This window comes from Pantoea sp. OVA07A, assembly GCF_019969975.1.
GTDB classification, from domain to species: domain Bacteria; phylum Pseudomonadota; class Gammaproteobacteria; order Enterobacterales; family Enterobacteriaceae; genus Pantoea; species Pantoea agglomerans.
On the sequence record NZ_JAHXYM010000002.1, the window covers coordinates 461,374 to 576,716 of the forward strand.

General features: G+C 56.3%; 103 protein-coding genes and 1 riboswitch (2 of these 104 only partly in view). Of the genes, 41 read left to right on the forward strand and 62 right to left on the reverse strand.

Annotated features, from left to right (window positions below):
• Positions 1-215 carry the 5' end (the start) of a YncE family protein gene (locus tag LC417_RS10590; RefSeq protein WP_223565812.1) on the reverse strand. Its footprint begins 880 nt before the window's first position, so the window shows 215 of its 1,095 coding nt (coding positions 1-215); it begins with the start codon at positions 213-215; its stop codon lies off the left edge, out of view.
• Positions 216-416: 201 nt separating this feature from the next.
• On the reverse strand, positions 417-1,355 hold the full coding sequence (locus LC417_RS10595; protein WP_022625248.1) for a LysR family transcriptional regulator: 939 nt from the start codon (positions 1,353-1,355) through the stop codon (positions 417-419).
• 64 nt (positions 1,356-1,419) lie between these two features.
• Between LC417_RS10595 and LC417_RS10600 the strand changes: the two genes are divergently transcribed.
• Entirely contained in the window at positions 1,420-2,490 is a 1,071-nt protein-coding gene (locus LC417_RS10600; protein ID WP_033769471.1) for a tartrate dehydrogenase, read from the forward strand.
• A gap of 1 nt (position 2,491) precedes the next feature.
• Here LC417_RS10600 and LC417_RS10605 read toward each other — a convergent pair whose 3' ends face one another.
• The 4 genes from LC417_RS10605 to LC417_RS10620 form a co-directional block, all read right to left on the reverse strand.
• A complete protein-coding gene (locus tag LC417_RS10605) occupies positions 2,492-3,823 on the reverse strand; it encodes a glycoside hydrolase family 28 protein (protein ID WP_033759728.1) in 1,332 nt (443 codons plus the stop codon).
• Between the two features lie 103 nt (positions 3,824-3,926).
• Complete coding sequence (locus LC417_RS10610; RefSeq protein ID WP_010252038.1) at positions 3,927-4,742, reverse strand: carbohydrate ABC transporter permease; 816 nt, start codon at positions 4,740-4,742, stop codon at positions 3,927-3,929.
• Positions 4,742-5,614, reverse strand: coding sequence for a carbohydrate ABC transporter permease (locus LC417_RS10615; protein ID WP_010252041.1), 873 nt, complete (start codon positions 5,612-5,614; stop codon positions 4,742-4,744). The genes LC417_RS10610 and LC417_RS10615 overlap by 1 nt, the downstream gene beginning before the upstream one ends.
• A gap of 57 nt (positions 5,615-5,671) precedes the next feature.
• Positions 5,672-7,003, reverse strand: a complete 1,332-nt coding sequence (locus LC417_RS10620) for an extracellular solute-binding protein (RefSeq protein WP_010252044.1) — start codon at positions 7,001-7,003, stop codon at positions 5,672-5,674.
• 550 nt (positions 7,004-7,553) lie between these two features.
• On the opposite strand from LC417_RS10620, the gene LC417_RS10625 reads away from it, so the two are divergent.
• Positions 7,554-8,153 (forward strand): GNAT family N-acetyltransferase, encoded by a 600-nt coding sequence (locus LC417_RS10625; RefSeq protein ID WP_223565813.1) that lies wholly within the window; start codon positions 7,554-7,556, stop codon positions 8,151-8,153.
• Positions 8,154-8,165: 12 nt separating this feature from the next.
• On the forward strand, positions 8,166-9,257 hold the full coding sequence (locus LC417_RS10630) for an ABC transporter ATP-binding protein (protein ID WP_157353499.1): 1,092 nt from the start codon (positions 8,166-8,168) through the stop codon (positions 9,255-9,257).
• A 57-nt stretch (positions 9,258-9,314) separates the two neighbouring features.
• Here the strand turns inward: LC417_RS10630 and LC417_RS10635 are convergent, their stop codons facing one another.
• Both LC417_RS10635 and LC417_RS10640 read right to left on the reverse strand, forming a co-directional pair.
• Positions 9,315-10,433 carry an ROK family transcriptional regulator gene (locus LC417_RS10635; RefSeq protein ID WP_010252050.1) on the reverse strand — a complete coding sequence of 373 codons (1,119 nt, stop codon included), beginning with the start codon at positions 10,431-10,433 and terminating at the stop codon, positions 9,315-9,317.
• Between the two features lie 40 nt (positions 10,434-10,473).
• Positions 10,474-11,358 carry a BadF/BadG/BcrA/BcrD ATPase family protein gene (locus tag LC417_RS10640; protein ID WP_223565814.1) on the reverse strand — a complete coding sequence of 295 codons (885 nt, stop codon included), beginning with the start codon at positions 11,356-11,358 and terminating at the stop codon, positions 10,474-10,476.
• Between the two features lie 270 nt (positions 11,359-11,628).
• On the opposite strand from LC417_RS10640, the gene LC417_RS10645 reads away from it, so the two are divergent.
• On the forward strand, positions 11,629-12,786 hold the full coding sequence (locus LC417_RS10645) for a Gfo/Idh/MocA family protein (RefSeq protein ID WP_010252054.1): 1,158 nt from the start codon (positions 11,629-11,631) through the stop codon (positions 12,784-12,786).
• Between the two features lie 205 nt (positions 12,787-12,991).
• Positions 12,992-13,201, forward strand: a complete 210-nt coding sequence (locus LC417_RS10650; protein WP_033780442.1) for a hypothetical protein — start codon at positions 12,992-12,994, stop codon at positions 13,199-13,201.
• Positions 13,202-13,523: 322 nt separating this feature from the next.
• Here the strand turns inward: LC417_RS10650 and LC417_RS10655 are convergent, their stop codons facing one another.
• Positions 13,524-14,765, reverse strand: a complete 1,242-nt coding sequence (locus tag LC417_RS10655) for an MFS transporter (protein WP_010252060.1) — start codon at positions 14,763-14,765, stop codon at positions 13,524-13,526.
• 400 nt (positions 14,766-15,165) lie between these two features.
• On the opposite strand from LC417_RS10655, the gene LC417_RS10660 reads away from it, so the two are divergent.
• Together LC417_RS10660 and LC417_RS10665 are read left to right on the forward strand one after the other, a co-directional pair.
• Positions 15,166-15,765 carry a hypothetical protein gene (locus LC417_RS10660; RefSeq protein ID WP_029519503.1) on the forward strand — a complete coding sequence of 200 codons (600 nt, stop codon included), beginning with the start codon at positions 15,166-15,168 and terminating at the stop codon, positions 15,763-15,765.
• 275 nt (positions 15,766-16,040) lie between these two features.
• Positions 16,041-18,431, forward strand: a complete 2,391-nt coding sequence (locus LC417_RS10665; RefSeq protein WP_223565815.1) for a glucose/quinate/shikimate family membrane-bound PQQ-dependent dehydrogenase — start codon at positions 16,041-16,043, stop codon at positions 18,429-18,431.
• 55 nt (positions 18,432-18,486) lie between these two features.
• Here the strand turns inward: LC417_RS10665 and LC417_RS10670 are convergent, their stop codons facing one another.
• From LC417_RS10670 to LC417_RS10685, 4 genes are all read right to left on the reverse strand, one after another.
• A complete protein-coding gene (locus LC417_RS10670) occupies positions 18,487-19,692 on the reverse strand; it encodes an MFS transporter (RefSeq protein WP_223565816.1) in 1,206 nt (401 codons plus the stop codon).
• A 110-nt stretch (positions 19,693-19,802) separates the two neighbouring features.
• Positions 19,803-20,699 carry a LysR family transcriptional regulator gene (locus LC417_RS10675; RefSeq protein ID WP_223565817.1) on the reverse strand — a complete coding sequence of 299 codons (897 nt, stop codon included), beginning with the start codon at positions 20,697-20,699 and terminating at the stop codon, positions 19,803-19,805.
• Between the two features lie 170 nt (positions 20,700-20,869).
• Positions 20,870-21,238, reverse strand: coding sequence for a helix-turn-helix domain-containing protein (locus LC417_RS10680; protein WP_009092546.1), 369 nt, complete (start codon positions 21,236-21,238; stop codon positions 20,870-20,872).
• A gap of 265 nt (positions 21,239-21,503) precedes the next feature.
• The gene (locus tag LC417_RS10685; RefSeq protein WP_223565818.1) at positions 21,504-21,746 is read right to left on the reverse strand and encodes a hypothetical protein; all 243 of its coding nucleotides are present in this window, start codon (positions 21,744-21,746) and stop codon (positions 21,504-21,506) included.
• Positions 21,747-22,417: 671 nt separating this feature from the next.
• On the opposite strand from LC417_RS10685, the gene LC417_RS10690 reads away from it, so the two are divergent.
• The 3 genes from LC417_RS10690 (at position 22,418) to LC417_RS10700 (ending at position 25,575) form a co-directional block, all read left to right on the forward strand.
• Entirely contained in the window at positions 22,418-23,077 is a 660-nt protein-coding gene (locus tag LC417_RS10690; protein WP_010252086.1) for a response regulator, read from the forward strand.
• Positions 23,074-24,429 carry a HAMP domain-containing sensor histidine kinase gene (locus LC417_RS10695; protein ID WP_223565819.1) on the forward strand — a complete coding sequence of 452 codons (1,356 nt, stop codon included), beginning with the start codon at positions 23,074-23,076 and terminating at the stop codon, positions 24,427-24,429. The genes LC417_RS10690 and LC417_RS10695 overlap by 4 nt, the downstream gene beginning before the upstream one ends.
• Before the next feature lie 279 nt (positions 24,430-24,708).
• Complete coding sequence (locus LC417_RS10700) at positions 24,709-25,575, forward strand: nucleoside-specific channel-forming protein Tsx (protein WP_052271192.1); 867 nt, start codon at positions 24,709-24,711, stop codon at positions 25,573-25,575.
• A 96-nt stretch (positions 25,576-25,671) separates the two neighbouring features.
• On the opposite strand, the gene yjdN is transcribed toward LC417_RS10700, so the two are convergent.
• Both yjdN and LC417_RS10710 read right to left on the reverse strand, forming a co-directional pair.
• Positions 25,672-26,109: a VOC family metalloprotein YjdN gene (gene yjdN / locus LC417_RS10705; RefSeq protein WP_010252091.1), complete on the reverse strand. Its 438-nt coding sequence runs from the start codon at positions 26,107-26,109 to the stop codon at positions 25,672-25,674.
• 75 nt (positions 26,110-26,184) lie between these two features.
• Entirely contained in the window at positions 26,185-27,081 is an 897-nt protein-coding gene (locus LC417_RS10710) for a LysR family transcriptional regulator (RefSeq protein ID WP_010252093.1), read from the reverse strand.
• A 114-nt stretch (positions 27,082-27,195) separates the two neighbouring features.
• On the opposite strand from LC417_RS10710, the gene LC417_RS10715 reads away from it, so the two are divergent.
• From LC417_RS10715 to LC417_RS10730, 4 genes are all read left to right on the forward strand, one after another.
• The gene (locus tag LC417_RS10715; RefSeq protein WP_111534496.1) at positions 27,196-28,509 is read left to right on the forward strand and encodes a M20 family metallo-hydrolase; all 1,314 of its coding nucleotides are present in this window, start codon (positions 27,196-27,198) and stop codon (positions 28,507-28,509) included.
• Positions 28,506-29,948: a M20 family metallopeptidase gene (locus LC417_RS10720; protein WP_223565820.1), complete on the forward strand. Its 1,443-nt coding sequence runs from the start codon at positions 28,506-28,508 to the stop codon at positions 29,946-29,948. The genes LC417_RS10715 and LC417_RS10720 overlap by 4 nt, the downstream gene beginning before the upstream one ends.
• A 161-nt stretch (positions 29,949-30,109) precedes the next feature.
• Positions 30,110-31,627 (forward strand): p-aminobenzoyl-glutamate transporter, encoded by a 1,518-nt coding sequence (gene abgT, locus LC417_RS10725; RefSeq protein WP_010252101.1) that lies wholly within the window; start codon positions 30,110-30,112, stop codon positions 31,625-31,627.
• A gap of 182 nt (positions 31,628-31,809) precedes the next feature.
• Positions 31,810-33,219, forward strand: coding sequence for an MFS transporter (locus LC417_RS10730; protein ID WP_223565821.1), 1,410 nt, complete (start codon positions 31,810-31,812; stop codon positions 33,217-33,219).
• A gap of 46 nt (positions 33,220-33,265) precedes the next feature.
• Here LC417_RS10730 and LC417_RS10735 read toward each other — a convergent pair whose 3' ends face one another.
• The 3 genes from LC417_RS10735 to LC417_RS10745 are packed head-to-tail and all read right to left on the reverse strand — an operon-like array spanning position 33,266 to position 37,108.
• On the reverse strand, positions 33,266-34,576 hold the full coding sequence (locus LC417_RS10735; RefSeq protein WP_033780611.1) for a cytochrome c: 1,311 nt from the start codon (positions 34,574-34,576) through the stop codon (positions 33,266-33,268).
• A 10-nt stretch (positions 34,577-34,586) separates the two neighbouring features.
• Entirely contained in the window at positions 34,587-36,371 is a 1,785-nt protein-coding gene (locus LC417_RS10740; RefSeq protein ID WP_010672042.1) for a GMC family oxidoreductase, read from the reverse strand.
• Positions 36,372-36,373: 2 nt separating this feature from the next.
• Positions 36,374-37,108, reverse strand: a complete 735-nt coding sequence (locus tag LC417_RS10745) for a gluconate 2-dehydrogenase subunit 3 family protein (protein WP_223565822.1) — start codon at positions 37,106-37,108, stop codon at positions 36,374-36,376.
• 275 nt (positions 37,109-37,383) lie between these two features.
• Here LC417_RS10745 and sbmA point away from each other — a divergent pair, with 275 nt between their 5' ends.
• The gene (gene sbmA, locus LC417_RS10750) at positions 37,384-38,628 is read left to right on the forward strand and encodes a peptide antibiotic transporter SbmA (RefSeq protein ID WP_010252115.1); all 1,245 of its coding nucleotides are present in this window, start codon (positions 37,384-37,386) and stop codon (positions 38,626-38,628) included.
• Positions 38,629-38,675: 47 nt separating this feature from the next.
• On the opposite strand, the gene LC417_RS10755 is transcribed toward sbmA, so the two are convergent.
• From LC417_RS10755 to LC417_RS10775, 5 genes are all read right to left on the reverse strand, one after another.
• Positions 38,676-38,975, reverse strand: a complete 300-nt coding sequence (locus LC417_RS10755; RefSeq protein ID WP_022625233.1) for a helix-turn-helix domain-containing protein — start codon at positions 38,973-38,975, stop codon at positions 38,676-38,678.
• Positions 38,968-39,321, reverse strand: a complete 354-nt coding sequence (locus LC417_RS10760; protein ID WP_022625232.1) for a type II toxin-antitoxin system RelE/ParE family toxin — start codon at positions 39,319-39,321, stop codon at positions 38,968-38,970. Before LC417_RS10760 ends, LC417_RS10755 begins: the two co-directional genes overlap by 8 nt.
• A 210-nt stretch (positions 39,322-39,531) precedes the next feature.
• The gene (locus tag LC417_RS10765) at positions 39,532-40,584 is read right to left on the reverse strand and encodes a YncE family protein (protein WP_223565823.1); all 1,053 of its coding nucleotides are present in this window, start codon (positions 40,582-40,584) and stop codon (positions 39,532-39,534) included.
• Positions 40,585-40,786: 202 nt separating this feature from the next.
• Positions 40,787-40,996 (reverse strand): DUF1471 domain-containing protein, encoded by a 210-nt coding sequence (locus LC417_RS10770; protein WP_009092571.1) that lies wholly within the window; start codon positions 40,994-40,996, stop codon positions 40,787-40,789.
• 212 nt (positions 40,997-41,208) lie between these two features.
• Positions 41,209-42,396 (reverse strand): MFS transporter, encoded by a 1,188-nt coding sequence (locus tag LC417_RS10775; RefSeq protein WP_010252123.1) that lies wholly within the window; start codon positions 42,394-42,396, stop codon positions 41,209-41,211.
• Positions 42,397-42,500: 104 nt separating this feature from the next.
• On the opposite strand from LC417_RS10775, the gene LC417_RS10780 reads away from it, so the two are divergent.
• Positions 42,501-43,466 (forward strand): AraC family transcriptional regulator, encoded by a 966-nt coding sequence (locus LC417_RS10780; protein WP_010252125.1) that lies wholly within the window; start codon positions 42,501-42,503, stop codon positions 43,464-43,466.
• A 22-nt stretch (positions 43,467-43,488) separates the two neighbouring features.
• Here the strand turns inward: LC417_RS10780 and LC417_RS10785 are convergent, their stop codons facing one another.
• From LC417_RS10785 to gltP, 6 genes are all read right to left on the reverse strand, one after another.
• Positions 43,489-45,033, reverse strand: coding sequence for a PAS domain-containing methyl-accepting chemotaxis protein (locus tag LC417_RS10785; protein WP_223565824.1), 1,545 nt, complete (start codon positions 45,031-45,033; stop codon positions 43,489-43,491).
• A gap of 228 nt (positions 45,034-45,261) precedes the next feature.
• Complete coding sequence (murP, locus tag LC417_RS10790) at positions 45,262-46,716, reverse strand: PTS N-acetylmuramic acid transporter subunit IIBC (protein WP_223565825.1); 1,455 nt, start codon at positions 46,714-46,716, stop codon at positions 45,262-45,264.
• Positions 46,716-47,627, reverse strand: a complete 912-nt coding sequence (gene murQ / locus LC417_RS10795; protein WP_052271197.1) for an N-acetylmuramic acid 6-phosphate etherase — start codon at positions 47,625-47,627, stop codon at positions 46,716-46,718. The genes murP and murQ overlap by 1 nt, the downstream gene beginning before the upstream one ends.
• Before the next feature lie 608 nt (positions 47,628-48,235).
• Positions 48,236-48,610: a helix-turn-helix domain-containing protein gene (locus tag LC417_RS10800; protein WP_022625226.1), complete on the reverse strand. Its 375-nt coding sequence runs from the start codon at positions 48,608-48,610 to the stop codon at positions 48,236-48,238.
• 119 nt (positions 48,611-48,729) lie between these two features.
• A complete protein-coding gene (locus tag LC417_RS10805) occupies positions 48,730-49,005 on the reverse strand; it encodes a type II toxin-antitoxin system RelE/ParE family toxin (RefSeq protein WP_010252139.1) in 276 nt (91 codons plus the stop codon).
• A gap of 218 nt (positions 49,006-49,223) precedes the next feature.
• Positions 49,224-50,525, reverse strand: coding sequence for a glutamate/aspartate:proton symporter GltP (gene gltP, locus LC417_RS10810; protein WP_010252141.1), 1,302 nt, complete (start codon positions 50,523-50,525; stop codon positions 49,224-49,226).
• Positions 50,526-51,108: 583 nt separating this feature from the next.
• Between gltP and acs the strand changes: the two genes are divergently transcribed.
• From acs to LC417_RS10825, 3 genes are all read left to right on the forward strand, one after another.
• Entirely contained in the window at positions 51,109-53,064 is a 1,956-nt protein-coding gene (acs, locus tag LC417_RS10815) for an acetate--CoA ligase (RefSeq protein WP_010252142.1), read from the forward strand.
• A 140-nt stretch (positions 53,065-53,204) separates the two neighbouring features.
• Positions 53,205-53,534 carry a DUF485 domain-containing protein gene (locus tag LC417_RS10820; RefSeq protein WP_223565826.1) on the forward strand — a complete coding sequence of 110 codons (330 nt, stop codon included), beginning with the start codon at positions 53,205-53,207 and terminating at the stop codon, positions 53,532-53,534.
• Positions 53,531-55,186 (forward strand): cation acetate symporter, encoded by a 1,656-nt coding sequence (locus LC417_RS10825; protein WP_022625224.1) that lies wholly within the window; start codon positions 53,531-53,533, stop codon positions 55,184-55,186. Before LC417_RS10820 ends, LC417_RS10825 begins: the two co-directional genes overlap by 4 nt.
• Before the next feature lie 82 nt (positions 55,187-55,268).
• Here LC417_RS10825 and LC417_RS10830 read toward each other — a convergent pair whose 3' ends face one another.
• The 3 genes from LC417_RS10830 to LC417_RS10840 all read right to left on the reverse strand — a co-directional run bounded on the left by LC417_RS10830 (position 55,269) and on the right by LC417_RS10840 (position 57,064).
• Positions 55,269-55,814 carry a YfaZ family outer membrane protein gene (locus tag LC417_RS10830; protein ID WP_223565827.1) on the reverse strand — a complete coding sequence of 182 codons (546 nt, stop codon included), beginning with the start codon at positions 55,812-55,814 and terminating at the stop codon, positions 55,269-55,271.
• A 136-nt stretch (positions 55,815-55,950) separates the two neighbouring features.
• Positions 55,951-56,646 carry an LrgB family protein gene (locus LC417_RS10835; RefSeq protein WP_010252149.1) on the reverse strand — a complete coding sequence of 232 codons (696 nt, stop codon included), beginning with the start codon at positions 56,644-56,646 and terminating at the stop codon, positions 55,951-55,953.
• Positions 56,639-57,064, reverse strand: a complete 426-nt coding sequence (locus tag LC417_RS10840) for a CidA/LrgA family protein (protein WP_010672051.1) — start codon at positions 57,062-57,064, stop codon at positions 56,639-56,641. The genes LC417_RS10835 and LC417_RS10840 overlap by 8 nt, the downstream gene beginning before the upstream one ends.
• A 103-nt stretch (positions 57,065-57,167) precedes the next feature.
• Between LC417_RS10840 and LC417_RS10845 the strand changes: the two genes are divergently transcribed.
• Entirely contained in the window at positions 57,168-58,070 is a 903-nt protein-coding gene (locus LC417_RS10845; protein WP_010252153.1) for a LysR family transcriptional regulator, read from the forward strand.
• A gap of 44 nt (positions 58,071-58,114) precedes the next feature.
• Here LC417_RS10845 and LC417_RS10850 read toward each other — a convergent pair whose 3' ends face one another.
• The 4 genes from LC417_RS10850 to soxR all read right to left on the reverse strand — a co-directional run bounded on the left by LC417_RS10850 (position 58,115) and on the right by soxR (position 62,808).
• Positions 58,115-59,764, reverse strand: a complete 1,650-nt coding sequence (locus LC417_RS10850) for a Na+/H+ antiporter (protein WP_010252155.1) — start codon at positions 59,762-59,764, stop codon at positions 58,115-58,117.
• A 145-nt stretch (positions 59,765-59,909) separates the two neighbouring features.
• A complete protein-coding gene (locus LC417_RS10855; RefSeq protein ID WP_022625223.1) occupies positions 59,910-61,259 on the reverse strand; it encodes an NCS2 family permease in 1,350 nt (449 codons plus the stop codon).
• 358 nt (positions 61,260-61,617) lie between these two features.
• Complete coding sequence (locus tag LC417_RS10860) at positions 61,618-62,283, reverse strand: glutathione S-transferase family protein (protein WP_010252159.1); 666 nt, start codon at positions 62,281-62,283, stop codon at positions 61,618-61,620.
• A gap of 39 nt (positions 62,284-62,322) precedes the next feature.
• A complete protein-coding gene (gene soxR, locus LC417_RS10865) occupies positions 62,323-62,808 on the reverse strand; it encodes a redox-sensitive transcriptional activator SoxR (RefSeq protein WP_010252161.1) in 486 nt (161 codons plus the stop codon).
• A 100-nt stretch (positions 62,809-62,908) separates the two neighbouring features.
• Here soxR and soxS point away from each other — a divergent pair, with 100 nt between their 5' ends.
• Entirely contained in the window at positions 62,909-63,334 is a 426-nt protein-coding gene (gene soxS / locus LC417_RS10870) for a superoxide response transcriptional regulator SoxS (protein WP_010252163.1), read from the forward strand.
• 254 nt (positions 63,335-63,588) lie between these two features.
• The gene (locus LC417_RS10875) at positions 63,589-63,870 is read left to right on the forward strand and encodes a YjcB family protein (RefSeq protein WP_010252166.1); all 282 of its coding nucleotides are present in this window, start codon (positions 63,589-63,591) and stop codon (positions 63,868-63,870) included.
• Between the two features lie 54 nt (positions 63,871-63,924).
• Here LC417_RS10875 and LC417_RS10880 read toward each other — a convergent pair whose 3' ends face one another.
• The gene (locus LC417_RS10880) at positions 63,925-64,875 is read right to left on the reverse strand and encodes an ATP-grasp fold amidoligase family protein (RefSeq protein WP_010252168.1); all 951 of its coding nucleotides are present in this window, start codon (positions 64,873-64,875) and stop codon (positions 63,925-63,927) included.
• A gap of 8 nt (positions 64,876-64,883) precedes the next feature.
• Positions 64,884-66,140: an oligosaccharide flippase family protein gene (locus LC417_RS10885; protein WP_031591774.1), complete on the reverse strand. Its 1,257-nt coding sequence runs from the start codon at positions 66,138-66,140 to the stop codon at positions 64,884-64,886.
• A 525-nt stretch (positions 66,141-66,665) separates the two neighbouring features.
• On the opposite strand from LC417_RS10885, the gene LC417_RS10890 reads away from it, so the two are divergent.
• Positions 66,666-67,061, forward strand: a complete 396-nt coding sequence (locus LC417_RS10890) for a transposase (protein WP_003855733.1) — start codon at positions 66,666-66,668, stop codon at positions 67,059-67,061.
• A gap of 924 nt (positions 67,062-67,985) precedes the next feature.
• Here the strand turns inward: LC417_RS10890 and LC417_RS10895 are convergent.
• Both LC417_RS10895 and LC417_RS10900 read right to left on the reverse strand, forming a co-directional pair.
• Entirely contained in the window at positions 67,986-68,945 is a 960-nt protein-coding gene (locus LC417_RS10895; protein ID WP_223565828.1) for a DMT family transporter, read from the reverse strand.
• Positions 68,946-69,022: 77 nt separating this feature from the next.
• Positions 69,023-69,850 carry an AraC family transcriptional regulator gene (locus LC417_RS10900; protein ID WP_010252176.1) on the reverse strand — a complete coding sequence of 276 codons (828 nt, stop codon included), beginning with the start codon at positions 69,848-69,850 and terminating at the stop codon, positions 69,023-69,025.
• Between the two features lie 120 nt (positions 69,851-69,970).
• On the opposite strand from LC417_RS10900, the gene LC417_RS10905 reads away from it, so the two are divergent.
• Positions 69,971-70,492, forward strand: coding sequence for an isochorismatase family protein (locus LC417_RS10905; protein WP_033759724.1), 522 nt, complete (start codon positions 69,971-69,973; stop codon positions 70,490-70,492).
• A 71-nt stretch (positions 70,493-70,563) separates the two neighbouring features.
• On the opposite strand, the gene ssb1 is transcribed toward LC417_RS10905, so the two are convergent.
• Positions 70,564-71,127 carry a single-stranded DNA-binding protein SSB1 gene (gene ssb1 / locus LC417_RS10910; RefSeq protein WP_010252180.1) on the reverse strand — a complete coding sequence of 188 codons (564 nt, stop codon included), beginning with the start codon at positions 71,125-71,127 and terminating at the stop codon, positions 70,564-70,566.
• A 224-nt stretch (positions 71,128-71,351) separates the two neighbouring features.
• Between ssb1 and uvrA the strand changes: the two genes are divergently transcribed.
• Complete coding sequence (gene uvrA / locus LC417_RS10915; RefSeq protein WP_010252182.1) at positions 71,352-74,180, forward strand: excinuclease ABC subunit UvrA; 2,829 nt, start codon at positions 71,352-71,354, stop codon at positions 74,178-74,180.
• Positions 74,181-74,413: 233 nt separating this feature from the next.
• Positions 74,414-75,478 (forward strand): NAD(P)-dependent alcohol dehydrogenase, encoded by a 1,065-nt coding sequence (locus LC417_RS10920; RefSeq protein WP_223565829.1) that lies wholly within the window; start codon positions 74,414-74,416, stop codon positions 75,476-75,478.
• Between the two features lie 52 nt (positions 75,479-75,530).
• Here the strand turns inward: LC417_RS10920 and LC417_RS10925 are convergent, their stop codons facing one another.
• From LC417_RS10925 to dnaB, 6 genes are all read right to left on the reverse strand, one after another.
• Positions 75,531-75,854: an MmcQ/YjbR family DNA-binding protein gene (locus LC417_RS10925; RefSeq protein WP_010252186.1), complete on the reverse strand. Its 324-nt coding sequence runs from the start codon at positions 75,852-75,854 to the stop codon at positions 75,531-75,533.
• On the reverse strand, positions 75,854-76,273 hold the full coding sequence (locus tag LC417_RS10930; RefSeq protein ID WP_010252188.1) for a secondary thiamine-phosphate synthase enzyme YjbQ: 420 nt from the start codon (positions 76,271-76,273) through the stop codon (positions 75,854-75,856). The genes LC417_RS10925 and LC417_RS10930 overlap by 1 nt, the downstream gene beginning before the upstream one ends.
• A 121-nt stretch (positions 76,274-76,394) precedes the next feature.
• A complete protein-coding gene (locus tag LC417_RS10935) occupies positions 76,395-77,588 on the reverse strand; it encodes an amino acid aminotransferase (RefSeq protein WP_010252191.1) in 1,194 nt (397 codons plus the stop codon).
• 40 nt (positions 77,589-77,628) lie between these two features.
• Positions 77,629-78,243 carry a YitT family protein gene (locus LC417_RS10940; protein ID WP_010672216.1) on the reverse strand — a complete coding sequence of 205 codons (615 nt, stop codon included), beginning with the start codon at positions 78,241-78,243 and terminating at the stop codon, positions 77,629-77,631.
• A 240-nt stretch (positions 78,244-78,483) separates the two neighbouring features.
• Entirely contained in the window at positions 78,484-78,963 is a 480-nt protein-coding gene (locus tag LC417_RS10945; protein WP_010252196.1) for an Lrp/AsnC family transcriptional regulator, read from the reverse strand.
• A gap of 129 nt (positions 78,964-79,092) precedes the next feature.
• Entirely contained in the window at positions 79,093-80,499 is a 1,407-nt protein-coding gene (gene dnaB / locus LC417_RS10950; protein ID WP_010252197.1) for a replicative DNA helicase, read from the reverse strand.
• A 96-nt stretch (positions 80,500-80,595) separates the two neighbouring features.
• On the opposite strand from dnaB, the gene LC417_RS10955 reads away from it, so the two are divergent.
• Positions 80,596-81,579, forward strand: coding sequence for a quinone oxidoreductase (locus LC417_RS10955; protein WP_010252198.1), 984 nt, complete (start codon positions 80,596-80,598; stop codon positions 81,577-81,579).
• Positions 81,580-81,787: 208 nt separating this feature from the next.
• Here the strand turns inward: LC417_RS10955 and pspG are convergent, their stop codons facing one another.
• The 3 genes from pspG to LC417_RS10970 all read right to left on the reverse strand — a co-directional run bounded on the left by pspG (position 81,788) and on the right by LC417_RS10970 (position 84,581).
• Positions 81,788-82,054, reverse strand: coding sequence for an envelope stress response protein PspG (pspG, locus tag LC417_RS10960; RefSeq protein WP_010252199.1), 267 nt, complete (start codon positions 82,052-82,054; stop codon positions 81,788-81,790).
• Between the two features lie 179 nt (positions 82,055-82,233).
• Complete coding sequence (gene dusA, locus LC417_RS10965; protein WP_010252200.1) at positions 82,234-83,226, reverse strand: tRNA dihydrouridine(20/20a) synthase DusA; 993 nt, start codon at positions 83,224-83,226, stop codon at positions 82,234-82,236.
• A 107-nt stretch (positions 83,227-83,333) separates the two neighbouring features.
• Positions 83,334-84,581, reverse strand: a complete 1,248-nt coding sequence (locus tag LC417_RS10970) for a conjugal transfer protein TraF (protein WP_033759530.1) — start codon at positions 84,579-84,581, stop codon at positions 83,334-83,336.
• 450 nt (positions 84,582-85,031) lie between these two features.
• Here LC417_RS10970 and zur point away from each other — a divergent pair, with 450 nt between their 5' ends.
• Positions 85,032-85,553, forward strand: coding sequence for a zinc uptake transcriptional repressor Zur (gene zur / locus LC417_RS10975; RefSeq protein WP_033759528.1), 522 nt, complete (start codon positions 85,032-85,034; stop codon positions 85,551-85,553).
• 73 nt (positions 85,554-85,626) lie between these two features.
• Here the strand turns inward: zur and LC417_RS10980 are convergent, their stop codons facing one another.
• The 4 genes from LC417_RS10980 to LC417_RS10995 form a co-directional block, all read right to left on the reverse strand.
• On the reverse strand, positions 85,627-85,839 hold the full coding sequence (locus tag LC417_RS10980) for a CsbD family protein (RefSeq protein WP_010672212.1): 213 nt from the start codon (positions 85,837-85,839) through the stop codon (positions 85,627-85,629).
• A 167-nt stretch (positions 85,840-86,006) separates the two neighbouring features.
• Positions 86,007-87,329 (reverse strand): MATE family efflux transporter DinF, encoded by a 1,323-nt coding sequence (gene dinF / locus LC417_RS10985; protein WP_191921565.1) that lies wholly within the window; start codon positions 87,327-87,329, stop codon positions 86,007-86,009.
• Between the two features lie 100 nt (positions 87,330-87,429).
• Positions 87,430-88,044, reverse strand: a complete 615-nt coding sequence (gene lexA, locus LC417_RS10990; RefSeq protein WP_010252231.1) for a transcriptional repressor LexA — start codon at positions 88,042-88,044, stop codon at positions 87,430-87,432.
• 105 nt (positions 88,045-88,149) lie between these two features.
• The gene (locus LC417_RS10995; RefSeq protein WP_010252234.1) at positions 88,150-88,518 is read right to left on the reverse strand and encodes a diacylglycerol kinase; all 369 of its coding nucleotides are present in this window, start codon (positions 88,516-88,518) and stop codon (positions 88,150-88,152) included.
• Between the two features lie 128 nt (positions 88,519-88,646).
• Between LC417_RS10995 and plsB the strand changes: the two genes are divergently transcribed.
• Positions 88,647-91,070 carry a glycerol-3-phosphate 1-O-acyltransferase PlsB gene (gene plsB / locus LC417_RS11000; RefSeq protein WP_010672210.1) on the forward strand — a complete coding sequence of 808 codons (2,424 nt, stop codon included), beginning with the start codon at positions 88,647-88,649 and terminating at the stop codon, positions 91,068-91,070.
• Between the two features lie 283 nt (positions 91,071-91,353).
• On the opposite strand, the gene ubiA is transcribed toward plsB, so the two are convergent.
• From ubiA to LC417_RS11020, 4 genes are all read right to left on the reverse strand, one after another.
• Positions 91,354-92,238: a 4-hydroxybenzoate octaprenyltransferase gene (ubiA, locus tag LC417_RS11005; protein WP_022625214.1), complete on the reverse strand. Its 885-nt coding sequence runs from the start codon at positions 92,236-92,238 to the stop codon at positions 91,354-91,356.
• A 10-nt stretch (positions 92,239-92,248) separates the two neighbouring features.
• The gene (gene ubiC / locus LC417_RS11010) at positions 92,249-92,761 is read right to left on the reverse strand and encodes a chorismate lyase (protein WP_223565830.1); all 513 of its coding nucleotides are present in this window, start codon (positions 92,759-92,761) and stop codon (positions 92,249-92,251) included.
• 86 nt (positions 92,762-92,847) lie between these two features.
• On the reverse strand, positions 92,848-93,258 hold the full coding sequence (gene psiE, locus LC417_RS11015; RefSeq protein ID WP_010252246.1) for a phosphate-starvation-inducible protein PsiE: 411 nt from the start codon (positions 93,256-93,258) through the stop codon (positions 92,848-92,850).
• Between the two features lie 71 nt (positions 93,259-93,329).
• A complete protein-coding gene (locus LC417_RS11020) occupies positions 93,330-94,037 on the reverse strand; it encodes a UTRA domain-containing protein (RefSeq protein ID WP_022625213.1) in 708 nt (235 codons plus the stop codon).
• Positions 94,038-94,243: 206 nt separating this feature from the next.
• Between LC417_RS11020 and LC417_RS11025 the strand changes: the two genes are divergently transcribed.
• The 6 genes from LC417_RS11025 (at position 94,244) to LC417_RS11050 (ending at position 100,506) form a co-directional block, all read left to right on the forward strand.
• Positions 94,244-95,305, forward strand: coding sequence for an ABC transporter substrate-binding protein (locus LC417_RS11025; protein WP_022625212.1), 1,062 nt, complete (start codon positions 94,244-94,246; stop codon positions 95,303-95,305).
• A 20-nt stretch (positions 95,306-95,325) separates the two neighbouring features.
• Entirely contained in the window at positions 95,326-96,138 is an 813-nt protein-coding gene (locus LC417_RS11030) for an alkaline phosphatase family protein (protein ID WP_223565831.1), read from the forward strand.
• Positions 96,135-96,980, forward strand: coding sequence for an ABC transporter permease subunit (locus tag LC417_RS11035; RefSeq protein WP_010252254.1), 846 nt, complete (start codon positions 96,135-96,137; stop codon positions 96,978-96,980). The genes LC417_RS11030 and LC417_RS11035 overlap by 4 nt, the downstream gene beginning before the upstream one ends.
• An 11-nt stretch (positions 96,981-96,991) precedes the next feature.
• Complete coding sequence (locus tag LC417_RS11040) at positions 96,992-97,777, forward strand: ABC transporter permease (protein ID WP_010672205.1); 786 nt, start codon at positions 96,992-96,994, stop codon at positions 97,775-97,777.
• A gap of 2 nt (positions 97,778-97,779) precedes the next feature.
• Complete coding sequence (locus tag LC417_RS11045) at positions 97,780-98,772, forward strand: ABC transporter ATP-binding protein (protein WP_010252646.1); 993 nt, start codon at positions 97,780-97,782, stop codon at positions 98,770-98,772.
• Positions 98,773-98,880: 108 nt separating this feature from the next.
• Positions 98,881-100,506: a Na/Pi cotransporter family protein gene (locus LC417_RS11050; protein WP_010672204.1), complete on the forward strand. Its 1,626-nt coding sequence runs from the start codon at positions 98,881-98,883 to the stop codon at positions 100,504-100,506.
• Between the two features lie 95 nt (positions 100,507-100,601).
• Here the strand turns inward: LC417_RS11050 and panS are convergent, their stop codons facing one another.
• From panS to lysC, 3 genes are all read right to left on the reverse strand, one after another.
• Entirely contained in the window at positions 100,602-101,519 is a 918-nt protein-coding gene (gene panS, locus LC417_RS11055) for a ketopantoate/pantoate/pantothenate transporter PanS (protein ID WP_010252655.1), read from the reverse strand.
• Between the two features lie 183 nt (positions 101,520-101,702).
• Positions 101,703-102,395, reverse strand: coding sequence for an aquaporin Z (gene aqpZ / locus LC417_RS11060; RefSeq protein ID WP_010672203.1), 693 nt, complete (start codon positions 102,393-102,395; stop codon positions 101,703-101,705).
• A 240-nt stretch (positions 102,396-102,635) separates the two neighbouring features.
• Positions 102,636-103,988 (reverse strand): lysine-sensitive aspartokinase 3, encoded by a 1,353-nt coding sequence (gene lysC / locus LC417_RS11065; RefSeq protein WP_022625207.1) that lies wholly within the window; start codon positions 103,986-103,988, stop codon positions 102,636-102,638.
• A 113-nt stretch (positions 103,989-104,101) separates the two neighbouring features.
• A riboswitch (Lysine riboswitch) is annotated at positions 104,102-104,294 on the reverse strand.
• 391 nt (positions 104,295-104,685) lie between these two features.
• Between lysC and pgi the strand changes: the two genes are divergently transcribed.
• From pgi to LC417_RS11090, 5 genes are all read left to right on the forward strand, one after another.
• Positions 104,686-106,332, forward strand: a complete 1,647-nt coding sequence (pgi, locus tag LC417_RS11070) for a glucose-6-phosphate isomerase (RefSeq protein ID WP_223565832.1) — start codon at positions 104,686-104,688, stop codon at positions 106,330-106,332.
• A gap of 565 nt (positions 106,333-106,897) precedes the next feature.
• Positions 106,898-107,146, forward strand: a complete 249-nt coding sequence (yjbE, locus tag LC417_RS11075) for an exopolysaccharide production protein YjbE (RefSeq protein ID WP_010252668.1) — start codon at positions 106,898-106,900, stop codon at positions 107,144-107,146.
• Positions 107,147-107,343: 197 nt separating this feature from the next.
• Complete coding sequence (locus tag LC417_RS11080; protein WP_010672200.1) at positions 107,344-107,991, forward strand: YjbF family lipoprotein; 648 nt, start codon at positions 107,344-107,346, stop codon at positions 107,989-107,991.
• The gene (locus LC417_RS11085) at positions 107,988-108,731 is read left to right on the forward strand and encodes a capsule biosynthesis GfcC family protein (RefSeq protein ID WP_010252675.1); all 744 of its coding nucleotides are present in this window, start codon (positions 107,988-107,990) and stop codon (positions 108,729-108,731) included. The genes LC417_RS11080 and LC417_RS11085 overlap by 4 nt, the downstream gene beginning before the upstream one ends.
• A complete protein-coding gene (locus tag LC417_RS11090; RefSeq protein ID WP_062759330.1) occupies positions 108,731-110,821 on the forward strand; it encodes a YjbH domain-containing protein in 2,091 nt (696 codons plus the stop codon). Before LC417_RS11085 ends, LC417_RS11090 begins: the two co-directional genes overlap by 1 nt.
• A 289-nt stretch (positions 110,822-111,110) precedes the next feature.
• Here the strand turns inward: LC417_RS11090 and metH are convergent, their stop codons facing one another.
• Positions 111,111-114,794, reverse strand: a complete 3,684-nt coding sequence (gene metH, locus LC417_RS11095) for a methionine synthase (RefSeq protein ID WP_223565837.1) — start codon at positions 114,792-114,794, stop codon at positions 111,111-111,113.
• Between the two features lie 194 nt (positions 114,795-114,988).
• On the opposite strand from metH, the gene iclR reads away from it, so the two are divergent.
• Positions 114,989-115,343: the 5' end (the start) of a glyoxylate bypass operon transcriptional repressor IclR gene (gene iclR, locus LC417_RS11100; RefSeq protein WP_223565838.1), read on the forward strand. 473 nt of this gene lie beyond the right edge of the window; the window shows 355 of its 828 coding nt (coding positions 1-355); the start codon lies at positions 114,989-114,991; its stop codon lies off the right edge, out of view.

Genomic DNA, 115,343 nt, shown 5'->3' on the forward strand with positions numbered 1-115,343 from the left:
GCGACATAGAGGGCATTTTTTGCTGGCAGATAGGCCATCTCGTACAAACCTTCACCCAGCTCGCGCTGAATCAGGTTATCCGGGCTGGAGGGCTGCATCACCACCGGCACACTGGCATCCACTTTTTTCGCCGGCATCTGGCACGCCGTCAGGCTGAAGGTGGTCACCATCGCCAGTGTAAGTGCCGCTGTACGCGGACTGAACAACGCTTTCATACTTAACTCCCCTATCTGCCTGCTGCTCCCGGCTGGCCACAACGCAGAGGACAGGCAGGAAATAAAAAGAATAAGAATCATACGCAGCCGCTAAAACGCTGTAAACGCAGCGGCATCATGACGCAACCGAATCAGCTTAATGCGGTATGTTTATTGTACGCAGGCGTCTGGCCGCGCCAGAAACTGCCTTTAAAAGCCTGGCTAATCAACCGATTGCAGATTGCTCTGCAGAAACGCCACAAATGCGGTAATACGCGCCGGAAGCTGACGCTGCGCCTGCCAGACCGCAAAAATATCGCCATCCGGTGCCTGCCAGTCGGGTAACACCGGCAGCAGTTCGCCCGTCGCCAGACTGTGCTGCGCATCCCACCAGGAACGCAGCAAGATGCCATGCCCATCCATCGCCAGCCGCATCGCCACTTCGCCATCGTTGGTGATCAGACTGCCGCGCACTTTCTGATTGATGCTCTGTTCGCCGCTGGTCAGTCGCCACAGGGTAAAATCGCTGTCGTGCTGGCGCAGTAAAATGCAGTTGTGTTGTGCCAGATCGCGCACTGTCTCCGGCAGACCGTGCCGGGCGGCATAGGCGGGTGAGCAGCAGAGAATGCGCGGATTGGTACGCAGTTTGCGCGCCACCAGCCGTGAGTCGGGCGGTTCTCCGACGCGGATATCAATATCCATGTGGGCATCAAGAAAATTAAGTGGCTGGCTGCTGAGCTGCAGCGACAGCGAGAGTTCCGGGTGCAGCGCGGCAAAAGCCGAGACGCAGGGCGCAATATGCCGACGGCCAAAGCCAAATGAGGCGTTGATGTTAAGTGTGCCGCGCAGCTGGGCGGTTTCGCCGCTGACCGCCTCTTCCAGCGCCGCCAGCTGATCCAGCAACGGACGCGCACCCGCCAGATATCGGCGCCCTTCCGGCGTCAGCTCCAGTCGTCGCGTGGTGCGGCGCAGGAGTTGCACACCAAGCCGCTGTTCCAGCTGGCTCAGACGTTTGCTGACCGCCGCCAGCGACAGTCCCAGTTCGCGCGCCGCCGCAGTCAGGCTATCCAGCGCAGCCAGGCGAACAAAGAAGGCTAAATCATCGGTGGAGGTGCGGGATTCTCTACTTTTATTCAACACTGGATTGCCTTTCAGGCTCATTATTTCCCCGTAAGCGACAGTTATACTGCGTACACAATTCGAACATCAACCGGAAAGGTACCCTGTGACTGACAAAATTCACTCTGTTGCCGTGATCCCTGGCGACGGCATCGGCAAAGAAGTGATGCCGGAAGGCGTCCGTGTAATGAATGCGGCCGCAGAGAAATTTAACATTCCGCTGCGCTGGGAGTGGTTCGATTACGCCAGTGCCGACTACTGGCAGCAGCATGGCAAAATGTTGCCTGACGACTGGTTTCCACAGCTGAAAACCTTTGATGCAATCTATTTTGGCGCGGTCGGCTGGCCCGATGTGGTGCCCGACCACGTTTCACTGTGGGGCTCGCTGCTGCAGTTCCGCCGGGAGTTCGATCAATATGTGAATCTGCGTCCGGTGCGACTGATGCCAGGCGTCAAAGCGCCGCTGGCGAATCGTCAGCCCGGCGATATCGACTTCTATGTGGTACGCGAAAACACTGAGGGTGAATACTCCAGCGTCGGCGGCACCATGTTCCCCGGCACCGAACGTGAAGTGGTGATTCAGGAGACGGTGATGACGCGCACCGGCGTCGATCGCATCCTGAAGTTTGCCTATCAGCTGGCGCAGAGTCGGCCGAAGAAACACCTGACCTCCGCCACCAAATCGAACGGCATTGCCATCACCATGCCCTACTGGGATAGCCGCGTTGAAGCCATGGCCGGTCAGTTCCCCGATGTTCGCGTCGATAAGTATCACATCGATATTCTCACCGCTAACTTCGTGCTGCATCCGGACTGGTTTGATGTGGTGGTCGCCAGCAATCTGTTTGGCGATATCCTCTCCGATCTCGGCCCGGCCTGTACCGGCACTATCGGCATCGCCCCTTCGGCCAATATCAACCCGGAAGGCCTGTTCCCCAGCCTGTTTGAACCGGTTCACGGTTCTGCGCCCGATATCGCCGGTAAAGGCGTCGCCAATCCCATCGGACAGATCTGGTGTGGCGCGATGATGCTGGAGCACCTCGGCTACAAAGCGGCAGGTGATGCGGTGTTAGACGCGATTGAACGCACGCTGGCAGCGGGCGAGCACCTGACACGCGATCTCGGCGGCAGCGCCAGCACCGAACAGCTCGGTATGGCCATCGCCGCCGCGCTGTGATTTAGTCCGGCAACTGCACCACGCACTCGGGGTGCCAGCCTGGCGGTAACGGTTCCGGCCGTACTATCGCCAGGCTGTGCAGTTGCAGGTTCTCCACCCCGCGTGCAAACAGGCCCGGCAGCCCGCCGGGATAGCGCTCTACGCCAAAAGCTTCGCCGGTTTTCGGGTCAAGTTTGTAGGCGTTATCCAGCCCCATGCCGGTCGGGGAGTCCGGGTTACAGGGCGGCCGTACGTCATAGTGTCCCTGTGCAACCGGTGCCACGGTCTGCCGCATCTGCAGCTGGCTGATGACCACATCGCGTATCCAGCCCGGTTCTGCCGCATGCAGGTTAATCGCCCCTTCCGCCACGCCCGTAACGTTACTGAACTGCACCTGCTCTACGATGCCGGGCGTAATGGCGGGATCGCGCCTGCGCACCGAAATATGCAGCGGATCGGCTTTTCCCCAGTGACAGGGCGGCGCATGGTGACAGGCAAAAGTCAGATTACTGAACAGCAGACGCCGCATCGCGCCACCGTCACGCGACAGAATGCCGATGCCACGGTTGGAATCAAAAATGGTGCAGCCGGTCACCGTGACATCTTCCACATCATCCCAGGTTTCAGTGCCGATTTTAAAGGCGCAGCTGTAGCTACGCAGCAGGCAGTTGGTGATCATAATCTGCCGCGCCGGACGCCGCAGCGCGGCCGGTTTATGGGTGGTTTTGATGCAGATGGCATCATCGGCGGCACTGAGATAGCTGTTGCTGACAAACACCGCTTCGCAACTGTCGATATCGAGCGCATCGGTATTCGGCATGGTCATGGCATTGTCGATGGTGAGGTGGTCGATATGCACATGGCGACAGCTCACCAGATGCACCGTCCACATCGGCGCCTGCACGATGGTAAAGGCGGTCAGCGTTACCTGCTCACAATCTTCAAACACAATGATCCGCGGCCGGTCCGCACGCGGCAGGCGATAGCCCTGCTCGTCACGCTCAGCGGCAAACCATGCTTCACCGTCACCGTCTATACGGCCGGTGCCGCTGATGGTGATATTGCGCTGGCCCAGCGCATAGAGCAGCACATTGTGGGACTTCTCAGCACAGCTCAGCGCCTGTACCGCCTGGTAATCAGCCAGCCGCTGACTGGCGATCAGCACCGCGCCCGCTTCAAGATGGAGTTCAAAATCAGAGGGCAGATTCAGGCAGCCGCTGCGATAACGCCCGGCAGGCAGGGTCAGACGGCCACCGCCCGCCGCCGCAATCTGATCCATAGCGCGTTGCAGCACGGCCGTGTCCGGGGTTTCGCCATCGGCGACAGGGTGAAAATCAGCAAGGGAAAGGTGCATCATGCGTCTCCCGCAGGATTGAGGAGGAGGAATTGCAGCACGATACGACGCGGCAAACCTTTGTCTGGCCGCCAGTGCGCCGTTTCGTGCGGGCTATCACAGATTACTTCACGGCCCCTTCGGTGACGCCGCTGATGAACTTGCGCTGGAAAATCAGGAACACCACGATCAGCGGCATAATCACAATCATCGCGCCCGCCATCAGCACCGGAATGTCGATGGTGTTTTTGTTCTGGAAAAACATCATGCCAATTGGCAGTGTGCGTAACTCATCCTTGTTGACCAGAATCAGCGGGATCAGGAACTCATTCCAGGTCCAGATAAACAGCAGCAGCCCCAGCGTTGAGAGGGTCGGCCAGATAGCGGGCACCAGAATGCCCCACAGAATTTTGACCCGCGATGCCCCATCCATTACCGCCGCTTCCACCAGTTCTTTCGGCACCTGCTGGAAAGCACTGGCGATCATCAGCGTGGTAAAGGGCAGCGACAGGGCGATTTGCGGCAGGATCAGCGCCAGATAGGTGTTGGTCAGCCCCATCCAGCGCAGCTCGTGATAGAGCGGAATGATAAAGGCTTCACTCGGCAATACCATCCCCAGCGCCAGCATCGCTCCGATGACTTTTTTACCAGGGATTTTCAGCCACGCGAAACCGAACCCGGCCAGAATGCCCAGCAGCACGCTGAACAGCACCACCGGAATCACCACCAGCACCGAGTTGAGGAAGTAGACGTTGAAGTGGCCCTGTTGCCACGCGGTCAGGTAGTTTTTGAAATTCAGCGAGGCGGGCAGCGTGAAGACTCCCTGAAACAGCTCCATCTGGGTTTTGAACGACGTCATCAGCGCCATCAGGAACGGCAGAATCGTCATCAGCGCCACGATCCAGATCAGCGCGCGTGAAATCACCGGCGTGCTTCGCATCAGTAACGCTCCTTTAAGGCCAGATGGATCAGATAGTTAATCCCTAAAACAATGACCATGCTGAACACCGCCACCGACGAGGCGTAGCCAAAGTAGTGCAGATCAAAGCCCTGCTTATACATAAAGATGTTGGTCACCATGGTGGAGGTGCCCGGGCCGCCCTGCGTCATCACATAGACCAGGTCAAAGGCTTTCAGGCTGGCGATCACCGTCAGCAGCAGGGCAATCCGCAGCTCGGGTCGCAGGCCTGGCAGCGTAATGCGCATAAACTTCTGGCGACGCGACGAGCCATCGAGATCGGCCGCTTCCAGCAGTGAGGGATCCATGCGCTGCAGGCCCGCCATAAACAGCACCAGACAGAAGCCGAAGAAGTACCAGGTGGCGACCAGACCCACGGCGGGCAGCGCCCAGGTAAAATCACCCAGCCAGGAGAGCGCCAGCTGGGGCAATCCGATTGCGCGTAATATCTGGTCGATCGGACCAAACGCCGGGTTATAGAGCCAGCGCCACACCACGCCCAGCACCGCCATCGGCATGATGTAGGGCAGGAAAAAGAGAATGCGCAGCACGCTGCGTTCGCTGTTGTTGCGCGTGTCATACAGAAAGCTGCAGAGCAGCAGGCCGACGCCAATCGGCAACAGGGTATAGAACAGCATCAGGATGGCGTTATTGCCCAGTGCAATCCAGAACACCGGATCGCTGAACATCCGCAGATAGTTGCTGACGCCGCTAAACACCGGCAGCGAGGTGCCGTCCCATTCGGTAAAACTGATGCCCAGCGAGGCCAGTAGCGGGAACAGCAGAAACACCGCATAGACCAGCACCGCAGGCAGAACATAGAGAAAATTACGCCAGCCACTTAAATTCAACATAACTCTACTCGTGGTTCAGAACGAGGCTCAGGCCCGGCTGTTCGCCGGGCCTCCGGCTTAATGCTTCAGTGTTTTCAGGTAACGCTGATAGTTGTTATCAAAATTAACTACCATCTGATCGGGTGTCTGACGGCCCGCCAGCAGCAGCTGAACGTTCTGATTCAGCTCGGCGTTCATGGTGGGTGTCGCCCAGTCCACGTAGTGGCCTAAACCGTCGTAATCATTGAGCGTCAGCCAGACCTGATACGCCTCGGCCAGCAGCGGATTGTCCGCTGGCATTTTCGCCGCTTTGTTGGTGCTGGCAGGCAGGAAGCCCACCTTCAGCCAGCGGTTCGCCATGGCATCAGAGACCATATAGTTGATGAACTTCGCCGCACCTTCCTGCTGATCTTTGCCTTTGGCAGTGCTGGTGATGGAGAACGCCAGATCGGTACCGCCCACCATCAGCGGTTGCTTCACGCCTTCACCGGCAGGCATCGCGGCAAAGTGAATATCTTTGTTGTCTTTAAACTGGCCGAGATACCAGGTGCCGCTGACCAGGAACGCAGCCTGGCCGTTCTGGAACAGGGTCGCCGCATCGTCGTGACCGATGCCCTGGAAGCCAGGGAAGAAGTACCCTTTGTCGGTCCAGCTCTTCATCATAGAGGCGGCATTGACCAGCTTGCTGTCTTTGAAAGTGCCGCCCACATCGTAAATCAGATTATCCAGCGTCTTGCGGTCGTGGCTCTCAATCTGCGCCTGCCACAGGGTGCTGAGCAGCTGCTGGCCCATGTTGCCATCCAGCAGACCGAGCATCATCGGCGCGGTGCCCTGCTGCTTCAGTTTCGCCATCGCGCTTTCCAGCTCAGCCAGCGTTTTCGGCACGGCAATACCTGCTTTATCCAGCAGCGCTTTGTTGTAATAGAGCCCGACCATCTCGCCCAGGCTGGCGACGCCATAGAGTTTGCCGCTGCCAAACTCGCCGCTGTCTGACCAGCGGTTACGTTTCAGAATCGAGTCCGGGAAGCGTGTGGTCCAGCCGTTGCTGGCGGCGTAGCTGTCGAGCGGCAGCAGCAGCTTATCTTTAACCAGCGAGCCCATATCGCCGCCGCCCTGGTTGACCTGAGCGATCTGCGGGCCATCACCGGCGGTCAGCGCCAGCTTCAGGGGAATACGGGTATCTTCAAAGGAGTGAACCGAGCGGTTAATCACAATGCCGGGATTCTGCTGGGAAAACTCTTTAATCCCTTCATCTACCGCGGCAGTCTGCTCCGGGTAGTTGTAGATATCCCACTCATTCAGGGTAACGGCGGCGTGGGCGGCATGCGAGACGCTGCCCGCCAGCAGGCCCGCTGCCAGCAGCCGACCCACATTGCGAATTCGGAACGAACGAACGGAGGAAACAGACATTATGCTCACCTTCTTCAGACCAGGATCGGCATCCTTTCATCTCACCGCCTGACATCCTGCAGGCTGCAGCCGCACACAAACGCACTCACTCATACTTACTTTAATAAAAAAATAAAGTCAAACAGCCTGCGCGGGGAATTGCAACGCTGTGAGCACGCGCAAATAAACAGCGACATGGCGTGAAATTCAGCACACTGCGCTGGCATTTACGCGATTAACCGTGGCGGTGCGTCGCCAGCTACTTTTTCTGCAGCAGGAGATGCCAGTGCAATCATTGCAAAATAACGTCCTGATAAAACATACGAAAATCCTATCACGCTCACACTTTTCCCCTTTCACTGGCCGTGAATCTGCTGCCAGCCGCCACGATCCGGGCGTGTCGGCGATCACAGTTGTGCATCCCGATGCCGGTAAACATTGCCGAAGCGCCCGTGTTAGTGAGATAAGGTAATTATTCTATCTTGAAAACTAAGTCCACTTTCATTAACGTAACTTTTATCTGCGGATCTGTTCAATCCCTGACCGATTCACTCACTCACGAGAATTCACCATGGCGAATCAAGGTGTCATTCGTCCGGCCACCCCGGCGGACTACCCGGCGCTCTACCGCATCTGCCTGGAAACAGCCGATGCAGGTGGCGATGCCCGCGCGCTCTATTCCGATCCTGACTATCCCGGCCAGCGTTTTGCTGTGCCTTATGCGCGTTTCGCGCCTGACTTTGCTTTTGTGCTGGAGCGGGACGGTGAGGTGCAGGGTTATGTGGTCGCCGCGCCCGATACCCGCGCGTTTGAAGCGCAGCTACAGGCCGAATGGTGGCCGCAGCTGCAGGAGAAATATCGTGATCGCAGCGCCAGCGCGCCGCTCGACAGCAAAGTGCTCGACTCAATACGCCATCCTGACCAGGCCGCTGACATGCTGGTGACGCAGTGGCCCGCTCATCTGCATATCAACCTGCTGCCGGCGGCACAGAAAGGCGGCTGGGGTCGCCGGATGATTGAGCATGAGCTGGCGGCACTGCGCACTGCCGGTGTCAGCGGTGTCCATCTTGGCGTCAGCCTGCAGAATGAGCAGGTCTGCGCCTTTTATCAGCGCATGGGGTTCACCCCAATCCTGCGCAGCAATGCCATCTACATGGGCCAGTTACTCTGAGTGAGGTAGCCGATGACCAGCCTGCGCTTGCAGAATGTGAAGAAGTCTTATGAACACGTTAATGTCATTCATGGCATCGATCTGACGATCAACAGCGGCGAATTTGTGGTGTTTGTCGGGCCATCCGGCTGCGGCAAATCGACACTGCTGCGGATGATCGCCGGGCTGGAGGAGATCAGCAGCGGTCAGTTGCTGATTGAGGAGCAGGACATGACGCAGCAGCCCGCCACCGAGCGCGGCATTGCTATGGTGTTTCAGTCTTATGCGCTCTACCCCAACATGACGGTGCGCGGCAACCTGGCCTATCCGCTTGAGGTAATGAAAAAGTCCAAAGCGGAGATCAACGAGGCGATTGCCCGGACGGCCGCCCGCCTGCATCTCACCGAACTGCTCGACCGCCTGCCGCGCGCGCTCTCTGGCGGACAACGGCAGCGCGTGGCGATTGGCCGGGCAATTATCCGTCATCCGCGTATCTTCCTGTTCGATGAGCCGCTCTCTAACCTCGATGCCGAGCTGCGTTTGCAGATGCGGATTGAGATTGCGCGGCTGCACGCCTCGCTCGGCAATACCATGATTTATGTCACCCACGATCAGCTGGAAGCGATGACGCTGGCTGACCGCATCGTCGTGCTGCGTCAGGGCCGCATTGAGCAGGTCGGCGCACCGCTGACACTCTATCACGACCCGGATAACCTGTTTGTCGCCGGCTTTATCGGCTCGCCAAAAATGAACTTCCTGCGGGCGGAAATCAGCGCCACGGGCAAGGGTGAAGTGCAGCTGCGGGTGCCGGAACTGAAGATTGAGGGGCTGGTGCTGAAAATCGCCGCCGACTGCCGCGAGGGGCAAACCGTGACGCTGGGAATTCGTCCCGAGCATTTCCAGCCTGCCGCGCAGACGCCGGAGGCATTGCGCTTTCACGGCGAGCTGGCCTATGGCGAAATGCTGGGCCACACCAACTATCTCTACCTGGATATCGGGCGTGAAGAGATGCTGGTGGTGGAAGAGCGTGAAGCAACCACGCGCGATCTGGGAACCCAGGTTGAACTGGGCTTTTCTGCCGCACACTGCCTGCTGTTTGATGATCAGGGGATGCGCCTGCGCTAAGGGAAGCGCGGAAACAAAAACGGGCGCCGTGGCGCCCGTTTTTATTCGAGGGATAACTCAGGTAACCGGCTCTTCATCGGCCTGCGCCGCCAGCAGATCAAGCAGCCGGTTGACAGCAAAACCCGCCGCGCCCAGCGCCCACATGCGGTTCGATTCAGTCAGGAACTGCAGCGGCGTCATGTGCGGCGTCAGTTTAAGCCGGTAGGCCTGGAAGCTCTGGGTGATGTGATCGAGCAGAATGCGTGACGCCATGTGCGGCTCCATCGCCAGATAAACCACATCCGGATCGTAAGCCACCGACAGGTTCGCCAGTGAAATTCCCAGCTCGCGTCCTGCCTCTTCCAGCACCGCCAGCACCTCGGGCGTTGGCCGCTGATCCAGCGCCTGCAACGTGAGGCCTTCCACCGGTTCCTGCTCAGCAAGCCGTTGCAGAATGGCGCGCGATGAGGCGACATCTTCCAGCAGACGCAGTGAGCCGTCGCCCACCAGCCCGTTGCCAATCTCCCCCGCCTTGCCGTGACGACCGCGGTAGAGCTGACGATTCAGGATGATGCCCGCCCCGATCCCTTTGCCATAGGTGGCGATCACCGCCGACTGCGCGTTGCCCAGCTGACCAAATACCAGCGCCGCCATTGCCATGGCGTTGGCGTCATTCTCGATAAACACCGGCAGCGAGAAACGCTCTTCCAGCAGGCGCGCAATCGGGACGTTGTCCCAGTCGAGCACTTTGGAGCGGATACAGTAGCCGTTTTCGGCATCGACCAGTCCCGACAAGGCCAGGCCAATGGCGCCCACCCGCTTCTCCTCAACGCCGCGCAGGAATTTCGCCAGTGCATCGCCGAGCTGGCGCGGTGTCAGCGTGCCTTTCGGCATCTGCTGTTCGCCCAGCAGATTGCCGCTGAGATCGGTCATGACGATCAGGTTGCGTTCTGCATTGAGCTGAATGCCAATCACGCTGGCGCGATCGGGATTGAGCCCAAGCAACGTTTTTGGCCGCCCCATCGACACGCGACGCAGCCCCAGCTCCTGCACGATTTCCTGCGCCAGCAGGCGATTAGTCGCCTGCGACACGGTCGACATGCTCAGTCCGCTACGAACTTTCAGGTCTGACTGGCTGATCGGCGCATTTTCAACAATCAACCGCAGAATGCGCGCGGTTACGTTGGGAGCGGTCATAAATTCCTCGGGTTATCCGGCTGAGGATGCTCAGCCAGCTTCAGATCGGTAATCGGGCAGGCGTCAGCTGCTGCGCCAGTATCAGCGCCCCGCTCAGGGCATCGCCCTGCGGCGTCACCAGCCGGGCCTGAATATCGTCATCCAGCCAGCGCTGAATCGGCGTGGCCAGTCCCCCCATCAGCGCCACGGGACCGCTGCTCAGGGCAGTCAGACGGCGGACCATCAGGCCGATATCGGCTGCGGTCTGATGCAGCAGATCCTGTGCATGACCATCGCCCGCGTCGGCGGCCGCAAAAATCTGTGGCACCACGCGGGCCCAGTCTGCAGGCGTCGCTGAGCGCGTCCAGAGCAGCATGGTTTCCGGACTGTGGTCGAACTGCGCCATCAGCTGCCGGGTAAGAGCGCTCGGGGTAATAATCGCTTCATGGGCCAGCAGCGCCAGCCGCAGCGCACGACGGCCCAGCTCAGCGCCCGATCCCTGGTCAGACAAGGCAAAGCCCCAGCCGCCAAGCAGCGTAAACTGATCGCCATCCCACGCGGCTCCCTGACTGCCGGTACCGATAATAAAGACGGCGCCAGGTGCGCCGCCATGGGCGCCCGCACAGGCGATCTCCACATCGCTGACCACCTGTAACGCCGCGCAGGCAGGTTGCCAGCTGGCGAGCCGCGCCTGTACCGAGGTGACATTCGCACCGGCTAATCCGGCCACCAGCGCGGTTTGCGCCAGCGCCTCCGGGGCTAATCCCGCCTGTGACAATATCCGTTCGATCAGCTGCCCGACGCAGGTCAGTGCCGCGTCATAGTCTGACCAGACGTTGGCAGGCCCGCCGGTGGCTTCCGCCAGCATGCGACCCTGCAGGTCGGTTAACCGCGCGCGACACTGTGTACCGCCGCCATCAATGCCCAGAAGATAGTGTGGTTGCACGCGCTTCCTTCCCTGATTAAGGGTTATAGCCATAATGAGCGAACGATAGGATAAAAAAACTTAAATCGCAATAACAAATAAATATAGCAAAATCACATCTGAATTTTCTTCTTATTTTACATCATTATAACAAAAACCCCCTCGCAAAACGCGCAGTGCGTTATTGACATTAGTTTTTCTGTCGTAATAAGTTGGTGGTCAGATTATCAACAGGCGCGCCCGATCACAGGCGGGCTATGCATCATGCGATTTCAGGAGCAGGGGTTTAACATGAAAGTAGGCATTATCGGTCTCGGCTTTCGACTGTCCCACGTGATCAAAGAGTTCAGCAAAGCCGACGACGCCTTCTCGGTAGTGGGTTATTACGATCCGGCACCTGCCGGACTGCCTAATCTGCACAGCTTTGGTATCGCGCCCGGCCAGGCCTTTGCGTCAATCGATGCTCTGCTGGAACATGGCGGAATGGATGTCGTGCTGGTTGGCTCTCCCAACTTTCTACATCTGGAGCATGTGGGTCAGGCGCTGGCAGCGGGTTACACGGTGTTTACAGAAAAGCCGGTGGTGATCAATGAAGAGCAGACCATGGAGATGGCGAAGCTGGTGCGTCAGTATGGCGAAGCGCGCATTCTGGTCGGCCTGGTACTGCGCTATTCCCCGCTCTATCATGATTTGCTGGCGGCACGCGATGCGGGTCAGTTGGGTGAGATCACCTCGATTGAGGCGACAGAACATATCAAGCCTTATCACGGCGCATTCTTTCAGCGCGACTGGCGCCGTCTGGAGAAATATGCCGGCCCGTACATTCTGGAAAAATGCTGTCACGACATCGATCTCTATCAGGGCCTGTTGCAGGAGCGCCCGATCCGCGTCGCCAGCTTTGGTGGCCGGAAATCCTTTACTCCCGCTCATGCGCCGCAGGGAGCTATCACCGCTGACTCAGAACTTTATCACGTGAAGCCCAGCGGCTGGTCGAGCACCGATGCGGTGTTCGACAGCGATGCCGATATTGTCGACTACCAGACTGCCCTGATTGAGTACGAAGGCGGCGCGACGCTGGCCTTCCACGCCAATCTGAATGTGCCGGATGAGTTCCGCCGTTTCTGTGTCATGGGCACCGACGGCATGGCGGAAGGCGACTTCGTGCGCAACTACTTCCGCGTACACAACGCGCGCAGCGGCGAGAAAGAGGTCGATACCGCCTACAGCGGCAATGCGTATGATGGCCATTACGGCGCAGATGCGTTGATGGCTGAAGAGATCGTTAAACATATTAAACAGGGAACACCGCTGAAAGTTTCAGTAGTGGACGCGCTGGAAGCGGGCCTCACGGCAATTAAAATCGATGAGGCTCGTAAAACCCGCAGCGTAGTGGACATGCGTGAAAGCTGGCTAACATTTGACGCCAACCTGGGAAAAACCGGGGCCTGATGGCCCCAGCCTGCGGGTCGGCCTCCCCCTCTGACCCCAGGATTTTAATGGCAGTATGACTGGTAACTTCCTGTACTGGCCTTCGGGCCAGTGACAATATTGAGGTTGAGCTGGCTCGGGAAACCGTTGCCAGCGACAACTCAACCGCCCCTTCTCCAGCCCTCTTCTCCGAAGGCGTATTTGATTAAGCTGAAGGCAGCGCTTAATGAAGGTTTTTTTCATTCCGGGCGCAGACCGAGGGGCGCTGGCAGTGAAGGTATTCATACAGCAGCAGCATTCCTACCGGGTTATCCTCCAGATTTTCGAAATCAACGTGAGTTTTTTCCAGAAGATATTTTCTCAGGGCGCTAACCGGGATGTTTTTATGGGAAGCCAGCGCCCGGCACAGCTGCGCCACGATCTCGCACTTTACTGAATACGGCACATCAGGATTATAAATTTCCGGAATGGAGTGAGTCTGATTCATAACGGTACCCTCTATAAGCGCTTAAGCTGACTGAGGAGGCCACAGGCCTGCCGATGAGAGATAAGTTATAGCAAGGAACGCGTTTTCGTGTAAATCAGGAACGTTTGAAAGGCGTCACGGAGCTTTGCGCTCGTCCGGTTTGCGTCTCAGTCAGAGGCAACTTACATACTCACAGCGAATGGATGGCGCTTTTGCGTCTTTGCGCAAGGCATAGGCTCCCTGAGACTGCACTCAATTCTACAACCGCATCTTCCTCACCAACCTCGGTTGTTCAAACCGGATCCACCTCATTCTCCAGCTTCTGACGACGTCGCAGATGTGGAAACAACTTCATCCACAGCGCCACCACCACCAGCGTACCGATGCCGCCAATCGCCGCCGCCGGTGCCGCACCCATCCAGGCTGCCAGCAACCCAGACTCAAACTCGCCCAGCTGATTCGACGTATTAATGAAAATCGCGTTAACCGCATTCACCCGACCACGCATGGTATCTGGTGTATCCAGCTGCACCAGCGCACCCCGGATCACCATACTCACCATATCAAAGCCACCCAGCGCACAGAGCGCCACCAGCGACAGCCATAACTGCGTGGAAAGCGCGAACACCAGCGTCGCAACGCCAAAGCCCGCCACCGAGCCAAACATAATCATCCCGACATGCTTCTCCAGCTTGTGACGGCTCAGCCAGATGCCCACCAGCAATGCTCCCACCGACGGCGCGCCGCGCAACATCCCCAACCCCCACGGCCCGGTATGCAGAATATCTTTGGCAAAAATCGGCAGCAGCGCCGTTGCACCGCCCAAAAGCACCGCAAACAGATCGAGCGAAATTACCCCAAGTACATCTTTGCGCTCACGGATAAAGTGAATCCCGGCAAACAGATTCTTCATATTCATCGGCAGACGAGCCTGCACCGGGCGTTCATAACGCAGCAGACTCACCAGCGTCAGCGAAACCAGATAAAATAGCCCGGAAACGCCATACACCACATGCGGCCCGGCGACATAAAGCAGCCCGCCAATCGTCGGCCCGACGATAACCGCTGCCTGACCGCCCACGGAGTTCATCGCCATCGCACGCGCCAGAATCGAAGGCGGCACCAGCGACGGCAGCATCGAAGACATCGCAGGCCACTCCAGCGCTTTCGCCACCGCAATCATAAACACCAGCCCCCACAAGGCGGTCTTATCGGGGGTATGGAATAAGGTAAGCACCACTAATGCCAGCAGTGCGGCAAATTCCACCAGCTGACCCAACAGCACGATCCGCCGCCGGTCATATTGATCCGCCAGATGGCCCGCTGGCAGCGCCAGCAACACCGACGGCAGAAACTGCATTAAGCCAATCATCCCTAACGCCATCGCGCTGTTGGTCAGCGCATAGATCTGCCAGCTGATTGCGACCGAGAACATCTGAAAACCAAATGATGAGCAGGTACGCGCCACCCAGAAGGCGACAAATGTCCGATGTCGCCACAGCGACTCTTCCGCTGCCGATGCCATAAATCCCATGTCTTATCCCAAATCAGGTGAGGAAACCCGCGTCGTTGCGCGGTGTTATTGGTGTGGTGATTGTCGGCTTCACGATAGCAGACCGGATGCGAGCAGAAGGCCTGCGGCTTCAGCGCAGCCTCCCTGCGCGATAAGCAGCGTCCCTGTCCGGCCGAGGCGCGTCAGACCCCTCATGATTATTACCAGCCTATTGGTCCCGACTATTGAATATATTCCAGCACATCATCAGACGCCAAAGGAATTATCGTTTCTTTGCTAACAGGTTTATTTACTTTCTCAGGCAACAAAAGGATGATTTGGATTAAGCATGTGATCTATATTTATTCACGCGTTTAGAAAAATGCGACTTTTTATATGCTTAATTAACAACAAATCCTTTCTATTGAATTTCATAGAGATAATGAAAAACAGTTTATATAACCCCTATGTTACTGAACCAATCCATCACGTTAAGCGTAATGTCACTGGCATTTGTTATAGCGTGCCTTATCTTCAGCAAAACCAGGATAGCGGCAATATACTTAATACAAACAACATTATTTCATTACACAATCAAATTGCTACTGAAGCAGCATTAATGGTTGTGCCGGTGGAAGATATTCGATTACGGGGAATGATCGCGGTTCCGGATGCCTATACGCATTTACAAAATGCGCGTGTCCGGATTGGAATTAATTATTCCAGTCTGGCAGCACACAGTACGTCACTGCTTGAATTAACAAAGAAATTTGATTTCTGGCTTTATGATTTTGCGCCGCCGGGTGCAGACTGGCGACTGCTGGAATCTTTTCCTTTTTCAGGAATTGTTTTAACCGAATCTTTCTTTAATGATAATTATGAGAAGTTTACCTTTCCCTTTTTTATGGCGACGTTTCGTGAAAAAGGGGCAGAGGTAATCGTACGAAGTCATACGCCGCCCTTAACCGCTGAGCAGTTTGCTGAGATAAATATCAGCGGCTGGCAACAGCAACGCTCGGACGGCGATCTTATTAGCTGCTGATTCACAAATCCTGCCTTCCGGCGTTAAGGGCACACGGCGGTGCGCTTAACGTCCTTTAATCCCCCATAAAATGTCGTTTTATTCCAGTTGTTAAGCGGTTTAAGCCAAAAAAATCAAACCTCGATCTGATTTTGCTATAACATTTAACACAAAGGGATCGTCTGTCTTAACGGAAGAGATACTTCAGAACACCCTAATCATTTGTACTTGATAACTGGAAACAGCCTATCTGGTTGTTTTCGTGTGTTTTATGGCAACGAAACGAGGTCGATATTATGGGGAAAAACTCCTCATCTTTTGGCGTAATTCGTTTCCTGACGGTGCTGTTCGCAGTGCTGACGGGCGCGTTTATGCTGATTGGCGGTGGCTGGTTAGCCGCCATTGGTGGTTCCTGGTATTACGTTTTTGGCGGTGTGGTGATGCTTATCACCGCTTATCTGCTTTCCCGTCGTAAAAGCACTGCGCTGGTTCTCTATGCGCTGCTGCTGATCGGCACCCTGATCTGGGGTGTATGGGAAGTGGGCACCGACTTCTGGGCACTGGCACCACGCACCGATGTGCTGGTGATCTTCGGTGTCTGGCTGATCCTGCCGTTTGTCTATCGCAGCTTTAATGCGGGCAGCAAAGCCGCGCTGGGTACCATGGCTGTGGCGCTGATTGCCAGTGCCATTGTGCTGGCCTATGCGGTATTCAACGATCCGCAGGTCATCAACGGGTCAGTACCAGAAACCGCTGACAACGCCCCGCAGGCTGCGCCGCTGAGCAACATCCCGGACGCTGACTGGCCCGCTTATGCGCGTGATCAGCAGGGAACCCGTTTCTCTCCGCTGAAGCAGATTAATCACCAGAACGTGAAAGAGTTGCAGGTTGCCTGGCAGTTCCAGACTGGTGACATGAAAACTCCTAACGATCCGGGTGAAATTACCGACGAAGTCACGCCGATTAAAATCCGCGACACGCTTTACCTCTGTTCGCCACACCAGATCCTGTTTGCACTGGATGCGGCCACCGGTAAGCAGAAGTGGAAATTTGATCCGGGCATGAAGGTCAACCCGACCTTCCAGCACGTGACCTGTCGCGGTGTTTCTTACCATGAAGTGCCGGCAGGCGCCGATGCAGCGAACACTCAGCCTGCGCTGTGTTCACGTCGTATCTATCTGCCGGTCAACGATGGTCGTCTGTTTGCACTGGACGCAGAGACCGGCGAACGCTGCCCGGCATTTGGCGTCAACGGCGAGCTGGATCTGCAACACAAACAGCCTGTCACCACTGCGGGTCAGTATGAGCCGACCTCACCGCCGGTGATTACTAACACCACCATCGTGATGGCGGGTGCGGTTACCGATAACTACTCAACCCGCGAGCCGTCAGGCGTGATTCGTGGCTTTGATGTGAATACTGGCAAACTGCTGTGGGTGTTTGATCCAGGCGCAAAAGATCCTAATGCCATACCGGCTGATGAACACACCTTCACCATGAACTCTCCGAACTCATGGGCACCGGCAGTTTACGATCCGAAACTGGATACCGTTTACCTGCCGATGGGCGTGAGCACACCGGATATCTGGGGCGGTAACCGCACACCAGAGCAGGAGCGTTATGCGAGCAGCGTGCTGGCCCTGAACGCCACCACCGGTAAGCTGGTCTGGTCTTATCAGACTGTGCATCACGATCTGTGGGATATGGATCTGCCGTCGCAGCCTACGCTGGCTGACATCACCGACAAAGATGGCAACACCGTACCGGTTGTCTACGCGCCAGCGAAAACCGGCAACATCTTTGTACTGGATCGCCGTACCGGCAAGCCAGTCGTGCCTGCGCCAGAAACGCCAGTGCCACAGGGTGCTGCTAAAGGCGATCACGTTGCCGCCACTCAGCCCTACTCTGAGCTGACCTTCCGTCCGAAACAGAATCTCACGGACAAGGATATGTGGGGCGCAACGATGTTTGACCAACTGGTGTGCCGCGTGATCTTCAAGCGCCTGCGCTATGAAGGTCCGTTCACCCCGCCATCTGAGCAGGGTACGCTGGTGTTCCCGGGTAACCTCGGTATGTTCGAATGGGGCGGCATCGCAGTCGATCCTCATCGTCAGATCGCGATTGCTAACCCAATGGCGCTGCCGTTTGTCTCTAAGCTGATTCCACGTGGCCCAGGCAACCCGATTGAGCCGCCGAAAGGCGCTGAAGGTGGTTCAGGTACCGAAACCGGTATTCAGCCTCAGTATGGCGTGCCGTATGGCGTCGAGCTGAACCCGTTCCTGTCACCGTTTGGTCTGCCATGCAAACAGCCTGCCTGGGGTTACATCTCCGCGGTGGATCTGAAGACCAACAACGTGGTGTGGAAACAGCGTATCGGTACCGTTCGCGATAGCGCACCGGTTCCGCTGCCGTTCAAAATGGGTATGCCGATGCTGGGTGGTCCTATCACCACCGCAGGTAAGGTGTTCTTCATTGGTGCGACCGCAGATAACTACCTGCGTGCTTTCAGCACTGATACCGGCGAACTGTTATGGCAGGCACGTCTGCCAGCAGGCGGCCAGGCGACACCAATGACCTATGAAGTGGATGGCAAGCAGTACGTTGTCATCGCGGCAGGGGGTCACGGCTCGTTTGGTACCAGGCTGGGCGATTATGTGATTGCCTACGCGCTGCCAGACCAGAAGTAATTCACGCAGCTGTGAATAAACTAAGGCGGACTCCGGTCCGCCTTTTTTGATCGCACTACTTTTTCATGCCACGCCAGTTGAGCCAGGCGCAAAACAGCATCACCACGCAGGTTGCCAGAAACACCGGCCGCATCCCGAATGCACCGCCCACCAGCCCACCAAACAGCGGGCCGCTGACCTGGCCGATATATTGTGCCGATGTCGAATATCCCAGCATCCGCCCAACCTGAGAACCCGGCACGTTATGACGAATGATCGCCGTGATGCACGGCATCAACCCGCCCAGCGCCATCCCCATCAGAAAACGCAGCAGCACCAGTTGCCAGGCCGCCGTGATAAATGCCTGGGGAATCAGCAGCAGCCCGCTAACGACTAAACCGCCGGTCAGAACCCGCCAGTGCCCTACACGATCGGCCAGCCGACCCAGTCGTGGTGCCGCCAGGACCGTGCCCAGCGCCGCAGCGGACATCACCAGTCCGGCTATCAGGATGATCTGGTGGTCGCCCTGCACAAACTCGCCCACGTAAAGCGTAATAATCGGCTCAATCGACATGCTGGCGAAGATCAGCAACATGCCAGAGAGCCACATCAGCCTTATCAGGCTGTGATTAACCGGCCCGGCTTCAGGATGCGGTTGCTGGCTGGCGCGCGATGTAGCGGGAGCACGTGGCTGCTCTTTGAGTAAAAAGGTGGTGGCGAGGAAGGCGAGAAAAATCACGGCGCCGGTCAGCCAGAAAGTCTGACGAATCCCGATCAGTGGCGGTAACACACCGCCCAGCAGCGGCCCGACCACGTTGCCGGCCATAATGCCGGAGGATAATACCCCTAGCGCCCAGCCGGTCTGCGCTTTCGGCGTTTGTGCCGCCACCAGAATGGTCGATCCCGATGCGTAGCCGCCCAGCAGCCCCGCCAGCAGGCGCAGCGCCACCAGTTGCCACGGCGCGGTCGCCATGCCAATCAGCGACATCGCAATCGCCATCCCGAGACTGGCCCGAATCAGCATCAGCTTACGACCATAGCGGTCAGCCAGCCTGCCCCACAACGGCGCAGTCAGTGCGGCGCTGAAAAAGGTCGCGCCGAAGGCAAGGCCGGACCAGCGGGCAATAGCGGCAGGCTGCTCAACGCCGAGTTGCTGCACATAGAGCGGCAGGAACGGCAGCAGCAGCGTCATCGCCACGATAGTGGTAAAAGAGCCGACGACGCAGACCCCTAAGTTACGTCGCCAGTGCTGAAACTCTGCAGTTTCGGGTGACTGTTGCATGATGATATCCGGTGAGTAATCAGGGATACAGGCTAACCGGCGTAGCGGAGTAACAACAGTCGCGGCGGGATAGTTACTCTGTGGCGCTGATTGTTGTCAGTAGGCAACAATCAGCCTGTATTCAGCGCCGCAACCAGGGCATCGCACAGCAGCGTCACGGGCGACGCCGGTTCAGGCGTGTCGTGCAGCAGCAGATAACTTTGCAGACGATCCATCTGCCACTCCGGCAGCAGTTGCTGAATATCACCGCGCGCCATCGCCTCCTGGGCCATGTAGGAGGGCAGATAGGCGATGCCGCTCCCCGCCAGTGCCGCATTGAGCAGCGCCATACTGTTATTGGCGCGAAAACGGCTGCGTACATCCAGTGCCAGCCGCTGTTTATCACGGCGGAACGGCAGTGCGGCGGTGTGCGCCGGACCATGAAACAGCAGCAGGTCGTGCCGTGGCAGCATCTCAGGATGTGTGATAGCGGGTCGCTGCGCCAGGTAGGCGGGCGCGGCATAGAGCCCCCACTCGATTTCGCTCAGTACCCGAAAATTGCCCTGCTGTGGCGATCGGGATCGGATCACAATCGCCAGATCCGCCTGATCATCCAGCCGATCGTGACTGCGATCGGTCAGATCAAGATCGACATTGATATGCAGATGCCGACGCAGAAAGCGGTTAAGGACAGGGACTACGCACTGGCAGCCGAACGTAACGGGTGCCTGCAGCCTGACATGGCCGACGGGCTGCTGATGCACCTGCAGCACAAAGGCTTCGGCGCGCTGCACTTCGGCCAGCATCCGCACACAGTAGGGATAGTACGCCTGGCCCAGCTCGGTCAGCGCCAGCCGCCGGGTGGTACGTTGCAGCAGCCGGATACCGAGCCGCAGCTCCAGACGGGCGATCTCCCGGCTGACATGGGATTTGGACAAGCCGAGTGCGCGTGCCGCCTCACTGAAACTCTGTAATTCCACAACCCGTGCAAATACCAACATGGCGGTTAAATTCGCGCCGTTTTCCATGTTTCCCGACTCCGACAGTAAAGGGATGCTGGCAACAAACTAACACGTTCGGGCGGGGTCACTGTGGCTGATGGGCAAAAAAAGGCGAGGCGAAGAACAAGTGGAGAGAAGCGCAAAGCGCGGGCCGACCTTCCCGTCCGCAGGCTGTGACGGGAAGGTCTTATCAGGCATCAGCTGGCCATCGCCAGAGGGAATAGCAGCCGATCCGGCTCGACGCGACGCTGACGGCGCAACTGGCCAGGCGTCACCATAAAGTAGTTTTTAAACGTGCGGGTATAGGCCTGCTGGGTATCAAACCCATAGTTCATCGCCACCTGCAGTATCGCTTCGTTGCTGCTCAGCAACGTGAGCGCAGACTCGGTTAAACGGCGCTGACGGATATATTCTGCCAGTGAAAAGCCGGTATGCTGGCGAAACAGCCGTTGCAGATGCCAGCGCGAATAGCCCGAGCGGCGCGCCACCTCATCCAGATGCAGATCGTGTCCTAAGTTGTTCTCAATCCAGTCCAGCAAACTCCGAATAAACTCGCGCTGATTCATGGTTCCTCCTGTTGATGCTGATGTGCAGTGGAGCCACTCTACCCGCTAAAATTTATCCCTTAATTAGCAGAAAATTAGCGCAGAATTAGCAACGGCTGAAACGGAGGCGGGATCGCGCGGCCAGCGGGGCTTTAGTGTGAAAGTTCGTGAAGAGATTGCTGCTGAAAAAAGGCAGAAGATAAAAACGCTGAGTCAGACAAATTTATTTCTGCATCATAAGTGACGGGGGCATTCAGCCCTGTCAGGCGTCAACATGTTTGAGATATCACTGATATTCCTGAGCCAGAAAATCAACGCCTTCCTTTCGGGTAACATAATCAACATCAATTGAGGTTATGGATGTTACATCAGGCTGATCAGGATAAAGATGCAGGTAGGTCAGATACCAGTACATAACAGCCTGACCGCCTACAGTAATAACCGGTGACGGAAGTTGTCCGGCGTTATCAATAAGATAACGGTTGAGTTTAAGGATCTGTTCTTCTGGAGGAATAGCGTGCAATGTCATAAAAAAAGCCCACCTGCATGATGAGCTTATTTTACTACCTGACTGATTTCAGCACGGCGTGACATCAGAAAAATGCGAGGCTGCGTCCACTTTTTGCAGGCACAATACCCTGAGGACGTTTTTCAAGCACGCGGCCCGGAGCCTGACCATTTCGGACGGCTTCAACACGATCCTGATACTCGCGCTGATGTCTGATTTTTGCTTCCTGGGCTGACATACTATTCACCGCTGAAATGTCTGGCATTAATCTGTTGCTCAAATATACGTCACCCCATTTACGCTTGCAATCGCTGGCATCTCAATGGATATGGATGGGGACATCAGGCCACCTGACTCCTCCATAAAATACCGGTGACGGCGGTCCGCGAAATAATTCGTGCTGTGGCAAGGCGGCAACTGCGCGAGTCCCCGGGAGCTGACATAAGTCAGTGACTGGGGTGAGAAAAAGCAGCCAACGCCGCTACAGCGCGAAGTATGACGGCAGTAGTCCGCCAAAATAATCCGTGCTGTGGCAAGGCGACAACTGCGCGAGTCCCCAGGAGCTGACATAAGTCAGTGACTGGGGTGAGCAAAAGCAGCCAACGCCGCCACAGTGCGAAGTATGACGGCGGATAATTCTGGCCTAACAATTGGTGAGTAAACTCCCCTCATCTTTCTGAAGGAGATCAGCCATGCGCGTGTTACTGGTTGAAGATGATGAAATGATCGGCGCGAACCTGCAGCAGGCACTGGAGGGCGCGGGCTGGTCGGTGGATTGGGTGCGTGATGGCATCTATGCCCAGAATGCCTGGAGCGAAGGCGGCTACAGCTGCGTGCTGCTCGATCTCGGCTTACCGCGCGATGATGGCCTGCAGGTACTGCGCCGGGCGCGCGGGCGCGGCGACGCCACGCCGGTGCTGATTCTTACCGCACGCGACACGGTGGCGCAGCGGATTCAGGGACTCGACAGCGGCGCAGACGACTACCTGCTTAAACCGTTCGATTTACAGGAAGTTATGGCCCGGATGCGCGCGATTACCCGACGTAGTCACGGCGCAGCAGACTCGGTGCTGGGCAGCGGCGATGTGCAGCTGGATATGATGACCCGCGAAGTGCTCTACAAAGGACAGCGCGAGCAGCTTACGGCGCGCGAATATGCCCTGCTCTACGCCCTGCTGGAACGGCCAGGCGCTATTCTGTCGCGCGAGCAGCTGGAAAATCGCATCTATGGCTGGGGCGATGAAGTCAGCAGCAACGCGGTGGATGTCCTGATCCACGGGATGCGCCGCAAGCTGGATAACGACGTGATCCGCAATGTGCGCGGGCTGGGCTGGCGGGTACCGGCAATATGAAACCCTTCACCTCTATGCGTTCATTACGCAACAAATTACTCTCTACGCTGCTGATTATTCATCTGCTGATGATCGGTGGCGTCACCTGGTATTTCTTCAGCTGCTATGGCGATATGGTTGGCACCATGAAGGACGATCAGCTGGCAAAAATCGCTGATGCCTGGTCCACTAATAAACAGATGCCCGCCCTGATGCCGATGCTTATTGCGCCTGACAAGGCGAAGAGCGCCTTTGTGGTGCAACTGTGGGACGATCGGGGTCAGTTACGAGCCAGCTCATGGCCGGAGCTGCAGGCTCCGCTGCAAAATCAACGGGGCTATCGCGACGTACATGTGGGTCAGTGCGACGACTGCGAATGGCGCATCTATACCCGGCCCGGCTTACCTGGCAGCGAGATCAAAACTATCCAGGTGATGCACAACCTCAGCTACATGAAGGCATTGATGGTCAAGCGGGCGCTGTCAGCGATCATTCCATTGATCCTGATGATGCCGCTTTCACTGCTGGTGATCTGGCTGGTGGTGCGCAAGATCACCCGGGATCTGCAGGTCGCTTCGCGTCAGATTGCCGCGCAGGAGACGCACCATCCGCACAATGTCTCACCCGAAGGCTTGCCGGATGAGATCCTGCCGCTGGTGGCCGCCTACAACTCGCTGCTGAGTAAGCTGCGTGAGGCCTGGTCGTCGCAGCGTCAGTTCCTGGAAGATGCGGCGCATGAGCTGCGCACGCCGGTAACAGCGGTGACCTTGCAGCTGGAAAACCTGCGTCAGCACATCCAGCCAGGCGAAGCGAGCCGGCAGTTCAGCCAGCTGGAAGCGGGCGTCACACGCACCCGTCATCTGGTCACGCAGTTACTTAATGTCTCGCGTCAGGATGACCAGAGCGTGGTCGCCAGCGTCGAGCATATCGAACTGGACGATCTGCTGAAAGAGAGCATTGAGCAGCTGATGGTGGTGGCAGATAAACGCGGCATCGATATCGGCTTTAATGGCTCCACGCAGTATCGTCTGCAGGCCAGCCGTTCCGAGCTGCGCAGCCTGTTCGATAACCTGATTGGTAACGCCATGTTGCACACGCCGGAGGGCAGCCTGGTCGATGTGCTGCTGCATCGGGTCGCAGGTAAAACAGTGGTCGATATTGTCGATAACGGGCCAGGCATGCCGGAATCCTTTATCGAACGCGCGTTTGACCGTTTTACCCGTTCGCCTGACGTTAAAGCCCAGGGCAGCGGACTGGGATTATCCATTGTGCGCAACGTCGCACAGAAGCATCAGATTCACGTCGCCCTTTCCAATTGCCTGACGCCACAGGGTGCCATTTGTGGTTTGCAGGTTCGCGTCACCCTTCCCTGATCCCGCCCGTTTGATCACGAACCAGACAACGTAAACGGTTGCCTGGTTCCGTTCGATCCTGGTCATTATTGTGAAGCACATCACATTTTAGCTGAATTGTAATGCAACACTTTTTGACAAACGTGAGCAAAATCTATTTTCTATCGATCTGTTACAGGCACGCTACGCGGGCTGAAGAACTGGCTGTTATTTGCTGTGAAACCCTCATTCCCATCAAGGGACCGATTTCTCTCTGACTGCGTCTGCTGTGCGGCGGTCAAAAGCATGTGGCTGATAATAATGAAATTTAAAACGTTGATAGCAGGTGCCGTGCTGGCATGTTCATTGAGTGGTGCTGCGCAGGCCGCTGAAAGCGATCCGCAGTATGTCTCCGACTGGTGGCATCAGAGCGTTAACGTGGTAGGCAGCTACCACACCCGTTTCGGACCGCAGTTTAATAACGACGTTTATCTGGAATATGAAGCGTTTGCGAAGAAGGACTGGTTCGATTTTTATGGCTACCTCGACCTGACCAACTTCTTCGGCGCAGGCAACAGCAACGCCAACGGCATTTTTGATCACGGTTCACCGATGTTTATGGAGATTGAGCCGCGCTTCTCTATCGACAAACTGACCGGCACCAGCCTGGCGTTTGGTCCGTTCAAAGAGTGGTATTTCGCTAACAACTACATCTACGACATGGGCCGCAACAGCGATAGCCGCCAGAACACCTGGTATATGGGTCTGGGCACCGATATCGATACGCACAGTGATGTCGGTCTGTCGCTGAACGTCTACGCCAAATATCAGTGGGAAAACTACGGTGCGGCGAATGAAAACAGCTGGGATGGCTATCGCTTCAAGGTGAAATACTTCGTGCCAATCACCACGCTGTGGGGCGGTAACCTGGGCTATGTGGGCTTCACCAACTTCGACTGGGGTTCCGATCTCCGCGATAAAGGCGGTTCATCACGCACCAGCAACTCCATCGCCTCCAGCCACATTCTGTCACTGGGTTACGATCACTGGCACTTCTCTGCGGTAGCGCGTTACTTCCACAACGGCGGACAGTGGGCGGATGGACAGGAACAGAATTTTGGCAACGGGCCGTTTGAAGTGAAATCGACTGGCTGGGGTTACTACCTGGTGGCGGGTTATAACTTCTGATTACGTGCGGCGGCCTGCATAGCGCCGCCGCGCTTTAATCCGGGCAGTTGCCATTAATTAATACGGCGCCGCAAATTGCGACGCCGACTGGCCCGATTATTCCTGCGGCTTCTCGACATTGATGCGCCACGGAATGTTGAACTTATCAATGAACATCGCGAATCCGTTCGACCAGAACGTCTCCTGCCACTCAGTTGTCACCTTGCCGCCTGCCGACAGTTTCTCAAACCAGGCTTTACCCTTTTCGACATCGGTAGTTGAGAGACTGACCGCGTAACCGGCATGCTCAGACGCTGGCGGCTGATCGGTGTTGCCATCGCTCAGCATCAGCTCACCATCACCAATACGCAGCTGGGCATGCATGATTTTTTCTGGCGGCTGCGGCGCGGCAGACTGATCGCCGACCTGCTCTCCCTGATCCGGCATATCACCGAATTTCATTTTAGAGAGCAACTCTCCCCCGGTCGCCTGCAGGTAAAAGTCGATAGCCTCTTCGCAGCGGCCATAGAGAAACAGATAAGGACTGACTTGCATCGTAACCTCTATATTTGTCGGGTGGATTTTTTTCAGTACCTTAACAGTGTAGACGATCGACTTTACTCGCTGATTTTACTGGCAATAACGGCGAAAGAGTTGTGCCATATAACTGCTCATTGGGGTCAGCGTCGTGTCTTTGCGCTGGATCAGATAGAAGATCGCTTTCGGCAGGGGTTCGTCGAGCGTCAGCGCCACCAGCGACCGGCCCAGAATCGGGTCGTCAATGACGTCGACCGACAGAATACTGATGAAATCGCTTTGCGCCACAAGGCTGGTGCAGGCCATAAAGGTTTCACAGGTCACCACGATTTTGGGTGCCATGCCGCGTTCACCAAACAGATCGTGCAACAAGCGGTAGTAACTGCCTTTAGGCGTTGGCATCGTCCAGTCCGCCTGCTGTAACTCCGCCAGAGAACGCGCCTTTTCCAGCGGATGGCCTTTGCGCACCACTACCTTGTACTCGCGCTCCATCATCCGCTCATACATCAGCTCCTGATCGAGATGGCTCTGATCGTAGGTATTAATGGTGAAATCGAGCGCGCCCTGGCGCAATTCATGCACCATCGACACCAGTTGGCCTTCGACGATGCGCACCTTCACCAGCGGGTATTCGCGATGAAACTGGTTAATCACCTGCGGCATAATGGTGCGCGCCACGCTGCCACCGACGCCGATATTCACCTGACCGCCACCCAGTCCCAGCCGCTGCTGAATATCCTCTTCGGCGACCCGCAGCTCTGCCAGCACCAGGCTGGCATGCCGAAAAAAGTTATCACCGATATCGGTTAACACCACGCCCTGCTGACGGCGGATAAACAGCTTTGCCCCCAGCTCGCGCTCCAGTTCCTGAATCGCTTTGGTTAACGCCGGTTGTGACAGCCCGGAAAGACGGCTTGCCGCCCGGATACTGCCCTGTCGCGCCACGTCAACGAAGGCGCGCAGCTGATGGAGCTTGAGATTGGCAGACATAATTTTACGATAACCGTTGTTTATCAGTCACAAGATATTCGCATCTTATGCCGGTCAATACCATTGTGTAGATTCGGAATAGTGCATAAAAAATCAACAACGAGGAGAGAGCCGATGAACCCCCTTTCAGACCACGTCAGCGCCCGGCTGCCACAGCTGCAACAGTGGCGTCGCGACTTCCATCACTATGCCGAATCGGGCTGGCTGGAGTTCCGCACCGCCACCTTCGTCGCTGAAGAGCTGCATAAGCTCGGTTATCAACTGAAGCTGGGCCGTGAGGTCATCGACGCTGACGCGCGGATGGGCTTGCCCGACGAGGCGGTGCTGAAGCAGCAGGAAGCGCGCGCGCTGCAACAGGGCGCGCTGCCGCAGTGGATCAGCCACTTCTCCGGCGGATTCTGCGGCATCGTGGCAACGCTCGAGACCGGCCGTCCAGGCCCGGTGATGGGCTTCCGCGTCGATATGGATGCCCTGGATCTCAACGAGAGTCAGGCTGACGATCATCTGCCGCAACGTGAAGGGTTCGCCTCCTGCAACGCAGGCATGATGCACGCCTGCGGGCATGACGGCCACACCACTATCGGGCTGGGTCTCGCCTCGGTGCTGATGGCGATGAAAGATCAGCTCAGCGGTACGATTAAACTGATCTTCCAGCCCGCCGAAGAGGGTGTGCGCGGCGCAAAAGCGATGGTGGCGGCGGGCGTGGTCGATGACGTTGATCGCTTCACCGCGATTCATATCGGCACCGGCGTGCCGGCAGGCGAAGTAGTGTGCGGCAGCGACAGCTTCCTCGCCACTACCAAGCTGGATGTTCACTTTACCGGCGTCGGTGCCCATGCGGGCGGTCGTCCTGAAGAGGGGCGCAATGCCCTGCTGGCCGCCGCGCAGGCAACGCTGGCGCTGCATGGTTTAACCCAGCACAGCGGCGGCGTGGCACGGGTCAACGTGGGCGTGCTGCAGGCGGGAACCGGCCGCAACGTGGTAGCCGACTGCGCCCTGCTGAAAGTCGAAACCCGTGGCGTGACCAATCAGGTCAACGACGACATCTATCAGCAGGCGCTGCGGGTGATTGCCGGTGCGGCGGCGATGTATGGCGTTGAGCAGCGGGTCTCGCTGATGGGGGCCGCGCGCAGCTGTACCCCGACGCAGCCATGGGTTGATTTCATCCATCAGCAGGCGGACGCGCTCGGTATCTTCAACTCCGTGGTCGATCGTAAAGCGCAGGCGGCGGGTTCAGAAGATGCGACCTACATGATGGAACGGGTAAAGCAGCGCGGCGGTCAGGCCTCTTACGTCATTTTTGGCTGTGAGCTGGCGGCGGGTCACCACAATGCGAAATTCGACTTTGATGAGCGGGTGATGCCGGACGCCATCACGCTGCTGGCGACGCTGGCGCTGAACCAGGCGCAGTATGGGGGCTCACGATGATGGAAGACTTTATTGCCGACTATATCCATCGTCATCAGCTTCGTTTCAGCACGCTCAGCGACGCCATCTGGGACACACCGGAGACCCGCTTTGCCGAAACCCGCTCGTCAGCCCTGCTTTCTGATGCGCTGGCAGAAGAGGGATTCAGAGTGGAACGCGGCGTGGGTGGCATCGATACGGCGTTTATCGCCAGTGCGGGCAGCGGTAAGCCGGTGATTGCCATCCTTGGCGAGTTCGATGCGCTGGCGGGCCTGAGTCAGCAGGCGGGCTGCGCCCGGCCACAACCTCTGGAAGCCAACGGCAACGGACACGGCTGCGGTCACAACCTGCTCGGCACGGCAGGTGTTGCGGCGGCCTGCGCCGTGAAAGCCTGGATGGAACAGCATCACACGGGCGGCACGGTTCGCTTTTACGGCTGCCCTGGCGAAGAAGGCGGTTCGGGCAAGACTTTTATGGTGCGCGAAGGGCTGTTTGACGACGTTGATGCCGCCGTGACCTGGCATCCGGAGGGGTTCAGCGGCATGTTCAATCTGCGCACCCTCGCCAATATTCAGGCGGCGTTCAGCTTCAAAGGGGTTGCGGCGCACGCGGCCAATTCTCCCCATCTGGGCCGAAGCGCCCTGGATGCCGTCACGCTGATGAATACCGGGGCCAACTTTCTGCGCGAGCATATCGTCCAGGAGGCGCGTCTGCACTACGCCATCACCAACAGCGGCGGTGTTTCGCCAAACGTGGTGCAGGCCGATGCGGAGGTGCTCTACCTGATCCGCGCCCCGGAACTGCCACAGGCGCAGGCGATCTATGAACGGGTGATCAATATCGCCAGGGGTGCAGCGCTGATGACCGACACCACGCTGACCGTACGTTTTGACAAAGCCTGCTCGGATTACGTGCCGAATCGCGCGCTGGAAGCGGTCATGGAGCGTTATTTGCATCAGTTTGGTTTGCCCGACTACAGCGACGAAGAACGCGCGTTTGCGGCTGAACTGCGTGCCACGCTCACTGATGACGATCTGCGCAATGCCCGGCTCAATGCCGCCCGAACCGGTGGTGAAGCCGGTCACGCCTGGGCTGAACAACTGGGTGACAAGCTGTTTATGGATGAGGTCGCGCCCTATGCGGTCACACGTGATCTGCTTTATGGCTCCACCGACGTCGGCGATGTCAGCTGGGTGACGCCGACTGCACAGTGTTTTGCGCCCTGCTTTACCTTCGGCACGCCGCTGCACACCTGGCAACTGGTGGCGCAGGGACGCACCAGTATCGGGCATAAGGGGATGTTTCTGGCGGGCAAAGTGATGGCGGCCACAGTGTTAACGCTGTTAACGGATCGGCAGGCGCTGGCTGGCTGCCGGGCCGAGTTTGATCGGGTACGCGCCACGCAGCCCTATCACTGCCCGATCCCGGCGGGGATCACACCAACAAAACTGGCCGAATGAGCCAACGGCCGTGTCTCTGACGCGGACCACTATAAAAAAATATTGCAAACACTTCCCCGATTCAGCGGTGCCGGAACTGAACTCACCGCCTGTCGCACAACGCGACCGGCGTCAGGCCTTGCTACCGCCGATAAAAGGGACACAAGACGAGAACCAATACCATGGAAGCAACATCCGAGAACCGCAGTCCTGGCCGGCTCTTCAGCTGGATCGAGCGCGTGGGAAATAAAGTCCCCAACCCGTTTTTACTGTTTGTCTATCTGATCGTGGTGCTGATGGTGGCGACCGCCATTATCAGCGCGCTGGATCTGGCGGTGAAGAACCCGAGCAACGGCGAAATCGTGCGGGTGAATAACCTGCTGAGCGTCGCAGGCATTCAGTGGATCCTGCCAAATATCATCAAAAACTTCAGCAGCTTTACCCCGCTGGGATCGATTCTGGCGCTGGTGATTGGTGCCGGACTGGCGGAAAAGGTCGGCCTGCTCCAGTCGCTGATGGTGAAGATGGCGTCACGCGTCAGCCGCCGTTATGCCAGCTACATGGTGCTGTTTATCGCCTTTTTCAGCCATATCTCCTCGGATGCCGCGCTGGTAGTGATGCCGCCGCTGGGCGCACTTATCTTTCTGGCGGTGGGCCGTCATCCGGTGGCGGGCCTGCTGGCCGCCATTGCCGGTGTGGCCTCCGGCTTTACCGCCAACCTGCTGATTGTCACCACCGATGTGCTGCTCTCGGGCATCAGCACTGAAGCGGCTAAAGCGGTCAGCGACACGGTGCATGTCAGCGTCATCGATAACTGGTTCTTTATGGCCACGTCGGTGATTGTGCTGACGATTGTGGGCGCGCTGCTGACCGATAAATTTGTCGAGCCGCGACTGCCAAAGTGGCAGGGCAACGGCGAGAAGCTGGCGGCGCTGACGCCGCTTGAAAACCGCGGTCTGCGGGCTGCCGGGATCGCCGCGCTGCTGTTTATCGCCCTGATGGCGCTGCTGGTGGTGCCGGAAAATGCACCGCTGCGCAATCCCGCCACCGGCGCCATTATTCCCTCGCCTTTTATTCAGGGCATTGTGCCGATCATCATTCTGTTCTTCTTTGTGGTGGCGATTGCTTATGGCGTGGTCACCCGACAGATCCGCCGTCCGGATGATATCCCGCAGTTGCTGGTCGATCCGATGAAGGGCATGGCGGGTTTTATCGTGATGGTGTTTCCGCTGTCGCAGTTCGTGGCGTTCTTCAACTGGAGCAACATGGGCAAATTCATGGCGATCGGGCTGACTGATGTGCTGGAGAGCGCAGGCGTCAGCGGCGCGCCCGCTTTTCTCGGCCTGATGTTCCTGTCGGCGTTTCTCTGCATGTTTATCGCCAGCGGTTCAGCCATCTGGTCGATTCTGGCGCCGGTCTTTGTGCCGATGTTTATGCTGCTCGGTTTCCACCCCGCCTTTGCCCAGATGATTTTCCGCATCGCCGACTCCGCCGTGCTGCCGCTGGCACCGATGTCGCCGTTTCTGCCGCTGTTTCTCGCCTTTTTGCAGCGTTACCAGAAAGATGCGCAGCTCGGCACCTATTACGTGCTGATCTTCCCCTATCCGCTGGTGTTCTTTATCAGCTGGATAGCGCTGCTGCTGGTGTGGTATCTGCTGGGTCTGCCGATCGGGCCAGGCGTCTGGCCGAAACTGCCGTAAAGCTGAGTGCCACGGATGGCAAAACCTGCAACGTACGTTGCTAAATAGTCAGCAACGACCCTCTCGGCAACGGCGGATGAATTGACTATTCTGCTATTTCTTCGCTTGCTAACGGTTAACTATTTTAATAAGCCTCCGACCGGCTGCGAGTCGTCTCTACACTGCCTGAGGTTCACGCTGACATGACCACCTCCTCCACCAGCCTGCCACCGATGAACGCTTCATCGGTGGCCCGTAACAGCTTAGCCGCTCGTGTTGATGCGCTGCCCTCCTCCGCCGGATTGTGGCGCTTTATTACGCTGCTGGCGCTGGGCGGCTTTTTTGAGCTTTATGACCTGTTTGAAACCGGCTACATCAGTACCGGCCTGCTGTCGGCGGGCGTATTTCACACGGGTGCGGCAGGCGTGCTGGGCTTCTCCGATCAGGCGGCCTTCGCCTCAGCCACTTTTCTCGGTCTGTTTTTTGGTGCCAGCCTGCTGGCACCCTACGCTGACCGCTTTGGTCGCCGTCTCACCTTTATGTGTGCGCTGCTGTGGTACGGGCTGTTTTCGCTGCTGATGGCGTTCCAGCAGAGCGCGGAGATGATTATTCTGTTCCGCTTTCTGGTAGGGATCGGGCTGGGCGTCGAGCTGGTGACCATCGACACCTATCTGTCGGAATGGGTGCCGACCCATCTGCGCAGCCGCGCCTTTGCCTTCTCCTTTTTCGTGCAGTTTTTATCAGTGCCGGCCGTGGCGCTGATGTCGTGGTGGCTGATTCCGCAAACGCTGTTCAGCCTTGAAGGCTGGCGCTGGGTGGTCATTGCGGGCGCGGTCTGTTCGCTGGTGATCTGGCTGGTGCGCAGGAACCTGCCGGAGTCGGCGCGCTGGCTGGCGCAGCAGGGTCGTCATCACGAGGCGCATCAGGTGCTGTCCACGATGGAGCAACGCTGCGGCATCCCGGCAGGACCCGCTTTTTCAGCCGACGACGCCGCGGCGCAGCTGCCAAAACGGGGGCGCTTCAGCGAGATCTGGTCACCCGCTTACCGCAAGCGCACCCTGATGCTGGTGGTGATGAATTTTTTCCAGGCGATCGGCTTTTTCGGCTTTGGTAACTGGCTGCCTGCGCTGCTGTCAGGCCGCGGTGCCACGGTGACGCACAGTTTGCTTTATGCCTTCTTCATCACGCTGGCCTATCCGCTGGGATCGCTGATCTGTAGCCGCTACGCCGATAAGCTGGAAAATAAGTGGCAGATTGTCCTGTCGTCGCTGATGACGGTGGTGTTCGGCACGTTGTTCGCCTTCCAGACGCAGCCGGTATTGCTGATTCTCTGCGGCTTCCTGATCACCTGGTCCAACGCCTGGCTGACCTTCAGCTTCCACGCCTATCAGACCGAGATTTTCCCGACCCATATTCGGGCGCGGGCGGTTGGCTTCTGCTACTCCTTCAGCCGTCTCTCTACGGTATTCAGCAGTATTTTGATTGGGGTGATCCTGCAGTATGCCGGTACGCCAGGTGTGATTACCTTTATCGTGCTGAGCATGGTGATGGTAATGCTGTCGGTAGGGATTTATGGGCCGAAAACGCGCGGTATCGATCTGGAGAATATCTAAAAGAAAAGGCCGTCATCCTGATGATGACGGCCTTTTTTACTGCCGATTATTTGCCTTCCAGTACCCGGATATCTGCACTGCCCAGCCGATCTTTCTCATCTTTACGCAGCTCAGCGACCTGTTTCGCGCTGACCGGCTCCGACGCCTTGTTGCCCCAGCTGTTACGCACGAAGTTGACCACGTCCGCCACCTGCTGATCGTCAAGACGCCAGCCAAATGCTGGCATGGTAATGGTCGACGGCGCGCCATTAACGCCAGGCAACTGTCCGCCCACCAGCACGATATGAATCAGTGAGGTCGGATCGTCCGCCAGTACTACCGGATTACCGCGCAGCGCCGGATAGAAACGTTTATAGCCGCTGCCATCGGTTTTATGGCACGCCGCACAGCTGTCGACGTAGGTGGCTGCCCCCGTCGCACTGTCGTCACCTTTCCACAATGCTTTGGCGGTGGCGTCATCGACGCTGAAGGCTGCCTGATGCGGATCTTTCGCGCCCAGCGACTTCAGATAGCGCGCAATCGCCGTGATATCGGACTCGCTCAGGTGCTGCAGGCTGTGTTCCACCACGTCGGTCATGCCACCAAAAGCTGCGGTCTGATCGTTGCGGCCATAACGCAGGAACTGACGCAGGTCCTCTTCGCTCCAGCGACCCAGTCCATCACGGTTGTCGCCACGCAGATTGCTGGCGGTCCAGCCATCAATCGGTGCGCTGCTGCCCGCCAGATAGTCGCTGCCCTCATTGTTGGTCAGCGCCTTCTCCTGCATCGTGATGCTGCGCGGCGTGTGACAGGCCCCGCAGTGACCCAGTCCTTCTACCAGATAGCGACCACGTGCCAGCACCGGATCTTCCTGGGCTGCAGGCTGGAACGCTTTCACGTCGGGCGCAAAAATTCCGCGCCAGATCGCCAGCGGCCAGCGCATCGACAGCGGCCAGGGAATGTCGCTCTCCCGGTTTGGCTGCCCGACCGGCGCGACGCCATGCATGAAGTAGGCGTAAAGCGCCTTCATGTCTTCATCGCTGACCACGGCATAAGAGGGATATGGCATCGCCGGATAGAGCGTATCGCCATTTTTCGCCACGCCCTGACGCACCGCTTTCTGGAAGTCGTCGTAGCTGTATTCGCCAATGCCAGTAGCGGGATCGGGCGTAATGTTGGTGGAGTAGATGGTGCCAATCGGTGTTGCCATCGGCAGCCCACCGGCAAAGGCCGCGCCGCCTTTGCTGGTGTGGCAGGCCACACAGTCACCGGCTCGCGCCAGATACTCACCCCGTTTAACCAGATCGTCCTGGCTGCTCTCCGCCAGGGCGGCGAACGTCAGGGAGCCAAGAATCAGAGCCAGAATGCCATTTTTCATCGCCATGTCCTTATGCCTGCACCAGTGGGCCTGGGTTTTTCAGGTAGTGTTCGCGAATCGCTTTAGCTGACCAGTAGGTCAGCGCCGCCACCATGCCGGTCGGGTTGTAGCCCAGTCCCTGCGGGAAAGCTGATGCGCCCGGTACAAACACATTCGGTACGTCCCAGCTTTGCAGATAACGGTTAACCGCACTGGTTTTTGGATCGTCGCCCATGATCGCCCCGCCACTGATGTGGGTAGTCTGATAAACCGTGGAGTCGAAATGGGTGCCCGGCTTTTTCGCGCCGCCGATGATCATCTTCGGATTCATCGCTTCCGCGATATTGCGCATCTTGCCGACCATGAACTGCGCCATTTTGATGTCGTTATCCTGCCAGTCAAAGGTCATGCGCAGCAGCGGCTGTCCATAGGCATCTTTGTAGTTGGGATCGAGATCAAGGTAGTTGGCGCGATAAGACTGGTGGGCGCCGTGCGCATCCATCGACAGATGATGGGTGTAGGTATCCGCCACCGCCGCTTTCCATTTGCTGCCCCAGTTGGGCGTACCCGCCGGCACCGGCAGGCCGGAGATCGGTTTGGTGCCCGCCTGGTTAACCCAGAATGGTGAACCACCAACAAAGCCCAGCGGCCCGTGGTCGAAGTTATCCGCGTTGAAATCATCAACCGCAACGCCTGCGCCACCCGCACCGATAAACGGATTAGTGGTGGTGTTCTTATCAAACAGCGCCTTCAGCGTAGAGAGGTTCTGATAGGCGAAGTTGCGACCTACGGTCCCTTCGTTGGTAATCGGGTTGTAGGGTTTGCCGATGCCCGACAGCAGCATCAGGTGAACATTGTGGAACTGGAAGGCGGAGAGGATCACCAGGTCAGCGGGCTGAATCTGCTCGCGGCCCTGCCCATCCACATAGGTCACGCCGGTCGCACGCGTTTTGTCATCGCTGAGATTGACCCGCAGCACATAAGAGTTATTGCGCAGCTCAAACTTCGGCTCCTGACGCAGCGCAGGCAGGATATTGACGTTAGGCGACGCCTTGGAATACATGTAGCAGGCGTAGCCGCTGCAGTAACCGCAGAAGTTGCACGGCCCCATCTGTGCGCCGTAGGTGTTGGTATACGGACCCGAGGTATTGGCGGACGGCAGATCGTAAGGGTGATAGCCGACCGACTCTGCCGCCTGAGCAAACAGCTGCGCCGAGTAAGTGCGCTTCTGCGCGGGCAGCGGAAAGTTATCTGAGCGATCGGGTGCAAAAGGGTTGCCGCCTGTATCTTTGCCGACCACTTTGCCTTTGATACTCCAGGCGCTGCCTGAGGTGCCAAAAACTTTTTCCGCTTTGTCGAAGAACGGCTCCAGCTCATCGTAGCTGACGCCAAAATCCTGAATCGTCATGCCTTCCGGAATGAAGTTCTTGCCGTAGCGCTCTTCGTAATGGCTGCGCATCCGCAACTCAACCGGATCGACACGGAAATGGACGCCGGACCAGTGAAGACCCGCGCCACCGGTACCGGTGCCGGGCAGAAATGCCGCCAGCTGACGATAGGGCACTGCGGTCTGCGACGCATCATGACGAATGGTCACGGTGCTTTTGGAGAGATCCTGGAAAAGCTTTTTGCGGACGTTATAGGTCAGCTCATCAATGGACTGCGGATAGGAGCCATCAGGATAGGTATCACGATGCGGTCCGCGCTCCAGCGCCAGCACGTTCAGGCCCGCTTCGGTCAGCTCTTTCGCCATAATGGCACCCGCCCAGCCGAAGCCGACAATCACCGCATCCACTTTTTTCATTTCGTTTGCCATGCTTAGCTTCTCTCCCCGCGAATCGACACTGACGGGAACGGATAACGTTCGCCGCGCTCTACCCAGTCCATAAAGTCGGCGCGTGCGCCAGGGAAGTTAATCAGCTTCCAGCCGACCATGCCCTGATTCCCGCCGTATATAGGATCGCTGAAGAAGCCTTCACGGGTATTCTGCAACAGGAAGCTAAAGAAGACTTTTGCCGGCAGCTGGCTGAATTCAGCACTGCCACTTTCCATCGCCTGCAGTAAGGCATCCTGCTGCTCGCCACTGAGCTGGGCGAACACCTTGCCGTGCTGCTTTTTGCTGTAATTATCGGCATCGGCCAGACCGAGGCGGTAGATCTGCTGTGGCACCAGCGGCAGCTGATAGCCCAGCTCTTTCGGCAGGTCGGGGTTAAACGGCCCCTGCATATACCAGTTCGACCCCGTGGCATACGGCGTATTCATCTGACGATCGATAAACTCAGGCACGCCCGCTTCCAGCGCACCAGGCCCGCGTTCATCGCTGGGGATAAGCCGTGCCACGGCGGCGGTAATAAAAGCAAACTCTTCGGCGGTGAACCAGTTCGGCTGGTAGTCGCGCGCCTGCTGTGGCGTGGCCGGGGTTTCAGCCGCCTGTGTGGCCAGCGGCAGGGAGAGTGCACCCATCGCTGTGGAACCTACCGCCATTGCAGGCGCCAGGGTGATTGTCTTCAGCAAAAAATCCCTGCGTGAATGACCCTTTTTTTGTTCTGACATGACATTGCCTCATTCCCGCGCTGACCGGCGGTATGAAAAAATAGGTGGTTGCGTTGTAATGGTTTTTATCAGCAGATACAGGCCAGGAGCCTGTTTGTTACCGGTAACAAACAACCTATTGTAACACTGCCATTCACAAAGATTTAGTTCCAGGAAACAAAACCGCACAATTTCATTAACATCTATCCCCCTCCTGTCATTAGCAGAAACAACAGACTACAGACAGCGACCCGTCAAAAACGTTATAACAGGCAACACACAACAGCGGAGTGCCTATGTTTAAGTCTTTTTTTCCGCGGCCAGCGCTGTTTTTCAGCTCTGCGGCTGTCTGGAGCTTAGTAGCGATTTTTGCCTGGTTCGGTTTTGCCAGCGATTTACCTGCTCATTTTTGGCCTGCTTTTCAGGCTGCGATAAAGCAGCCTTTGCCCACGACAGTGATGCGCTTCATTGCACCAGGTGAGTTATGGTTTTATGCCTATTACTGGATAATGGTTGCCCTGTTCGCACTTGCCTGGCGAGTGATTGATAACCACCCCTGGCAGCGTTGGTCAGTGTGGGGCTCTGCGCTAATTATTTTTGTTACCTGGTTTGGGGTTCAGGTCGGCGTAGCAATTAACGCCTGGTATCAACCCTTTTACGACTTGATACAAAAGGCAATAACAAAAGCCGGTTCTGTATCAATTAGCCAGCTCTATTCTGAAATTGTGGGCGTAGCAGGCATTGTTATGGTTGCTGTGACTATTGGCGTAATAAATGCCTTTTTTATTAGCCACTGGGTATTCCGCTGGCGTACCGCGATGAATAATTATTATATGCACCACTGGCAGCGATTACGTCATATTGAAGGCGCAGCGCAGCGTGTGCAGGAAGATACGATGCGCTTTGCTCTCACACTGGAGGGATGGGGAGTCAGTTTCATACAGGCTATCATGACGCTCATCGCTTTTTTGCCAGTACTGGTTCAGCTGTCACACCATGTAAAAAGCGTACCGATTCTTGGCGCCATACCTTATGCATTGGTCATTGCCGCCGTTGTCTGGTCTGTACTGGGAACAGGACTGTTAGCAGTAGTCGGATTAAAATTACCAGGCCTGGAGTTTCGTAACCAGCGAGTAGAAGCAGCTTATCGTAAAGAACTGGTTTACGGCGAAGACAATGCTGACCGCGCTACACCGCCGACGGTAAGAGTGCTTTTTGACAACGTCAGACTGAATTACTTTCGTCTCTATTTTCATTATCTGTACTTCAATATCGCCAGAATGTTCTATTTACAGATAGATAATCTCTTTGGCCTGGTCATGTTGTTCCCATCAATCGCCGCAGGAACGATAACACTGGGTCTGCTCAATCAAATTAGCAACGTGTTCGATCAGGTTCGCGGTTCTTTCCAGTATCTGATCACCTCGTGGTCAACGCTGGTTGAACTGATGTCGATTTACAAGCGTCTGCGCAGCTTTGAGCAGATTCTGGATGATGTTCCGCACGATGAGATGATGCGCGAAGCGTCGGAAGAGGTGTAACGGGTTGGAAAGAGAGAAGCCACGATAATGTGGCTTCTCTCTTCTAATCACAAATCAAAAGCTATTCTTTTGCCTGTCGGCAATTTGACATCGATACTTATCTCGCCTCCCAGAGCCGTAACGTAACGCTTCAGCGTAGAAAGGCGAGGATCATTATCAGCCTGTTCCATTCTGGCGATAGTTGGCTGTTTCACACCCATTGCATGCGCCATCTCTGTCTGTGACAGGTTAAGTTCTTCGCGCAACATGTGTAGTGCGATAACCTGCCGCATTGCATCGACTTTTTTGGCAATGCGTTCGCGACTCTCCGGACTTTGATTTGCCATCAGCTCTTTTAAATTAGCCATTATCCCCTCCATTCAAATATTTGCGGAATTCAGCATCTGCCAATTTGATCATGTCTTTATAGAATTTCTTTTCCTTAACCCCGGTTTTATCGCCTGCACACAACACAATGCCGCGGCGAGAAGGATCAAAAGCAAAGAAGGCCCGTATCGGTTTGCCTTGATGCTGCACTCTTAATTCTTTCATATTCGGAAAATCAGAGCCGTCTACGGTATCAGCAAACGGCCTCGCTAAATGCGGCCCATACTCAGACAGGATAACTATCGCAGCGAGCATATCCTCCTTCAGTTCCTCACTCTGAGCCTTAAACCACTCATCAAATCTTTTGGTTGTATCCACATCCCACATCGCAACATCCTTATAGCGAATAAGCTATAAATAATGCTATAGCCTGTTCGCTATAAAGGCAAGTGTCTCGCGGGCCGCCAGGGCAAAAGGATATCCCAGACCTCAAACCGGCTTTGAAAATAAAAAAAGCCACTCGTCAGAGTGGCTTTCTCGTTTACAAAGACCGGATGTAAAACAGCTTCAACACAGCAGTGTCAGGGACGTCACGCCTTACAGTGCAATACGCATCACGCTGTCAGGATTTTTTGGCGGCGCCTTACGCGAGCCAGGCTGCTTCACGCTGACATAAAGCACCTTGCCGTCTGCCGAGAGTGCCAGACTGTTAGGCAACGCCGGGGTTTTTACCGTGCGCTTCACCTTATAGCTGCTGGCGTCGATGATGCTGACTTCCCCCGCTTTGCGATGAGTAACATAAAGCTCATTGCGATCACCATTAAACAGCACCGCCAGCGATTCCGGCACATCAATCCGCTGAATCACCTGCTGATTACGCAGATCAATCACCAGCACCTGCGCCTGCTTTGAATCCGTCAGGAAGGCGCGCTGACCGCGCGTATCCAGCGCGATGTTCAGGAAGAAGTGCTCTTTATCTCCGTCAATCTTCTGCTTTTTCTCAATGGCATTGGTGCGCGCATTGATCGTCACCAGTTCACCATCACCGTTGGTGACGTAGACCTTTTGCGCGTCTGAATCTACCGCCAGGCCGGTGCCCATTTTACCGGTATTCGGGATGGTACTGACAAGCTTCAGCGTGCTGCCATCCACCACCCAGACCACGCTTTGCGGTCCCAGGCCGGTGATATAAACCCGGTTAGTTTTAGCATCAACCGCCACCTGACGCGGCTGCAATGGGCGCACTGTCTCACTGCGCTTACGGCTATCCAGCACCAGCGTGTTGAGCACTTTGCCGCTGCTGGCGTCAATGGCCGTAACCGAGCCGTTTACGGTGTTGCCGATGTAGAGCACGTTGGTTTGCGGGTTGATCGCCGCGCCGAACGATTTCAGCTCCGTGTTGATCGACTGCTGTACCGCCAGCGTAGCCGGGTCGAGACGGAAAACTGTGCCGCCGTCACCGCTGCTGTTCTGCGCTGTCGCCACGAACAGCGCGTTATCTTTCGGGCTGACTGCCAGTTCATAGACGCCTTTACCCACGGCCTGATTGAGATCTTCAGCCTGCACCGCCAGCCATCCTGAGGCAGAGAACAGGGCCGTAGCCAGTAACAGCGGACGCAGGGTCCGGCACGTATTGGTAATCGCTTTCATAACTTCTCCATAGTTAATCCACTGCAGACGCAGTGAAAAGAAAGCCCGACATTGCAACCAGAAACAGCTGACCAGCAGTCAGATGCAGAATTGTTTTTGAGAATAATAATTATTTCGGGGGGAAAGGGACAGGATTATTAGCGGATAAACGCCGCCAGGACGCCCAAAGGCGTCCTGTCAGCACAAGAGGGTAAAACTTAACTTATTTCAGCAGCTCAGCGGTCATGTGAACGCCGTTGTTAGTGTAAGCTTCAGTGATTTTATATGAAGCACCAGCTTCCTGAGCCTGCGCAGCGATTTTCGCTTCAGCACCATCCAGCGTAGAGTCGATGGCGGTCACAGATTGTGCGAAGCTGGCAAATGGCAGAACAGAAAGCGCGATAACAGCTGCAAAAGTTTTGATAGATTTCATGGTCAATTCCTCGGTTAATTTTTATCAGGTAAGACGTGCTGCCTTGTTGATAGATATATTAGTCCGGAAGTTGATCAGTAAAAAGCGGAGGGTTTTGCTTAACTCGTTCAGTAAAATTGATGATAAAAAGCACATTTCGCACAGTTATCGCTCAAAAGGTTAATAATCTACCCTTATTAAAAAAGGCAGCATATATTGCTGCCCTTGAGAATTTAACCGTGATGTCGTACCCGGGTGAAGATGGTCAGCGCGGCCAGCAGCATCAGCACTCCGCTGGCAACGAACACACCGCCTGCGCCGCGCAGGTCAAACATCCAGCCGCCCGCCGCCGCGCCGACAGTAATCGCCAGCTGGATGGTGGCAACCAGTAAACCGCCGCCTGACTCCGCATCATCCGGCACCGCGCGCGAAATCCAGGTTGACCAGCCGGTTGGCATCGAACCAAACGCCATACCCCAGATTGCCACGCCTGCGCCCACCATCCAGCTGACATCGCCAAAGCTCACCAGCAGCAGCGCGGTGACACTCATCAACAGCGCCATGCCACTCAGGGTCAGTGATACGCTGCGGGTGACCAGGAAACCCGCCAGCGAGGTGCCAAAGAAGTTCGCCACACCAAAGGCCAGCAGCACCAGCGACAGCTGATTGAGGTTGAGCTGCGCAACGCTTTCCAGAAATGGACGCAGATAGGTAAAGAAGGCAAAGTGACCGGTAAACATCATGATTACCGCCAGCATTCCCCAGCGCATCACACCAATACGCAGCAGCGCCAGCACCCCGCCGTTGCGGGCTTTGTTCTCTGCCGGCATGGCGGGCAGGGTAAAGAACTGCCACAGCAGCGCCACCGCACCCAGTCCGGCAGTCAGCATAAAGATGTTGCGCCAGCCCACCAGTCCGCCGAGATAGCTGCCCAGTGGCGTAGCGATAATCGTCGCCAGCGAGATACCGCTGAAGACGATAGAGAGCGCACGCGGCACCTGATCGGTGGGAACCAGGCGCATGGTGATGGCGGTTGAGAGTGTCCAGAAGCCGCCAATGGCCATACCCAGCAGCACCCGCGCCAGCAGGATCACCGTCAGGTCAGCCGCAAACGCCACCATCAGTGCCGACGCGATCAGCAACAACGAAAACACCAGCATGACGATGCGGCGGTCGATGCGCCGCGTGACGCTGCCGGTGACCAGACTGGTAAACAGCGCCACCAGCGCGGTGATGGTGACGGTCTGTCCCGCCTGGCCTTCGGATACGCCCAGGCTGTGGGCCATCGGCGTCAGCAGACTCACGGGTAAAAATTCGGCGGTGATGAGGCTGAACACCCCAAATGCCATAGCAAATACCGCGCCCCACGCGGGACGGGTCGGCGAGGAAACCTCATCAGCCACTTCGGTTGTCAGACTCATGCTGCTTCTCCGGAAGATAAAAAAGTGAGTGTGAGCATAGAGCGACGCGTCAGGACGATCTATGATGCTTACACCTTCATTTTTGATAATTCGTCTGGAATCACATGAGCCACTATGGAGATCTGACCAGTGAGCTGCTGATGGGGATGCGCCTCTATGGCGTGAACTATCAGCGTATCGCAGTGAGCGCGCCGTTCGGGCTGCGTTATGAGCACGCGCCGGGCCGGGCGCAGTTCCACTTTGTCGGACGCGGCTCACTGATGGTGCGCAGCGCCTCCGGCGAGGTGTTTCAGCTCAACAGCGGCGATGCGCTGCTGGTGCCGCACGGCAAACCCCACAGCCTGATCTCCAGTGAGGAGGCGAGCTGCCAGTGTATTAAGAACATGGCGAGCAAGCCGCTCTGCGACAGCGTCTGCGCCATTGCAGCACCGGAAGATGCCTGTGATGACGAGCACAGTGTGCTGTTGTTCAGCGCCTGCATGGCGTTTGAGCTCGGCGGCATGCAGCCGCTGATCAATACCATGCCCGATGTGATGCTGGTGAGTACTCTGCTGTCGCAATACCCGGAGATTCAGCCGATTCTGGCGGCGATGGAGCGGGAGTCGCTCACCCGCCAGGCGGGATTCGCCGGTATTCTGTCGCGTCTGGCAGACGTGGTTGCCGCGCTGATTGTGCGCGGCTGGGTAGAGAACGGCTGCGGCGAGCGCAGTGGGCTGGTGCAGGCGATGCGCGATCCACGTCTGAGTCAGGCGATTGCTGCGATGCATCGGGAGCCAGGAGAAAACTGGACGGTGGCGCGGCTGGCCAGCGTGGCAGGCTGTTCGCGCTCAGTGTTTGCCGGACGGTTTCTCAATGCCACCGGCATGACGCCGCTGCGCTATCTGACGGAGTTGCGGATGCGGCTGGCGGTGCAGCGGATTGTGAACAACGGTGAAGCGGTGGAAGCCGTGGCTTATCATCTCGGCTACGGCTCGATTGCGGCATTCAGTCGCGCCTTTAAACGGATTGTCGGTCAGTCACCAGGCGCACTGCGTGCCGGACGCGACGGCACGCAGGCGCTGGCCTCTTAACCGGGCCGCTTAATCTCTTCTCTTAACGAAAGACGCTGATCGCTTCGACCAGACGGTTAGCCTGATGAGTCATGCGGCCTGAAGCCTCGGCGCTTTCTGTCACGCGGGCGGCGTTCTGGTGGGTGATATCATCAAGATCTTCCACCGCTGAACTGACTTCGCTGAGCGCGGTCGCCTGTTCGGCCGTGGCGGCGCTGATCTGGGCGATCAGTGCGGTGACATTCTGCACCTGCGACACGATATCCTGCATCGTGCGGCCTGCCGCGCTGGCGTGCTCATTGCCCGAGTTGACCCGGCTGGCGCTGGTTTCAACCAGCATTTTGATTTCGCTCGCGGCTTTGGCGCTGCGCTGCGCCAGGCTGCGCACTTCTCCGGCGACCACCGCAAAGCCTTTGCCCTGCTCACCGGCCCGCGCCGCTTCCACGGCGGCGTTCAGTGCCAGGATATTGGTCTGGAAGGCAATCCCGTCGATAACGCTGGTAATATTGGCAATCCGCTTTGAACTGTCAGCAATTTCGCCCATCATGCCCATCATTTCGGTCATCACCTCACCGCCTTTGCTGGCAGCGTAGCTGGTGCCGGCTGAGAGGGTATTCGCCTCATGTGCAGTTTCAGTGTTGCTCTTCACCGTGGCGGTCATTTCGTTCATGGTGGCCGCAGTCTGCTGCACGTTGGCAGCCGCCTGTTCGGTACGGCGGCTGAGTTCGTTATTGCTGCGGGCGATGGCGTCGCTGGCGCTCAGCACGTTGATCGCCTGGCCGCTGACATCATCCACCAGCCAGCGGAACATCAATCCGAGCTGACCGATGGCGCGCAGCGTCACACCCACCTCATCAACGCGGTCCATCTGCTCCACTTTATGGCTGGCACCGGTTGCCACGCTCAGCGCCTGTTTGCACATCCGCTCAATAGGGCGTGAAATCTGCTGCTCCAGCCACAGGCTGCAGAGCAGAAGCAGCGCAACCATTCCCGCGGTAAAGCCTGCCAGTGCCGTGGGCGTCATGCCCAGCGCCCAGACGCCTGCCACCGAGAGGGGCAGTAACGTCAGCAGCGTTGTGCGGATCCGCCAGCGAAGGGGCAGCGTCTTCAGGATTGAGGCGGGACGACGCCAGCCGCTGCGAACCAGCAGGCCTTTGTGAAAACGTCGCCCTCTGGCGCGGCCTTCACGAAAATCCTGATAGAGCACCTCAGTCTGACGCACTTCCTCTGCCGTGGGTTTGGTGCGCACCGACATGTAGCCCTGCACTTTACCGTCGCGTACTACCGGAATGGCGTTGGCCCGCACCCAGTAGTGATCGCCATTTTTACGGCGGTTCTTGACCAGTGCCGTCCAGGGTTCACCCTGTTTCAGCGTCGCCCACATGTCGGCAAACGCTTCTGATGGCATATCGGGGTGACGTACCATGTTATGCGGCTGGCCGTTGATCTCGTCGGCGGTGAATCCGCTCGCCTCGATAAACGCGTCGTTAGCGTAGGTGATGTGGCTGTTAAGATCGGTGGTCGACATCAGTGTCGCATTATCGTCGAACAGATATTCACGCTGAGAGACAGGCTGGTTGTTACGCATCAAAAGTCCTTGGAGACCCGACGTCCTGCACGCGACGGTCTGAGTGTCGGCATGAAAACTGTGGGCTGAGAGATAACGATTACCTTTTTTTATGTTTTCGGCATGCTTCTGCCTACTCTTTAGCGTTTAAGTTAAATTAGTGGCAATAATAAAGCCGCTTTGTAGCGGCTTTCACATTTTTGGTTGATTATCCATCCGTTAGCCGGACTGGATAATTCCGGCAGCGGGTCAGCTGAGGTCGACATTACGGGTGCCAAACCACCAGGTAAGCAGGAATCCGCCGATCCAGGCCACCATCAGCCCGGCCAGATAGACCGCCATGCCAGCGAAGATCCCCTGGCTGGAGGTCATCAGTGGCAGCGTGACCAGGCCGGAGGGTCCGAATACCGTATTCATCCCGACCGGCAAACCCAGCCACGCCACCAGCCCGATAAAGAACCCGCCCAGCGCACCCCCGCCGCAGGCGGTAATAAAGGGCTTGAGGCGCGGCAAAGTGACGCCGTAGATCAGCGGTTCACCGACGCCAAGCAGCCCCGGTACGATAGCGCCTTTGATCTGCGCCCGCAGCAGCGCCCCTTTTTCTGCTTTGCACCACAACGCCAGTGATGCGCCGACCTGGCCTGCTCCCGCCATCGCCAGAATCGGGAAGAGCGAGTTAAACCCCTGGGTTTCCATCAGCGCAAAGTAGACCGGAATAAAGCCCTGATGGATGCCGAACATCACCGCGATCAGGAACAGCCCGGCCAGCAGCGCACAGCCAAAGGGATTGTTATTGAGATGGATAAACAGCCACGACATCCCTTTAAACAGTTCGCCGCCCAGCGGCATGATCAACAGATAGGTGATGGCGCCGGTGATCAACAGCGTAAACAGCGAGGTGAGGATCATATCGAGATTGTCGGGAATGATTTTGCGCAGCTGTTTTTCAATCCACGCCCCGATAATCGCCGCCATCAGCACGCCAATAATGTTGCCGCGCGGGTCGATCGCCAGGCCAAAGAAGTTTTCCATGCCGCTGTAGTAGCCGGTGGTGGCCGTGGGCACATAGCCGAGCACAAACAGCGAGGCGATGATTGCGCCATTGACGCCGCTGCCGCCAAACGCTTTTTGCGCGTTGTAGCCAATCAGGATGCTGAGAAAAGTGAACAGCCCTTTACCGAAGACTTTCATGTACGCCACGGTATGCAGCAGCCAGGGCGCGTGGTCACCGGGTGCAGTGAGGTGGAGACTCTGTTCAATCAGCGTGGCAAATCCCAGCAGCAGCCCCGCGCCGATAAAGCCCGGAATCAGCGGAGTGAAGATGGTGGCGAAGCGCGACAGGAACTGATGCACGCCGCTGGTCTGTTTCGCCTTTAGCTGCTGCTTCTGCTGCTTCGCCAGCACGCGAAGTTCCGCTGTTTCGCCCTGCGGTGCCAGCGCGGTATCACCCTGAGCCAGCAGGTTCTGCATCCCCTCGGCGGCGGTTTGCGCCTTGCCAGGCCCCAGCACAATCTGCAACTGTGCCTCGCTGTCGATAACGCCTAAGACACCCGGCAGGCTTTTTAACCGTGCCAGATCACTCTCTCCCGGCTGATTGAGCGTCAGGCGGAGCCGCGTCATGCAGTGACCACAGGCCGCGATATTTTGCGCGCCACCGACCGCCTGCAGGATGTCGCGCAACAGTGCCTCGGTGATTCTGGCCATTAGCGTGCTCCCGCTGCCTGTAAAGCCTGACGGATAAAGCCCTGATGCTGACTGAGCAGCGCTTTCGCCTCATCGGCAGCCAGGTCAGCCAGCACCATCAGAATGGCGGTTTTGCAGTGTCCGCCACAGGCGGTGAGCGCGGCGCTGGCCGTCGCCTCATCACAGTCAGTGGCCTGCATGACGATGTTAACCTGACGCTGCACCAGTTTCTGATTGGTGGCTTCCACATCGACCATCAGGTTGCCGTACACTTTTCCGCTGCGGATCATCGACCCGGTAGTGAGCATGTTGAGCACCAGTTTTTGTGCCGTGCCCGCTTTCATACGGGAAGACCCGGTGACCACTTCGGGGCCGACCACCGGCGTGAGCGCAATCGCGGCAACCTGCGACATGGCGCTGCCTGGATTACAGGTGAGCGATACAGTGGTTGCGCCAAGTTCGTTCGCGTATGCCAGCGCGCCCAGTACGTAGGGTGTGCGACCGCTGGCGGCGATGCCAACCAGCACATCGTGGCGGCTGAAGTGGATATCTTTCAGATCCTGCGCGCCCTGCTCCCGGTTGTCTTCCGCGTTTTCTACCGCCTGGAGTATGGCGGTATGACCTCCTGCAATCAGGCCGACCACCTGCTCGCGGGGTGTGCCAAAGGTAGGTGGGCACTCGCTGGCATCCAGTATGCCAAGTCGACCGGAGGTGCCTGCGCCGCAATAGATCAGTCGTCCACCGGCCTGGAATGCGGCGCAGATGGCGTCAACGGCGGCGGCAATCTGCGGCACGATGGCCTCAACCGCCAGCGCCACCTTTTTATCTTCATCATTGATGACGCGAAGCATCGCTTCGGTGGAGAGTTCGTCAATATTCTGGCTGGCCGGGTTGCGGCCTTCGGTGATCATCTGGCTGAGGTCGAGTTTCATGGCGGGCTCCGCAAAGGAATAAATTATTCAAATTACTAACTATCATAACGAATGATTAATTCATTGGGTGAGATCTTTTTTCGATGGATGTGGGGTGAGTCATGTTGCGGGGGATCAGGTTGGGTGAGTGATGAGTATAAGCATTACGACCTGGGTGCGGTGCATGTGAGTGGAATCGCTGGGAGACCGGTACAGGTCAGAAAAGGTTCACCTGATCGGCGAGGAAGCGCAATCGAGTATTGATACATGCTTAATTGATGCGTATTACGGCCTGGGTGCGGTGCATGTGAGTGCAATCGCTGGGAGACCGGTGCCGGTCAGAAAAGGTTCACCTGATCGTAAAGACGCATTCGTCATCCATGACGCTCGGCCCACGCGATTACGCACCTCATCCATGAGGTGCGCCCGTTGCCGGGCCAACGCTCTGCGTTGTTCAAAAACGCTCCCGGCGTTTTTGTCCCTGCCGTGGGACGCTTTACTCTTCAGGTATCAGAAAACAGTGAGCAATTGCCTGCCTCATAATGGGTTCTGAGGGCACCATTCGACATCGCGAGGGAGCCGCGTCAGCCAATTAAAACCCACCAATCGCAGGTTAAAAGCGCATCCATTTAATCAATATAAAGTTGTGACGTTCTGCAGCCATATAAAGCAGCCAGCTTCTCAAGCGTTTGTTTTTGAGGTTTCTTTCTCGACTCTAACTTCGACACGCCAGCCTGCGTGATGCCCAGTTTATTCGCCACCTCTTCCTGTGACATGTGACGATGCAAACGCCAGGCAACATGCAAAGGAACAGATTGCCGTCGGCTGATTTTCATTACATCGTGAGGAATAGTTTCATCATCGTCTGGACCCACTTCATAAGGGACAGACTCAAACACATCATCTAAATGACGTTCAGCCATGAGCTTATTAAACAGCTCTATAGGGATGACAGCACCAGTGCGGTTCCCGCGCTCGTCCGTCAGAAACTGTATAGCATTCATGGGTAATCACTCCTTACTGGTACGGCAGGCAACACTGTCTGATCGTCTGCCTGTGCTGCGGAACGCTAAACCCGGCTGCACAGAACTTATTGATGACGCACATTGCTCCTGCCACACTGCTAGCGCTTTTTGTACGTGGTCGATGTTCTTCTTACGACTTCAAGTATATCTATCACTACTGGCTGACCTTTCTCTATCTTCCAGAGTACGCGGTAGTGACCTACTACCAGCTTCATTCGCTTCTGTTTATCATCAGTCAGCTTTTCGACTTTCAGATGGGGAATATCCGGCCATTTAGCCAGCGCCTCTACAGCATCTTCAATAGCGTTACCCTCTTTCTGAGGCAGCCCATAAAGCTGTTTCAATGCCTTTTTCGTCCAGTTAATTTCTGGCATTCGTCAACACTCCATGTTGTCAAGGAACACAGTCAACTCACCGCAATGAAATATAACTATAATCAATCATAATAACAATACTATCGTCTCAGAATTATGGTTTTTAGTTATAAAAATATAACCCTTTAATTTTCAGTCAACCTGTATATCTGCCATTAAAAATCTCATAAAAAAAAGGCCCAACTTTCGTTGAGCCCATTTTTACGTTAATGCCGTGTTCAGCTTGCGGTCTGTGTCCGCAGCTCCAGCTCATACTCTTTCGCCTTTTCGACGTCGAACTGGTTTTCCCAGCGGGCAATCACCAGCACCGCCAGCGCATTACCAACCACGTTCAGCGCGGTACGCGCCATATCCATGATGCGGTCAACACCGGCGATAAACGCCAGACCTTCCAGAGGAATGCCGACGCTGCCCAGTGTGGCCAGCAGCACCACGAAGGAGACGCCTGGCACGCCAGCGATACCTTTCGAGGTCACCATCAGCGTTATTACCAGCACAATCTCGTCGGTCAGCGACAGGTCAATGCCATACAGCTGCGCAATAAAGATCGCCGCGATACTCTGATAAAGCGTTGAACCATCCAGATTAAACGAGTAACCGGTCGGCACCACGAAGCTGGTGATCGCTTTCGGCGCACCGTAGGCTTCCATCTTCTCCATGATACGCGGCAGCACCGTTTCCGAACTGGAAGTGGAGTAAGAGAGAATCAGCTCATCCTTCAGGATACGCATCAGCGTGGTAATCCGCAGCTTACAGAAGCGCGCCACTCCGCCCAGCACCACAAAGGCGAAGAACAGAATTGCCGCGTAAACCAGCAGCACCAGCTTAGCCAGCGGCCAGAGCGAGGCAAAGCCGAAGTTAGCAATCGTCACCGCAATCAGCGCAAACACACCCACCGGGGCATAGCGCATGATCATGTGCGTCACTTTAAACATCGCTTCAGAAATGCCACGGAACAGGTTCACCAGCGGATCGCGCTGTTCTGACGGCAGTGACGACAGGCCTAAGCCAAACAGCACCGAGAAAAAGATAATCGGCAGCATGTCGCCCTTCGCCATTGAGGCGAAAATATTCTGCGGGATCAGCGACAGAATGGTGGTCACCAGGCTGTGCGGACCGCCCTGTACCTCTGCCGTTGTCGCTTCATATTTAGAGATGTCCACCGTTGCCAGCGTTGACATATCAATGCCGGTGCCGGGTTGAAATACGTTGGCCAGCGTAATACCGACCACAATGGCAATGGTGGTGATCACTTCAAAGTAGAGAATCGTTTTGACGCCGATGCGTCCCAGCTTCTTTGCATCACCCACGCCAGCGATGCCGACAATCAGGGATGAAATCACAATCGGTACCACAATCATCTTGATAAGATGAATAAAGATATCGCCTGCCGGGCTGAGAATGTTGGTGACTAACCATTCACGATTGTCTGGCTGATTATGCAACACAGCACCCACAACGATGCCAAGCACCAGGGCTGTCAGAATCTGCCAGGCCAGGCTGATTTTAAAACCTTTCATAACGTGTAATTTCCTCAGTCAAAACCCGTTTCTCTCTACTGCGAAGGTGCAGAAGACAATACACACAGGGAGTGAGCAAAAAGCCCGGTAAATTAGAGGGTGTCTTGAAACAGCGCCTCGTATGAAAATCTGATGATTCCCATACCCATTTTCAGACGCGGTCTGAGTTGATACCTGCAGAACAGGGGCGAGATAAGTACCATTTTCACTGTGGTAAATGCAACCCCTGGCGGATCCGATTAAAAGTTCACCATCTAAGCAGCATAAAGTGCTGCCGGAGATGAAAAACCCTAACCTGCTGTTATGAAAAGTATTACTTCGATGAATTTACGCATAGCTATGCAGAAACGATTAAAAACTGATCCGGCGCGTTTGCTCGCTTTTTATTCAGGATGAAAGCGTAAAAGCGATGCCTGACTTCTCCAGCGCCGCCAGAGCGTTAACCTGATAGATCAGAATGGCTTAACGCTTCTTGGGGGATGTGTATCACGTGATCTGTGGCGCAAAAAAGAAACAAAGCTTTGGCGCAGGCTTTAATTAACCATTGATTGACATATCATTAACATCTTCAAGGAGATCCGCCATGAGCCAAATACACAAACATCCCGTTCCAGAGAATATTGCAGCAAACACCCTGATTACTGCAGAACAGTATCAGGCGATGTATCAGCAATCTGTCGACGATCCAGACAGTTTCTGGGGCGAACAGGGCAAAATCCTTGACTGGATCAAGCCTTACAGCAAAGTGAAAAACTGCTCGTTTGCACCAGGTAACATTAACATTCGCTGGTACGAAGATGGCACGCTCAACCTGGCGGCAAACTGCCTTGACCGTCATTTAGCCACGCGCGGCGATCACCCGGCGATTATCTGGGAAGGCGACGACGCCAGCGAAAGCAAAACCCTGACTTTCCGCCAGCTGCATGCCGAAGTCTGTCGCTTCGCCAACGTGCTGGAACTGCTGGAAGTGAAAAAAGGCGACGTGGTGGCCATATATATGCCGATGGTGCCGGAAGCCGCAGTAGCGATGCTGGCCTGTGCGCGTATCGGTGCCGTTCACTCGGTGATCTTTGGCGGTTTCTCACCGGAGGCGGTCGCGGGCCGCATCGTCGATTCCAGCGCCTCGCTGGTGATCACGGCCGATGAAGGGATCCGCGCCGGTCGCAGCATTCCGCTGAAGAAAAATGTCGATGACGCGCTAAAAAATCCTAATGTCACCAGCGTGAAAAATGTGGTGGTGTTCCAGCGCACCGGTAAAGATGTGGGCTGGGTTGAGGGCCGCGATCAGTGGTGGCACGACCTGATGCTGAACGCGAGCACCAACCACGCTGCCGCAGAAGTCGGCGCGGAAGATCCGCTGTTTATCCTTTATACCTCCGGTTCAACCGGCAAACCCAAAGGCGTGTTGCACTCTACCGGCGGGTATCTGGTCTATGCCGCCACGACCTTTAAGTTCGTCTTTGATTACCATCAGGATGATATCTACTGGTGCACCGCTGATGTTGGCTGGGTGACGGGCCACAGCTATCTGGTTTATGGCCCGCTGGCCTGTGGCGCCACCACACTGATGTTTGAAGGGGTGCCGAACTGGCCAACGCCGAGCCGTATGGCGGAAGTGGTCGATAAACATAAAGTCACGCTGCTCTACACCGCGCCCACTGCAATCCGTGCGCTGATGGCGGAAGGTGATAAGGCGATTGCCGGCACCGACCGCAGCAGCCTGCGCATTATGGGATCGGTCGGTGAGCCAATTAACCCGGAAGCCTGGGAGTGGTACTACAAGAAAATCGGCAACAGCCGCTGCCCGATTGTTGATACCTGGTGGCAGACCGAAACCGGCGGCTTCATGATCACGCCGCTGCCGGGTGCGACCGAACTGAAAGCGGGTTCCGCCACCCGACCGTTCTTTGGCGTGCAGCCCGCGCTGGTGGATAACGAAGGTCAGCCACAGGAAGGCGCCTGTGAAGGCAATCTGGTGATCACCGAGTCGTGGCCGGGTCAGGCACGTACCCTCTATGGCGATCACGACCGTTTCGAGCAGACTTACTTCTCTACCTTTAAAAATGTCTACTTCAGTGGTGATGGCGCCCGTCGTGATGAAGATGGCTACTACTGGATCACCGGACGCGTCGATGACGTACTCAATGTTTCCGGTCACCGACTCGGCACCGCCGAAATTGAATCGGCGCTGGTCTCGCACCCTAAAATTGCCGAAGCGGCGGTAGTGGGGATTCCTCACAGCATCAAAGGCCAGGCGATTTATGCCTATATCACGCTGAATCATGGCGAAGAGCCGTCGCCGGAGTTGTATACCGAAGTGCGCCAGTGGGTCCGTAAAGAGATTGGCCCGATAGCCACACCGGATGTGCTGCACTGGACCGACTCACTGCCGAAAACCCGCTCCGGCAAAATCATGCGGCGTATTCTGCGCAAAATTGCCACCGGAGATACCAGTAATCTTGGTGATACTTCTACGCTCGCCGATCCTGGCGTAGTAGAAAAACTGCTTGAGGAGAAACAGTCGATCAAAATGCCTTAAGCGCACGCTGTCCGGCGGGAAGATCGCTTCCCGCCACACCCGCCCTACGCAGTCTGTTTCGGTAGTCACAAATATTATAACCAGCTGAATCCGCGCCCTGTCGCGAGGTTCTCGCCTGCAAGCCCTCTGGAGAAAATGTGATGAATGACGCCCTTTCGAATCAGGATGCCATCAATCAACAGATTGAGCGTAATCCCCTTTTTCATGAATTAGTCCGTAAGCGCCAGGCGTTCGCGACGCTGCTGTCGCTGATCATGCTGGTGCTCTATGTCGGCTTTATCCTGCTGATCGCATTTGCCCCCGGCTGGCTCGGTACGCCGCTGCATGCCGACACCAACGTCACGCGCGGTATCCCGATTGGGGTCGGGCTGATTGTGATGTCGTTTGTGCTGACCGGCGTCTATGTCTGGCGTGCCAACGGTGAGTTTGACCGTTTAACGAAAGCGATCCTCAGCGAGGTGAAATCATGACTCGTCTCACCTTATGGCTGCTGGCCTTAATGCTGCCGTTTTCAGCGCTGGCTGCCGATGCGATAACCGGTGCCGTGCAGCGCCAGGCGACCAACTACCAGGCGATTATCATGTTTACGATTTTCGTCGGGGCCACGCTGGGAATTACTTACTGGGCCTCAAAGCGCACCCGATCACGTAATGACTACTACACCGCGGGCGGCAATATCACTGGCTTCCAGAATGGCCTGGCGATGGCGGGTGACTTCATGTCGGCCGCCTCGTTCCTGGGCATTTCGGCGCTGGTTTACACCTCCGGTTATGACGGGCTGATCTACTCGCTCGGCTTCCTGGTCGGCTGGCCGATGATTCTGTTTTTAATCGCTGAGCGACTGCGTAACCTGGGTCGCTATACGTTTGCCGATGTCGCCTCATATCGTCTGAAGCAGATGCCGATCCGCACCCTGTCAGCCTGCGGCTCGCTGGTGGTCGTGGCGCTCTACCTGATCGCGCAGATGGTCGGGGCCGGTAAACTGATCCAGCTGCTGTTTGGCCTTAACTACCATGTTGCGGTAGTCCTGGTCGGCATTCTGATGGTGATGTATGTGCTGTTTGGCGGCATGCTGGCCACCACCTGGGTGCAGATCATCAAAGCCGTGCTGCTGCTGTTTGGCGCCACCTTCATGGCGGTCATGGTAATGAAGGCGACCGGTTTCAGTTTTAATACGCTGTTCACCGAAGCGATGGCGGTCCATCCAAAAGGCATCGCGATTATGCAGCCTGGCGGACTGGTTAAAGATCCTATCTCGGCGCTGTCTCTGGGGCTGGGGCTGATGTTTGGTACGGCCGGATTGCCGCATATTCTGATGCGTTTCTTTACCGTAGCGGATGCTAAAGAGGCACGTAAAAGCGTCTTCTGGGCCACCGGTTTTATGGGCTACTTCTACTTCCTGACCTTTATTATCGGCTTCGGTGCCATCCTGCTGGTGGGCGCTAACCCGGCCTTTAAAGATGCCAGCGGCGCGCTGATTGGCGGCACCAATATGGCGGCGGTACATCTGGCGAACGCCGTGGGCGGCAGCACCTTCCTGGGCTTTATCTCTGCGGTTGCCTTCGCCACGATTCTGGCCGTTGTCGCAGGCTTAACCCTGGCAGGTGCGTCGGCGGTGTCTCACGACCTCTACGCCAGCGTGTATCGTAAAGGTCAGGCGAGCGAGAAAGATGAACTGCGGGTTTCAAAAATTACCGTGCTGGCGCTGGGCGTGGTGGCGATTGCGCTGGGTATTCTGTTTGAGAAACAGAACATCGCCTTTATGGTCGGGCTGGCCTTCTCGATTGCGGCCAGCTGTAACTTCCCGATCATCCTGCTGTCGATGTACTGGTCAAAACTCACGACGCGTGGCGCGATGGTGGGCGGCTGGCTCGGTCTGCTGACCGCCGTTATCCTGATGATCCTCGGCCCGACGGTGTGGGTACAGGTGCTGGGCAACGCGAAGGCGATTTTCCCCTATGAGTATCCGGCGCTGTTCTCCATGGCGGTGGCCTTCGTGGGCATCTGGCTCTTCTCCATTACCGACCATTCGCAGCAGGGCGCAGAAGAACGTTCACGCTTCCGTGCACAGTTTATCCGCTCGCAGACCGGCACCGGCATCGAACAGGGCAAAGCGCACTGATCGTGGCTTTTCGTTCATAACGAGCAGGCAATAAAAAAGGGCGGCTACCGAAGTAGTCGCCCTCTTCTTTTGCGCAGCAGAATCAGAAGCGCAGCGATGCACCCACGTACGGGCCATCGACCAGCACGTTATCTTTGCGTCCATCTTTGTTGTTCAGTTCGATGTACTGATAACCTACACGCAGGTTAAGCAGTGAAACCGGCGTGAAGCTCAGGCCGCCACCGGCTTCCTGATAGCTGTCGAGCTGATCGGTGAAAGACTCTGGCGCGTAATAATATTCGCCATACAGGCCCCACATGCTGTTGAAGCTGTAGTGTGCTGCACCACCCAGCGCCACCGCAAATCCATCTTTTCCATCTTCAGGATGGGTGAAGATCGCTTTTGCGGTCGGCGCCAGACGCAGCGGTCCGAAATCAACGTTGTAACCCAGACCGGCACCGTAGGTGCTGCCGTCATGGTCGCTACGCAGCCAGTTACCTTTCAGAAACAGACCGGGTGTTGTGGTGCCCAGACCCACATTCAGGTTGGTGTTGTGTTCGCTGACATCAACACTGCCTTCAATCGCCTGAGCGGTACCGCTCATTAAAACCAGCCCGAGGGCGCTCCCGGCAACAAGTTGCTTAAACATGATTCCACTCCGTGAAAGGACAATTAATTCGGCCGCAAGGTTAACAGCCTGAAATGGGGAGACAACAAAATCTGGAAAACTTTACGTAAAAATACGTGTCTCAGCGCAGACCAGCCCCTGTGCGACGGAGTGTAGCCTATATTGTCCACATCAGGTGCCCAATCAGCGGGGCCAGCACCACGGTCACCACGCCAGAGAGCATCATCACCAGGCTGGCGACCACGCCCTCCTGCTCGCCAATCTGATAGGCGCGTGCCGTGCCGGCACCGTGTGACGCCGCACCGAATCCCGCGCCTTTCGCCACGCCCTGCTTAATGGCGAGCCGCAGAAACAGCACGTCGCCGATTGCCATGCCAAACACGCCTGTAATCACCACGAACAGCGCCACCAGATCGGGCTGCCCGCCAATCGGACCCGCCGCAGCCAGCGCAAACGGCGTGGTGATAGAGCGCACGGCCAGGCTGCGCTGAATCGACTCCGGCAGGGTTAACAGCCGCGCCAGCCAGACGGAACTGCAGACGGCGACCAGCGTCGCGGTCACTACGCCCGCGCTCAGCGACAGCCAGTGGCGCTTAATAATTTCCACGTTCTCATAGACCGGCACCGCAAACGCCAGCGTCGCTGGCCCCAGCAGCCAGAGCAGCCAGTGGTTTTCGGCGATGTAATCCTGCCAGCTGATATGCGTCAGCAGCAGCAATGCCACCAGCACCAGCGGCGTCATCACCAGTGGCATCAGCAGCAGCGTCCGCCAGCGGCGGTAAAGCCGTTTATTCAGCGCATAAACCAGCAGCGTAACGGCTACACACAGCAGGCTGAGCAGAAAATCACGCATGCGGATCCTGCTTACGCGCGGCGCGCGCGACTTCATACTGATAAAGCCGGTCCACCACCCAGGCAGTCGAGGCCAGCACCAGCAGCGTACTGACGCCGATCACCACACAGATGCGCCAGCCATCAACCCGCAGCAGATCGCCATAGTTCACCACCGCCACCACCGCCGGAATAAAGAACAGCAGCATCTCGGCCAGCAGCCAGCGTGATCCGGCTTTCACCCAGTTCAGCGGCACAATCCGCGTCACGATTAACGCCAGCAGCAGCAGCATCCCGACGATATTGGCGGGCAGCGGCAGATGCAGCCAGCTCACCAGCCGGTCGCAGGCGATAAACAGGCCGATATAGAAACCCAGCTGGAGCGGCAGGCTGAGCCATTGCACTGCGCGGTTGCTGCGTAAAGTGAGCGCTAACGCCATCACCTTGTCTCCCCGATTAAATTGATGTCACCAGTATAAATCGTCAACAGAAGGTGAAAAAAATGAATTAAAATTATCGAAATCATGCCTGAAAGGAATAGTTATGGATGTCCGCGCCCTGCGTTACTTTACTGAAGTCGTACGCCAGCAAAGCTTTACCCGTGCGGCGCAGAAGCTGTTTGTGACGCAACCGACCATCAGCAAAATGCTGCGCCAGCTGGAGGAGGAGCTGGGCTGCACGCTGATCCTGCGCGATGGTCGTCGTCTGCACCTCACCGACAGCGGCCAGGCGGTCTATCAACGCGGCCTGGCGATCCTGCAGGAGTTTCATCAGCTGGAAGCGGAGATTGGTGACATCAACCAGCTTAAAACCGGTGAGCTGCGACTGGGTATTCCGCCGATGGTCGGTATGCAGATCGCCGGTTCGATTTCCGCGTTTCGCCGCCGCTATCCCGGTGTGAAGCTGAAAATCTCTGAATTCGGCGGTCTGACCGTCCAGCAGGCGGTGCTGGCGGGCAGTCTGGATATCGCCCTGACCGCGCTACCGGTCGATGCCGAGCTGCCGCTGAACACCCTGCCCCTGATGCATCATCCGCTCTGCGTACTGCTGCCGCGTCGCCCGGAGTGGCTCAGCCGCCAGCAGATTGGACTGGCAGAACTGGCAGAGCATCCACTGCTGATTTTTAATGAGGAGTTCTCGCTGAATCGTCAGCTGATGCAGGCGTTTCAGCGGCTCAACCTGACGCCAACGGTGGCGGTTCGCAGCGGACAGTGGGATTTTCTGGCGGCGATGGTGCAGGCGGAGATGGGGCTGGCGATTCTGCCGGAGCCGATCTGTCAGCGGCTGGATAAGCAGTCGCTGCTGTGGCTGCCGCTGGAATCGGAGCTGAAGTGGAGTCTGGGATTGATCTGGCGGGAAGGGAGTTATCTGTCGCGCAGTGCGCAGGCGTGGATAGCCTGTTGTCGCGAGCATTGGCCGGATGAGCCGCCGCGCCTGTCGGTGTGAAAGGCTGGCACGCCGCATTAACGCGCAGGCGTGCCAGTCAGGACTTACTCCTCTTTTTCGATCAGCAGCGCTTCCAGCAGATCCAGGTCGTGCAGTAACTTCTGCATCGTCTCATTGGAGATTTGCTGGGTGGCGCGCAGATGATAGACCTCAGCACGTTCGGCACGCAGTCCGGTCAGGCGGAAGCGACGCTCCAGGTTCTCGGCGAACAGCGCGTGTTCAAGGTCATTCTTCCCTTCAGCGCGACGACGTAAGTTGCCAATCACCCGCAGACTCACCTCTTTAAGCAGCTCCGGATCGATGTTCTCTTCCGACTCATTCTCCAGCCGCTCTTCCATCTTGTGCAGGCTCTCAATGGCTGCGCCTGCCATTACCGCACGCGCATTCTGCAACTCGCGACGGTGTGCGCCTTTATCAATAGTATCAATGCCGCGCAGCAGAATCGGCAGAATCACTACCCCTACCAACAGCGAGAAGAGAATCACGCCGGTGGCGATAAAGACCAGTTCATAACGCGCCGGGAAAGGCTCGCCGTTGGTCAGGAACAGCGGAATCGACAGGACACCGGCCAGGGTAATCGCGCCGCGCACACCCGCAAAGGAGGCGATCAGCAGTTCACGCAACGAGTAGTTGGAGAACTCCAGCGGCTTCTTCTTCAGCAGGCGTTTGCTGAAGCGCTGCATAATCCACAGCCAGCCAAAACGCACGATCATCAGCGCGGCATAGACCAGCCCGATATCGGCAAACAGCATCCAGAGCTCGACGTTCGGATCGGCCTGCGCCTGATCGACAGAGGTCTGCAGAATATCCGGCAACTGCAGGCCCAGCATCAGGAAGACCATGCCGTTAAAGACGAACTCCAGCATCTGCCAGACGCTGTTGGCACGCAGGCGCATCGCCAGCGGTGCCTGACGAATAATACCGGAACGGGTGATGGTCATACCGGCCGCCACGGCCGCCAGGATGCCTGAGACACCCAGATGTTCAGCAATCAGGTAAGAAGCGAACGGCAGCAGCAGCAGCAGCACGGTCTGGGTAGCCGGATCGTCACCGCTCCAGCGGCTGAGCAGGCGCAGTGACTTACCGTAGAGCCAGCAGATCGCGACACCCGCAATCAGACCACCCACCGCCACTTTCAGGAACTCAACGCTGGCACCGCCCCAGGTAAACACCATGGTACCCATGGCGACTGCCACGGCAAATTTCAGCGATACCAGGCCCGAAGCGTCATTCATCAGGGCTTCGCCCTGCACGATCGACATAATCTTCTTGGGAATACGGCCTTCACCGACAATGCCTGAGAGCGCCACGGCATCGGTCGGTGACAGCACCGCCGCCAGCGCAAAGGCAGGGATCAGCGGGATACCTGGTACCAGCCAGTAGATCAGATAGCCGATGCCGATCACGGTAATCAGGACCAGCGCCAGTGCTAAGCCAATTATCTCGCGACCATGATGCAGGAACTCACTGATCGGCGTCTTCCAGCCATCCGCGAACAGCAGCGGCGGAATAAAGAGCACCAGAAACAGCTCCGGGTCAAAGTCGACATGCAGACCAAAAGTTGGCCAGGCCAGCATCGCACCCACGGCGATCTGAACCAGCGGCAACGGGATCTGAAAAGGGAGGATACGAGCCGCAACGCCAGAGAGCGACACGACCAGCGTCATGATGAGAATTGTAAAAAAGATTTCCATGCTTTCCTTAGGCGTCGTTTCTTTCAATCATTGGTTAAGCGCTAAAGTGTAAAACAAACTGCGGTGAAGATTGTCAGCTACGCGTGCGCCGGGCGGGAAAATAGTGAAAAATTCCGGACGTGCAGCCGCACGCCCGGTTGTACAGTCAGATCGCCCAGCCACCGGCGTAAAACGCCACCAGCGCGATAGCAATAATGACGGTGCCGACGTTGAGCTTACGCCATTCCCCCGCGAAGAGACGCCCCACGACCAGGCTGGCGAAGCCGATCATAATGCCCGTGACGATGTTACAGGTGAGCACGATAATCACCGCCGTTAACAGGCCCGACATCGCATCGACAAAATCATTGAAGTCCACTTTCGCCACGTTGCTCAGCATCAGCAGACCCACATACATCAGCGCGGGGGCGGTGGCGTAAGCCGGCACCAGATACGCCAGCGGTGACATAAACAGAATGGCAAGGAACAGCAGGCCGACCACAATCGCGGTAAGACCGGTTTTACCCCCCGCCGCCGTTCCTGCCGCCGATTCGATATAAACCGCAGCCGGTGACGCGCCTACCAGACCCGCGAACAGGCTGCTGACGGAGTCGCTAGTCAGCGCACGACCACCATTGATAATCTGGCCCTGTTTATCCAGCAGATTTGCCTGACCCGCGACCGCGCGAATGGTGCCGGTCGCGTCAAAGACCGCCGTCATCACCAGTGCCAGCACGCTTGGCAGCACGACCGGCTGCATCGCGCCCATAATGTCGAGGCTGAACAGCAGCGACTCACCGCTGGCATCACGCAGGCTCGGCAGCGCAAACAATCCTTTGTAGCTCACCGCCGGATCGAAGATCAGCCCCAGCAGCGAAATGGCGATAATTGTCATGAGAATACCGCCGGGCATCCGGCGCTTCTCCAGTCCAATAATTGCTGCCAGTCCCAGCAGCGTCATCATTACCGGGAAGGTGGTGAAGTGGCCCAGCGCCACCGGCAGGCCCGGTGCCGGGTTTTTCACTACCAGGCCTACACCGTCAGCCGCAATCAGCAGCAAAAACAGGCCAATTCCGACGCCAGTGCCGTGCGCCACGCCCATCGGCAGATTACGCAGGATCCAGGCACGAATGCCGGTCACTGAGATCAGGGTAAACAGCAGGCCCATCAGGAACACCGCGCCCAGCGCAACCGGCACGCTGATGTGCTGGCCCAGCACGAGGCTGAAAGCGGTAAAGGCGGTTAAGGAGATTGCACAGCCAATTGCCATCGGCAGATTGGCCCACAGTCCCATGATGATGGAACCAAAGCTGGCAACCAGGCAGGTGGCGACAAACACGGCAGTGGGGGGAAAACCGGCCTTGCCCAGCATCCCCGGCACCACGATGACGGAGTAGACCATCGCCAGGAAGGTGGTAAGTCCGGCCAGAATTTCCTGGCGCACGCTGCTGCCGCGCGCCGAGATCGAGAACCAGGCGTCCAGTTTTCCACTGGCCGGGCGTGATTCAGTTGACATAGTTGAGCCTCAAAAATTTTTGTTGTGTGGATCGCTCTGCGACCATCGCTGTCCCTGGAATAAGCGGGTAGACGGCGTCACTGTCGGGTTTTACCCGGCAGGCAAACGTTTACCTTGCCGCAGATAGTTGGCCGCCAGAAGCGGCCAGATAAAAAGGCATGCGATTATCCGGCGTTTAGCGGCACATTTTCAACTGTCAGAGGGAGATTCTTCAGCATAAAGATCAGGCTTAAGTCGCCAGCAGCCACGTGGCCCAGGCCGACGTCAAACGCTGACGCCCTGAAGTTAACGCGATTTTCAGGGGGATGCGCACTGGCGCAGCCGTGATGAGACACGACCCGCCATTGGAAGAGGGGAATTAACCTGGCAGCGAAAGCTCACCGCCCTGATCGATCGCGCGCTGCCAGGCGGCACGCTGTTGCACAGTCTGCAGCCATTTCTGGCTGGCGGGCATCTGCTCTAGTCCGGCACGTCGCGCAAGCGCCAGCAGCGGAAAGCTCATCTGGATATCAGCGATACTGAAGCGCTGACCGGCGAACCAGGGATTTGCAGCCAGATGCTGTTCGATCATCTGCATGTGTGGCTTAAGCTGTTTATCCAGAAACGCCTTCTGCACGCCTTTACCGAATGCCGCCCCGACCGGGCGCAGCAGCCACGGCACCGGTGCTTTACCCATCTGACCGAAGATCAGCTTCATCACCAGCAGCGGCATCAGCGAGCCTTCGGCATAGTGCAGCCAGTAGCGGCACTGCAGCCGCGACGCCTCATCACTCACTTTGAGCCGGAACTCGTGATCATATTTCTCTTCAAGATATTCGAGAATGGCACCTGACTCTGCCACTACCTGGTTCCCGTCGGTAATCACCGGTGATTTTCCCAGTGGATGCACTTTTTTCAGCGCCTCCGGGGCCAGCATGGTCGGTTCGCGTTGATAGCGTTTAATCTGGTACGGCACTTCCAGCTCTTCCAGCAGCCACAGCACCCGATGCGAGCGCGATTTCTCAAGATGGTGAACGGTGATCATCATGATTCCCTGTGTTTTGACCTTCACCAAGTATAGACGTCACTCCACATCCGGATGTTTATCATCCTGTTCCGGGTCAAGCAGCACCGCACCCGAGCCCTGCTGACCCAGCCGGTCGCCGGGATTGCGCAGCGGGCAGTCGCGCATCGACAAACAGCCGCAGCCGATACAGCCATCCAGGTCATTACGCAGGCGGGTCAGGGTTTCAATGCGCTTATCCAGCTCTTCGCGCCAGTGCTGCGTCAGCGCATCCCACTCCGGTGTCGACATGCGCTTGTCAGGCGGAATGTGATCCAGGCTGTCACTGACCGTTGCCAGCGGAATGCCGATACGCTGTGCAATCTTGATAATTGCGACGCGTCGCAGCACGTCACGGCTGTATCGCCGCTGATTGCCGCTGTTGCGGGTGCTGAAAATAAGTCCTTTTGTCTCATAAAAGTGCAGCGCCGAAACCGCCACACCGCTGCGGCGCGCCACTTCACCCGGTGTTAAGACCGGTTTCGGATAGTTGCGTTCTTTTTTCATCAGGCTCTTTACCTCAAGTTAACTTGAGGAATTATACTCGCTCTCCATCAAAACCACTAAACTCCCATTACCGCTTATTAAGCACCAGAAGGATGAGACCATGATGCAAGAAGAGATCATTCATTCCCTGACGCACTGGATTGACCAGAACCTGGATAAGAGCCTGTCGATCGATGAGGTTGCCGCAAAATCGGGCTATTCGAAATGGCATCTGCAGCGTATGTTCCGTTCGGTAACGAAACAGACGCTGGGTGGCTATATTCGCGAGCGCCGTCTGACGCTGGCAGCGGAAGCGCTGTCACAGACACAGCGCCCGGTGTTTGATATTGCGATGCAGTATGGCTATGACTCGCAGCAGACCTTCTCCCGCGTGTTTCGTCGTCAGTTTTCACAGACGCCTACCGCTTACCGCCACACCATGCGCCGCCAGGCGATTCAGCGCCCTCGCCTGCTGAGTTTTGGCTGCAATGACGGTATCAGTAGCTTCACCCAGCGCACGACCGGCGAGTGCTGTCCGGTTCGTTGACCCTTCAGATGCGCCCGCCCGGGCGCATCTGACTGATTTCCCCGCCGTTCTTCTTCTACTGCTCACTATTCCCTCACGTCGCTACCATACCAGAGTCAAATTTTGTTCAAAATTTAAAATCGGGTGATATAATGTGACCCAAGTCACACTTTGAACCTGGGTTGACGGCGAAAAAGCACCCCCTGACACACTTTTCCGCCGCCGGTGATGTCCGCAGATTGTCAGGAATACTTACTGATATTGAGGTCCGGCCGATGGCTACGTTAACCGCCAGTTTACTTGTTATGCGTTGGGAATTGCTGAGCGCAATCATGATGTTTTTTGCCAGCACCCTGAAAACCAAACTTCGTCAGGATAGCCGTCACGTGATGGCATTTATGTGTGGCGGGATTGGTTTAGGCATGACCTGCTGGTTTGTTACCGGTCTGATGGGCATTACCCTGAGCATGGATAACGTGCATAACTTTCTGGAAATCTCAAAGCATGCCTTTATCGATGTGATGAGCCAGGCGCCTGCTGACTGGCCGATGCCCTGATTTTTGCGCATAAAAAACCCCGCTTAGCGGGGTTTTTTATATTGCTGTGTGTGCTTAAATTTTCTTCAACATGGCAGGGATATTAACATCCTGCACTGTAACGCCCGGGCTCTGCGTTCCGCGGCGGTCCTGAATCCACATATCTCCCATCATCTGATTTAAACCACGATCTAATCCGGTGACCAGTCCTGCACCTGGGGTGAAGGTCAGTTCGCCAAAGTAGATGCGCTCGTCATGGATATACCAGTCCACACGCACGTAGTCGAAATCACTGGCCAGCTTCTTGCTCAGTTCGAGCGCATGTTCCAGTGACGGCATAATCGGTGAGACATCCAGACCGGTATCGCGAATCTTGTGATAGGCCTCATTGAGGTTATTCACGTAGAAATTCATCGACAGCAGCGGCTGGCAGCGGTTGTAGATCACCTGCAGCACATATTCGAACTTGCCATCACGCTTGTTGAACATATGAAACTTGTAATCAATCGGCGCGCTTTTGCCATCACCAATGTACTTCTCAACCAGGATACGTGGCTTGATGTAGCGATAGTGAATCTCACGCGCTTCGTTGGCGAAGTCGGTCTTCAGCCAGCGATAGCAGTCATGAATGATCTGCTGCTTGCGCAGTGCGTCCGGCTCCTCCAGCAAAATCTCTACCATGTTGGAGGCGTGGTTCGGCTTGATCACCGTCCCCTTCCAGCAGGGTAAGCTGTTCAGCGTGGTCGGGTCAGTGGTTTCGTGTACCAGCGGGATCAGGTATTCATTACCGATTTTTTCAGCAATGAATTCGCGCACCGAGTACTTATCTGACAGACGACCATAGCTCTGGTAATCGCCGAAGATAAACTTACGGTACAACACCTTCTCGTTGAACACTTTTGGCTGACGCAGATTGGGCAGCTTTCTGAACTTATGGAAGTAGTAGATGCGGTCCTGATAAGCCCAGGGCATCTTCTTAATAAAATACTGCACACTTCTTCTGAGTTCTTCTTTCAACTTGAGCATATCTGACCTCATTTGTATGTTTTGTAGTTGAGTGAGGAAACCTGAATCTTTTGAATGACGCCGTTTTTAAAGAAGTAATTCATTACGGTCAGGGACAAAAGTTCTGAAAGGAAAACGCTCCACGCGGCCCCCATGATGCCGTGACCCTGGATCAACCACCAGGAGAGCGGCAAACTGATGACCATCAGGCAGATGATTTTCCTCAGCAAGTAGTTAAATCCTCCCTCTTTGACCATGTAGCGATACGCTACGGTCCCCATTGCCGAAAAGCTGGTCGCTATCGACAGCAACGTAATGAGACTTCCTGACTGTGTGAATTCCGGGCCGTACAACGCAATGATGATCCGCTCGCCGTAAAGCGAAATGACCAGCAGCATCAGCAATGAAACCGCCATAACATAGCCATTGAGCCGCGCAGCCAGCTTAATAGCGACCTCGCCCCGCTCCCTGAAGATTTCAGTGAAGCAGGAGGTGATGAGCGCCACCGGGATAAAAATCCATGAGGCGGAAATGGTATTCGCCGCCGCAAACAGCCCGAGGTCGCGCGCGGGTGCCGTGCCTGCCAGGAACATCTGCGCCGCTTTTACCTGCACAGAGATAAAGATGCTGGAGATCGCCAGCGGCAGACCGGCATACATCAGATAACGCAGATAGGCCGTGCGCTTTTCGCGTGGTGGCATCTGATCCTGATGGTCCTGATAGAAGTTGTGACGCTTAATCAGGTAAGGCACCAGTGTCACTGCGACAATCGACAGCGTCAGCCAGAGCGGATTAAGACGCAGCCAGGCGACGGTGAAGCTGATGCCGAAACTCAGCAGCATGCCCACGGCGTTGGCGATGGTGTTAAGACGCGAGGCAAGACGCGCGTTGTTATAAACGCTGAAGGTGTCCTGGGTGACAAAAACCGAGGCAACAAATGAGGCCAGTGCAAACGCCAGGAAATTTTCCTGCATGTTGTACCAGACCCAGATTAAGACTGGCACCGAAGTGACCAGCAACAGCACCATTCTCATCGTGCGGGCGATGGTCATCAGGCGCAGGCCTTTTGACGCATTTTTGCTGACGCGCTTAAACAGAATGGTTTCGGTGCCAAAGATTGCAACGGTTTGCACCATCGCAAATAGTGAAGTAGAAAACGCCATCTGGCCAAACACCGTTGGGCCAAAGGATTTCGCCACGTAAGACGTCACAAAAATGACGCCAAAAACGGAGATGATCTTCTCAGACATCATCCAGGCGGCATTAGACATTACGCTCAATTTCATCGACTCTTCCTTAGTATTACTCAACTACAACCGCTTCGGTACAACATCCCTGTAACGAATTAATAAGCGCTCAGTGGGCCTGGCGAAAATGTAAGACTTCAGACCAAGCTGGTCCGAAAATTGAGATGTAAATCATGATCCGGAGTGTTAATTCAGGATAATTCTTATTATAAATGGCGCGAATCACTTCAGATGGAAACGATTTCAGGCTGAAAATAAAACAACCTTTAAGAGCCTTTCCCGCCATATTAATCAAGTCGGTCAGGCTAAATATCCAATGTACGTAGAATTTTTTCGTATTTTGGATGCGATGAATTTATAACAAAAACCCCCCTCCAGGAAGGCACGCCCACCGGATAAGAATAAAATAAGATTTATCCCATGATGATATTTATTCTAAATATCTTAATTTAGGCTTCGCAATTCAATTCGCGCACTTTAATACTGCCTTAATAGAATCTTACAGTGCCAGAAATTATTAAAGTCATTCTCATCCATTAATCGATAAGAAAGGTAAGAGCATTTATGAGAAAGTCACGATACAGCGAAGATCAAATCACAAATGCCATTAAAGCTTCTGAATCGGGCGTGAAAGTCAGAGAGATTTGTGAAGAGTTAGGCATCTCTGAAGCCACGTTCTACAGCTGGAAGAAGAAGTTTTCTGGGTTGTCTTCGGAAGAAGGCAGAAAAATCAAAGAGCTGGAAGAAAAACTGCAGAACATCACCCGTGAACTGCAGACGCTCAACTCGGACAAAGAGATGCTGCAGAGTGTTCTGAAGCACTTCTTTACCACTAATGAAAAACGTCAGGCTGTGGATTTCCTGCAGGCCACCTTTGACATTGGCACCCGTCGCAGCTGCCGCTTATTAGATATCAGTCGCAGCGTATACCATTATCCGTCAGGCACGGAGAACCGCTAAACCCCAATGCTACCGCGCTTTTTAGACTTAACGCTGAGATTTGTTCTTACCAGAAGAGATGAAGATCATTTAACAGGACAATTGCGGCACCCTTTTCCGCTCCATTTATAACTAATGAATGGCTTCACGGCTAAGCTTCTTTTTTTGCGGTAAAATTGATTCACAACAGCAAACGTCTCGCATTCTACGGCTACTCTTCCCTTCCCAATCTCGTTTACGCGGGATTGGGCCCTCCCTTTCTTACGTAAGCCCAGCTAATCGTCGGAACTAAATCGTCTCAATATCATTAAGCCAATTTAAACATCGCGCAAAAAATAATCACCGCACATTTGAGTTAATGCTGGACCTGACTCAAATTTTTGCGGCTGCGTTTAATTCCGGGGAATGGGTTAATGGCATATACTTTCTCCAGGATTAATCCAGGATAAATAGTTTATTGCTCCTTATCACTAACGTTATGTGTCTATCTTTTCGCTCTCTTCATTGCGCATCATTGATGCCAGAGATTAATCTTTAATTATTAACGCAGCGGCGGAGTTTTCTTACTCATTCATCACTGAGTGAAGTTAATAGTGGTTTTCAGCCTCCCTTTCTCAGGACCATACCGCAATAAAAAGCCGCTGATAAAAGCATAACGTCCATAATGCTGCGCGATTTTTCCTGATTAATGACCGATATCTGAACAGTTACCCGCTGCCAGCGCTGAACATGGCTATGTTCAGGAGACCATCAGTCCCGTTTTTTCACTGACAAACAGGGGATGAAAGAGGCTTTCGGGGGTAAAGGCACGATTACGCAGAGGCATGAAATCGATTTCGCGGCACAAATCTGCCGGAGAGCGAGCAAATCGGGGTAGGGTTTAATCTTAAAAAGCCGCGCGGCGTGTTATCCGCGCGGCAGAGGTCTTTTGGCAATCTTCGCGGTTTACTCTTTAACCGCGACGACGAGAGGCTGCGGTTTAATGCGCATTGCCCACAGGACACCAGCCATCAGACAAATAATCCCCGTCACGGTGAGCAGGGGTGGCCAGCTTTGATACCAGAGAAAAGTCCACAACAGGCCGAAAAGGATCTCAAAAACAATCAGTGGCCCCATCAGTACGGTGGGAAGACGCTGGCTGGCAGCGTTCCAGCATAAGGTCCCGAGCCAGGAACAGAGCAGACCAATCGCCAGCATCAGGGAGATAAACACTGCAGGACGCGGCCCAAACGGCAGTGCAAAAGCCGGCTGTTGCCAGGCAAGCTGCGCGCTGACCAGCGCGTACATGATTAGCGCCATCGGCAGCGTCACGACTCCCTGCGCTGTTGCCCAGGTCGAGGGCCGCAGTTCGGGATGTGTACGCAGCCAGCGGGCATTGCGCAGCGGATACCAGGTCCAGCAGACCACAGCCAGCAGCGCCAGCGCGATACCGGTCAGATAACGGCTGAGATCAAGGGTGTGGCCCTGACTCTGTAGCTCCGCCGCATTCACGCAGAGTAATCCGGCCGCCATCATGACCAGTGCCGGAAACAGCCGCCGCCACGGCAGGCGTCCTTCAAGATGGCCGTAACAGAGATTGGCCGTCACAGCGATCACCACCGGCAGCGTGCCGATAATCATGGTGGAGACCGGTCCGCCAGTGCGCTGAATGGCGTTCGCCAGAAACGCATAGTAGAAGAGGTTTCCCACCAGCGAGAGCTTTACCGCCTCACGCCAGTCAGTCCGGGCCAGCTTGCGCAGGCGATGACGACCGTGCCAGGCCAGCGGCAGCGCAATCAGCCCAAACGCCACATAACGTCCCGCCGATTGCAGCGCGCCAGGATAGTCAGGCACCAGCAGCGGCCCGACAAAGATCAGCCCCCACAGCAGTCCGGCGGTGACGGCAAACATGACACCAGCAAACATAATTTCTTCCTTATATAGCTTTTTCGTTCAGTGTGGCGGGTTCGGGCGGGGAATGCTTGTAGCAGATTGCGGTGGTATCAGGGCTGGCGCACCTGCTTTTGATAGCGGCCCGGCGTGATGCCATAACGGTTTGCAAAGGCGCGGGTCAGATGGGCCTGATCGGTTAATCCCACCGCCGCCGCAACGCTGGCAGCCGCTTCACCCTGTGCCAGCCTTTGCTTGGCGTCGTAAAGCCGGAAAGCCATCAGCATCTGATGCGGCGTAACGTGATAGTGCTGACGAAAGGCGCGTAAGAAGTGCCACGGCGAAAGCGAGGCCAGCGCCGCCAGCTCATCCAGCCGCACCGGTTCTGCAAGGTTTGCGCGCAGAAAGTCTCTTACCTGATCAAAACGATGCCGTGCATCCGGTCTGCCCTGTGAGGACATGCGTGCCAGCGGACGAATCTGCAACAGCAGTTCAGCCAGCAGGCTCTGGCGCGCCAGTGGTGATTCCGCCTGCCAGAGTGTCGCCAGCGTGCGGGAGAGCGGCCGCGCCACGCGCGGATCGGTCAACAGCGCCTCGTTGAACCACCAGCCGCGATCGCCGGTCAGTTCATCCATCAGCTGCGGCTGAATGTAGATCATCTGGTAGCGCCAGCCCTCTTCACACGCTGACTCACCGGTATGCAGCTCATCCGGATTCATCATGACCAGCGAGTTCTCCGGCGCAGTATATTCGGTGCCGCGGTAGCGAAAGCGTTGCGCGCCCGCTTCAATGGTGCCGATACCAAAGGCTTCATGGGTATGGGGTTCAAATGCGTAGCGGGAGATGTGGGCCTGATAGAGTTCCACACCGGGCAGCTCGGCGAGTTGCTGAAACCGGGCGCGGTCTTTCTCACAGGGAAAACTCGCCGGAACACCTTCCACTTCTCTCTCCTTATTTAACCAGTCGGTTTAGCATGCCTGTGACAGGGGGGAAAATGCAAAAGATTGCTTTCCGCAATGCCTCAGGTAACACTGCTTTTTTCAAACCAGATGGGATTAAGCATGGCACAGCGGGTAGTCGTGGTCATTGATATGCAGAATGGCGTCTTCAGCACGCCACGCTTCGACACAGCGGGAAGGATTGCACAGATTAACCGGCTGACCGAACGCGCCGATATCACAATATTTATCCAGCACCGCGAAGGCGAGATGTGCGAGGGTAATGCGGCTTTCGAGCTGCTGCCAGAAATCGCTCAGCCTGCTGGCGCACACTATGTGACCAAAACTGCCTGCGACAGCTTCTGGCACACCGACCTGGCCACGCTGTTAAAGAGGCTGGCGGTAGAGGAATTTGTGGTGTGCGGTTGTGCCACTGACTACTGCCTTGATACCACGATAAAAGTCGGTGCCAGTGCGGGCTATGCGATTACCGTTGCCGCCGATGCGCACACCACGGCAGATCGCCGCTGGGTCAGCGCCGAAGCACTGATTAACCAGCACAATGATGTGTGGGCCTCACTGCTGATCCCCGGCAACGTGCCACGTGTGCTGAGCACGGAGGCGATTCTGGCGGAATGGTCGTAGCTGGCCGCCAGACGCCGCGCATAAAAAAAGCCCGCAAAGCGGGCTTTTTTTGTACTCTCTGGCCAACGGAATCAGAACGGAATATCGTCGTCGAAATCCATTGGTGGTTCGTTGTTGTTGCTGGCCGGCGCGCTCTGTGGCTGTGGCTGCGGACGGGACTGCGCGCCACCACTGAACTGGTTATTGTTGCCCTGCGGCTGCTGCGGCTGACCCCAGCCATTGTTGTTGCCACCGCCCTGCGCGCCACCACCGGCTGGAGCGCCTGCACCGGCATTACCGCCCTGCTGACGGCCACCCAGCATCTGCATGGTACCACCAACGTTAACCACGACTTCGGTGGTGTAACGCTCCTGGCCACCCTGATCCTGCCATTTACGGGTGCGCAGCTGGCCTTCGATATAGACCTGCGACCCTTTTTTCAGGTATTCACCCGCGACTTCAGCCAGTTTGCCAAACAGCACCACACGGTGCCACTCAGTGATCTCTTTGTTTTCACCGGTCTGCTTGTCGCGCCAGCTTTCCGACGTAGCCAGCGTAATGTTGGCAACAGCGCCACCATTTGGCATATAACGTACTTCCGGATCCTGACCCAGATTCCCGACAAGAATCACTTTGTTAACGCCACGACTGGCCATGTTGCTGTCTCCCGATGAGTTAATGCATACAGTCTAATCTATCAATTCTAACACGTCCTGCGGTCTGTTTCCCACTTTCGAGCGGGGTTCCAGTTTTAATCCGCTGCGCGCCAGAGGCTGAGAGTACTGGATATTTATTCAGTCTATTTTTTGTGCCATAATGACACGTTTATTCTGGCCGTGTCGGCAAGGCGCGGTGAGTGCTGCTAATCCGGGAAAGGTGAATGGATAAGATCGAAGTTCGTGGTGCCCGCACCCATAATTTGAAAAACATCAACCTGACCATCCCACGCGACAAACTCATTGTGGTAACCGGCCTGTCAGGTTCCGGTAAATCCTCACTGGCGTTTGATACGCTGTATGCGGAAGGTCAGCGCCGCTATGTGGAGTCGCTCTCTGCGTATGCGCGCCAGTTTCTTTCGTTAATGGAGAAGCCGGACGTCGATCATATCGAAGGTTTGTCGCCCGCCATTTCCATTGAACAAAAATCCACCTCGCACAACCCACGCTCGACCGTGGGAACCATCACCGAGATCCATGATTACCTGCGTCTGCTGTTTGCCCGCGTTGGCGAACCGCGCTGCCCGGATCATGATGTGCCGCTGGCGGCGCAGACCGTCAGCCAGATGGTCGATCAGGTGCTCTCCCAGCCGGAAGGCCGTCGCCTGATGCTGCTGGCGCCGGTGGTGAAAGATCGTAAGGGTGAGCACACCAAAACGCTGGAGAATCTGGCGACGCAAGGTTATATCCGTGCGCGTATTGATGGCGAAGTGTGTGACCTCTCCGATCCGCCAAAACTCGAGCTGCAGAAGAAGCACACCATTGAAGTGGTGATTGACCGCTTTAAAGTGCGTGAAGATCTCGCGACCCGCCTGGCGGAATCGTTTGAGACCACGCTGGAGCTCTCCGGCGGGACGGCCATCGTGGCGGACATGGATGACAGCGCCGCAGAAGAGCTGCTCTTCTCGGCTAACTTCGCCTGCCCGATCTGTGGTTACAGCATGAGCGAGCTGGAGCCGCGCCTGTTCTCGTTTAACAACCCGGCGGGCGCCTGTCCGACCTGTGACGGCCTTGGCGTACAGCAATATTTTGATCCTGACCGCGTGGTGCAGAATCCTGAACTCTCGCTGGCGGGCGGTGCAATCCGCGGCTGGGATCGCCGCAATTTCTACTACTTCCAGATGCTGCGTTCGCTGGCGGAACACCTCGATTTTGATATCGAAGCGTCGTTCGGCAGCCTGCCAGAAAACGTACAGAAAGTGATTCTGTACGGATCAGGCAAAGAGAGCATCGAATTCAAGTACATCAACGATCGCGGCGACACCTCGGTGCGCCGTCATCCGTTTGAAGGGGTGCTCAATAACATGGAGCGCCGCTACAAAGAGACCGAGTCCTCAGCGGTACGCGAAGAGCTGGCGAAATTTATCAGCAACCGCGCCTGTGCCAGCTGTGAAGGAACCCGTCTGCGTCGTGAAGCGCGTCATGTCTTCGTGGAGAACACCACGCTGCCGACCATCTCTGAGATGAGCATCGGCCATGCGATGTCCTTCTTTGAAAACATGAAACTCAGCGGCCAGCGTGCGCAGATCGCCGAGAAAATTTTGAAAGAGATTGGCGATCGCCTGAGCTTCCTGGTCAACGTCGGCCTGAACTATCTTTCGATGTCGCGTTCCGCCGAGACCTTGTCCGGTGGTGAAGCACAGCGTATCCGTCTGGCCAGCCAGATCGGTGCCGGTCTGGTCGGCGTGATGTATGTGCTGGATGAGCCTTCAATCGGCCTGCACCAGCGCGACAACGAACGCCTGCTCGGCACCCTGATTCATCTGCGCGACCTCGGTAACACGGTGATCGTGGTTGAGCATGATGAAGATGCGATTCGTGCCGCTGACCATGTGATCGATATCGGTCCGGGTGCGGGCGTTCATGGCGGCCAGGTGGTGGCTGAAGGCACGGTTGATCAGATCATGGCGCAGGAAGCGTCACTGACCGGCCAGTTCCTGAGCGGCAAGCGTGGCATTGCAGTGCCAGAGGAGCGCGTCAAAGGCGACCCGGCCAAAGTCCTGAAGATTACTGGCGCACGCGGCAACAACCTCAAGGATGTCACGCTGACGCTGCCGGTCGGACTGTTCACCTGTATTACCGGTGTTTCCGGCTCGGGTAAATCGACCCTGATCAACGATACGCTCTTCCCGATTGCCCAGCGGGCGCTGAACGGCGCGACCATCGCCGAACCGGCACCTTACCGTGACGTGGCGGGACTGGAGCACTTCGACAAAGTAATCGACATCGACCAGAGCCCGATTGGTCGTACACCGCGCTCCAACCCGGCCACTTACACCGGCATCTTCACCCCGGTGCGTGAACTGTTTGCGGGCGTGCCGGAAGCGCGTTCACGCGGCTACAATCCGGGCCGCTTCAGCTTTAACGTGCGTGGCGGACGCTGTGAAGCCTGTCAGGGCGATGGCGTGCTGAAAGTCGAAATGCACTTCCTGCCGGACATTTATGTGCCGTGCGATCAGTGCAAAGGCAAACGCTATAACCGTGAAACGCTGGAAGTGAAGTACAAAGGCAAGAGCATTCACGAAGTGCTGGAAATGACCATCGAAGAGGCACGTGAGTTCTTCGATGCGGTACCGGCGCTGGCGCGTAAGTTGCAGACGCTGATCGATGTGGGCCTCACCTACATCCGCCTCGGTCAGTCCGCGACCACCCTTTCCGGCGGTGAAGCCCAGCGCGTGAAGCTGGCGCGTGAGCTGTCGAAGCGTGGCACGGGTCAGACGCTCTACATTCTGGATGAACCGACCACCGGCCTGCACTTTGCCGATATCCAGCAGCTGCTGGAAGTGCTGCATAAGCTGCGCGATCAGGGCAACACCATCGTGGTGATTGAGCACAACCTCGATGTGGTCAAAACCGCAGACTGGATTGTCGACCTGGGTCCGGAAGGCGGCAGCGGCGGCGGTGAAATCCTGGTAGCTGGTACGCCAGAAACCGTGGCGGAGTGTGAGAAATCACATACCGCGCGCTTCCTGAAGCCACTGTTACAGAAGTAATTTTTTCAGGCCCGCCGCGTGCGGGCCTTTTACTCTCCCCTGTCGATTCAGCCAGAAAATTGCAGAATCAGGCAAGATTCAGACATGTATAGGCATATACGCTTTTCCCCACGCTGACTATCCTTAAGCGGTTCCTCTTTGGCACGCCCCTGGCGTCGCCCTGTTTTCGCAGCACATCAACGCTGCTGCACTTCATCGAATAACACTCACGACACATCGAAACTGGAGACACCATGAATATTACGCATGCGTATGCTGCTCAGGATGCAAAATCCAAACTGGCACCGTTCGATTTTAAGCCGCGTGAGCTGCGCGCCCATGACGTTCAGCTTGAGGTGCTGTTCTGTGGCGTCTGCCACTCAGACCTGCATCAGGCCCGTAATGAGTGGAAAAACACCATTTTTCCCGTGGTTCCGGGTCATGAAATTGTCGGTCGCGTCACGGCCGTTGGCCCGCAGACGCAGAAATACAAAGTCGGCGATCTGGTCGGCGTAGGCTGCATGGTCGATTCGTGCCGCAGCTGTCCGAGCTGTCAGCAGGGTCTGGAGCAGTATTGTGAAAACGGCTTTGTTGGCACCTACAACGGTGAAGATCGTGAAACCGGCGCCATTACCTACGGCGGTTACTCAACGTCGATGGTGGTTGATGAGAGCTTTGTGCTGCGCATTCCCGAGAACCTGGAGCTGGCGGGCGTGGCACCGCTGCTGTGTGCCGGTATTACCACTTACTCGCCGCTGCGCCACTGGAATGTCGGCCCGGGCAAGAAAGTGGGTATCGTAGGCTTAGGCGGCCTGGGCCATATGGGCGTGAAAATTGCCCATGCCATGGGCGCACATGTGGTGCTGTTCACCACCTCGCCTTCCAAAATTGAAGATGGCAAACGTCTGGGTGCCGATGAAGTCGTGATCTCCAAAGATGCGGAGCAGATGGCGCAGCACGCCAACAGCTTTGACTTCATTCTGAACACTGTTGCGGCTCAGCACGACCTCAACCCCTTCATTACCCTGCTGAAGCTGGATGGCAACATGACGCTGGTGGGTGCACCAGAGCACGATCACCCGGCACCGCAGGTGTTTAACCTGATCTTCAAGCGTCGCAGCATCGCCGGTTCACTGATTGGCGGCATCGCAGAGACCCAGGAGATGCTCGATTTCTGTAGTGAGCACGGCATTACGTCAGACATTGAACTGATCGCGATGGACCAGATCAATGAAGCCTATGAGCGCATGCTGAAAAGCGATGTGAAATACCGCTTCGTTATCGACATCAATACCCTGCGCGAGCAGCCTGCCGCGTAACCCGCTGCCTCTGAAACCCTCTTGCTCAGGTAAGAGGGTTTTTTATTGCCGTTTAGCGGGCCGTTGCAACCTGCTGGAATGAGGCATCGACCAGATAGTAGATCTGCGAATCTTTCAGCGAACCGTCCAGGAACAGCGTGCTCCAGTGTGACTTGTTCAGATGCTCGCTGGGAATAATATCGCTATGCTCTTCGCGCAGTAATTCGGCCAGCGCAGGCGTCGATTTCAGCGAGACCGCTGGCCGCCCTTTCGCCTCATGTACCATCGCAAACAGCACGCCGTTGCTTTTAATCTGCGTAGCCTTCCAGTCACTGTGGACGCTCTGCTCCGCGCCCGGCTTGCTCATGCAATAGGTCAGTAAGTCTGAGTTATTCATTACGATTCCCCTTGTAAAGTGGCGACAATCCGCCTGGCACCGCCCTCAATGCGATGCTCGCCCAGCCAGATACCCTGCCAGGTGCCCAGCACCAGACGTCCCCGCTGAACCGGTAATAACAACGAAACCCCTAAGATCGACGATTTGATGTGCGCCGGCATATCATCACGCCCTTCGTAATCGTGCTGATAAGGCGCATTCTCCGGCACGTGCCGCATGAAATGCTGCTCCATGTCGCTGCGCACCGTCGGGTCGCAATTCTCATTTAAGGTTAACGACGCCGAAGTGTGCTGCAACAGCAGATGCAGCAGACCGGTTTTGATATCACGCAGTCCGGAGAGCGAGTTCACGATCTCATCGGTGACCAGATGAAACCCGCGCGGCTTCGCGCTCAGCGTAATAGTTTGTTGATGCCACATAGCTTATTCCTGAAACGGTTACCCCGTTTAAGTGTGCAGCATGTCGCCGAAAGGTAAACCCTGACCCATAAAAAAACCGCCAGAGAGCACCCTGACGGTTTTTTTTACAGCCTGGCGGCCGTTACATCACGGCGGCAAACGCTTCAGCCACCTGATGCACATTTTTGCTGTTCAGACCGGCCACACACATGCGGCCGCTGCCCACCAGATAGATGCCAAATTCGTTGCGCAGACGATCGACCTGCTGCGCACTCAGGCCGGTGTAGCTGAACATGCCACGCTGCTTCAGCAGGTAGTCGAAGTTTTTACCTGGCAGTGCAGTGCTCAGCACGTCCACCAGCGACTGACGCATGTCCAGAATGCGTAAGCGCATCGCTTCCACTTCAGCCAGCCAGCTGGCTTTCAACTCGTCATCGTTGAGTACGCGCGCGACAACCTGCGCACCGAAATTCGGCGGGCTGGAGTAGTTGCGGCGAACCGTGGCTTTTAACTGGCCCAGCACACGCGCTGACTCTTCGGCGCTGTCACAGACGATAGAGAGACCGCCCACGCGCTCGCCATAGAGCGAGAAAATTTTGGAGAAGGAGTTGCTCACCAGGGCTGGCAGGCCCGCCGCCGCGACCGCGCGCAACGCATAGGCATCCTGCTGCATGCCGGCCCCAAAGCCCTGATAGGCGATATCCAGGAATGGAATCAGCTGCTGTGCTTTCAGCACCTCAACGGTCTGATCCCACTGCGCATCAGTCAGGTCAGCGCCGGTCGGGTTATGACAGCAGGGATGCAGCAGCACGACGCTCTGCGCTGGCAGGGTTTTCAGGGTGCTGATAAAGGCATCAAACCGCACGCCGTGGGTCTCTGCGTCATACCAGGGATAGGTATTTACCTCAAAACCTGCACCATTAAAAATCGCGACGTGGTTCTCCCAGGTCGGATCGCTGACCCAGACCGCAGACTGCGGGAAGTAGCGCTTAAGGAAATCCGCGCCCACTTTCAGCGCGCCAGAACCGCCCAGCGTCTGAATAGAGGCGATACGGCCCGCGTTTAACACCGGATGATCGGCACCAAACAGCAGCGGTGCAATCGCACTACGGTAGCTGTTCAGTCCTTCCATTGGCAGATAGAGCGATGCCTGATGCGGCTCAGCATAGATCTGCTCTTCGGCAGCGGCTACAGCCTTCAGCTGCGGGATGATGCCCTTTTCGTCGTAATAGAGGCCGATACTCAGGTTAACTTTGTGTTCGCGTGGGTCTTGTTTGAAGGCTTCCATCAACGACAGAATCGGATCGCCAGCATAGGCATCAACGTTTTGAAACACGGTGTAGGTCTCCATGATTGGTCCAGAGGGAAGATGCGGATTAAACCCGATAGCGTCCCGGACGGTGGTTCATTGCAATAATCAGATTCAGGATCACCGCACCCGCAATCGACGCGAGCAGGATGGGGCCGCTCACCACAAACAGTGACGCCAGCACGACGCAGGTATCGACCACCATTTGCAGCTTCCCCGCGCGGATCCCAAAGCGATCCTGTAGCCACAGCGCCAGAATATTGATGCCGCCCAGGCTCGCCTTATGACGAAATAACACTATAAACCCGATTCCCATGATGACGTTACCGAACAGTGTCGCATAGAAGGGGTTAAGGTCAGAAAAGTGGACGAACAGCGGGTGCAGCTGGGTAAACAGCGACACCAGACCGACGGCGCAGAAGGTTTTCAGCGTAAATTCCCAGCCCATGCGTTTTACCGCCAGCCAGTAAAAAGGGATGTTGATCAGGAAGAACGCGCTGCCGAACGAAAGCGGCGACAGGTAGCTGATCAGAAAGGCGATGCCTGCGGTGCTGCCGGTCAGCGCTCCCGCCTGTTTCAGCATAATGACGCCGAACGAGACCATCAGGGTGCCAAGCACCATCGCCAGCGCATCTTCAATGCGCGAATGCGGGACGCGGGAGGGTTCTGCGATGTTATCCATGGGGTTTTCTCAGGGCAAATGATGCGGTTTCGATGCAAAAAACGCACCATCGCCACAGCACTGAACTGCTGTAAACCGGGTGCCAGCGATATCCCATTGATATCTAAGGCGCTTTAAAACAGAATTTTGTGCATAAATTCCGGCTGATACCGTCAACCTATGCGCTAAAGTCCGTTTCGATGCACGCTCTTCGCATTAATTGCCGCAAGTGTGCACCAAAAGCGTACAGCGCGCACCTTTTTAGCGCGTCTTCTGCTCAGGCAGCATCATCAGCCCGTTCTCTTTCATGCGTCCCAGCACTACCGAGGTTTTCACATGGGAAACGCTCTGGTGGCCCGCGACTAACTGGCTGATTAACGCACTAAGGGAATTGAGATCGGCCACCGCCACTTTAAGCAGATAGTCCGCATCGCCGGTGGTTTTATAGGCATCCACGATCGCCTGCTCCTGCTCCACCATCCGGTGAAAGCTCTCGACATATTCTGCGGTGTGGTTAATTAAGCGCACCTCAATCAATCCCACCATGCCAAGCCCGATGGCATCGGGCGACAGCCGGGCATGATAACCCAGGATCAGATTAGCCTGTTCCAGATTGATACGGCGGCGGGAACATTGTGAGGCGGAAAGGCCAACCAGATCGCTGAGTTCCTGATTGGTCAGACGGCCGTTGGATTGTAATAAAGTCAGGATTTTAAGGTCGTAATCGTCTACGTGAGTCATTCCGTTTCCACAGCGTGATGGGCGTCGCTTTGTTACAGATAACCCGATAACCCGAGAGGTTGTCCAACACTATTTTGTGATGATGGGGGCTGTCATGCACAGATCGTGCATGACAGCACAAACCGGGGATTATTCGTCGTCGTATTGCGGGCCAGCGTAGTTGTCGAAGCGTGACCACTGACCGTTAAAGGTCAGGCGTACTGTACCGATCGGGCCGTTACGCTGTTTACCCAGAATGATCTCCGCGATCCCTTTAAGATCGCTGTTTTCGTGGTAAACCTCATCGCGATAGATAAACATGATCAAATCCGCATCCTGCTCGATCGAGCCCGATTCACGCAGATCCGAGTTGACCGGACGTTTATCGGCTCGCTGCTCCAGCGAGCGGTTAAGCTGCGACAGCGCTACAACCGGCACGTTCAGCTCTTTGGCCAGCGCTTTCAGCGAGCGGGAGATCTCAGCAATTTCCAGCGTACGGTTGTCCGACAGCGACGGCACGCGCATCAGCTGCAGATAGTCGATCATGATCATGCTTAATCCACCGTTTTCACGGTAGATACGCCGGGCGCGCGAACGCACTTCGGTGGGCGTCAGGCCGGAAGAGTCATCAATGTACATGTTCTTCTTCTCCAGCAGGATGCCCATGGTGCCGGAAATACGCGCCCAGTCCTCATCATCCAGCTGCCCGGTACGGATGCGGGTCTGATCGACGCGGGAGAGTGACGCCAGCATACGCATCATGATCTGCTCGCTGGGCATCTCCAGACTGAAGATCAGCACCGGTTTTTCCTGCAGCATGGCGGCGTTTTCGCACAGGTTCATCGCAAAGGTGGTTTTACCCATCGAAGGACGTGCGGCGACAATAATCAGATCAGAACCCTGCAGGCCCGCGGTCTTTTTATTCAGATCCTGATAGCCGGTATCGACGCCGGTGACGCCATCGTGCGGTGTCTGATAGAGCGATTCGATACGCGAAACGGTCGATTCCAGAATCTGCTCGATGTTTTTCGGACCAGCATCCTTATCCGCGCGCGCTTCCGCAATTTTAAAGACGTTCGACTCCGCGAAGTCGAGCAGCTCTTCGCTGTTACGCCCCTGCGGATCATAACCGGCATCGGCAATCTGGTTAGCGACGGCGATCATCTCACGCACCACCGCACGTTCGCGCACGATGTCAGCATAGGCGCCGATGTTCGCCGCGCTCGGGGTGTTTTTCGCCAGTTCCGCCAGATAGGCGAAGCCGCCCGCCATCTCCAGCTCGCCACGGGTTTCCAGCGATTCGGAGAGCGTAATCAGGTCAATAGGTTTGCTGTTTTCCAGCAGCCGCTGCATCTCTGAAAAAATCAGCCGATGCGAGCGGTTGAAAAAATCATTCGCGACGACGCGCTCAGAGACATTGTCCCAGCGCTCGTTATCCAGCATTAACCCACCGAGCACCGACTGCTCCGCTTCCAGCGAATGCGGGGGCATTTTCACGCCTGCGAGCTGGCGATCCTGCGTTTCGTTCGATTTGTTGGTGGGTTTATTTCCTGCCATAGTGAATGCATTACCGATCTTCTGTGGGGACGCGCAAGTATACCTTAGTTGGGGTGCGTGCCTCACCCTCATGATGAAACAATCACAGGAGTCAGAATGGCAAAGCGTATTCAGTTCAGCGCACATGGCGGCCCGGACGTTTTAGAGTGGACAGATTTTGAACCTGCTGACCCGGCCGAACATGAAGTGCAGGTAGAACATCGCGCTATCGGGATTAATTACATCGATACCTATGTTCGCAGCGGGCTTTATCCGGTCGCCGCTTTTCCCTCTGGCCTGGGTACAGAAGCCGCAGGCGTGGTGTCGCGGGTTGGACGTGGCGTGACATTATTTAAGCCCGGCGATCGCGTGGTCTACTGTCTGGCATCGATGGGGGCCTATAGCGAAGTGCACAACGTGGCGGAAGATCGCCTGATGCATCTCCCGGAGGCGATCAGCTTTGAGCAGGGCGCAGCCAGCTACCTGAAAGGGCTGACCACACAATATCTGCTGCGCCAGACCTATAAAATCAGCGCCGGTGAGACCTTCCTGTTTCATGCCGCAGCGGGCGGCGTCGGGTTAATTGCCTGTCAGTGGGCAAAAGCGCTGGGTGCCCATTTGATTGGCACAGTCGGGTCAGCAGAAAAGGCAGCGATGGCGAAGAAGGCCGGCGCCTGGGCGACGATTAACTACCGCGAAGAGAATATTGCGCAACGCGTCAGCGAACTGACCGACGGGAAAAAAGTGGGCGTAGTTTATGACTCCGTGGGCAAAGATACCTGGGAAGCATCGCTGGACTCATTGCGCCGTCATGGGCTGATGGTCAGTTTTGGCAATGCTTCGGGTCCGGTGACCGGGATAGATCTCGGCATTCTGAATAAGAAAGGCTCGCTGTTTGTGACCCGCCCTTCACTGTTTGGCTATATCACCAACCGCCAGGAGCTGGAAACCGCCAGTGCCGAGCTTTTCTCGCTGCTGGCGAGTGGCGCAATTAAAGTTGATGTACCGGAGCAGCAGAAGTTTGCGCTGAAAGAGGCCAGCAAAGCGCACCAGATGCTGGAGAGCCGCGCCACGCAGGGATCCTGTCTCTTAATTCCATAATAGTGAGCAACAAAAAGGGCCTCCCGCGGGAAGCCCTTCTCTTTTTTTTTTTTGTTCGCGCTGGTGTAGGGACAGCGGCGATGAATTCGTGTCGAGTCGATGGCACATCGATTTGACGACAGGCATCCTGCCAGAAAACATAAGTAAAAAATATGTTTAATTGCAGATCAGCCCTGACCAATCTCTCACACTGTGATCTTCACCGCATTTAGCGCCAGCCTTTGCGGTCTAACCTGTTGATCTTACGCCGCAGCTTGCGACGTGCTCGCTCATCGCTGTCGCCAAAAAAGGCACGATGCAGCCAGACCGCAATCACCGCCAGCACCAGCCACGGCAACACTTTAATAACAATTGCAAACAGCCCACCGACAAACATCACGATGGTTGCGACCACCAGTGCCGCCAGCACGCCTAACAGCGAAACGCCGGTCAGCAACAGCATCAGGAAAAACCCCAATACGAATAAAATTTCCACGTCAGCGCTCCTTTTTGAGATTGATTGTTATAGCTATTACAAAAAACGTGCCAACAGTTAACTCATTGATTTTATTCTGATAAGAGATAAACAGAAGAGCGCAACCTGGTGAGAAAAACCACATAGTGGCGTAAAAAAACCAGCAAACAGAGCTGGTTTTTTCGGGTTCAGATGAGGCGTCAGGCTTCCTGCGGGATTTTATCGGCGACCAGCGCAAGCGCCGCCTCCAGCACACGGACATCGGCACCGGGTTTGTGGGCATTTTCACTCAGGTGGCGTCGCCACTGGCGGGCGCCCGGAATCCCCTGGAACAGACCCAGCATATGGCGCGTGACATGTCCCAGATACGTCCCCTTTGCCAGTTCCGCTTCAATATAGGGATACATGGCGCGCACCACTTCAACCGGGTTCGCCGCCGGATGCTGACGACCAAACAATGTCTGATCGACCTGCGCCAGAATGCCGGGGTTTTGGTAGGCTTCACGTCCCATCATCACGCCGTCAAGGTGTTGCAGATGGGTCAGTGCCTCTTCCAGCGTTTTCACGCCGCCATTGAGGGCAATGGTCAGTTGCGGAAAATCGCGTTTCAGCTGATAGACGCGGGGATAATCCAGCGGTGGAATCTCGCGGTTCTCTTTCGGGCTGAGGCCGGAGAGCCAGGCTTTACGCGCATGAATGATAAATGTCTCACACTCACCGCGTCCCGCCACCGTGCCGATAAAATCGGTCAGGAATTCATAGCTGTCCAGCTCATCGATACCAATGCGGGTTTTCACCGTGACCGGAATTGAAACCACGTCGCGCATCGCTTTAACGGCATCTGCGACCAGATTCGCCTCGGCCATCAGGCAGGCGCCGAAACGGCCATTCTGCACCCGATCAGAGGGACAGCCGACATTAAGATTCACTTCATCGTAACCGCGCTGCTCTGCCAGCTTCGCGCACTGCGCCAGTGCCGCCGGATCGCTACCGCCAAGCTGCAACGCGACCGGATGCTCAGCCTCACTGTAAGCCAGGTAATCCCCTTTGCCATGAATGATTGCGCCCGTAGTCACCATTTCGGTGTAGAGCAGCGTGTCACCGGTCAACTGGCGATGAAAATAGCGACAGTGACGATCGGTCCAGTCGAGCATAGGGGCGATAGAGAAACGTTGCGAAGAGAAATTAGGCATGAAGCGCAGACAATCCGGTAATTAAGGGGTGATGGAATTCTGTGCAAGGATAACACAAGGGCGGGCGATAGTGCATCGCCCGCCCCCGAACAGTCTGATTAACGCGCTTAGAAGTTAAAGCCCAGCTGCATCATCGCGCCCCAGGTGTTGTTAGCACCTACAGAGCCCGCCAGATCCAGATGGACGGCTTTGTTAAACGGTGACAGACCAAAACCGGCCGTAGCGACATTTTCGTCGTTAGAACGCATGTCCGCACGATAACCTGCACGCAGCTGCAGCCAGTCAAGTACGCGGTATTCCGCGCCCACTGCCGCATATTGGCTGTTATCCTGAGTTTTGAAGCGTTTGGTTTCAGTCAGATCCACATCGCCCGTCACGGTAAACGGACCTTTATCCCAGGCCAGACCGGTGGTGACCAGCGGGCGAATCTGGTAGGTGTCGCGGAAACCATTGACCTCTTTGGTCTGCAGATCGCGTGAAACCAGGTTCTGTCCGGTTACACCCAGCGTCCAGTTTTCAGCAAAGGTGGTCGCCAGACCGGCATCAACGTTAAAGCCGGTGTCGGTGCTGCGATACTGGCTGTTATTGATGTCACTTTTGTCGTAGCTGTAAATGCTGGCGGTGTAGTTATAGAGCCAGGTTTTCTGCACTTTCGGTGTGACGCCTACCGATACTGGCTGACCAGCGATGGTGAACTCATGCGCCACCGCAACACCATAATCGGTGACCAGCGCCGCTAAGCCATTCGCGCTGGAGCGCAGGTTATTTTGATCGCCAGGACGAGGAAACGCCCCGTTTTCTATACTGCGCAGGTAGTCAATATCACTCTGTACCACGTTAGCGCGGACGTGCGCTGTCCCGTAGGCTTTGGTGATAAAGGCGAAAGGCAGAGTGTCGTTAGGGATGGTAACGGCAACAGCCGCGCCGGCAGAACCGTCTGCTTTGTTACCGCGCAAATCGCTTAGCTTATTTGCCACATCACCTGAGGCCGCGCGCAATTCAGAGTTAGCACGGAAGAAATCCGCTGGTGTGAGGTTACCCAGCACCGTGCGATAGCGATCAACGGTGTCCGTAATATCATCGACTTTATCGATCAGCTTATCTTTGTCGGTGACCTGAATACCGGCTGAAGGGAAAATAATGCTGACGCTATCGTCGGGTTTGGCGCGCGTCATTAATGCCGGGTTCGCCAGCACTGCGGAGCCATAAAGAGAAGATGCTACGCCGGTGCCGCCCATGGCGTCATTACGTGCATCATACCAGGTCCCTGCCGCCATGGCGGAAGAAGAAAGGAAAAGCGCGGTCGTTACAGCTGTGTAGATTAGCGCTGAACGTTGAGCGGATTTTTTCACCATTTGCCTGCCATCACCTGAGAAATTGTCATTGAAACATTCAATGACTGAATAGTTTGTTAGCCCTATTGTGAACCCTGGCTAACGCGTTATTGCTGTGAATTCAAAGGAAACAGTGTCTTAATTCAAAGGATTGGACGTTTTCCAATCAAAAAACCGTTGTAATTGTTCAAACTGCATTGGGATATTTCAAATAATGCCAGACTTTTCTTAAGTCTTTCTGAACATTACTTCTTAACTCAGTGAGATGCAAAGCAAAATGCCAACAAATTCCGCTTCAGGTGGATTCAGAATGGATCTGATTTGTCGTCAGATTTGAGATAGAAGACGGCTTAAATTCTGAATGTGCTGCTTTATCAGGCAAATGATGCTGTTTTTTCAGACGAAAACCAACCTCAGCGCCGCGAAACTATGTGTGATAAAATAACATCACTTATCCAGCGGAGAATTTTCATGACAAACATGACGTCGCAGCAAATTTTGATTCAGGCCGAAAAGATGTGCCTGCAGCGCGGTGTGCGTCTGACTTCGCAGCGTGCTGAAGTGTTGCGCCTGATGGCCGAGCAGCCTGGCTCGATCAGCGCCTACGATCTGCTGGATCAACTCCGGGTCAGCGAGCCACAGGCCAAGCCACCCACGGTTTACCGGGCGCTCGATTTCCTGCTGGAGCAGGGTTTCATTCATCGGGTGGAATCCAACAACAGCTACGTCATGTGTCACCATTTTGAGGCACCAGCACATACATCGGTGATGCTGGTCTGTGACCGCTGTGCCGCCGTTACAGAGAAGCAGGCGCAGGGCGTAGAGAAGATTATTGCTGGTCTGGCAGGTGAAGCGCAGTTTGCATTACGCCACAGCGTGATTGAAGCGCATGGTTTATGTGAAAATTGTGCTGCGGTTGCAGCCTGTACGCACCATGAAAGCTGCGAGCATGACCATCAGGATGAGGGTAAAAAGCGGGGGAAACGCGGGTAATCGGCACATCCTTGTGCGGTTCCGGTGAGGGCCCACCGGAACGCATTCAGCTGATTATCAAGCTATTGTCTGATTACCAGCGGTGATCTTTGTTCTGACCTTCCCAGGCGGTTACTTCGCGCTCGGCTTCATCTTTGGTAGAGCCGTAACGCTCCTGGATTTTGCCGACCAGCTGATCGCGTTTACCTTCGATAACCTGCATATCATCGTCGGTCAGCTTGCCCCATTTCTCTTTCATTTTGCCTTTGAACTGCTTCCAGTTGCCGCTTGCTTCGTCTTTATTCATGGCAGACCTCCAATCCTCGGGTTTTAATGATTATCTTGCTACTTAACAAAATAACGATACAAAGCGCTGGTTAACTGCGCTGCATAGAGTTAATTGTAGTAGCCAATTTATTAACCGTGGAATAATACAGAATAATCCGTATCGGCTTGCGTGCAGCCACGGCTGACTCAGGCATCGAACCAGCTGTTCTGACGCCAGTGCTTACGCCAGATGAGCCACAGCGACAGGCCGCGCAGCGCCAGGAAAACCGTGACTGCCAGCCAAAGACCATGGTTACCCAGCACCGGTACGCTAAGCAGCGTCAGAAAATAGCCGGCTGCCGCTACTACCATGCTGTTACGCATCTCGCGCCCGCGCGTCGCTCCGATGAACATGCCATCCAGCAGATAACACCAGACGCCGATCAGCGGCATTATTATCTGCCAGACCAGATAGCGGTCCGCTGTCTGCTGAAGTGACTGAAGAGAGGTCAGCAGAGTAACGATCTGCGGGCCAAAAATGGCATAGATCAGCGAGAAGAACAGCGCCACCACTACCGCCTGCCGACAGGCAGAGTGCCAGACGCGCAGGAGCTTGCTGCCATCTTTTGCACCATGCGCCTCACCCGCAAAAGCTTCAACCGCATAGGCAAAGCCATCCAGCGCGTAGGCAGTAAAAGTGATGAACATCAGTAATACTGCGTTAACCGCCACCACATCCGGACCCAGCCGGGCACCCAGTACGGTCAGCGAGGCGAAACAGAGCTGCAGCATCAGAGAGCGCAGCATGATGTCCCGGTTCAGTCGCAGCAGCCGGCCGCTGTCACCGCGCCAGCTCTGCTTCAGCAGACTAAGCGTAATTCCGCGCAGTTTTAACACCCGCCAGACCATGATGCTGCCGACAACCAGCGTAATGTATTCCGCCAGCGCCGTGGCGGTTGCCGCCCCCGCGACACCCCAGTGCAGCCCCATCACCAGCCAGAGATCGAGCACGATGTTAACCAGGTTGCCCACCACCAGCAGGATCACCGGCGCGCGCGCATACTGCACGCCCAGCAGCCAGCCCAGAATGACCAGGTTTGCCAGCGTGGCAGGCGCACTGAGCCAGCGAATCTGAATAAACAGTGCAGCCTGTTCAAGTACATCGGGATTGCCGCCAACCAGATGGGTCGACAGCTGAATAATCGGATAACGCAAAGCGATGAACAGTACGCCCGCCAGCAGCGCAATGATCAGCGGCTGAGTCAGCGCGCGTGCCAGCGCCATTTTATCGCCAGCGCCAAATGCCTGCGCCGTAAGGCCAGTGGTACTCATTCGAAGGAAAAGCAGCAGCATAAAGAGGAAGCTGGTCACTGTAGTCCCGACCGCAACCCCGCCAAGATAGACAGGGCTGTCGAGATGACCAATTACTGCAGTATCGACCACTCCCAGTAAGGGAACGGTGATATTTGAAAGGATCATCGGCAGCGCAAGCCGCCAGAGATTTTTATCGGTTGCCGTAATAAAGCGCATTCGCCGTTCCGTGCTCAGTGTCGCTGCGCAAAAGAGGCAGCGACAAAATTAGGGCAGACAGAATAGCATCAGAGAAGGCGAATGCACGCTGGCAGAAGAATCAGAGCCACTCGCCGTTGCGCACCACGCCAACAGCCAGACCTTCTATGGTCAGTGACTGCGCACGGGTATCGACAACAATCGGGTCAAAATCGCTGTTTTCCGGCAGCAGATGCACGATAGCACCCTGCTTTTTCCAGCGCTTAACGGTGACTTCATCATCAATGCGGGCAACCACAACCTGGCCGTTACGCACATCCTGGGTTTTATGCACCGCGAGCAGGTCGCCATCCATAATCCCGATATCTTTCATCGACATTCCGCTGACGCGCAGCAGGAAGTCAGCAGACGGCTTAAACAGGCCCGGATCGACCTTGTAGTGGGTTTCGATATGTTCCTGCGCCATGATCGGCTCACCGGCAGCAACCCGGCCAATCAGCGGTAGCCCTTCTGAGGCTTCTTCTTCCATTAACAGTCGAATGCCGCGCGATGCACCGGAAACGATCTCGATGACGCCTTTGCGCGCCAGCGCTTTCAGATGCTCTTCTGCCGCGTTCGGCGAACGGAAGCCCAGCTGCGCGGCGATCTCGGCACGCGTAGGCGGCATGCCCGTTGAAGAAATATGGTCGCGAATCAGGTCATAGACCTGCTGCTGCCTGCTGGTTAATGCTTTCATCCCGCCCCCTGGTTGTTTATACAGTCGCTGTGAGTATATACAGGTATTGGTGAAATGGAAACCGATTGTCAGGGAAAACGCGCCCTCAGACGCGTTATGGAAGGCTTATCGCAAATGTGTCCAGAGCAGCGCGATCCAGACGAAGAGTGCCAGTAAGATGCTGATCAGCACTGCCGCCGAGCCCATGTCTTTTGCCCGGCCCGCCAGCGGATGATGCTCCTGACCGATGCGGTCGACCACTGCTTCAATGGCGCTATTGAGGATTTCAACAATGACCACCAGCACCACCGCCCCAATCATGAGGATGCGGGAGACCACATCGACATCCAGCCAGCACGCGATAACAATAGCGGCCAGCGCAGCCAGCGCTTCCTGCCGAAACGCCGCTTCATGTTGCCAGGCGGCACGCAGTCCCTGCCATGAGTAACCTGCAGCTTTTACTATTCTGATAAGTCCGGTGGCATTATTTGCCATGATGTGGGAACCCTTTCATCGGATTGACGTCAATGTCTGGGCTGCGTGCAATTGGCACCACCACAGATCTTCGCTGCGCTTTCTGGTATGCTTGCGGCGCTTTGCTAACAAGAGGCTTCATGTTGTCTATGTCAGGTTGGCGTAAACTCTATTACAAACTGCTTAATTTACCACTGTCGTTTTTGGTAAAAAGTAAGGCCATTCCGGCCGATCCCGTGTCTGAACATGGTCTGGATCCGACCCGACCTATTATGTATGTTTTGCCTTACGATTCGAAGGCCGACTTACTGACTTTACGCGCACAGTGTCTGCGGCATCACCTGCCCGACCCGCTCACTCCGCTGGAGATTGATGGTTCTCTGCTGCCGCGCCACGTCTTTATCCACAATGGCCCTCGCGTCTTCCCCTATTTTGTGCCCAGCGTTGAATCCGTGAAAATTTTTCACGATTACCTGGACCTGCATCGCAATAACCCTAAGCTGGATATTCAGATGCTGCCGGTCACGGTGATGTTTGGCCGCGCACCAGGACGTGAAGTCCAGGGCGAAGCAACGCCACACCTGCGGGTGCTGAACGGGGTGCAGAAGTTCTTTGCCGTTATCTGGCACGGGCGCGACAGTTTTGTCCGCTTCTCGCCGACTGTGTCGCTGCGCCGCATGGCAACTGAACACGGTACGGATCAGTCGATCGCCCAGAAGCTGGCTCGCGTGGCGCGCATTCATTTTGCCCGCCAGCGGCTGGCGGCGATTGGCCCGCGCTTGCCGGCGCGTCAGGACCTGTTTAATCGTCTGCTGCAATCCAAAGCGATTGAAAAAGCCGTAGAGGATGAAGCTCGCAGCAAAAAAATCTCCCATGAGAAAGCGCAGCAGAACGCCGTCGAAATGATGGAGGAGATTGCGGCAAACTTCTCCTATGAAGCCATCCGCGTAACTGATCGCGTGATGGGCTGGCTCTGGAGTCGGCTCTATCAGGGCATCAACGTCAATGGCGGCGAAAAAGTCCGCCAGCTGGCGCAGGATGGCCACGAGATTGTCTATGTGCCGTGCCATCGCAGCCACATGGATTATCTGCTGCTCTCCTATGTGCTCTATCATCAGGGTCTGGTGCCGCCGCACATCGCAGCCGGGATCAATCTCAACTTCTGGCCAGCCGGCCCGATTTTCCGTCGCCTGGGCGCTTTCTTTATTCGTCGTACCTTTAAAGGCAACAAGCTCTACGCCACGGTATTCCGCGAATATCTCGGCGAGCTGTTCACCCGCGGCTATTCGGTTGAGTACTTTGTCGAAGGAGGCCGTTCACGAACCGGTCGCCTGCTGGACCCTAAAACCGGCACCTTAGCCATGACGCTGCAGGCGATGCTGCGTGGCGGAAATCGCCCCATCACGCTGGTGCCGATCTATATCGGCTATGAGCACGTGATGGAAGTGGGCACTTACGCTAAAGAACTGCGCGGCGCGGCGAAAGAGAAAGAGGGCTTCATGCAGATGGTGCGCGGCTTACGCAAGCTGCGCAATCTCGGTCAGGGTTACGTGAACTTTGGCGAACCCCTGCCGCTGGTCAACTATCTCAATAAGCGGGTGCCGGAATGGCGCGATGCCATCGATCCGATTGAGCCGCAGCGTCCCAGTTGGTTAACCCCAACCGTCAACGATATTGCTGCCAGCCTGATGGTGCGTATCAATGAAGCGGGCGCGGCTAACGCCATGAACCTCTGTGTCACCGCCCTGCTGGCGTCACGTCAGCGCTCACTAACCCGTGAACAGCTGATTGAACAACTGGAGTGCTATACCCAGTTGCTGCGCAACGTGCCTTACTCGCCAAATGCGACCGTACCCGATCTTTCAGCGGAAGCGCTGCTGGATCACGCCATGGGTATGAATAAGTTTGAGAGTGAAAAGGACAGCATTGGCGACATCATCATTCTGCCGCGAGAGCAGGCGGTGCTGATGACCTACTATCGCAACAATATTCATCATATGCTGGTGATGCCGTCGCTGATTGCCGCCATTGTTCAGCAGCATCAGACGCTGAGCGAAGCAGAACTGCTGCGTCAGGTGAGCCTGATCTACCCGATGCTGAAGAGTGAGCTGTTCCTGCGCTGGCAGACCGATGAGCTGCCGCAACTGCTGACCGAACTGAGTCAGGAGCTGGCGCGTCAGGGCCTGATTACGTTCGAAGCCGGTGAATTACGCTTTTCCTCAGCGCGCTATCGCACGCTACAACTGCTGGCCGCCGGTGTGCGTGAAACGCTGCAGCGTTATGCCATTACGTTCTCCATTCTCAGCGCCAAGCCGACGATTAACCGCGGCACGCTGGAGAAAGAGAGCCGGACGCTGGCACAGCGTCTGTCGGTGCTGCACGGTATCAATGCCCCGGAATTCTTCGACAAAGCGGTCTTTACCTCACTGGTCCTGACCCTGCGCGATGAAGGTTATATCAGCGACAGCGGTGATGCCGATGTTGCGCAGACCCTGGCGACCTGGCATATGCTGGCAGACCTGGTCACCAGCGATGTCCGTATGACGATTGAAACCGCTGTGGCGCACGACTGACCCCAGCGCGCATAGTAAAAAGGCGACCTCATGAGGTCGCCTTTTTTATAGGCCAGGTCTGGTCCGATTCGCTGTAAGACGGTGCCTGCTCAGGGAACATGGTCAGATCGGAAAGACGCAAAAGCGTCATCCCTGACTGCTCGGCCCGCGCCGTCCCTGCCGCGGGACGCTTTCCTCTTCTGCCCATGTTCCCTGCGCGTTGAGCTCATCCATTGCTGCCAGATTCATCCTCATCAGGTTTCGCGACCTCCCGGATCGCCTTTTTATGTCTGGAAACTCTCTATCAGAACAGCTGGCTGAACGGCGGGGTGTTCATCAGCACACCGAGGAACAGCACCATTCCGACATAGTTGTTATTGAGAAAAGCCTGGAAACAGGGTTGCCGCTCGCGTCCGGCGATCAGCTTCTGTTGATAAACAAACAGCGCGGCGGCCAGCAAGAGCGTCCAGTAGAAGGCGCTGTTCAGATGCAGCATGAGGCCAACCAGCGCCATCAGTAGCAGCGTCGCCAGTTGCAGCAGACCAATGATCAGCTTGTCGAAACGGCCAAAGAGAATCGCGGTCGACTTCACGCCAATCTTCAGGTCATCATCCCGATCCACCATCGCATACTGAGTGTCATAGGCGACTGTCCAGCAGATGTTGGCGATGAATACCAGCCAGCAGACCAGAGGTAAGGACTCACTAACTGCGGACCATGCCATGGGAATGGCCCAGCCAAAGGCGGCACCCAGCACTACCTGCGGCAGGTGGGTATAACGCTTCATAAAGGGATAGACCCAGGCCAGCGCCAGCCCCACCACTGAGAGCATAATCGTCATCATGTTCATGGTCAGCACCAGCGCAAAAGCCGCCAGAGCCAGGATCACGAACAGCAGCTTAGCCTCTTTTGCACTCACCGCGCCGCTGGCCAGTGGCCGATGCTTCGTGCGTTCGACATGACCGTCTACTTTGCGATCGGCGTAGTCATTGATCACACAACCAGCTGCACGCATCACGATGACACCGGCAACAAACACCGCCAGCACCGGCAGCGGCGGGATCGCCATGTCAGCCAGCCATAATGCCCAGAGCGTTGGCCACATCAGCAGCAGCGTACCGATCGGCTTATCGATACGCATCAGGCGCGTGTAGGCCCGCCATTTATTTATACTTAAGCTATTTTGCACCACAGGATCCTCAGACCAGATCGCGATAGAGCGGCGATGCCGGTAAAAATAGTTCAGTCAGCAGCAGCGGTTTGCCGGAGAGACGCAGGCGTGAACGTCGTCCCCACAATCCCTCCACCTGCCCCGGCTCAATAAAATCGCGGGTCAGCGTTGAAGAGGAGAAGAGATAGCGACCCAGCGGCCGGGTGCCCAGCTGCTGCAGCATCGCTTCTGGCCCGTTAAGGGTGCTTTCCGGCACCAGCGTACGGCCAGCCAGCCAGGGCTGATCGTCGCCGAACAGCAACACTTCACGCAGCCAGAAGCGTTGATCGTCTGGCAACAAGCCCTTTTCATCACCCAACTCGCTGGCGTCGATAAAGCCTTCACGCAGCGGCTGAACCGTGACCCGCTGACAATGTTGTTCAAAACGGCGCGTCATTGAATCCTCCTCCATCAGCCAGTCGAGCAATGGCGGCGCAAGGGTTGCCTGCAACGGAGAAAGCCAGTTGAGCGCACGTAATAAGCTGAGCGCGTCTTGCGACATAGCACCACTCCCAATAATTTTCAGGACGCTAGTTTAGCGCAGAGACGCGATGCGAACACCTGCCGTCATGACAGACGGCAGGGAGATTACTCGCGTTTCAGGCGGTTGCTGTTTGCCAGCCACAGAGTGATTACCAGAATCAGAATCGCCGCAGAGTAACAGAGCGTATCGAAGGGATTTTTATGGTCGACGATAATCAGGCGGATAATTGCCGTGATACCGATATAGACAAAATAGCGCAGCGGAAAGTGATATCCCGACTGAAAGTACTTAACAATCAACGCAATAAATTCGAAGTAGAGGAAATAAATGACAATCCCCTCAATCAACAGATAGGAGGATGACTGCTCGCTGGTGTTAAACAGCACGTTTGCCAGATGGATAGTTTCTTTGCCTAAAAAGACGATCAGGATGATCGCCAGACTCAGCAGACCCAGATTCAGCACCCATTGCAGTACCGTTGCAAGGTGGCGGGCCAAAGGATTTTTGTCACTCATGTTGCGCCTTAAAAAAGGAGTTGTTAGCGCGCGGTATCATGCGCGAGTGTGACGCAAATCACAATAACTCCTCAGGCCTCCACATCAACACAGAGCGCATCGTAACGCCAGTATTCACAGTCGCAATCAATCACCTCTTTTTGCTGGTTGCGATTGATGCGGGTGATCAACAAACCGGGGCTGCCCGGTGCCACATTCAGCATGGGTGCGGCGACCTCCGGCAGCGGGCCGGGCAGGATGGTGAAGCGCGCGCCGCCGTAACGAATGCCGTAGCGCTGGTCATAGAGATCGGTCAGTGAGCGGGTCAAATCTTCATCAAGCAGACCAGGAAAAAAACGCGGATTGAGGTAGTGTTCAACATAGAGCACCGCGCGCCCGTCGATGCGCCGCAGGCGGCGGATGCAGTAAACCGACGAACCGGAGGCCAGCCGCAGCGCTGTCGCCACGCTGTCGTGTGCCGCGACCTGTTCGGCGGCGATGACCTCGGTAGCCGCCTGCCGTCCCTGCTCCATTGCCATGGCATGAAAGTGGCTGTGATGCAGCGGGTTATAGATCAGCCGCGGCGGTGCGATAAACCAGCCGCGACGCAGTTCCCGGTAGATCATCCCCTGGGCTTCCAGCTTGCCCAATGCTTCCCGAAGGGTAATCCGGGTCGTGCTGAACGCTTCGCTTAAGGCACGCTCCGCCGGCAGTCGCCCGGCGCTGAACTCTCCGGCCTGAATACGCGTCAGCAGGACGCTGGCGATCGCATCCGCCGTTTTGAGTGCTATCGACTCCACAACAGTAGCCTCATTTTGGTGCGACTCCGCACTCTTACTGTTCAGGTAAACGCGCCTGTGACAGGCGAACGGGTCACATCTTTCATCGCCCATCCCCCGCACAGCGCCGCCCTGTCATAAATCGTTCATATACAGGGGCTACATTGGCTCGGTTCTTGCTGGACTAGACCAGTCAGGCCCATCAACTTACACCCGGAGCAACTGAGATGAAAGCGTTTATCGCCTCTGTAGTAGCCAGTGCTGTAGTGCTCACCCTGCCCGTTGCGCAGGCCGCCGATAACGACCTTGCCGCACTGGAAAAAGCGGCACGCAGTGAAGGCCAGGTCAACAGCGTCGGGATGCCGGATAGCTGGGCTAACTGGAAAGATACCTGGAACGACATCAGCAGCAAATATGGCCTTAAGCACAGCGATACCGATATGTCATCGGCGCAGGAGCTGGCGAAATTCGATGCAGAAAAAGAGAACGCCAGCGCTGACATCGGTGACGTGGGTGCCGCCTTTGGCCCGATCGCTGTCGCTAAAGGTGTGACCCAGCCCTATAAACCCACTCACTGGGATCAGATTCCGGCCTGGGCTAAAGATAAAGATGGCCACTGGGCGCTGGCCTATACCGGCACCATCGCCTTTCTGATCGACAAGCAGCAGGTTAAAGATATCCCCCATAGCTGGGCCGATCTGAAAAAAGGTAAGTATGTGGTTACTATCGGTGACGTCGGCGTGGCAGCTCAGGCGGCCAACGGCGTACTGGCGGCAAACTACGCCTTAGGTGGCGATGAGAAGAACCTGAAACCGGCGCTGGCTTTCTTTGCCGATCTGGCTAAACAGGGTCGTCTTGGCGTTACCGATCCGGTGATTGCCAATATCGAAAAAGGCGAAGTGCAGATGGCGGTGGTGTGGGACTTTAACGCCCTTAACTACCGGGACCAGATCGACAAAAACCGCTACGAAGTGGTTATCCCGTCTGATGGCTCCGTGACCTCCGGCTACACCACCGTCATCAACAAATATGCGAAACACCCTAACGCCGCAAAATTAGCGCGCGAATATATCTTCTCAGACCAGGGACAGATCAATCTGGCGAAGGGCTATGCCCGTCCGATTCGTGCCGAGCATCTGACGCTGCCAGCGGACGTTCAGGCTCGCCTGCTGCCGCAATCTGAATATAAAAATGCCCGTCCGGTGAAGGATCAGGCTGCCTGGGATAAATCGTCGAAAATGCTGCCGCGCCTGTGGCAGGAAAACGTCATCATCAACATGCAGCAGTAATTCGCGGCAGGGAGAACGGAATGAAGACCATCCTGGTAGTGCTGGACGGCCTGAGCAATCAGGTCGCACAACATGCAATGGGTTACCTGCATGCCGAATGTTCGCAGGGCAACGGGTTTTATTACCGTATGACCTGTGAATTACCCTCGCTGTCACGCCCGCTTTATGAGTGCATTCTGACCGGTGTTCCGCCGGTCAGAAGCGGCATTATTCATAATGGCGTCAGCCGGTTAAGCCGCGAGCGTAGCATCTTTCACTTTGCGCGAGCGGCGGGACTGACGACTGCGGCGGCGGCCTACCACTGGGTGAGTGAGCTTTATAACCGAACGCCGTTCGTTCCGGCGCGCGATCGTCACACTGACGCGCCGGACCTGCCCATTCAGTATGGCCATTTTTATTCTGACGATAGCTATCCCGACTCGCATCTGTTTGAAGATGCAGAAAGCCTGCGGCTGCGTCACGATCCCGATTTTCTGCTAATCCACCCGATGAATATCGACGATGCCGGTCATAAATCGGGCCTCTCCTCGCCACAGTACCGCAACCGGGCACGCATCGCCGACGGCCTGCTGTCGCAGTGGATGCCCTTGTGGCTGGCTGAGGACTATCAGGTGATGGTGACCGCCGATCACGGCATGAATGACGATCGCTCCCACGGCGGCATTCTGCCGGAAGAGACCACGGTGCCGCTGTTTGTCTTTGGCCGGGCTTTCTCGCTGCAGCCTGACCTGGCACCGCAGCAGACCGATCTGTGCGGCACGCTGTGTGAACTGCTTGAGGTGGCGCATGACAAGCCGGTCTGTCGCGGCCTGCTGGCGGAGTCGAAGAGATGAGAGGAAAAGGAGTCGCGCTGCTGCTGCTGTTACCGTTCACCCTGTTCTGGGTCGCCTTTCAGCTGGCACCGCTGTTGTGGATCGCCATTAACAGCTTCTGGAGTGAGATGAACAGCCAGTGGGGCTGGGATAACTATCAGGACATTCTCACCTCGCCCTTCTACCAGCAGGCGTTTCGTTTTTCGCTGGATATCTCACTCTGGTCAAGCGTCTACGGCTTACTGATTGCACTGGTCACCGGCTATTCACTGCATCAGCTCGGCGGCGGGCGACTGCAGCGCTTTCTCATCGCTTTTACCAATATGACCAGCAACTTTGCGGGTGTCCCGCTGGCGTTTGCCTTTGTGATTCTGCTGGGGCTGAACGGCTGCCTGACATTGCTGTTGCGCCATTATGGTCTGGTTGAGAGCTTCAGACTCTTCTCGCGCAACGGCATGGTGCTGGTCTACACCTGGTTCCAGATCCCGCTGGGCGTGCTGCTGCTCTACCCGGCGTTCGACGGGCTGAAAAAAGAGTGGCAGGAGTCCGCTGCGCTGCTGGGTGCCAGCCGCTGGCACTACTGGTGGCATATCGGCCTGCCGATTCTGTTTCCGGCGCTGCTCGGGACCTTTGTGATCCTGCTGGCAAATGCACTGGGCGCTTACGCCACGATTTATGCCCTGACCACGGGTAATTTCAACGTGGTGCCGGTGCGCATTGCCGCGCTGGTCTCCGGCGATATCTCGCTGGATCCCAACACCGGTAGTGCGCTGGCGATGCTGCTGGTGGCGATTATGGCGCTGATCACCCTGGTGCAGCAATATCTGGTGCGCCGTAGCTATCTCAATGCGAAACAGCCATGAAAGGAGCCGCCATGTCACGTGCTGAGCACCTCTATCACCGGATAATGGTCGGGTTACTCTTTACCCTGCTGGCACTGCCTTTACTGGCCACACTGCTTTATGCACTGTCGTCCGACTGGAGTAACACCATTCTGCCACAGGGCTATAGCCTGAAGTGGTTCATCCAGCTCTGGAGCGACCCGCGATTTCTGACGGCGCTGAGCCATTCGCTGCTGATTTGCCTGGGTGCGCTGCTGTTCTCGCTGGTGCTGGTGCTGCCTGCCATGTTTGTAATCGCTTACTATTTTCCTCGATTGGATGCGGTGATGAACGTCCTGATCCTGATGCCTTTCGCCGTGCCGCCGGTGGTGTCGTCAGTGGGATTACTGCAACTCTACTCTTCGTCACCGCTGATGCTGACCGGCACGCCGTGGATCTTAATCGGCTGTTATTTCACTATCGCGTTGCCCTTTATCTACCGGGCGCTGGCGAACAATATGCAGGCGATCAACCTCAAAGAGCTGATTGATGCCGCGCAGTTGCTGGGTGCCAGTACCTGGCAGGCGGCGCTGTGGGTCGTGCTGCCCAACCTGCGCAAAGGGATGCTGATTGCCGTGCTGCTCTCTTTCTCCTTCCTGATTGGCGAATTTGTCTTCGCTAACCTGCTGGTCGGCAACCGCTATGAAACCCTGCAGGTTTACCTCTTCAACATGCGTAACGGCAGCGGTCATTTCACCAGCGCGCTGGTGATCTCCTACTTCTTTGTGGTGCTGCTGGTTACCTGGCTGGCCAACGCCCTGAATCCCGAACGAGGCTGAATATGAGTTACCTTGAGGTCAGAGAGCTGAACAAGTCCTATGGACCCACGCCCATTTTTGAGCAGATCGATTTCAGCGCCGCTGAAGGGGAATTTGTCACCCTGCTCGGCCCCAGCGGCTGCGGTAAATCGACGCTGCTGCGTTGTCTGGCGGGATTAACCGGCGTCGACAGCGGTGAAATCAGGCTGGAGGGCAAAGATATCGTGCCGCTGGCCCCGCAGAAGCGCGCCATCGGTATGGTGTTCCAGAGCTATGCGCTGTTTCCCAACATGACGGTAGAGAAGAACGTCGCATTTGGCCTGAAGATGCAGAAACTGCCCGAAGCGCAGATTCGCCAGCGGGTGCTGGAGGTGCTGGAGCTGGTTGAACTCAATGATTATGCGCGCCGTTATCCGCACCAGTTGTCAGGCGGGCAGTGCCAGCGCGTGGCACTGGCTCGTTCGCTGGTGACGCGTCCGCGTCTGCTGCTGCTGGATGAACCGCTGTCAGCGCTGGATGCGCGTATTCGCCGCCATCTGCGCGATCAAATCCGGCGCATCCAGCGCGAGCTGAATCTCACCACCCTGTTCGTCACCCACGATCAGGAGGAGGCGCTGACGCTCTCCGATCGTATCGTGCTGATGAACCGGGGCAAAATCGTGCAGAATGGCGATGCCGAAGCGCTCTATACCCAACCGGTCGATCTCTTCGCCGCCGGATTTATTGGCAACTACAACCTGCTGAGCGCTGAGCAGGCGACGCGACTGACCGGTCAGCCTTTCCACAGCCAGGTGGCCATTCGCCCGGAATCAATGCTGTTCACCGCGCCGGGCCAGGGCATTCCTGCGGAAATCCTCAGCCACAGCCTGCTGGGCAACGTGATCCGCTATCGTATCCGGGCGCATGATGTGGAACTTTCGGTTGATGTGCTTAACCGATCGGCGGCGGATTTGCATCCCGCTGGCAGGAAGATTGGTCTACAATTGGAGATGTCGACTTTGCGCCAGGTGGCTTAAAACACAGGAAAAAATCACGCATAGCACGGCAATCCCCTTCACAGATTGCTCTCTTCCGTCAGGCTGGCAGTCTGTGCTTTGAGCCTGACATTCGAGGAGCGACACCACGTGTTAACCCTGCTTAATTTACTCTCTGCGGTGGCCCTGCTGGTCTGGGGCACGCATATCGTACGAACCGGCATCATGCGGGTTTACGGTGCCGATCTGCGCCGCGTCCTGAGCCGCAGCATAGAAAAAAAACCGATGGCGTTTCTGGCGGGCATTGGCGTGACCACGCTGGTGCAGAGCAGCAACGCCACCACGCTGCTGGTGACCTCTTTTGTGGCGCAGAATCTGGTCAGCCTGACGCCCGCGCTGGTGGTGATTCTTGGCGCGGATGTCGGCACCGCGATTATGGCGCGTATCCTGACATTTGATCTCTCCTGGCTCTCACCGCTGTTTATCTTCTTTGGCGTGGTGTTCTTCCTCAGCCGCAAGCAGACCCGTGCGGGTCAGTTAGGCCGGGCCAGTATCGGCCTGGGCCTGATATTGCTGGCGCTGCAGCTGATTGTCGAAGCGGCTCGCCCGATTACCCAGGCCGCCGGTGTCCAGGTGCTTTTCTCCAGCCTGACCGGCGACGTGATGCTCGATGCGCTGCTGGGGGCGGTATTTGCCATCATCAGTTACTCCAGCCTGGCCGCGGTGCTGATCACCGCGACGCTCACCGCCACCGGCGTGATTTCGTTTAAGGTGGCGCTCTGTCTGGTGATTGGTGCCAATCTCGGTAGCGGCCTGCTGGCGATGATCAACGCCAGCGGCTCGAATGCCGCGGGCAAGCGCGTGGCGCTCGGCAGCCTGCTGTTCAAGCTGATCGGCTGTGTGTTCATCCTGCCGTTTGTCGATATTGTGGCGGAGTGGCTGGATAAGCTGCCGGTCAACGATGAAGAGTTAGTGATTTTCTTCCATGTGTTTTACAACCTGATCCGCTGCGTGGCGATGGTGCCGTTTGCTGACCTGATGGCGCGCCTCTGTCGCCGTATGATCGCCGACGACGTGGATAACGCCCTGCACCTCAAGCCGAAGCACCTCGATCGCAGCGCGCTGGATACGCCGGCGCTGGCGCTGGTGAATGCCGCCCGCGAAGCGTTGCGCATGGGCGACGTGCTGGAGCAGATGCTGGAGGCGTTTAATAAGGTGGTACATGGCGAATCCCGCGAGGAACGCACGGTGCGCAGGCTGGATGATGATGTCGATGTGCTCTATACCGCCATCAAACTCTATCTGGCGCGGATGCCAAAAGAGGACCTCCCCGAAGAGGACTCGCGTCGCTGGGGCGAAATCATTGAAATGTCGCTTAATCTGGAGCAGGCCGGGGACATCATCGAGCGGATGAGCGGCGATGTCGCTGACAAATCGCTGGCAGCGGGCCGCGCGTTCTCTGCCGAGGGATTAAAAGAGCTGCAGGAGCTGCATGAGCTGCTGATCGCTAACCTCAGAATGAGCCTGTCGGTGTTTCTGTCACACGATATCACCAGTGCTAAACGTCTGCGCCGCGCTAAACATCGCTTCCGTCTGATGATCCGCCGCTACTCTCATGCGCATGTTGACCGCCTGCACCAGAAGAACGTGCAGAGTATTGAGACCAGTTCGCTGCATCTCGGTTTACTGGGCGACATGAAGCGCCTGAATTCACTGTTTTGTAGTGTGGCCTACACGGTGCTGGAACAGCCCGACGATGAACGTGACTATGAATAAAACTGAGCGGAGTGAATAACCTGCCGCGCCGGAGCGGCGATCGTCCGGCGCGGCAGCAGTGAGATGCGGCGCAGTGCAATAATGCGCCGCCACTGTTACTTCTTCTTAATCGGCTTTCCTGACCAGTAACCCGCCAGCAGTGAACCTGACAGGTTGTGCCAAACCGAGAACAGCGCGCCTGGCAATGCCGCCAGCGGTGAGAAGTAGAGTTTGCCCAGCGTCGCCGCCAGACCGGAATTTTGCATGCCGACCTCCAGCGCCAGGGTACGGCAGGTTGACTCATCGAAGCCAAACAGCTTACCGCCCCAGTAGCCGCCAAGCAGGCCAATCGCGTTATGCAGGATCACCGCCGCGATCACCATCAGACCCACCGATCCAATAAAGGCCTGACTGCCCGCCACCACCGCACTGATGATCAGCAGAATACAGACCATCGAAAACGCAGGCAGCCAGGGTTCCACCCGGCGAACCACGCTGTTCATGCTGTGATGAATGATCAGTCCCAGGGAGATGGGGATCACGACGATCTTCACGATGCTCAGCAGCATGCCAGCCACATCAACCTGAATGTGGGTATCAACATAAAAGCGGGTTAACAGCGGCGTGGCGAATACACCCACCAGCGCAGAGACTGACGAGATCGTCACCGACAGCGCCACATCCCCCTTCGCCAGATAGATCATGACGTTGCTGGCGGTGCCGCTGGCAACTGAGCCGACCAGAATCATACCGGCAGCCAGATCGGGCGGCATATGAAACAGTTTTGCCAGTCCCCAGGCGGCTAACGGCATCACCAGATAGTGCAGAAAGGTTCCGGCAATCACCGGCGCAGGTCGGGTCAGGACCCGTTTAAAATCGTCGATATTCAGGGTCACACCCATGCCGAACATAATCAGCATCAGCAGATAAGTGACCCAGGGTCCGATGCCGAGAAACGTACCTGGAGAGTAATAAGCGGCGACAGACAACAGCACGGCCCAGAGCGGGAACAGGCGGGTTAACGTGGCGAGCATAGCCAGACTTCCTTATAAGAATGTTATGTTTTATGCAGATTTGCCATAGAGAGTCATCATGCAGGAACGACTGCCGTGACGAAGGCGGGATCATAACATTTCATTATCATGGCGTAAGGCGAAGATGGGGCGAGGCGGCAAAATGCGGATCGACTGCTGCCGATCCGCTGCATATCGAAGAAATTACGCTGCTTTTTCCTCTAAACCGCGGTAGATCAAACCACCAATCACGGCACCGATAATCGGCATTAACCAGAACATCCACAGCTGAGAGATCGCCCAGTCACCCTGGAACAGGGCTGCCGCGGTGCTGCGTGCCGGGTTAACCGAGGTATTGGTTACCGGAATGCTGATCAGGTGGATCAGGGTTAACGCCAGGCCGATCGCAATAGGTGCAAAGCCTTTCGGCGCGCGTTCGCTGGTGGCACCCATAATCACAATCAGGAAGATAGCGGTCATCACCCCTTCGGCGATCATACCTGACTGCAGGCTGAAGCCGCCCGGCGAGTGTTCACCGTAGCCATTCGCCGCAAAGCCGCTGGCCGCTGCACTGAAGTCGCCTTTACCGCTGGCGATCAGATAGAGCACCGCGCCAGCGGCAATGCCGCCAGCCAGTTGCGCGATGATGTAAGGGATAGCCTGAGACGCGGGAAAACGTCCGCCTGCCACTAATCCCAGGGTCACCGCCGGGTTAAAGTGCCCGCCTGAGATGTGACCGACCGCATACGCCATGACCAGCACGCTCAGCCCGAAAGCCAGCGCCACGCCCATGAAGCCAATGCCCAGCTCCGGGAACGCAGCTGACAGCACGGCACTACCACAACCGCCGGCCACCAGTACGAAGGTACCCAGCGCCTCTGCGACTAACCTTTTCATGATATTTCCTAAATTTGGGTGAATTGATTCAGCGGCGGGATTATAAATCTGCGGAAAGGGAGCGCAATGCAGGTGCACGAAATGCGCAGAGAAAGGGATTGCCATTTGGCAATAACAGGCTGTAACTTTCTGTATTAATGGGATTTATCGGAAGTCGCGTGCCGGGGAGTAATGAGGGAGATATGAACCTTTTTTGCCGCTTTTCAGGCCGCGCTGACGCGGCCTGAATGCCACAGAAGCCTACTCGAACAGATTACGATGCAGCGTACGTACCACGCTTTCCGCATCGTTGCCCGGCACCAGGAAGCAGAGGTTGTAGCTGCTGGCACCGTAGCAAATCATCCGCAGGTTGAACGGGTCGAGCACACCAAACACCTCTTTGCCGACGCCGCACGCTTTTGACAGCTGGTTGCCGATAATCGCCACCAGCGCCAGATCTTCTTCCACTTCAACCCGGCACAGCGACGAGAGTTCAGTCAGTAAAGCCTGGGTCAGCAGGCTGGCACTGGTTGAGGTCGATCCGGTGGTGTCGAGCGTAAGCGCCACGCTCACTTCGGAGGTGGTGATCAGGTCAACCGAGACGTTATGACGCGCCAGAATATTGAAGAGTTCAGCAAGAAAACCAAACGTATGCAGCATGTTAAGGCTGTGCAGCGTTAACAGCGTCTGCTTACGGCGTAGCGCCAGCGCCCGAAACAGCGGCGGGTTGCGGGTTTCATTGCAGACGCGGGTCCCACCGGCTGCCGGATCCTTGCTGGAACCGACGAATACCGGAATACCCCGGCGTACGGCGGGAAGCAGCGTCGCCGGGTGCAGCACTTTCGCACCGAACGTCGCCATTTCAGCGGCTTCTTCAAAAGTAATTTCATCAATACGCTTCGCCGTCGGCACCACGCGCGGATCGGTGGTGTAGATGCCCGGCACATCCGTCCAGATATCCACACGCGCCGCATTCAGCGCTTCGCCCAGCAGCGCGGCGGTGTAATCACTGCCGCCGCGACCCAGGGTGGTGGTGCGCCCTTCGCTTTCACTGCCGATGAACCCCTGAGTAATGACCAATGCCTGCTCAATGCGCGGCTGTAACTGCGCCGTCGCCTGCTCCGCCAGCACCTGTACATCCGGTACTGCCCGGCCAAAATGATCGTCGGTACGCATTACCTTGCGGACATCGAACCACTCCGCATTAACCTGGCGTTCACGCAGAATTTCCACAAACAGCAGTGATGACATCAGCTCACCGTGGCTGACCAGTTCATCGGTCAGGGCATTCGAGGTGGCCAGTGAGGCGGCTTCGGAAAGCATGCTGATATTGTCGATCATCCGATCGATTTCATCGCGGATCACTTCCGGACGCTGCAGGCGATCAACAATGGCGTACTGGATACGGCGGATATCATCAAGCAGCACAGCGCGCTGGGGAGCCTGCTGGCCTTCAGCCAGCGCAACCAGCAGATTAGTAATGCCCGCCGAAGCAGAGAGCACCACCAGACGCGTGCTGGCGTCCTGCAACACCACATCGGCGCTGCGGTTCATCGCTTCAAAATCGGCTACGCTGGTGCCGCCGAATTTTGCCACTATCAGTGTTTGAGACATGTAGGACCTCGTGTCAGGTTATCTTGTTCTCGCCGATGAAAGGGTCGAGAAACATTCTTTCAGCCAGGCACAAGGAAAGAGCAGAAACGGGCGGACAAGATCGGATAGACGAGTCACCCAGAAGCGCCCCACCTTGCGAAACGTCGACTGCAGACGTTTCTGGTGACAACCCAGAGGATTCAGCCCCTGTAGCCGACAGGCAGCACACCGCGTGCTGACCCACCTCGGCGTCGCTCCCCATCATGTGTTTTCACCGGATACGGTTCCTCCAACACACTGCCTGGGCGACGCGCCTCTTCTGGCTTGCGCACAGGTGCGCAAGTAGGCGCATAGATCTAGCCTTTTCTGGACCTGCTGTCAATGTCAGCGATGCCCGGAGCGCCGCATCAGAAAACAAATGACTCTGCGTCGCAGCGGCTACAGTGCTTAATGGGTTCAGCCCATGCAGCAATCCCTGATACGGCACAACGTTTTGCGCAGACTTTCGCGTCACACTTTACCGCGCGTTGCCTCTGCGGTCCGCTGGCTGTTCGCGCCAGTGAATGCTGGCGATAAACAGCGGCGTTCAGATCGCCTGTCCGGCGCGCGCTGACAAAATTTTTCCTTTCAGTTACAACTGTGGTCATACTGAAACGCTAAACGGGCATGATGTGCCTCCGATGGAATGACGGTTCTTAATATCAACAAGAGTGTTGCCATGAAAAATATCAATCCGACACAAACCGCAGCCTGGAAAGCGCTGCAACAGCATTTTGAGCAGATGAAGTCGGTAGAAATTGCCGATCTGTTCGCCCAGGATGCCGATCGTTTTGCCAAATTCTCTGCCACCTTTGATGATCAGATGCTGGTGGATTTCTCCAAAAACCGCATCACCCAGGAAACCCTCGATAAGTTACAGGCGCTGGCCAAAGAGACCGACCTGAGCGGTGCCATTAAGTCTATGTTCTCGGGTGAGAAGATTAACCGCACCGAAGATCGTGCGGTGCTGCACGTCGCGCTGCGTAACCGGAGTAACACACCGATTCTGGTGGATGGCAAAGATGTGATGCCAGAGGTCAACGCGGTGCTGGATAAGATGAAAGGCTTCTCTGAGCGCATCATCAGCGGCGAATGGAAAGGCTATACCGGTAAAGCGATCACCGACGTGGTGAATATCGGTATCGGCGGCTCTGACCTCGGCCCGTTTATGGTGACTGAAGCGCTGCGCCCGTACAAAAACAATCTGAACATGCATTTTGTCTCTAACGTTGACGGCACCCACATCGCCGAAACGCTGAAAGACCTCAGCCCGGAAACCACCCTGTTCCTGGTGGCATCGAAAACCTTCACCACCCAGGAAACCATGACCAACGCCCACAGCGCGCGCGACTGGTTCCTGAAAACGGCGGGCGACCAGCAGCACGTAGCGAAACACTTTGCTGCGCTGTCGACCAACGCCAAAGCGGTGGGCGAATTTGGTATCGACACTAACAACATGTTTGAATTCTGGGACTGGGTTGGCGGCCGTTATTCTCTGTGGTCAGCGATCGGCCTGTCGATCATTCTCTCGATTGGTTTCGATAACTTCGAGCAGCTGCTGAGCGGCGCACATGCCATGGACCAGCACTTCGCCTCTGCGCCGGCTGAGCAGAACCTGCCGGTACTGCTGGCGCTGATTGGCATCTGGTACAACAATTTCTTTGGTGCTGAAACCGAAGCGATTCTGCCTTACGACCAGTACATGCACCGCTTCGCCGCCTATTTCCAGCAGGGCAATATGGAGTCAAACGGCAAGTATGTGGATCGTGCCGGTCATCCGGTGGACTACCAGACTGGCCCCATCATCTGGGGCGAACCTGGCACCAACGGTCAGCACGCGTTTTATCAGCTGATCCACCAGGGTACCAAGCTGATTCCATGTGACTTTATTGCGCCGGCTATTACCCATAATGCGCTCGCGGATCACCATCCGAAACTGCTCTCTAACTTCTTTGCCCAGACTGAAGCGCTGGCGTTTGGTAAGTCACGCGACGTCGTAGAGAAAGAGTTTACCGATGCCGGTAAATCTGCAGAGTCTGTGGCCCATATCGTGCCGTTCAAGGTGTTTGAAGGTAACCGCCCGACTAACTCCATCCTGCTGCGTGAGATTACCCCTTACAGCCTGGGCGCACTGATTGCCCTGTATGAGCACAAAATCTTCACTCAGGGTGCCATCCTGAATATCTTCACTTTCGATCAGTGGGGTGTGGAATTAGGTAAGCAGCTGGCGAACCGTATTCTGCCGGAACTGGAAAATGAGGACGAAGTTACCACTCACGACAGCTCCACTAATGCCTTAATTAACCGCTATAAATCCTGGCGTTAATCGGCGTTAAATTAATCGGGCGGCCACTTTGCCGCCCTTTTTTTGACTGTTTTTACATCTGAATGGGCTGTTTATATCGTCGGAGAGCACGTGTTGTCAGGGAAAAGTCTTAAAATAACCTAAGATAATTCTGAACATCGATGCACTGAACGGGCCAGCATAAAGTATAAAATGGTCCTGAAGTCGGGCAGTCTCTATTGTTAGCTATTGATTCGTAATCATATTCAGTTTCAGCAATCCTGAGTAAATTCTGATTATTCTTATTCCGTACCAGATATTAATAAAAAAGAACATTCCGCTTTGCAATTGATTCGCCAGCAGCGAAATATCTGGCATCAGCCCGAAATATTCCGATATAAAAAGTAGTTATCCCCAATCCAGCTAATTAAATCACGCGCCCACCCCGCTATTCACCCTGGTTTTTCCGGTGCTGAACTCTGGTATTTTGTTGCCCTATACTGAACGCGCCCGCAATGGGACTGTCCGTCGATTTTGCCGCAGTCTGACTGCGTTGCATCCTCAGCGGACAGAGATCCTTCATTCACTCAATGCAGGAAACGCTGTTATGAAAAAAACTATGGTTGCCGGTGCAGCCTTGATCTTCGTTGCCGTCTCTTCCAGCGCATTTGCTGCGCCGGAAGAAGCTGGTACCGCAGCTGGCGCGCAGGCGGGAGCAATCTCTGCTGGCACGTCGACCGCTGTGGGTATCGGTGCACTTGGCGCGCTGGTCGGGCTCGGCATTGCCGCTTCTGGCGGTGGTGACGGTGCAAATACCGGTACAACAACCACGACCACGACGAGCACCACTCGTTGATGGATGCCCGACCCCCGTCTGATTGCTGATCTGCAGCAAACGGGCAGAGGCTGAACCACTGACTTCGGTGAGTGAGGACGCTGAGCCACGTAACCTGTATTTCTGCAGCCGGAACGGGACGGGCAGAGCACCTTTAAACATAACCACACGCCTGTGTGGTTATTTTTTACTTTGGCATGACTTATCAGGGACACACAGTGCGCCAACTTCCTCTGCTGCTCGCTTGCCTGCTGCTGCAGGCCTGTACACAAACGCAAAAAGGTCTTGAACAGACTCTGCTGCTTGCGGTTAACGGTCCGGACGACGTGACCGTTACCGATCAACAGGTCAACAATCTTCCGTATGCCAGTCTCTATGCTCGCCTGAATGAAGGTCCGCGCATTTTTGTAGTGCTCGGCTACAACGAGAAAGGTCAGCAGAAATGGGTGACACAGGATCAGGCGATGCTGGTGACACAGCATGGCCGCCTGGTTAAAACCCTGGGCTTGCCGGATAACCTGCTGAGCGTCAGCAATCTGCAACAGGATCCGCTCGCTGACAGCCTGCATATCAGCAACGGCGCAGGCTGGACCCGCATCGTGCAGTGGACCGAACAGGGCAAGGTTCGCGGCGCGACTGTGCGTTCAACCTTCCAGCGCGGCACCGACGAAGTCCTGACCGTGGCGGGCAACCGCATTCCGTGCCGCGTCTGGCATGAGCAGGTGAGCATCGACAGCAGTAACCGCGAGTGGGAAAACACCTTCTGGATCGATAACAGCAGCGGCGATGTGGTGCAGGCCCATCAGATGCTGGCGGCAGACGCCTTCCCTGTAGATATCACTATTCTGAAGCCGGCGAAATCATGAAAAAAATCACTTTTTTGCTGGCCGGGCTGAGCCTGTTCAGCGCCGCAGAAGCGCAGGCAACCGCGCAGGTTATCGTTCATGCACCGCACAACGGCGGTCAGGCTGAGCTGAGCCAGGTCGCGGATCTCTCCCAGCTGGTGACTCTGCCTCCACTGCAGGTCAACACTGACTGGCGTGCGACCTTTATTGCCGAGCGCGGCGCCAGCGCAGTGGCACAGCAGCACTATCAACAGACGCTGGGCGCGTTACGTGCCTGGCGTGCCGACAGCAGCGGCGATCGGGCGGCGGCCATTGATGAAGTGATCCGCCAGCTGAGCGCCATCAAAGTAGCAGGTCGCCAGTTCACGTCGCTCGACCCGGACTGGATCCGTCTGCATCCGGCTGACAACCGTCGGCTGGAAGGCAGCTATGACCTCTATCTGCAGGCCCCCTCAGATTCTGTACTGCTGCTCGGCGCGCTGAGCGGCGCAGGCAAAGTGAGCTGGCAGCCGGGTAAATCAGTACGCGACTATCTGGATGGTCATGACGCACTCTCCGGGGCAGAACGCAATTTTGTCACCGTGATTGCACCTTCAGGCGCCACACAGCAGGTGCCGGTTGCCTACTGGAATCATCGCCACGCGGAAGTGGAGCCAGGCAGCATTATCTGGCTCGGCTTTTCGTCATGGAGCCTGCCAGGCAGCTATGAAGACCTTAATGAACGCATCCTTTCCGTACTGACTCACCGGATACCAGACTGATGAAAAAACGTTATCTCTTCAGCCTGTTGGCTGTTTCCGTGGCGGCAGCCTGTCAGGCGCAGGCTGACACCTGGCCCGAGCCGGTGGGCCCTTCACAATCCGATTTCGGCGGCGTGGGTCTGATGCAGGTGCCGACGGCGCGCATGGCCAAAGAGGGCGAGTTCAGCCTCAACGCGCGCGACAACGATCAGTACCGATACTACTCCGCGTCACTGCAGCTCTTTCCCTGGCTGGAGACCACTGTGCGGTATACCGACGTGCGCACCCGTCAGTACAGTGCGGTCTCAGAATTCAGCGGCACGCAGAGCTATAAAGATAAAGCCTTCGACCTGAAACTCCGTCTGTGGCAGGAGGGCTTCTGGCTGCCGGAAGTGGCGGTGGGAACCCGCGATCTGGGCGGTACCGGTCTGTTCGACAGCGAATACCTGGTGGCGACCAAAGCATGGGGACCGTTCGACTTTACCCTGGGGCTTGGCTGGGGCTATCTCGGCAACAGCGGCACCGTGAAGAACCCCTTCTGCTCATACAGCGACAGCTATTGCCAGCGTCCGCAGGTGGGCGAAGCGGGTTCAATCAACGGCTCGCAGATGTTCCACGGTCCGACGGCGCTGTTTGGCGGCGTGGAGTATCAGACGCCCTGGCAGCCGCTGCGCCTTAAAATGGAGTATGAGGGCAACGACTACCAGAATGACTTTGCTGGCCGCCTTGAGCAGCGCAGCAAGCTCAACGTCGGCGCGATTTATCGCGTGACCGACTGGGCTGACATCAACGCCAGCTACGAACGCGGTAACACCTTTATGTTTGGTGTCACCATTCGCACCAACTTCAACGATCTGCGTCAGGCGCACATCGACAGCGAGAAGCCTTCCTACAATCCGCAGCCGCAACCTAAGTTGCTGGAGCCGACGGTGGTGGGCACTCAGCTGACCGATCTGAAATACAATGCCGGTCTCGATGGTCCGCGTATTCAGACTCAGGGTCACACGATCTATGTGTCAGGCGAGCAGACGAAGTATCGCGATACCCGTGAAGGGGTGGATCGTGCGAACCGCATCATCATGAACCACCTGCCTGACGGCATCGACACCATCAATGTCACCGAGTCGCGCTTTAACATGCCACAGGTGACGACTGAGACACAGGTCGCCAGCCTGCGTAACAATCTGGAAGGCTATCCGCTGGGCCATGAGCAGCCACTGCAACAGACCCGCAAAGAACCGGTCGATCCGGGTACCACTGAGCAGGGGATGTTTATTCGTCAGGATCGCCTGAACTACAGCCTCTCACCCGTGCTGAATCAGTCGGTGGGCGGCCCGGAAAGCTTCTATATGTATCAGGTCGGCGTAATGGCTAACGCTGATTACTGGCTGACGGATCACCTGCTGGTGGGCGGTAGTCTGTTTGGTAACCTCGCCAACAACTACGACAAGTTCAACTACAACGGCGCACCGGCGGACTCTTCGCTGCCGCGCGTGCGTACCCATATCCGCGACTACGTTGAGAACAACGTCTACGTTAACGATCTGCAGGCGAACTATATGGGCCACCTCGGTAACGGCTTCTATGGTCAGGTTTACGGCGGGTACCTGGAGACGATGTATGGCGGCGTGGGTGGCGAGCTGCTCTATCGTCCGGTCGATGCGAACTGGGCGGTGGGCGTCGATGCCAACTATGTCCGTCAGCGTGACTGGGACAACATGATGCAGTTCAATCGCTACAAAGCCTCAACCGGCAACCTGACGGGTTACTGGCGTCCATGGTTCATGCAGGATGTATTGGTGAAAACCAGCGTCGGTCAGTATCTGGCGAAAGATAAAGGTGTGACGGTCGATGTGTCGAAGCGCTTCGACAGCGGCGTGATGGTGGGTGTCTATGCCACCAAAACCAACGTCTCGTCTGAAGAGTATGGCGAAGGCGACTTCACCAAAGGCTTCTATATCTCCATCCCAATGGATCTGTTCACTGTGACGCCAACGCGCGGTCGCGCGCAGGTGAACTGGGTGCCGCTGACGCGTGATGGCGGTCAGATGCTGGGTCGCAAGTACCAGCTGTATGATCTGACGTCCGATCGCGACGCGCGCTTTAACTAAGCAGATGGCGGCCTCAGGGCCGTTTCATGCGGTTAACAGAAAGCAGGCTCAGGGAGCATACACCTGAAGCAAAGCATAGCAATGAGATCGCGCCTGCTCAGGGAACCCGGTCAGATCGGAAAGGCGCTAATGCCATTCCTGGCCGCTCGGCCCGCGCCGTCCCTGGCGCGGGACGCTTTCCTCCTCTGACCGGGTTCCCTGCGCGTTGAGTTTCTTCATTATTGCTGCCAGATTTAACCGGAGCTGGATTTGTCAGCAGTCTGAAGCGGCCCTCAGGCCGCTTTTTTATTTAGTCCGCGTCGTAGCCGAGATTCGGCGCCAGCCAGCGCTCCACTTCCATGACCGACATCCCTTTGCGTACCGCATAATCTTCCACCTGGTCACGCTGGATCTGCGCCACGGCGAAATAGCGGCTGTCAGGATGGCTGAAGTACCAGCCAGAGACTGACGCGCCCGGCCACATGGCAAAGGATTCGGTGAGCTTCATGCCGGTCTGTTCTTCCACCGCCAGCAGACGCCAGATGGCGGCTTTCTCAGTGTGCTCCGGGCAGGCCGGATAGCCTGGCGCCGGACGTATCCCCTGATAATTTTCCCGAATCAGCTCTTCATTGCTGAGATTTTCGTTGGGCGCGAAGCCCCAGATCACCTTACGTACCCGCTCGTGCAGGTATTCGGCAAAGGCTTCCGCCAGACGGTCAGCCAGCGCTTTCACCATGATCTTGTTGTAGTCGTCATGCTGACGATCGTACGCCTCCGCCAGCGCATCCTCTTCCAGCCCGCCGGTCACCGCAAAGGCCCCGAGATAATCCGCTTTGCCGCTCGATTTCGGGGCCACAAAATCTGCCAGACAGTAGTTGGCGAAGTCGATTTTTTCAGTCTGCTGGCGTAAGTGATGACTCACACACAAAATCTCATCACGCCGCTCATCACTGTAGAGATGAATATCATCGCCGACACGGTTAGCCGGAAAAATACCGACCACGCCACGTGGCTTCAGCAGCGACTGCTGGCTTAATCTGTCGAGCATCGCATTGGCATCGGCAAACAGACGCTGCGCCTCTTCACCCACCACCTCATCCTCCATGATGCGGGGATATTTGCCCGCCAGCGACCAGGTCATAAAGAATGGCGTCCAGTCGATGTAGTTGCGCAGCGTTTCAATGCTGGCCTCCACCTGACTGACCCCGGGACGATGCGGCACGGGTGGCGTGTAACTCTCCCAGTCAATTGAGGTGGCGTTATCGCGCGCCGCCTGCAGCGAGACCGGCGGTGTGCGCGGCTTTTTGCGTGCATGCTGAATGCGCACGGTCTCGTACTCTTTGCGGGTTCGGGCGACGAAATCCTCTTTTAACGTGGCGGAAAGCAGCGACGACACCACGCCAACGGTACGTGAAGCGTTCTGCACGTAGACCGTCGGGCCACTGTAATGCTGCTCAATTTTGACAGCGGTATGCGCCTTCGAGGTGGTCGCGCCGCCAATCAGCAGTGGTAAGGTAAAGCCCTGACGCTCCATCTCTTTCGCCATGTTGACCATCTCATCCAGCGACGGCGTAATCAGGCCTGATAAGCCGATGATGTCCGCATTCACTTCGCGCGCCGTTTTGAGAATTTTTTCGCCCGGCACCATCACGCCAAGGTCAATGATTTCGTAGTTATTACACTGCAGCACCACGCCGACAATATTTTTGCCGATGTCGTGCACGTCGCCTTTGACCGTGGCCAGCACGATTTTACCGTTGCTGCGCCCCGCCTCTTTGCTGGCTTCGATAAAGGGTTCCAGATACGCCACCGCCTGCTTCATCACGCGCGCCGATTTCACCACCTGCGGCAGGAACATTTTGCCCTCACCGAACAGGTCACCGACGACGTTCATGCCAGACATCAGCGGGCCTTCAATCACCTCTATCGGCCGTGGTACCTGCTGGCGCGCCTCTTCGGTATCCTGCTCGATAAACTCGGTGATCCCCTTGACCAGCGAATACTCCAGCCGTTTCACCACGTCCCAGCTGCGCCATTCCGCTAGCTGTTTTTCCTGCGAGCCATCGCTTTTGCCGCCACGGTATTTCTCCGCCAGCGCCAGCAGCCGCTCGGTGCCATCATCCCGCCGGTTAAGAATCACATCCTCTACCGCCTCGCGCAGTTCTGCCGGCAAATCATCATAAATCGCCAGCTGGCCTGCGTTGACGATGCCCATATCCATGCCTTTACGGATGGCGTAATAGAGAAAGACGGCATGTATCGCTTCACGCACCGGATCGTTGCCACGGAATGAAAACGATACGTTGGAGACGCCGCCGGAGATCATCGCATGGGGCAGCTCGCGCTTGATATCTTCGCAGGCACCAATGAAATCCATGGCGTAGTTGTTGTGTTCGTCGATGCCGGTGGCGACCGCAAAGATGTTGGGGTCGAAGATAATATCTTCCGGCGGGAAACCGACCTGTTCGGTGAGGATCCGGTAAGCACGGCGGCAGATCTCAATTTTACGGGCGCGGGTATCCGCCTGACCCACTTCGTCAAACGCCATGACCACCATCGCCGCGCCGTAACGCCGGACCTGACGCGCATGATGAATAAAGGCCGCTTCACCCTCTTTCATCGAAATTGAGTTCACGATCCCTTTGCCCTGAATGCACTGCAACCCTTTCTCAATCACCTCCCATTTTGAGGAGTCGATCATGATCGGCACGCGGGCAATATCGGGTTCGCCAGCAATCAGATTCAGAAAGCGTACCATCGCCGCCTCGGCGTCGAGCATGCCTTCATCCATGTTGATATCGATGATCTGCGCGCCGCTCTGCACCTGCTGCAGCGCCACTTCCAGCGCTTCGTTATACTTCTCTTCTTTGATCAGCCGTTTAAATTTTGCCGAGCCGGTGACGTTGGTGCGCTCACCGACGTTAACAAACAGTGACTCTGCGGTGATGTTAAGCGGCTCCAGACCGGAGAGACGGCAGGCCACCGGGATCGTCGGCAACTGACGCGGTGCAACGCCTTCAACCGCCGCCACCATGGCAGCGATATGTTGCGGTGTGGTGCCACAGCAGCCGCCGATAATGTTCAGGAATCCGGCGGTGGCCCATTCACCAATCTGCTGCGCCATCAGTTCCGCATCCAGATCGTATTCGCCAAAGGCATTGGGCAGACCGGCGTTGGGATGGGCGGTCACGTAGCCTTCAGCGATGCGCGACAGTTCCGCCACATACTGACGAAGTTCGTCGGGTCCCAGTGCGCAGTTCAGGCCAAAAGAGAGCGGTTCGGCGTGACGCAGCGAGTTGTAAAAAGCTTCGGTGGTCTGGCCGGAGAGCGTTCGGCCGGAGGCGTCGGTGATAGTGCCGGAGATCATCAGCGGCAGCGCCACGCCAAGCGCTTCCATCTCGGTCTGCACCGCATAGATAGCCGCCTTGGCATTCAGCGTATCGAACACCGTTTCAATCATGATGATGTCGGAACCGCCCTCCACCAGCGCGCGGGTCGATTCGCGGTACGCCTCCACCAGCTGATTAAAAGTGACGTTACGGTAGGCAGGATCGTTGACGTCGGGTGAGATCGAGCAGGTGCGGTTGGTCGGGCCGAGCACACCCGCGACATAACGCGGACGATCCGGCGTTTTCGCCGTCCACACATCGGCGCAGGCTCGCGCCAGGCGGGCCGCTTCAAAATTGATCTCCGCCGATAAACGTTCCATCTGGTAATCCGACATCGCAATCGACGTGGCGTTAAAGGTGTTGGTTTCGAGGATATCCGCACCCGCCGCCAGATAGGCGTCGTGGATCTCGCGGATCACTGCCGGTTTACTCAGCACCAGCAGATCGTTGTTGCCTTTGAGATCGCAGGGCCAGTCAGCAAAACGGCTGCCGCGATAATCCTCTTCTTCCAGCTTATAGCTCTGGATCATGGTGCCCATACCACCATCCAGCACCATAATGCGTTGTGCGAGCTGCTGTTTTAACGCGTCGATTTTATTGCTCACTGTTGCCCCATTCACGTCAGTCTGCTGGCGGAAAAGCCCGTTTTTCATTCTGGCACAAGCTGGTCAGGCGACAAAGTAACCTCGAATGAGAGATTTTCAGGTCACGGCTGTACAGGTCTGACCAGAAAACCAGCGTTTGCAATGCGCGTGATTAAAACGAAAATGATTTCCACAATGTAAAAGGAGAAACAATGATGGCAACGCCGGTTCCTGTTAAGCGCGGCAAGAAACCCCGTGGCACCCCTGTCGCCGCACCCGCGGGCGGTCAGGTGCAATCGCTGACCCGTGGCCTGACGCTGCTGGAGCTGATTGCTGACTCACATGGCAGCGTAGCGCTGACCGAGCTGGCTCAGCAGGCGGGTTTGCCTAACTCCACCACGCATCGCCTGCTCAGCACCATGCAGCAGCAGGGTTTTGTCCGGCAGGTGGGCGATCTCGGGCTGTGGACGATCGGCGCACACGCCTTCGTGGTCGGCAGCAGTTTCCTGCAGAGCCGTAACCTGCTGGCGCTGGTACACCCGGTGCTGCGTAGCCTGATGGAGCAGTCCG

Coding starts and splice junctions, on each gene's coding strand:
- LC417_RS10905 (WP_033759724.1), top strand. CDS start 69,971: ATGGCACAGCGGGTAGTCGTGGTCATTGATATGCAGAATGGCGTCTTC.
- LC417_RS11045 (WP_010252646.1), top strand. CDS start 97,780: ATGAGTTACCTTGAGGTCAGAGAGCTGAACAAGTCCTATGGACCCACG.
- LC417_RS10760 (WP_022625232.1), bottom strand. CDS start 39,321: ATGTGGGATGTGGATACAACCAAAAGATTTGATGAGTGGTTTAAGGCT.
- LC417_RS10745 (WP_223565822.1), bottom strand. CDS start 37,108: ATGTCAGAACAAAAAAAGGGTCATTCACGCAGGGATTTTTTGCTGAAG.
- ubiC (WP_223565830.1), bottom strand. CDS start 92,761: ATGTCGCAAGACGCGCTCAGCTTATTACGTGCGCTCAACTGGCTTTCT.
- lexA (WP_010252231.1), bottom strand. CDS start 88,044: ATGAAAGCATTAACCAGCAGGCAGCAGCAGGTCTATGACCTGATTCGC.
- psiE (WP_010252246.1), bottom strand. CDS start 93,258: ATGAGTGACAAAAATCCTTTGGCCCGCCACCTTGCAACGGTACTGCAA.
- LC417_RS11040 (WP_010672205.1), top strand. CDS start 96,992: ATGTCACGTGCTGAGCACCTCTATCACCGGATAATGGTCGGGTTACTC.
- uvrA (WP_010252182.1), top strand. CDS start 71,352: ATGGATAAGATCGAAGTTCGTGGTGCCCGCACCCATAATTTGAAAAAC.
- murQ (WP_052271197.1), bottom strand. CDS start 47,627: ATGAAACTCGACCTCAGCCAGATGATCACCGAAGGCCGCAACCCGGCC.
- LC417_RS10740 (WP_010672042.1), bottom strand. CDS start 36,371: ATGGCAAACGAAATGAAAAAAGTGGATGCGGTGATTGTCGGCTTCGGC.
- LC417_RS10625 (WP_223565813.1), top strand. CDS start 7,554: ATGGCGAATCAAGGTGTCATTCGTCCGGCCACCCCGGCGGACTACCCG.
- LC417_RS10735 (WP_033780611.1), bottom strand. CDS start 34,576: ATGAAAAATGGCATTCTGGCTCTGATTCTTGGCTCCCTGACGTTCGCC.
- LC417_RS10665 (WP_223565815.1), top strand. CDS start 16,041: ATGGGGAAAAACTCCTCATCTTTTGGCGTAATTCGTTTCCTGACGGTG.
- LC417_RS10690 (WP_010252086.1), top strand. CDS start 22,418: ATGCGCGTGTTACTGGTTGAAGATGATGAAATGATCGGCGCGAACCTG.
- LC417_RS10685 (WP_223565818.1), bottom strand. CDS start 21,746: ATGACATTGCACGCTATTCCTCCAGAAGAACAGATCCTTAAACTCAAC.
- LC417_RS10605 (WP_033759728.1), bottom strand. CDS start 3,823: ATGCACCTTTCCCTTGCTGATTTTCACCCTGTCGCCGATGGCGAAACC.
- LC417_RS10620 (WP_010252044.1), bottom strand. CDS start 7,003: ATGTCTGTTTCCTCCGTTCGTTCGTTCCGAATTCGCAATGTGGGTCGG.
- LC417_RS10825 (WP_022625224.1), top strand. CDS start 53,531: ATGACTCGTCTCACCTTATGGCTGCTGGCCTTAATGCTGCCGTTTTCA.
- LC417_RS10855 (WP_022625223.1), bottom strand. CDS start 61,259: ATGTCAACTGAATCACGCCCGGCCAGTGGAAAACTGGACGCCTGGTTC.
- LC417_RS10775 (WP_010252123.1), bottom strand. CDS start 42,396: ATGAGTCTGACAACCGAAGTGGCTGATGAGGTTTCCTCGCCGACCCGT.
- LC417_RS10945 (WP_010252196.1), bottom strand. CDS start 78,963: ATGACTCACGTAGACGATTACGACCTTAAAATCCTGACTTTATTACAA.
- LC417_RS10615 (WP_010252041.1), bottom strand. CDS start 5,614: ATGTTGAATTTAAGTGGCTGGCGTAATTTTCTCTATGTTCTGCCTGCG.
- LC417_RS10700 (WP_052271192.1), top strand. CDS start 24,709: ATGAAATTTAAAACGTTGATAGCAGGTGCCGTGCTGGCATGTTCATTG.
- dusA (WP_010252200.1), bottom strand. CDS start 83,226: ATGCCTAATTTCTCTTCGCAACGTTTCTCTATCGCCCCTATGCTCGAC.
- dnaB (WP_010252197.1), bottom strand. CDS start 80,499: ATGGCAGGAAATAAACCCACCAACAAATCGAACGAAACGCAGGATCGC.
- LC417_RS10880 (WP_010252168.1), bottom strand. CDS start 64,875: ATGCTCAAGTTGAAAGAAGAACTCAGAAGAAGTGTGCAGTATTTTATT.
- LC417_RS10980 (WP_010672212.1), bottom strand. CDS start 85,839: ATGAATAAAGACGAAGCAAGCGGCAACTGGAAGCAGTTCAAAGGCAAA.
- LC417_RS10645 (WP_010252054.1), top strand. CDS start 11,629: ATGAAAGTAGGCATTATCGGTCTCGGCTTTCGACTGTCCCACGTGATC.
- LC417_RS10595 (WP_022625248.1), bottom strand. CDS start 1,355: ATGAGCCTGAAAGGCAATCCAGTGTTGAATAAAAGTAGAGAATCCCGC.
- LC417_RS10925 (WP_010252186.1), bottom strand. CDS start 75,854: ATGAATAACTCAGACTTACTGACCTATTGCATGAGCAAGCCGGGCGCG.
- LC417_RS11090 (WP_062759330.1), top strand. CDS start 108,731: ATGAAAAAACGTTATCTCTTCAGCCTGTTGGCTGTTTCCGTGGCGGCA.
- aqpZ (WP_010672203.1), bottom strand. CDS start 102,395: ATGAAAAGGTTAGTCGCAGAGGCGCTGGGTACCTTCGTACTGGTGGCC.
- LC417_RS10970 (WP_033759530.1), bottom strand. CDS start 84,581: ATGGTGAAAAAATCCGCTCAACGTTCAGCGCTAATCTACACAGCTGTA.
- LC417_RS10930 (WP_010252188.1), bottom strand. CDS start 76,273: ATGTGGCATCAACAAACTATTACGCTGAGCGCGAAGCCGCGCGGGTTT.
- LC417_RS10630 (WP_157353499.1), top strand. CDS start 8,166: ATGACCAGCCTGCGCTTGCAGAATGTGAAGAAGTCTTATGAACACGTT.
- ssb1 (WP_010252180.1), bottom strand. CDS start 71,127: ATGGCCAGTCGTGGCGTTAACAAAGTGATTCTTGTCGGGAATCTGGGT.
- pgi (WP_223565832.1), top strand. CDS start 104,686: ATGAAAAATATCAATCCGACACAAACCGCAGCCTGGAAAGCGCTGCAA.
- LC417_RS10835 (WP_010252149.1), bottom strand. CDS start 56,646: ATGCGTGATTTTCTGCTCAGCCTGCTGTGTGTAGCCGTTACGCTGCTG.
- LC417_RS10755 (WP_022625233.1), bottom strand. CDS start 38,975: ATGGCTAATTTAAAAGAGCTGATGGCAAATCAAAGTCCGGAGAGTCGC.
- panS (WP_010252655.1), bottom strand. CDS start 101,519: ATGCTCGCCACGTTAACCCGCCTGTTCCCGCTCTGGGCCGTGCTGTTG.
- LC417_RS10800 (WP_022625226.1), bottom strand. CDS start 48,610: ATGAATGCTATACAGTTTCTGACGGACGAGCGCGGGAACCGCACTGGT.
- LC417_RS10785 (WP_223565824.1), bottom strand. CDS start 45,033: ATGCGTAACAACCAGCCTGTCTCTCAGCGTGAATATCTGTTCGACGAT.
- LC417_RS10805 (WP_010252139.1), bottom strand. CDS start 49,005: ATGCCAGAAATTAACTGGACGAAAAAGGCATTGAAACAGCTTTATGGG.
- LC417_RS10730 (WP_223565821.1), top strand. CDS start 31,810: ATGACCACCTCCTCCACCAGCCTGCCACCGATGAACGCTTCATCGGTG.
- LC417_RS10780 (WP_010252125.1), top strand. CDS start 42,501: ATGAGCCACTATGGAGATCTGACCAGTGAGCTGCTGATGGGGATGCGC.
- LC417_RS10650 (WP_033780442.1), top strand. CDS start 12,992: ATGAAGGTTTTTTTCATTCCGGGCGCAGACCGAGGGGCGCTGGCAGTG.
- LC417_RS10675 (WP_223565817.1), bottom strand. CDS start 20,699: ATGGAAAACGGCGCGAATTTAACCGCCATGTTGGTATTTGCACGGGTT.
- LC417_RS10860 (WP_010252159.1), bottom strand. CDS start 62,283: ATGATCACCGTTCACCATCTTGAGAAATCGCGCTCGCATCGGGTGCTG.
- LC417_RS10660 (WP_029519503.1), top strand. CDS start 15,166: ATGAAAAACAGTTTATATAACCCCTATGTTACTGAACCAATCCATCAC.
- soxS (WP_010252163.1), top strand. CDS start 62,909: ATGATGCAAGAAGAGATCATTCATTCCCTGACGCACTGGATTGACCAG.
- LC417_RS10655 (WP_010252060.1), bottom strand. CDS start 14,765: ATGGGATTTATGGCATCGGCAGCGGAAGAGTCGCTGTGGCGACATCGG.
- LC417_RS10765 (WP_223565823.1), bottom strand. CDS start 40,584: ATGAAAGCGATTACCAATACGTGCCGGACCCTGCGTCCGCTGTTACTG.
- LC417_RS10895 (WP_223565828.1), bottom strand. CDS start 68,945: ATGTTTGCTGGTGTCATGTTTGCCGTCACCGCCGGACTGCTGTGGGGG.
- LC417_RS10670 (WP_223565816.1), bottom strand. CDS start 19,692: ATGCAACAGTCACCCGAAACTGCAGAGTTTCAGCACTGGCGACGTAAC.
- LC417_RS10845 (WP_010252153.1), top strand. CDS start 57,168: ATGGATGTCCGCGCCCTGCGTTACTTTACTGAAGTCGTACGCCAGCAA.
- yjbE (WP_010252668.1), top strand. CDS start 106,898: ATGAAAAAAACTATGGTTGCCGGTGCAGCCTTGATCTTCGTTGCCGTC.
- gltP (WP_010252141.1), bottom strand. CDS start 50,525: ATGAAAGGTTTTAAAATCAGCCTGGCCTGGCAGATTCTGACAGCCCTG.
- LC417_RS10830 (WP_223565827.1), bottom strand. CDS start 55,814: ATGTTTAAGCAACTTGTTGCCGGGAGCGCCCTCGGGCTGGTTTTAATG.
- soxR (WP_010252161.1), bottom strand. CDS start 62,808: ATGAAAAAAGAACGCAACTATCCGAAACCGGTCTTAACACCGGGTGAA.
- LC417_RS11085 (WP_010252675.1), top strand. CDS start 107,988: ATGAAAAAAATCACTTTTTTGCTGGCCGGGCTGAGCCTGTTCAGCGCC.
- abgT (WP_010252101.1), top strand. CDS start 30,110: ATGGAAGCAACATCCGAGAACCGCAGTCCTGGCCGGCTCTTCAGCTGG.
- LC417_RS10715 (WP_111534496.1), top strand. CDS start 27,196: ATGAACCCCCTTTCAGACCACGTCAGCGCCCGGCTGCCACAGCTGCAA.
- lysC (WP_022625207.1), bottom strand. CDS start 103,988: ATGTCTCAAACACTGATAGTGGCAAAATTCGGCGGCACCAGCGTAGCC.
- LC417_RS10885 (WP_031591774.1), bottom strand. CDS start 66,140: ATGAAATTGAGCGTAATGTCTAATGCCGCCTGGATGATGTCTGAGAAG.
- LC417_RS10635 (WP_010252050.1), bottom strand. CDS start 10,433: ATGACCGCTCCCAACGTAACCGCGCGCATTCTGCGGTTGATTGTTGAA.
- LC417_RS10840 (WP_010672051.1), bottom strand. CDS start 57,064: ATGGCGTTAGCGCTCACTTTACGCAGCAACCGCGCAGTGCAATGGCTC.
- LC417_RS10770 (WP_009092571.1), bottom strand. CDS start 40,996: ATGAAATCTATCAAAACTTTTGCAGCTGTTATCGCGCTTTCTGTTCTG.
- LC417_RS10710 (WP_010252093.1), bottom strand. CDS start 27,081: ATGTCTGCCAATCTCAAGCTCCATCAGCTGCGCGCCTTCGTTGACGTG.
- LC417_RS10920 (WP_223565829.1), top strand. CDS start 74,414: ATGAATATTACGCATGCGTATGCTGCTCAGGATGCAAAATCCAAACTG.
- LC417_RS11025 (WP_022625212.1), top strand. CDS start 94,244: ATGAAAGCGTTTATCGCCTCTGTAGTAGCCAGTGCTGTAGTGCTCACC.
- LC417_RS11035 (WP_010252254.1), top strand. CDS start 96,135: ATGAGAGGAAAAGGAGTCGCGCTGCTGCTGCTGTTACCGTTCACCCTG.
- LC417_RS10955 (WP_010252198.1), top strand. CDS start 80,596: ATGGCAAAGCGTATTCAGTTCAGCGCACATGGCGGCCCGGACGTTTTA.
- LC417_RS10820 (WP_223565826.1), top strand. CDS start 53,205: ATGAATGACGCCCTTTCGAATCAGGATGCCATCAATCAACAGATTGAG.
- LC417_RS10890 (WP_003855733.1), top strand. CDS start 66,666: ATGAGAAAGTCACGATACAGCGAAGATCAAATCACAAATGCCATTAAA.
- sbmA (WP_010252115.1), top strand. CDS start 37,384: ATGTTTAAGTCTTTTTTTCCGCGGCCAGCGCTGTTTTTCAGCTCTGCG.
- LC417_RS10850 (WP_010252155.1), bottom strand. CDS start 59,764: ATGGAAATCTTTTTTACAATTCTCATCATGACGCTGGTCGTGTCGCTC.
- LC417_RS11030 (WP_223565831.1), top strand. CDS start 95,326: ATGAAGACCATCCTGGTAGTGCTGGACGGCCTGAGCAATCAGGTCGCA.
- plsB (WP_010672210.1), top strand. CDS start 88,647: ATGTCAGGTTGGCGTAAACTCTATTACAAACTGCTTAATTTACCACTG.
- LC417_RS10610 (WP_010252038.1), bottom strand. CDS start 4,742: ATGCGAAGCACGCCGGTGATTTCACGCGCGCTGATCTGGATCGTGGCG.
- yjdN (WP_010252091.1), bottom strand. CDS start 26,109: ATGCAAGTCAGTCCTTATCTGTTTCTCTATGGCCGCTGCGAAGAGGCT.
- murP (WP_223565825.1), bottom strand. CDS start 46,716: ATGGCCAGAATCACCGAGGCACTGTTGCGCGACATCCTGCAGGCGGTC.
- LC417_RS10995 (WP_010252234.1), bottom strand. CDS start 88,518: ATGGCAAATAATGCCACCGGACTTATCAGAATAGTAAAAGCTGCAGGT.
- LC417_RS10695 (WP_223565819.1), top strand. CDS start 23,074: ATGAAACCCTTCACCTCTATGCGTTCATTACGCAACAAATTACTCTCT.
- acs (WP_010252142.1), top strand. CDS start 51,109: ATGAGCCAAATACACAAACATCCCGTTCCAGAGAATATTGCAGCAAAC.
- dinF (WP_191921565.1), bottom strand. CDS start 87,329: ATGCGCTTTATTACGGCAACCGATAAAAATCTCTGGCGGCTTGCGCTG.
- LC417_RS10680 (WP_009092546.1), bottom strand. CDS start 21,238: ATGAATCAGCGCGAGTTTATTCGGAGTTTGCTGGACTGGATTGAGAAC.
- LC417_RS10940 (WP_010672216.1), bottom strand. CDS start 78,243: ATGGATAACATCGCAGAACCCTCCCGCGTCCCGCATTCGCGCATTGAA.
- LC417_RS10875 (WP_010252166.1), top strand. CDS start 63,589: ATGGCTACGTTAACCGCCAGTTTACTTGTTATGCGTTGGGAATTGCTG.
- zur (WP_033759528.1), top strand. CDS start 85,032: ATGACAAACATGACGTCGCAGCAAATTTTGATTCAGGCCGAAAAGATG.
- LC417_RS10720 (WP_223565820.1), top strand. CDS start 28,506: ATGATGGAAGACTTTATTGCCGACTATATCCATCGTCATCAGCTTCGT.